Below are 86528 nucleotides of genomic sequence, written 5' to 3'. Positions count from 1 at the left end.
GCCGGGCGGGCACGCTGGCGCAGTTCCAGCAGGCCGTCACCGTGGAGCCGGTGCGCAACTCGCGGCTGGTGGAGGTGAGCGTGCGCAACGCCGACCCGGATCTGGCCGCCGCCATCGCCAACACGATGGCCAAGGCGTTCATCGCCATGCACATTGAGCGCCGGCTGGACTCCTCGACCTACGCGCGCCAGTTCCTGGAGGAGCAGATCCGCCAGAGCAAGGCCAAGCTGGAGGAGAGCGAGCGCGTGATCAACGAGTACGCCAAGAAGAACCAGATCCTGAACCTGGGCGACAAGGGCAGCGCCACCACCCAGACCTTCGTGGACTTCTCCACCGCGCTGACCCAGGCCCAGCAGGAGCGCATCAAAGCCGAGACGCTGTACAACCAGGTCCGGCTCAACCCGGAAAGCGCCCCGCAGGCGGTGGTCAACGAGGCGATCCGCGCCTACAAGGAACAGCGCGCACGCCTTGAAGCCGAGTATGCGAAGAACCGCAGCGTGTTCAAGCCGGACTACCCGGCCATGGTGCAGGCGCGCGCCCAGATCGCCGAGCTCGACTCGCGCATCAAGACCGAGGTGAACAACATCCTCTCCAGCATCCGCGGCCAGTACATGGCCGCCGTGAAGGCCGAGGAACAGCTCAAGAGCAAGGTGGCCGCCAGCCGCAGCGAGGTGCTCACGGTGCAGGACCGCAGCGTGGACATGAACCTGCTCAGCCGCGAGCTCGACACCAACCGGCAGGTCTACGACAGCCTGCTGCAGCGCCTGCGCGAGGTGAGCGTGACCGCGGGCATCACCACCAACAACGTGAGCATCGTCGACCAGGCCGCGGTGCCGCGCTTCCCGGCCTCGCCCAACCTGAAGATCAACATCGGGCTGGGCCTGGTGCTGGGGCTGTTCCTTGGCATGCTGACCGCCCTGCTGCGCGAGCAGATGGACGACTCGGTGAAGAACGCCAACGACATCGAGGGCACCTACCGCCTGCCCTTGCTGGGCCTGATCCCGTTCACCCGGGGCCCGCGCGTGCGCCGCGAACCGGTGGCGCTGCTGGCCCACCGCGAGCCGCGCAGCACCTTCGCCGAGTCCTACCGATCCGTGCGCACCGTGCTGCAGTTCGGCTCGCCCGAAGGGCCGCCCCAGCGTTTCATGGTGACCAGCTGCGGCCACAGCGAGGGCAAGAGCACGACCGCGCTCGCGCTGGCCATCAACTTCGCCCAGCTGGGCCAGAAGGTGCTGCTGATCGATGCGGACATGCGCAAGGGCAGCCTGCACAAGATGCTCAAGCTCTCCAACGAGCGCGGGCTCTCCAGCCTGCTGGACGCCGACCGCGCCATCGCGGGCGTGATCCAGGACGCGGCGGTGGCCAACCTGGGTGTGATCACCGCCGGCCCCCTGCCGCCCGACCCGGTCGAGCTGCTCATGGGCCCCCGGCTGGGCGCCGTGCTGGAGCAGGCGCAGGCCCTGGGCTACACGCAGATCGTGATCGACGGGCCGCCGCTTCTGGGCCTGGCCGACGCGATCGTGCTGGGCAACCAGATTCCCGACATCGTGCTGGCGGTGAAGGCCGGTGGCACGCGCAAGGACAGCATGAAGGACGCGCTGCGCCGCCTGCGCACCGCCGGCCTGGCCCCGATGGGCGTGGTGCTCACGCACGCGCGCAACGAGCACAGCAACGACCACGCCTACGCGGCCTACTACGGCCACGGCGCACCGCCTGCGCCGCGCGAGGCGAAGCCGGCACCGGTGCACCGCCCGGCCCCGGTCGCATTGCCGCCCGGGACCCGCATCGAGCCCACCCTGGACCCGTCCGCCGCCTGACATGCGTGGCACGGGGCCATTCCCGAGGCGCGTCGCCTGGCCGCGCGCCTCACGCGGGGCCAGGCGGTGACCCCGCCCGACGGCAGACGCCTGCTGCCGGCGCTGCTCGCCTTCGAGCGGGCACCCGGCCGCTACCCGGTGGCCCGGCGCGAACCGCGCCCGCTGTTTGCGCACATCGACAGCGTGATGCGGCTGGCCGCCGGGCGCGTGGTGGAGGGCCTGCCGGCAGACGCCTCGAGCAACCTTGACCTGCGCCGCGCGGCGCGCTTCTTCGTGCGCACCGTGATGCTGCGCCCGGGAGCGGACCCCTACACCGTGCTGGGCCTGACGCCGGCATTCGAGCCGGCGCAGTTGCGCGAACACCACCGCCTGATGATCCGCCTGACGCACCCGGACTTCGAAGCCGCCGGCGAGCGCTGGCCCGCCGGGGCGGCCGCGCGGGTCAACCTTGCCAAAGACCTGCTGTCATGGCGTCAGCGAGGCCAGAGCGCCCACAGCTGCAGCGGCTGCTTGAGCGCGGCGGCCGTGAGGTAGGCCTCGTCGCTCCAGCCGCCCCAGCCTGTGAACAGGTCGGCGCGCACCGCGCCCACGATGGCGCCGCCCGTGTCCTGCGCCATCACCAGGCGCTGCGCGTTCATCGTCGGGCCCTGCGTGGCCAGCCACACCGGCGTGCCGTAGGGAATGCTCTGCGGATCGACCGCGATCGAGCGCCCGGGCGTGAGTGGCACGTTCTGCGCGCCGCGCGGGCCGAAGCGCGCGTCCAGCTCCGAGAGCGCTTCCTCGCGGAAGAACACCGTGCGCGGGTTGCTCCACAACATTTCGTTGAGGCGCTGCGGGTTCTGCACCGCCCACGCCTTGATGGCCGACCAGGACGCCTCGTTGATGGCGCGCTGGTCAAGCAGCCAGCGGCCCACGCTCTGATAAGGGTGGCCGTTGTGCGCCGCGAAGGCCACGCGCACCTGGCGCGTGCGGCCATCGGCCTCGGCGATGTTCAGGCGGCCCGAGCCCTGGATCTGCAAGATCAGCGCGTCGATGGGGTCGGCCAGCCAGGCCACGGCGCGGCCCTGCAGCGCCGCCTGCGCGGCGGGCAACGTGTCGATCTCCTGGCGGCTGTACCAGGCCTGGCCCGGCCGCAAGCCCGGTGGCGGGCCAAAGAGCGGCACGCGGTAGGTGGCGGTGGGCACACGGCTGGCGGCCATGATGGGCTCGTAGTAACCGGTGAGCAGGCCGCTGGGCAGGCTGCCGTCGACCTCGGTGACGCGGTAGGGCAGGAAGCGGCGCATCACCCAGGCCTGCTGCTCGGCGGCGGTGGCGATGGAGAGCTGGCGCAGCTCGGCGCACAGGCCCGCGTGGCCCGCCACCGGCCGCTCGCAGCCGCGCACCCAGGCGTTCCACACCTCGTGCAGGCTGTCCTGTCCCCAGCCCGGCAGCTCGCTCCAGCGCACCGGCACCCAGCGGCTCTTGCCGCGCTGCATCGGCGCGGGCAGCACGGTGTCATCGGGGGCCGCCACCACCGGCGGCACACCGGTGACCGGTGGCGGCATGGGGGGATAGGTGCGGGGGTCGATCGCGCAGGCGGCCAGGCTTCCTACAATCAGGGCGCTGACGACCCAGCGCAGCGCCCTCGGGCCGCTGCCCGTTCCACCATCCACTGCACAGACGCCGCCCGTTCCCATGACCCTGTTGTTGCTCGAAGCGCTTGGCGCGTTGGTGTTGCTGGTGTTCATCGTGTGGTGGACCATGTTCTCCGGTCGCAAGAAAGGCGAGTTGCCCGACGAGGCGGCGCCACGCGACAAGGACGAAGCCCCGCCATCGCGGCGCGACTGAGGCGAACGCCGCCGCTCATGGCGGGCGCAGCACGTTGGCCAGCTCGACCGCGGACTTCACGCCCATCTTGTCGAACACGCGCGAGCGGTGCACCTCCACCGTGCGCACGCTGATGTTGAGCTGGTCGGCCACGAGTTTGTTGGGCAGGCCGGCGATCACGAGGTCCATCACGTCGCGCTCGCGATCGGTCAGGCTGTCCAGGCGCTGCTGCAGTTCGCGCTGGATGCGCTGCTGGGCCAGCACCTGGGCCGAGCGGTCCAGCGCCTGCTCGACGCGGTCGACCAGCGCGTTGTCCGAAAACGGTTTCTCGCAGAAGTCGAAGGCGCCGCGCTTGACGGCATCGACCGCCGTGGGCACGTCGGCATGGCCGGAGAGAAAGATGACCGGCACCGCCGCCTTCCAGGGCAGCTGCTGCATGCGCTCGAAGAGCGTGAGCCCGCTCATGCCGGGCATGCGCACGTCGAGCACCACGCAACACGGCGCCTCGGGGGCCTGGGTCCACACGGCGGCCTCGGTCTGGAAGGCCTCGGCATGGTCGTAGCCCTCGCTGAGCAGGCGGCGCGTGCGCAGCAGCCAGGCCAGAGCCTGGCGCACCTCGGCGTCGTCGTCAACGAGGTAGATCTTCGCGTCGGGATGCTGCGTCATGGGCCGGATGATAAAGGGCACCCCCCGCCGCGCTGACGCGCGTCCCCCCTCACGGCGGGCGCGCGCCGAGACCGGCCCGGCCGGATCCTCGAGCGCCCTGGGCCCAGCCACCTCGCTGCGGAGGTCATGCGGCACCGGGCAGGGTGAAGCGGAACACGGTGCCGCGCGGCTGGTTGGGCTCGTGGGTGAGCGCGCCGCCGTGCTGCTCGATCACGGTGCGGCACAGGCTCAGCCCCAGGCCCATGCCCTCGGCGCGGGTGGTGAAGAAAGGCGTGAACAGCTTGGCCTGCACCTCCTCGCACAGGCCCATGCCATGGTCGGTGACGGAGAACGCCACCCAGGTCTTCTGCGGCAAGCCACCCGGGGCCAGGCCCGAGTGCAGCCGCGCCTGCCCCACCTCCAGGCGCAGCAAGCGCAGGCTCATGCGCGAGGCGGGATCGGTCAGCGGCATGGCCTGCATGCCATTGCGCGCGAGGTTGAGCAGCACCTGCTCGACCATGGTGCGGTCGCACAGCACCGAGGGGCAATCGGGCGCGATCTGGATCTGCAACCGGATGCCCTGCTTCTTGGCCTGCAGGCTCAGCAGCGGAAGGATGGCGTCGATCAGGCTCTTGGGCGTGACCGCCTCGCGCACCTGCTGCCGCCGCCGCACGAAGTCGGCCACGCTCTTGATGACGCGCGCCGCGCGCTCGGCCTGTTCGCCGATGCGCCGCACGGCCTGCATGAGGTCGGCCTGCACCGGGTCCACCACCGAGCCCCCCGGGCCCTCGTGCTGCTCCAGCAGGTTGAGCGTGCCGCTGGCGTAGCTCGAGATCGCGGCCAGGGGCTGGTTGAGCTCGTGGCTCAGCAGCGACGCCATCTCGCCCATGGTGGCCAGGCGCGCCGTGGCCTGCAGGCGCTCCTGCGAGGCGCGGTTGAGATCTTCCACCCGGCGCTGCTCGGTCAGGTCCAGGATGGCGCTCATGAAACCGGTCTGCTTGCCGTGCGCGTCGATCAGCGGCGCCTCGATGATGAGCACCGGGAAGCGCGTGCCGTCAGATCGCTGGAACACCGACTCGTAGCCCTCGCGCGGCAGCACCTGCCCGGCCAGCCGCACCATCTGGCGCTGCTGGTACTCGTCGACCAGCTCGGGCGGCCACCAAGGCGCCGGCAGGCCGGTGCCCACGAGCTGTTCGGCCGTGAGGCCCACCATGTCGCAGAACGCCGGATTCACGTAGGTGATGCGCCCCTGCATGTCGCGCGCACGAAGACCGGTCACCAGCGAGTCCTCCATCGCCTTGCGGAATGCCAGGGCCTGGGCCACCTCCATCTCGGCGCGCTGGCGGCGGCGGATGTCGCGCCCGAGCAGGAGCAGCACCGACAGCAGCGCCAGCGACAGCGCGCTGACCATGGCGGTGAGCACGTTGGGGAACAGGCCCCGCAACAGGCGCGGGCTTTGCAATTGCAGGATCAGCGTGTGGCCCGGCAGGTCGAGCACCTGGCGCGCGGTGAGGGTGCGGCGCGTGCCGGTGACCATGCTGTGCAGGGCCAGGCGCGTGCCGTCGGCCTCGTTGAAGGCCAGCCCGCGGCCGCGCAGCAGGTCGCGGTTGGTGAGTTCCGACAGCAGGCCGGGCAGCGAATAGGTGGCCACCAGAAAGCCATTGGGCAAGCCGGCGCGCGCCACCGGCAGGCACATCTCGATCAGCTCCAGGCCCTTGCCGTGGCGCAGCGGCCAGAAGTAGCTGCTGGAGTAGGCCGGCCCGGACAGGCGCCGCGCGTGGTCGCAGGCCAGGCGCACCTCGGGCAGGGCCTGGCCGCGGTCGAGGTAGCCGAACAGGTCGGGGATGAAGGGCGTGTCGCGCTCGGCGACCACCTGTTGTGCGTTGTCGCGCCATTCGAGCCGCACGATCTCCCGGTGCTGCGCCATCAGCTCGGCGGCCGGGAAAGCCCAGGAATCGGCGGTGGGCGCGACGCTGTGCAGCGACTGCAGGGTCTGCACATTGCGGACCAGGCTGCTGCGGATGTCGCTGGCCAGCGAGGCGGCGTCCTGCTCCAGCGCGGTCTGGTCGCGCGCCTCTTCGTATTCGGCGGCCAGGAAGATGAGCACCCCCAGCAGCGCCACCACCAGCAGCAGCAAGGCCGCCCACAGGCGCCAGCGGAGCGAACGAAGGCTTTCGCGCCACGCGCGCAGCAGGTGCGAACGCTCCATGACCAGCCGATCAGAGGCGGCGATGCTGCAGCGAGGGCAGTTGTTGGCGCACGCTGCGCAGCCGCTCGATGTCCAGGTCGGCCAGCACCACGCCCGGGCCTTCGGCCTGCAGGGCCATGACGTCGCCCCAGGGGTCGATCACCATGCTGTGGCCCCAGGTGCGCCGGCCGTTCTCGTGCACGCCACCCTGGGCGCTGGCGATCACGAAGGCCTGGTTCTCGATCGCGCGGGCGCGCAGCAGCACCTCCCAGTGCGAGCGGCCGGTGGTGTAGGTGAAGGCCGCCGGCACGAGCAGGATGTCCGCGGCCAGCATGCGGTAGAGCTCGCCAAAGCGCAGGTCGTAGCACACGCTCTGGCCCACACGCCAGTCCTGGCCGGCGTGGTCCCGGCACTCGAACACGGTGGGCGTGTCTCCGGCCACCAGCACCGTGGCTTCGTCGTAGTGCTCGGTGCCGTTGTCGTAGCGGAACAGGTGGATCTTGTCGTAGCGGCTGGCGCTCTCGCCGCGGGGGTTGTAGACCACCGAGGCGTTGGCCGCATGGCTGGGGTCGTCGGTGGCCATGGGCAACGTCCCGCCGACGATCCACATGTCCAGATCGCGCGCGGCGTCGGAGAGGAAATCCTGCACCTTGCCCAGGCCCGGCGTTTCGGCCAGCACCAGCTTGTCCTCGTCGCGCGCGCCCATGAAGCAGAAGTACTCGGGCAGCACCGCGAGCTCGGCCCCGCCAGCGGCGGCCTGGCGCAACAGGCGCAGGGCTTCGCTGAGGTTGACGTCCAGGCTGATGCCCGAAACCATCTGGATGGCGGCGACTTTCATGCGATGTCCTTTCGGTGAAGCTGCACAGCTTACTGCAGCACGGGCGTGGGGTCGCGCGGTGCCACGGCGGCCGGGGACGCCCGCTCGACCTTGTCCACCTGCGGGTCGGCCCAGCTGCCGGTGATGCGGAACTCCTGCGTCGTGGCCGACTGCAGCGGCTGGCGCAGCAGGAACTGGGCCAGGAACGTGCCCAGGCCGATGGCCGGGTTGATGGCCGTGGCGATCAGCGAGGCGGTGCCCGCGTTGATCTCGGGCACCACCACCACCTTGAGGTCCTGCTGCTCGCGCGCGATGTCGGCGCTGCCTTCCATCAGCACGGCGGCGTTCACCCCTTTCATCTGGAGGTTGTTGGTGTGCAGCACCCCCTGCTCGATGCGCGCATCGCCTCGCACGAAGTCGAATGCGAAGCCTTCGGAGAACACGTCCCGGAAATCGAGCACCAGCCGGCGCGGCAGGGCCTGCAGGCTGAGCACGCCCAGCAGGCGCCCGGCCCCCGGATCGACCTTGAGGAATTGGCCGCGTTCGATGTCGGCATGGATCTGGCCCGACAGGCTGGGGTAGTCGATGGCCAGCGGCGAGCCGATCCAGCCGATGTTGCCTTCCAGGCGGCCCCGGCCACCGCGCACCAGGCCTTCGCGGCCAAAGCGGTTGAGCAACTGGCCGGAGTCGTCGATGTCGAGCCGGAAATTGAGGGCGGTGCGGCGCTGGCCGGCCGCGCCGGCACCAGAGGCGACCCAGTTGCCGGTGGCGCTCAGGCGCGCCTCGGGCGAGGCCACGCGCAAGCGGGTCAGGCGCCACTCGCTGCCGCGCAAGGGCCCGCCACGGTTGATGGCCTCGACCTCGACGCGGCCCAGGTTGCGGCCGGCCATGGTGAGCTCGTCCACCGCGATGTCCAGCGAAGGCACGCTGGTGGTGGGCTGATCCAGCAGCTGTTCGACGTCGTTGGCCGCCGAAGGCTCCAGTTGAAGGCGCTTGAGGCGCGCGTAGATGTTGCCCGCCGTGCCGGCGCCGGCCTGGCGCACCGAGACGTAGCCATTGAGTTCGTTGGCATCGATGTTGGCCTGCCACTGCGCGCCCTCGCGCGAGCCCCCCAGCACCACGCGGTGGAAGTGGCGCCCGCGCACCGTGAGGCGGTCCGCGCGCACCGCCAGGGTGGTGGGCAGGTAGCTCAGGCTGGCATTCGGGTCGGCCACCGGGCCCACGCGTGGCAGCACCGTGGCGCCGGCGGTGGCGGCCGTGCGCACGTCCACCCCGGTGGTGGTGCTGAACGCGCGCTCCCAGGCATCGGTGTCGAGCTGGGCGAACTGCACATGGGCCACCACCCCCTCGGTGGGGAGGGAGGCGGCGGTGTTGTCGCTGTCCACACCGATCGAGATGGCCCCCCGCAGGACGCGCGGTTCGCCAGCCCCGAGTTCGCGCTCGTATTGCAGCGAGGCCACCGGCGCCAGCGAGGAGCCGAGCTGGATCGCCAGCCGGTCGGTGCGCGCGCGCTCACCCACCACGCTGAGCACATGGTTGTCGTAGCGCAGCGGCAGGCTGGCCTCGGCCGCCTTGTTCAAGGGCGCCGGCAGGTTCAGCGCCATGCCCTGCAGGTTGCTCGTCACCTGCCATTCGGGCACGCCCGCGCGGATGCCGAGCTGGGCCGTGTAGGCCGTGCTGCCGCTGGCGTGCTGGAAGAGGCGCGAAACAAACCCCAGCCCGGCCTCGCGCAGGCCTTCCGCGCTGGCCAGGCCTTGGCCCCGGAACTGGACCTGAGTCACGCCCTTGGCATCGGCCTGCATGCCACCCTCGAAGCGCAGATCGCCGCCGTACACGCGGGCCTGGGCGGCCTTGACCGAAAAGCCGGATTCGCTGAACGCCAGCTGGCCGCTGGCGCGCCCCAGCAGGGGGGCATCGGGGCTGACCTGCAGGTCGCTGCCCTCGAGCCGGACGGTGCCGCTGACCTTGGTGGCGTGGGGGTCGGCCAGCGGCACGCGCAGCGCAAACCCCACCTGCGCGGCCCCGGCGCCGCTGCGGGCGCGGGCGAGCGCCTGGCCGGTCATGGCATTCAATGGCGAGCCCTGCACGAAGCCCAGGGCCTCGTTCGCCGGCCCCTGGGCCTGGGCGCTCACCACCAGCACGCCGTCGTGGCCCAGGTGCTCGATGCCCACCTGGCCCTTGCTCAGGCGCACACCGGGCGCGTTCGCCACGCCGCCTTCGAGCGCAGTGAGCTTGAGCGAGGCGCGGTCGAGCAGCAGATCGCCCGAGACACCGCGCAGCGCGGGCCAGCCCATCTCACCGGCTTTCTGCAGGTAGGCCGGGATGTAGTCGAAGTCCACGTTGCGCAGCGCAGCGCTGATGCGGAACTCGCCGCGATCGCCGGGCCGGTCGAAGGGCGCGTGATCGAGCGGCCCCTGCACGCGGAACTCGACTCGGTTGGAGCTGCCGCCTCGCACCGCCTCGCGCACGTAGTGGCGCGCATCGGCATTCACGGACAGCGGCAGGTAGCGGTGCACGCGCGTGGCGTCGGCGCGGGTGAGCGTGGCGGTGAGGTCGAGCACGCCGGGAAAGCGCGAAGCGGTCGTCCCGGCGGGGACCTCGCTGGTCTGCCACCGCAGCTGGGCCGTGCCCTCGGCATCGGCGTTGCTCAGGCGCACGTTGTCGAGCTGGGCTTCGATGCGCTCGCCCTGCACGCGCCAGGACAGATCGGCGGCCAGCTGGTCGACCGCGACGCTGGGTTCCTCGAACACATCGGGCAGTTCCAGCGCGCCGTCGGCCACGCTGACATGCGCCCGGCCGCCGGCCTGGCTGAGGTCGAAATCCACCGTGGCTCCCGAGATGCCGGGGCGCCCGGGCAGGGGGTAACGCCCGGAGAGGGCCATGCGCCCGCTGGGCTCGCCGGCGACCGCCAGAGCGCTGACCCGCCCTTTGGCCTGGTAAGCGGCCAGATCCCAGCCCGACGGCGCCGAGGCGGCCGCGCGCTGCCAGCGGGCCGACAGGCCATCCACGCGACCCTGGGGGCGCAACTGCTCCAGCCGCCGATGCGCTTCGGCCGGCAAGGGCAGGCGGCTGGCGAGGGCCGCGATCGCGCCGAGCTCCAGGCGATCGGCGCTGACTTCGGTGCTCGCGCCCTGCCCGGCGCGGGCGGCGGTGTGCCGCACCAGCAGCCGGCCGCTGGGCCAGTCCACCCCCTCGCGGGTGCGAAAGCGCAGGTCGTCGGAGGACACGCTGAAACCCGCGTCGGACCACTGTGCAGTCAGCCGGCCCTGCAGTTCCTCGATCGCCAACGCCGGCAACTCGGGGCCGAGCTGGGCTTCGACGTCGCGCAGCGCCAGGTCGGTCGTGGCGCCTGCCAAGGCACCATGGTTCACCTCGGCCCAGGCGCGCAGCGCGCCGTGCCCGGCGCGCACGTCCACCCCCCAGGTCGACAGGTCCGCGTAGGCGCGCAGCCGGGCCACGTCCACCCGGGTGAAGTCCGCGTACAGCTCGCCGTCCCAGTTGTGCCAGATCGCCTGCTCGGGGCCACGCCCGCCCAGTTCGATCAGGGGTTCGCGCAGGCGCCCCCGCACGCTCAGGCGCTCGCCCCACTCGGGCGGCGGTGTGGCATCGAGCCGGAACTGGTGCGTGCGCGCGGTGTTGCGCACCACGAAGGTCAAGGCCCCCAGGGCCAGCGGTGGCTGGGCGCGCAGCTCATCCGTCCAGCGCACGGTGCCGTTCTGGATCACGAACTCGCGCAGGGAGAAGAACCAGTCGGCAGCGCGGCCATCGCGCTGGCCAGGGCCGGCCATGTCGAGGCCGGCCACTTCGATGCGGCCTTGCGCGGTGCGCCGCACGTCCAGCACCGGCTGGTCGATGACGACCTGTTCGAAGTTGCCGTGCCACAGCGAGCGCACCGAGACCGCGGTGCGCACCAGCGGCAGCTGCAGGGCGACGCGGCCTTGGGGATCGAACAGCTGCACGTCGCGCAGCTCGAAAGACGGCATGAAGGCGGGCAGGAAGGCCAGGCCGCTGCGGGTCTTGTCGGCCCGGATCTCCCCCACCCGGACCGGGGCGCCGACCGCGCTGCTGGCCCATCGTTCCAGCTCAGGGCGCCAATCGGCGATTCGGGGCACAATCCACCAATTCAGCGCTGCCCAGGTCAGCACGAAGAGGCCCCAGGCCAGGAACACGAGCCACAAGCAAAGCCGGGCCACCACCGAAAGTGTCTTGAGGGTTCGCGTGGCAGGGGCGATGGGAGCCGGGCTTTGATTCATGTCCACCGCAAATTATGACGGCCAGCCATTTCACAGGTTCCACAGCGGAAGCGCCCGTTTTGTCATCAAATGTGAACCCCTGCCCGCCACTCACGGCTCCCGACCGCCAGGCCGATCATTCGCGCTTCGTGCAGCGGGTGCGCCGCCGTTACGCCGCCGAGCTCGCCTGCCTGCCCCCCGGTGAGCCGGTGCTCGCCAGCATGCGGGCCTGCCTGGGTGTGCTGCGCGAACGCGGCCTGCCCGTGCCCGCCGCCCTGCGCGTGCTTCGCCAGCTGGTGCTCGAGCGCCTGGTCGTGCTCGACTGCGAGCAGGGGGCACCGCTGGCCGTGGTCACGCGCGCCGTCACCGAGCTGGCCGAACTCGCGCTCGACGAAGCCTGTGCCCTGGCCTGCGCCGATCTGGACGAGCTGCACGGTGCGCCCCAGTTCACCACGCCCTCGGGCGAGCGGCAGCGCGCGCAGCTGTGGGTCATCGGCATGGGCAAGCTGGGCGCGCGCGAACTCAATGTGTCCAGCGACATCGACCTGATCTACGTCTACGACCAGGACGGCGAGACCGCCGGCAACGCCCAGGGCCGCCAGCGCATCAGCAACCACGAGTACTTCGGCAAGGCCGTCAAGCACATCTACAACACCGTGGGCGAGACCACCGAACACGGCAATGTGTTCCGCGTGGACCTGGCCCTGCGGCCCAATGGCAACTCCGGGCCCAGCGCGGTCTCCCTCGGGGCGCTCGAGGAGTATTTCCTGGTGCAAGGCCGCGAGTGGGAGCGCTTCGCCTGGCTCAAGAGCCGCGTCATCGCCCCCGCCGCCTGCGTGCAGAACCGCAGCGCCAGCGCACTGCGCGGCACCGTGCTGCCTTTCGTGTTCCGCCGCTACCTGGACTACGGCGTGTTCGACGCGCTTCGCACGCTGCACCGGCAGATCCGCGACCACGCGTCCAAGCGCGCGGCGGGCAACCCCGGGCGCTCCAACGACGTGAAGCTCTCGCGCGGCGGCATCCGGGAGATCGAGTTCACGGTGCAATTGCTGCAGGTGGTGCGTGGCGGCCAGTTCCCCGAGCTGCGCACGCGGCCCACGCTGGACGCGCTGCAGCGCCTGTGCAAGGCCGGCCTGATGCCCCAGGCCACGGCCACCGCGCTGGCCCAGGCCTACGAATTTCTGCGCCGGGTCGAGCACCGCATCCAGTACCTGGACGACCAGCAGACCCACGTGATGCCCACGCGCGACGACGACCTGAACTGGCTTGCGGCCACGCTGGGCTACCCCGACATGTGCGCCTTCCTGCACGCGCTGGATGCCCACCGCGAACTGGTGGCCCAGGAGTTCGACACCCTGCTCGGCGGCCCGACCCATGGCGGCTGCAACGGCAAGGGCTGTGGCACCAAGAAGAACGGCGCCAACGGCCGCAGCGCGGCCGACGACCTGCAAGGCGTGCTGGAGCAGTTGCCACCGGCCTTCGCGAGCCGCGTGGGCCAGTGGCGCGAACACCCGCGCGTGCTCGCGTTGCGCGAGGACACGCGCGCGCGGCTGGTGCGGCTGGTGCAGCGCACCGGGGCCTGGATCGACGAGGGCCGCGTGAGCGAGGAGGCCGCGCAGCGCATGGCCGACTGGATCGAGCCGCTGCTGCGCCGCGAGAGCTACCTGGCCCTCCTGCAGGAGCGGCCCTCGGTTCACGAGCGCCTGCTGCGCCTGCTGGGCGCGGCCAAGTGGCCCGCTCGTTACCTGATCCAGCACCCTGGCGTGATCGACGAACTCGCCAGCCAGCAGTTGCTGACCGAACGCTTCGATGCGGCGCAGTTCGAGGGCGAGCTGGAGGCACGGCGCGCCGCGCTGCGCTCCACCGGCGAGGACGGCGAAGAGGCCCTGCTCAACCTGCTGCGCCGCGCGCACCACGCCGAGGTGTTCCGCACCCTGGCGCGCGACGTGGAGAAGGTGCTCACGGTCGAGCAGGTGGCCGACGACCTCTCGGCCCTGGCCGACTCGGTGCTTCGCACCACCGCGCGCTGGTGCTGGGCGCGCCTCAAGAGCCGCCACCGCGAGCGGCCCAGCTTCGCCATCATTGGCTACGGCAAGCTCGGCGGCAAGGAGCTGGGCTACGGCAGCGACCTGGACATCGTCTTCGTCTACGAGGACGACCACGAGAACGCCGCGGAGATCTACGCGGCCTTCGTGCGCAAGATGATCAACTGGCTCACGGTGAAGACCGGCGAGGGCGACCTGTTCGAGATCGACACCGCGCTGCGGCCCAACGGCAACTCGGGCCTGCTGGTCACCAGCTTCACGGCCTACGCCAACTACCAGCAGCAGCGCGGCAGCAACACCGCCTGGACCTGGGAGCACCAGGCCATGACGCGCGCGCGCTTCGTGCTGGGCGGCGAAACCGACGCCCCCCCTGCTGCGCCGCTGCCGCCCGAGGGCGCGGGGGCTGCGGTGGGGCCGTGCGGCGGTGCGCGCTCGCTCGCCGACCGGTTCGACGCGGTGCGCGAGGCCGTGATCACGGCCGAGCGCGACGCCGCTTCGCTGGCCGCCGAGATTGTCGCCATGCGCAGCAAGGTGCGCGCAGCGCACCCGGTGCGAGGCGAACGCTTTGACGTCAAGCACAGCCCGGGTGGCATGGTGGACGTGGAGTTCGTGGTGCAGTACCTCGTGCTGCTGCACTCGCGCACGCACCCCGAGCTGCGCGCGAACACCGGCAACATCAACCTGCTGCGGCGCGCCGAAGCCGCGGGCCTGCTCGAACCCGGCATGGGCGAGGCCGCGGCCCGCGCCTACCGCGAGTTGCGCCAGATCCAGCACACCGCTCGGCTGGACGAGGCGCCCACGCAGGTCGACGCGGCGCGGGTCGAGGAAGCCGCCCGCGCGGTGCTGGCGATGTGGCAGCACGTGCTCGGCCGCGTCGCCCCACCGGTGTGACCCGGGGCCGCCACTGGCTGTGGCTGTGGCTGTGCGGCCTGCACGCCGCCCTCAGCCTGCTGGTGGCGTGGTCCGGGCCGGACGTGGCCCAGGCCCTGACCTGGCGCTCGACCGGCTGGTGGTCTCACCCCTGGACGATCTGGACCAGCGCCTGGGTGCACCTCAACCCCGCCCACCTCATCAGCAATCTGCTGGCCATGGGCGGCGTGGCCGCGGTCGGCTGGGTGCTGCGCCCCGACGCGCGCTGCACCATGGCCTGGCTGCTCGCCTGGCCGCTGACCCAGATCTCGCTGCTGTGCTGGCCACAGGTGGGCCACGCGGTCGGCCTCTCCGGGCTGATGCACGCCGGCACGCTGCTGCTGGCGGTGCAGATCGCCCTGGCCCGGATCCCGATCCGCGGTGCGCGCTTCTGGGGACTTCTGCTGATCTGGGGCGTGCTGACCAAGGTGGTGCTCGAGCGCGGCTGGTCACACCCGCTGGTGTGGGACGCCGGCCAACAACTCTGGGTGGTCCAGGCCGCGCACGTGACCGGTGCGTTCTGGGGTGTTGTGCTGGGCCTGATGGTCGCCGCCCTGCCTGGGGCGCGGCGCGCGACCGCTCGTTGAAGCGCCCAGCAAAAAGCCCGCAGGAGCGGGCTTTTGCGATGCAGCGCCTGAGGCCTCAGGCGGCCGACGGTGCAGCGGAGACCGAGACCGACTTGCGGAAGCGGTTGAGTTCCTGCACGGACTTGAAGCTCTGCTCCATCAGCAGGCTCATGTTGTGCAGGATGCGGTCGACCACGCGCGTTTCCCAGACCGCATCGAAGTTGATCTGCTTGTCCAGCCAGTGCTCCAGCCACTCGGGATTGGGCAGGCGGCTCTGGATGGTGTCGTTGGGGAACAGGTTCTTGTTCACGTGGAGGTTGGTCGGGTGCAGCGCCTGGGCGGTGCGCCGTGCGCTGGCCATGAGCACGCCCACCTTGGCAAAGGCCGAGCGGGCCTCGTTGCCGAACTTGCCAATGGCGCGCTTCATGTAGCGCAGGTAGGCGCCTCCGTGGCGGGCCTCGTCCTGGCTGAGGGTGCTGTAGATCTGCTTGATCACGGGTTCGGTGTGCCATTCGCTGGCGCGGCGATACCAGTGGTTCAGGCGGATCTCGCCGCAGAAGTGCAGCATCAGCGTCTCCAGCGGCGGCGCCGGATCGAATTCGAAACGGATGTCGTGCAGCTCCTGCTCCGTGGGCACGAGGTCGGGACGGAAGCGGCGAAGGTACTCCATCAACACCAGCGAGTGCTTCTGCTCTTCAAAGAACCAGATCGACATGAAGGCCGAGAAGTCGGAGTCGTCGCGGTTGTCGCGCAGGAACATCTCGGTGGCCGGCAGCGCCGCCCACTCGGTGATGGCGTTCATCTTGATGGTCTGCGCCTGTTCGTCGGTCAGCGCGCTGGCGTCGAACTTGTCCCAGGGAATGTCCTTGTCCATGTCCCAACGCACGGATTCGAGTTGTTTGAAGAGTTCAGGATAGAGCATGGTGGTCTTTCTTAACGCGGACATTCTATGCGGCGGACTTTCAGGGCAACGACAAACCACCCGATCGTTCGGGACTTGCGCCCCCGGAAAGTTCCGGAGCCCGGTTTGAATCCACCTCGCCATCGCTTGCGTAGTGAAGCTCAGACGCGCTTGAGTTTGCGACAGGCCCATGTTGGAATGAATTTTTTGAACCCCTGGAGTTGCCGCATGAAGAACCTCGACTTTCTGAGCCTGGCCCTGATCGGCGCGCTGGCGCTCCCTATCGCCCGGCCCGCCTCGGCCCAGCCCACGCCTTCCCCCGCGCCCGCCTCCACGGCGGTGGGCTGCCCCGTGCTGCTGCAGCACCGCTTCGACCGCCTGCAGGACGAAAAGCCCCAGTCGCTGTGCCAGTACAGCGGCAAGGTCGTGCTGGTGGTGAACACCGCGAGCTTCTGCGGCTTCACCCAACAGTACGAAGGGCTGGAGGCGCTGTACGCGCGCTACCAGTCCCAGGGGCTGGTGGTGCTGGGCTTTCCCGCCAACGACTTCGGCAGCCAGGAGCCGGGCAGCAACCAGGCCATCGCCGACTTCTGCGAGAACACCTTCGGCGTGAAATTCCCGATGTTCAGCAAGACCAGCGTGGTCGGGCGCCACACGAATCCGCTGTACCGCCAGCTGGCCGAGAAGACGGGCGACCACCCGCGCTGGAACTTCCACAAGTACCTGATCGCGCGCGACGGCCAGACGGTGCGCAGCTACGCCAGCGGCGTCGAGCCCAAAAACCCTGCGTTCATCAAGGACATAGAAAAGTTTCTATCGACTAAATTGTGACTCATCAGTCACAATCAGAACCAACAAGTATTTCATTGCGAGTCGACCCACCATGCCCCTGCCCAGCCGTCTCTGCTTCGCGCGCCCTTGGACCGAGGGATGGAACTTTTCTCGCGGACCGCGCGTCGTAAGCAGCAGGCCGGACAGCGTGCCGACCGCCGATTTCCGTTTTGCACTGCGAAGCCTTCCGGGTCTGCGTGATCCGGTTGCAATCCCGAGGCGCTTCTCCTCCTCCTCCCTCCCTCCCTTGTTCGTCTGGGGGCGCTTCGCAGTCTTTTGTATTGGCCTGCGTGGCCGCAGCACCCTGAGGTGCGCGGCCCAAGGGCGCTGAGGTCCGTCCATGCAGTCGGTCCTCCCCCCCACCTCCCTCTCGTCTGCGCGCGCCGCGTCCTCCCGGCCGTCGCGCGTGGCCATCGTCGGCTCGGGCATTGCCGGCCTGGCGGCCGCCCACACTTTGCAGGGTCTGGCGGACATCACCCTGTACGAGGCCGGCGACTATTTCGGCGGCCACACGCACACGGTGGACGTGACCCTGCCCGATGCCTACGGCGTGCCCACCACCTTCGGCGTGGACACCGGCTTTCTGGTGCTCAACGAACGCACCTACCCCAACCTGCTGGCCCTGCTCGGCGCTTTGGGGGTGCCCACCGCGCGCTCGGACATGTCGTTCTCGGTCCAGGTACCGGGGGCCGGGCCCGGCGGTGACGCGCTCGAATGGAGCGGGAGCGACCTGTCCTCCGTGTTCGCGCAGCGCCGCAACCTCGCCAACCCGCGCTTTTTGCGCATGCTGGCGGACATCGCGCGCTTCAACCGCGTCACCACCCGCCTGGCCGAACGGGGCGATGACCTGCGGCCGGACAGCCCGCTGCTGCAGCCGCTCGGCGATTTCCTGCGCGAGCAGCGCTTCTCCGCCGAGTTCCGCGACTGGTACTTTCTGCCCATGATGGGTTGCATCTGGAGCTGCCCGACCGACCAGATGCTGGCGTTCCCGGTCGCCACCATGGTGCGCTTCTGTCACAACCACGGTCTGATCCAGGTGAGGAACCGGCCTCAGTGGCACACGGTGGCTGGTGGCGCTCGCCAGTACGTGAGCAAGATCCTGCGGGGCGTTGCCGACAAGCGCCTTTTCACACCCGTGCAGCAGGTGTTGCGGGACGACGAGGGCGTGCGCGTGGTCTCGCCGGGCCAGGTGGAGCGCTTCGATGCGATCGTGATGGCCTGTCACAGCGACCAGGCGTTGCGCCTGCTCGGCAACCAGGCCTCGGCGGCTGAGCGCGAGCTGCTCGGCGCCATCCGCTACCAGCCCAACCGCGCCGTGCTGCACACCGATGCCTCGGTGCTGCCGGAGAATCCGCGAGCCTGGGCGGCCTGGAACTACGAGCGCGCGCCCACCGCCGATCAAGAGTCGGCCAGCGTCTGCCTGCACTACCTGATCAACCGCCTGCAGCCGCTGCCCGTGCGGCAACCGGTGGTGGTTTCGCTCAACCCGCAGCGCGAGATCAACCCCACGCAGTTGCTGGGCGAGTACGCCTACGAGCATCCGGTGTTCGACCTCGCGGCCATTCGCGCCCAGGCCGGGATTCCCGCCCTGCAGGGACAACGCCACACCTGGTTCGCCGGGGCGTGGACCGGCTATGGTTTTCACGAGGACGGTCTGAAATCGGGCCTGCAGGCCGCGCGCGGCCTGATCGACGCACATGGCCTGGTGCCGATGACCAGCGAGAGCGAGCTGCGCCGCGCCGCGCTCCCCGGGGTGTTCGCATGAAGGCGGCCGTGGCGCAGCTCGGCTTTGGCCAGGTGCGCCATACGCGCCACCGGCCGCGCCACCACGCGTTCGCCTACGCCACCTGCTTTCTGATGCTGCCGATGCGCAGCCTGCGCGAGCACGGGCCTGGCGCACTGGCGCGCAACCGCCGCGCGGCGCTGAGCTTTCACGATGCCGACCATGGTGACGGCCGCGCAGACAGCCTGGGCTGGCTGGACGAGGTGCTGCGCCAGCACGGCATTCTGGATGCGCAGGGCGAGGTCTGGCTGCACACCTACCCGCGCATGCTGGGCTACAGCTTCAAGCCGGTGAGCTTCTGGTACTGCCACCGCCTCGACGGTTCGCTCCGCGCGGTGCTCGCGGAAGTGAACAACACGTTTGGCGAACGCCACTGCTACCTGCTCGACTCGCCCCGCTACGGCCAGCCCTGCGAGGCCGCCAAGGTGTTCCACGTCTCGCCGTTCTGCCCTGTGCGCGGGCGTTACCGTTTCGTCTTCATGCGCACGCAAGGCCCGGGCGCCCGCACCGTGGCGCGCATCGACTACTTCGACGGCGCGGATGACGCGGCCCTGCTCAACACGAGCGTGAGCGGTGAGTTGCTGCCACTGAACGCCGCCACGCTGCGCCGCGCCCTGTGGTCCCACCCTGCCATGACCCTGGGCGTGATCGCCCGCATCCACTGGCAGGCCTTGCGCCTGTGGTGGCACAAGGCCCCGTTTTTCCGCCAACCGCCCGCTCCGGGCGACTTTGTCACCGCCGCCGCTTCCCCGGCACCCACTGCGAACGCTGAGCCCCGTCAACCATGAACAGCACCACTTCCCGCCACCCCGTGGGCTTCGAGCTGCCCCGCAACACGCCGGCCGCGGCCCGCACCACGCTGCAACTGTTGCAGCGCCTGGTGCACGGCAGCCTCACGCTGCAACTGCCCGATGGATCGGTGCAGCGCTTCGGGCAAGCCGATGGCCCCCACGCGAGCATGAAGCTGCACAACTGGAACGTCTGCAGCGCCACGCTGAAATCGGGCGACATCGGTTTCGCCGAAACCTACATCGCCGGCGACTGGAGCACCCCGCACCTGACCTCGCTGCTCTCGTTGCTGGTGGCCAACCGCCGCGAGGTGGAGGACATGGTTTACGGCTCGTGGCTGGGCCGCCTGGCCTACCGCGTGCGGCACCTGCTCAACCGCAACTCCAAGGCCAACAGCCGCAAGAACATCCACGCCCACTACGACCTGGGCAACGCGTTCTACCGCCTGTGGCTGGACGAGACCATGAACTACTCGTCGGCCTGGTTCGAGACACCGGACCAGACCATGGTGATGGCGCAACACGCCAAAGTGCGCCGCGCGCTGCGCCAGGCCGGTGTGCGCCCGGGCGACCGGGTGCTGGAGATCGGCTGCGGCTGGGGCGCGCTGGCGGAGAAAGCCACCACGGAGTTCGACGCCTCGGTGGTCGGGGTGACGCTGTCGACCGAACAGCTGGCGTTCGCGAGACAGCGCCTCAAGGACATCGGCCGCGAAGACCGCGCCGATCTGCGGCTGCAGGATTACCGCGACATCGACGACGCGCCGTTCGACGCCATCTGCTCCATTGAAATGGTCGAAGCGGTGGGGCGTTCGTACTGGCCCACTTACTTCCAGACCGTGGAGCGCCTGCTCAAGCCCGGCGGCCGGGCGTGCATCCAGAGCATCGTGATTGCCGACGAGCACTTCGACCGCTATATCAAGGGCACAGACTTCATCCAGCAGTACATCTTCCCGGGCGGCTGCCTGCCATGCCCGAGCGAGCTGCGCGCCCAGGCCGGCCACGCAGGGCTGGAGGTGGTGGATGAATTGGCCTTTGGCCAGGACTACGCGCGCACGCTGGCGAACTGGCGCGAGGATTTCCTGCGCGAACAGGAGCGCGTGCTGCAGCTGGGCTTTGACCAGCGCTTCCTGCGCATCTGGGAGTTCTACCTCGCCTACTGCGAAGCGGCGTTCGTGCAGCAGAACATCGACGTGGTGCAGTACACGCTGCGCAAACCCGCCTGAGGCCCTCGCCATGCCCGCCGTCACCCCGTCCCTGCTCGTGGCCATCGCGCTGTTGATCGGCGGGCCTGCGCTCGCGCAGCCTGCCCCGGCACCGGGACCCGCGCTGAGCGTGGCGCTGCAGGACCAGTCACGCGTGGGCAGCGCCCGCCTGCGCTACTGGGGATTCGACGTCTACGACGCGCATTTGTACGCTCCACGGGGTTTTGACATCCAGCGCTTTGAAGACCAGCGCTTCGGCCTGGAACTGAGCTATCTGCGCGGCTTCAAGGGCGCCGACATCGCCCAGCGCTCGATCGACGAAATGAAAGGGCTGGCCGCGCTGGACCCCGCGCAAGCCCTGCGCTGGCAGAGCGCCATGAGCGCCCTGTTCCCGGACGTGCAGCGCGGCGACCGCCTCACCGGTGTGCATGTGCCGGGCCGCGGTGCGCGCTTCTACCTCAACGGGCAGTGGCTCGGCGAGCTGGCCGACGACGCCTTCTCCCGGTTGTTCTTCGGCATCTGGCTCTCGCCCAAAACCTCGCAGCCACGGCTGCGCGAAACACTGATCCAGTCTTTGGGCGGCCCGCCGCGCGCGCCATGAGCGACCCCGCCGCCAGCTTCATCGGGCCAGGTGCGTGGCGCCGGGGCTTGCGCTACGGCCTGCTGGGCATGCCGCTGGCGTTTGTCGCGCTGCCGCTGTACGTGATCCTGCCCAACCACTACGCGCGCGAATTCGGCGCGCCCCTGGCCGCCCTGGGCGCGGTGCTGTTGGCCGCGCGGCTGATCGACGCCGTGCTCGACCCGTGGATAGGGCGCTGGTGCGACCGGCTCTTTGCGCGCTCGATCGCGGCCGTACTGGGTACGGCGGCCGTGGCGGCGCTGGTGCTGGCGGCCGGGCTGTGGGGCCTGCTGTTTCCCCCGGCCACGGTGCGCCAGGCCAACGCCGCCAGCCTGCTGGGCTGGGCCGGCGGGTTGATGGCCGTCACCTACGTCGCCTACAGCGTGGTTTCCGTGGCGCACCAGGCCTGGGGAGCCCGCCTGGGCGGGGACGAGGCCCAGCGCAGCCGCGTGGTGGCCTGGCGCGAAGGCCTGGCCCTGCTCGGCGTGCTGATCGCTGCCGTGCTGCCGGCGACGCTGGGACTGGGCGCGACGGTCTGGGCGTTCGCGGTGCTGCTGGCGCTGGGCTGGTGGGCCTGGAGCCGCTCGGCGCGCCCTCAGACACGAGCCACATCCACCCCCCTCCTCGCAACGGGTGCGTCGCCGTTGCGCCAACCCGCGTTCAGACGGCTGCTCGCGGTGTTCGTGATCAACGGCACCGCCAGCGCTGTGCCGGCCACGCTGGTCTTGTTCTTTGTGCAGGACCGGCTGCAAGCATCCCCCTCGATGGAGCCGGCTTTCCTCGCCACCTACTTCCTGTGCGCCGCGTTGTCGATGCCGCTGTGGGTCCGGCTGGTCGCCCACCTCGGCCTGGCGCGCACCTGGCTGGTGGGCATGGGCGTGTCGGTGGCGGTGTTCGTCTCGGCGGCGCTGCTGGGTGCGGGCGATGCGATCGCGTTCCTGGTGGTGTGTGCACTGTCGGGCGTGGCGCTGGGCACCGACCTGGCCCTGCCCGGTGCGCTGCTCGCCGGCTTGATTGGCCGACTGGGCGAGCGCGGTCAACGCGAGGGCGCGTACTTCGGCTGGTGGAATTTCGCCACCAAGCTCAACCTCGCGCTGGCCGCGGGCCTGGCGCTGCCGCTGCTGGCCTGGTTCGGCTACACACCGGGCACGCGCGACCCTGCCGCGCTGCAGACACTCACCATCGCCTACTGCCTGCTGCCCTGCCTGCTCAAACTGCTGGCCGCGGGCTCGTTGTACGCGTTCGTCATCCGGCCCGAGCAAAAGCTCGCGCCCCCGCTTCACCCTCTGTCCACGAACTGAAAGACCGCCATGCAACGTCGTCACTTGCTCGCCGCCGGCATCGCGGGCGCCGCCGCACTCTCTGGTTGCGCAGGCCCGCAGATCGCGCAATACACCGGTGAAAAACCGGTGCTTGACCTGCGCACGTATTTCAACGGCACGCTCGACGCCTACGGCGTCTTCACCGACCGCTCGGGCAAGGTGGTCAAGCGCTTCGTCGTGGTCATGCGCTGCCAATGGAATGGCGACGATGGCGTGCTCGACGAGGCGTTCACCTACTCGGACGGCACGACACAGAAGCGGGTGTGGCGCATGAAGCACCTGGGCAACGGCCGCTTCAGCGGCACCGCCGACGATGTGGTGGGCACCGCCATCGGCGAGCAGCAGGGCAATGCCTTCCGATGGGGCTACACGCTGCTGCAACCGGTGGACGGCAAGACCTACGAAGTGCAGTTCGACGACTGGATGTACCTCATGGACGAGCGCGTCATGCTCAACAAGGCCACGATGAGCAAATTCGGCATCCGCCTGGGTGAGGTCACGCTGTCGTTCGTGAAGCGCCTGCCATGACCACCCCCAGAACGTTCATCGATGCGCCCGCGCCGCCACCGGTGGCGAGGCAGGGTTCGCGCGGCTTCTCGCTGTTTGGGCCCATGAACCCCCGCATCACCGACTGGCACGGCCTGCGCGTTTGGCTGGTCGGTGCGTCCAGCGGCATTGGCGAAGCCACCGCATCGGCACTGCACGCGCGCGGCGCCCAGGTGCTGCTGTCGGCGCGCAATGCGCCCGCGCTGCAGGCTTTCGTGGCCGCGCACCCACCGTCCCACGGCATGCCTGCACAGGCCTGGCCGATGGACGTGACCGACCCTCTGGCCGTTGCCGAGACCACCCGCCGGATACTGGCCCAAGGCCCGCTCGACCTGGTGGTGTACTGCGCCGGCCACTACCGCGAGATGCGCGCCGCCGACATGGACCTGGCCGACCTGCGGCGCCACTTCGAGATCAACTACCTTGGCGCGCTGCACGTGCTCGACGCCGCCGTGCCCGCGATGGCGGCGCGCGGCCGCGGGCACATCAGCCTCATCAGCAGCGTGGCCGGCTTCCGGGGCCTGCCCAAGAGCCTGGCCTACGGCCCGACCAAAGCGGCGCTCACCCACCTCGCGGAAACGATGTACCTGGACCTGCAGCCCCTGGGTCTGGGCGTGAGCGTGGTGCACCCGGGCTTCGTGAGCACGCCCCTGACGGCGCGCAATGGCTTCACCATGCCCGCGCTGATCACGCCCGCGCAGGCCGCGCAGGCGATGGTCGAGGGCTGGGGCCAGGGCGCATTCGACATCCACTATCCCAAGCGCTTCACGCGCTGGATGAAGCTGATGCGCCTGCTGCCCTACCGGGCGTACTTTCCTGCGGTGCGCCGCGTGACCGGGCTATAACCCCTCATGCCCACCGACACCCGCGCCGCCATCGACCACCTCTGCGACTGGTTCGAGTCCTTGTCACCCGCCTCGCTGGCCCGGCTGGGCGAGTTCTACACGGCTGACGCGCGCTTCAAGGACCCGTTCAACGAGGTGCAGGGCCTGCCCGCGATCACGCGCATCTTCGAGCACATGTTCGAAAACCTGAACGAGCCCCGCTTCGTGGTCACCGACCGTCTGGTGGACGGCGAGCAGGGGTTCCTCGTGTGGGAGTTCCACTTCCGCTTCCGGCGCTTCGACACCATCACGCCACAGGTTGTGCGCGGCGGCTCGCACCTGCGACTGGCATCCGACGGCCGTGTCAGCGAGCACCGCGACTATTGGGATGCGGCGGAAGAGCTGTACGAAAAACTGCCCTTGCTGGGCGGGCTGATGCGTTGGCTGAAGAAAAGGGCGCAGAAATAAGAGGTGCATCGCCCCCTGGGGGCGACGCGCCGCTTGTCTAAACCGGCTTGGTGTCGACGAAGCTCTGGCGCAGGTTGAGCTTCTCGGCCAGTCGGGCCAGATTGGGGTACTGCGAGCGCCAGTCGATGCTGGCGAACCGGAAGTCCAGGTAACCCAGCGCACAACCCACGGCCACGTCGGACAGGCTGAAGTGGATGCCCGAGCAAAACGCCTTTTCACCCAGACCCTGGCTCATGGACTTGAGGCTGGCGTCGATCTTGGCGCGCTGGCGCTCGATCCAGGCCTCGCTGCGCTCGCCATCGCCACGGCCGGGCCAGGTGGCTTCGAGCCGGGCCAGCACAGCAGCATCCAGCAGGCCATCGGCCAAGGCCTCCCAGGTCTTGACCTCGGCGCGCTCGCGGCCCTGCGTGGGAATCAGCTTGCCCACGGGCGAGAGGGTGTCGAGGTACTCCACGATCACACGGGAGTCGAACACCGCCTCGCCGCCTTCCATCACCAGGCAGGGCACTTTGCCCAGCGGGTTGGAGGTCATGATGGTGGTGTCGGCGGACCACACGTCTTCCAGGATGAACTGGTAGTCCAGCTTTTTCTCGGCCATGACAACGCGCACTTTTCGCACGTAGGGGCTGGTGATGGCGCCGATGAGTTTCATGGGGAATGGAATGGTCGTTGGACTGAGGAACACGATTCTAGCCAGCACCAGGGGCACGGCCTCGGACAGCGGGCAGGGCGCTCGACGGTGGGCGGGTCGCTGGACGGGCCTTCTACAATCCCGGGATGCGCCCGACCACCTCTGCTTCTGCCACGCCCACCCACACCAACGCTGGCGCCCCCAGCGCCATTTCCGCCCTGTCGCCGCTCGACGGCCGTTATGCGGGCCGCCTGGCCAGCCTGCGGCCGTTCATGAGTGAGCAGGGGTACATGCACCGCCGCGTGCAGGTGGAGATCGCCTGGTTCATCGCCTTGTCCGACGCCGGCCTGGCGGAATTCAAGCCGCTCTCGCCCGGTGCGCGCACCTACCTGCTGGGCCTGGTGAAGAACTTCAGCGAGGCCGATGGCCAGGCCATCAAGGACATCGAGAAGGTCACCAACCACGACGTGAAGGCAGTTGAGTACTGGATCAAGTCGCGCTTCGAGGCGCGCCCCGAACTGGAAAAAGCCGCCGAGTTCGTTCACTTTGCCTGCACCAGCGAAGACATCAACAACACCAGCCACGCCCTGCAACTCAAGGGCGGGCGCGATGCCGTGCTGCTGCCTGCGCTGGACGCGGTGATCGACAAGCTGCGCGAGATGGCCCACGCCTATGCCGCCGTGCCCATGCTCAGCCGCACGCATGGCCAGACTGCCAGCCCCACCACCGTCGGTAAGGAAATCGCCAACGTGGTGGTGCGCCTGAGTGCCGCGCGCGACCGGGTCGCCAGCGTGAAGCTGCTGGGCAAGATGAACGGTGCCGTGGGCAACTACAACGCCCACCTGAGCGCCTGGCCCGAGTTCGACTGGGAAGCGTTCAGCCGCAACGTGATCGAACAGCCCGAGCCGCTGGGCCTGGGCCTGACCTTCCAGCCCTACAGCATCCAGATCGAGCCGCACGACTACATGGCCGAGCTGTTCGACGCGGTCGCGCGCACCAACACCATCCTGATCGACCTCTCGCGCGATATCTGGGGCTATGTGAGCCTGGGCTATTTCAAGCAGCGCCTGAAGGCCGGCGAGATCGGCTCGTCGACCATGCCTCACAAGGTCAACCCGATCGACTTCGAGAACGCCGAAGGCAACCTGGGCCTGGCCAATGCCCTGCTGCGCCACCTCTCCGAAAAGCTGCCCATCAGCCGCTGGCAGCGCGACCTGACCGACTCCACGGTGCTGCGCAACATGGGCGTGGCCCTGGGCTACGCGGTGCTGGCGTACCACTCGATGGGCGTGGGCCTGGGCAAGCTCGAACTCAACGAAGAAGCCCTCGCGGCCGACCTCGATGCGTCCTGGGAAGTCCTCGCGGAACCGATCCAGACCGTGATGCGCCGCTACGGTGTCTCGGGCGCATACGAAAAGCTCAAGGAAGTCACGCGCGGCAAGACCGTGACCGCCGAGGCCCTGCACGAGCTCATCCGCAGCCTGGAGATTCCGCAAGCCGAGAAAGACCGCCTGCTCGCCATGACCCCGGGCAGCTACGTGGGCAAAGCCACCGAGCTGGCCCGGCGCGTCTGATCACCGGCCGGAGCCGGGCTCTTCCAGGGCGCGTTCGGCGTAGCGATTGAAGCGCCAGGCATCGCCCTCGATGGTGATGCGCCGCCAGCTGGCGCGCTTCTCACCGGGCGTCATCTCGGTCCAGCGCTGCACCTCGTCGAAACGGCGGCCACAGCCCTTGCAGACCTCGTCGCCCTGGCTGGTCGAGCAGATCGCAATGCAGGGGGTGTCAGGCGTGGTCTCGTACCAGGCCAGCCAGGCCTCGCGGGCCTTGACGGGCAGCGTGGCTTCGTCGGCCTCGGTCTCGTGAAACCAGATCATCAGCGCGTACACCTCGGCCAGCGCGCGAAGCTCTTTGCACAGGGAGACGCCATCGGGCGAGGGTGAGCGCTCACGCCAGTAGTTGATCGCGGCTTCGATGTCGGTGATGTGGATGCCGGCCATGGGGTGTGGATCATAGCCAGTCCGGCCCCACGATGAGCGCCTTGCCGGCCAGAAGCAACTCCGCCCTAGTGGTAACTGCGTATGCATGCAAGGCGCCGGAGGCGCTGGCAGGCCGCTACAATCGCGGGTCTCGAAGGGGAGTAGCTCTCCGCTCCAGCGCATGCCGCTGGACATTCGGGCTTGTCGTCAGTACGAAGCTCCCGCTTCCGGCAACCCGGGCCCGGCAATCACCTTGCCGGGCTGAGCAAGACCTTTGATAGGCCCCCATGGGCCGATCAAGTCATGTCCATCCCCTTCGCCAGCGCAGTTGCGCCATTGCGGGCGGATGACACAGCGCCTTCCGATCGATCATGGTGGTCGATACATGAAAAGAGAAGGCCGGGCGGATGGCAACGAGATCGGCTCGAGCCCCACCCATTTGCACCAACGACAACGAGGAATTTATGGATTTCCTGACATCGCCCGCGTTCTGGGTCGCCCTGGGACAGATCATCATCATCGACATCCTGCTGGGGGGCGACAACGCGGTCGTGATCGCACTGGCATGCCGCAAGCTGCCGCCCGCACAGCGGACCAAGGGCATCATCTGGGGCACCTTCGGCGCCATCGTGCTGCGGGTCATCCTGATCGCCTTTGCGATGACGCTGCTGACCGTACCTTTCATCAAGCTCGTCGGCGCGTTGCTGCTGGTGTGGATCGGTGTGAAGCTGCTGGCCCCCGATGACGAGGCGCACGGCGACATCCAGGGCAGCGACAAGCTGTTTGCCGCCATCAAGACCATCATCGTGGCCGACCTGGTGATGAGCGTGGACAACGTCATCGCCATCGCCGGTGCCGCGCAGAACGCGGGCGAGCACTCGTTCCTGCTGGTGGTGCTGGGCCTGCTGATCTCCATTCCCATCATCGTCTGGGGCAGCACGCTGGTCATCAAGCTGATGGCCCGGTTCCCGATCATCATCACGCTGGGCGGCATGCTGCTGGGCTGGATCGCGGGCGGCATGCTGGTCACGGACCCGGCTTTCGTCACCCCTGACAAATGGACCTTCATGCCCAAGCTGGGCACGGTGGACGAGAAGGGCATGGCAGTCATCTCCGACACGCTGTACTGGGCGTCCCACGTCGTTGGCGCGCTGGTGGTGCTCGCGCTGGGCAAGTGGATCGCATCCCGCCGCCCGCCGGTGGCGCACGAAGGCTGAGCCAGCCTTCCGAGATCCTGACACACCGCAGGGCGGCGTCCTCAAAGGCGCCGCCCTTTTTCATGCTGGCGGGTGAGCGGTGCTATGCTGGCTCACATGAAACTCATCCTGACCTGGCTGCTCGCGGCCTGCGCCTTGCTGGTGGTGGCTTACATCTACCCCGGCGTGCAGGTGCAGAGCTTCACCTCCGCCCTGATCGCCGCAGCGGTCATCGGCCTGTTCAACGCCGTGCTGCGGCCCATTCTGGTGATCCTGACCTTGCCCGTCACCATCGTCACGCTGGGCCTCTTCCTGTTCGTGATCAACGCGCTGATGTTCTGGGCGGCCTCGGGTGTGCTCGACGGCTTCCGCGTGAACGGCTTCCTGGCCGCGCTGCTGGGCTCGTTGATCTACTCGGTGTTGATGCTGGTGGTGAGCACCGCCGTGCGCTCGATCGGCTCGCGCTGAGCCGGCCGGCCGGCACGCCTACTTCTCTTCGCGCACGGACTCGCGAAGCTGCGCTTCGACTTCACGTCGGCGGCTGTCCACGATGGCCAGTTCCATCCCGTCCGTGCGCTGCTCTGCGGGCAATGCCTGGGCCGCCCTGAATCGGTCCACGGCCCCACCATAGTCCAGGTGGGCGGCACGCGCCTCCGCCTCGGCGCGGATGGCGCGCAAGGCCTGTCCTTGTGCGGCATAGCCCCGTGACAGCATTTGCCAGGCCGCTGCATCGCGCGGCTGCTGCGCCACCCAGGCCTGCAAGCGGCTGACCGCGCGCTGCGGCTGTCCAGTGGCCAGCGCAGCCTGGGCCCCCAGCAGGGCACTGGCGCGCGAGGTCCCAGCCAACGCCTGGTCGCGCAGCTCCGCCAGCAGGGCGGCCTGTGCGGCTGGCGCCGAAGGCGCGCCACCGGCCGCGGGCGACAGCAGGATGTCGAGCAGGAGCGCGTCCACCGTGGGCCGCGCGTCGGGAGCCACTGCCCCGCGCAACTGCTGGGCCAGTTCCAGGGCCAGATCGCGCTGCCCCAGGCGCAGGGCCGAGAGCGCGGCGGCGTACCGGTCGCCCGCCGAGGCATTGGCCACTCTCCCGTTGGCCAGCCAGGCGCGTTGCCGATCCGTGCTGTTCTCCGCCAGCACCCTGGCGCGCGCCGACGCCAGCACGTGCACATTGCGCGAGGGCATGGGCAAGCCAGCGGCCGGGCGGGAGGCGCCCCGCGTTCCCGGCAGATCCAGCCGAAGGCCTGAAGACGCGGGCCCGGCGCCGCTGGCGTCCGGTGTGGCGGCTTTGACCGGGCCCACCTGGACACCCGCTGCGGCAACCGGCCCGGAGGGCACCCGGGACCGCATGTCGGCAATGCGCTCCCCCGTCAGCGGGTGGCTGCGCAGGTAGGGGAAGGAACCGTCGTCGTAGCGCGAAGACTGCTGCATCTTGTCGAACATGCTGACAAAGCCCAGGCCGTCAAAACCGGCGCCCGTGAGGACGCCAAAACCCACGCGGTCCGCCTCGCGCTCCATGTCGCGCGAGAAGTTCAGCTGCGTCTGTGCCGCGACGGCCGTGCTGCCCGCGATCGCGGCGCTGGCCACCTGCGGATTGGACCCGGCTGCCAGCGCGCCGAGGATCATGGCGCCCATCATCCAGGGCGCCATGCGTTCCTCGCGCGTCATCATGCGGGCGATGTGGCGCTGAGACACGTGGCTGAGCTCGTGCGCCATCACCGAAGCCAGTTCCTCGGGCTTGTCGGTGATCGCCATCAGCCCCAGGTTCACCCCGAGGTAGCCCCCCGGCAGGGCAAAGGCGTTGACGCGCTTGTCCCGCGAAACCACCAGCTCCCAGGCCAGGCGCTCGGCCAGCTCGGGCGGCACGTCGCCGCGATCGCGGGCCGCGCCCAGCAGCGGCTGCCACAGGGATTGAAGGTAGTCGCCGAGCACGGGGTCGTCCAGATAGTCCGGGTCGCGGTAGATATCGCGCGCGATGCGGTCTCCCAGGCGCCGTTCGGCGGCGATCGACATGCCATCCCCGTCACCCAGGCTGGGCAGCGACGAGGTGGACGTACCGTCACGGAGCGGTTGGGCGACCGAGGCGGGCGTGGGCAACAGCATCGACGCCACGGCCAGCACACCCAGGCCTAGAGCGGCGGGTCGGACAGGGGAAAACAGCGACTTCAGGGAAAAACGCATCCCCGTATGATGCCGCCAACGCCTGACGGTTCTGTAAAGCCCGCGAAACAAGCCCCCATGACCGATACAAAAGCTTCAACTGCCCTGACCCACTTCGACGCCCAGGGGCAGGCCCACATGGTCGACGTCGCGGCCAAGGCCAGCACCCACCGGGTTGCCGTCGCCGAAGGCCGCATCACCATGCTGCCGGCCACGCTGGCGCTGATCCAGGCGGGCAACGCCAAAAAGGGAGACGTGATCGGCATCGCGCGCATCGCGGGCATCCAGGCCGCCAAGAAGACCAGCGACCTCATCCCCTTGTGCCACCCGATCGCACTGACCCGGGTGGCAGTGGAGTTCGAGATCGAAGCCGACGCCCATAGCGTCCTCTGCCGCGCGACCACCGAATGCACCGGCCAGACCGGTGTGGAAATGGAGGCGCTGTCCGCGGTGTCGGTCGCATTGCTCACCATCTACGACATGTGCAAGGCGGTAGACCGGGGGATGGTGATGGGGGGCGTGCGGCTGGTGGAGAAGCGGGGGGGAAAGAGTGGGCACTACCTGGCCGATCACTTCTCCGGGGCAACGGGCTCGTCAAGTTCGATCGGGACGTAATTTCGAAGTTGCGTGTCCACCGCGAGGACCCAGTGCCCGGTGACGCCATCCATCGGCAGATAGTGAGACAGGCCCAACTCGCGAATCACAGCATCTGAGTGTGGTTGGTGCCGTGCCCTTTTCAGCGACGAGACATGCTTCGCACTCTGCACAATCAGCGCCCGATGCAGCTGAACGGGCTCCCAACGAGCGGGACGCTGAGGGAGGTCGAACCCGGCGATGGCGAGTTGAATGGCGTCGAGGCGGTCGGCATCTTTGGAGGGAGAGGTGGCCCATAGGGGCAACGGCCCTGACCACCTCAAACCTGGGCCAATGCTGCCCAGCGTGGCAAGTTCCGAGGCTCGTATTTCATTGGCGCGGACCAAAGTCACCCGATCAACCGCGTAGACCAGGGCCACCGGACGCCCACTTGCCAAGACGGACAGACTGAGCAGCGCCGCAGCGATGAGGATCCACGTGAGCACGGCGACATCAAACTGCACCCGGGATCCCTCCCTGCCACGGCTGCGCCATGGAAGGATCAGCAGCGCAGTGAGCCCCAGGTGCACCCCCACGGCGTACGCGCCTATCCTGCCAATACCAGAGACAGACCAGAACGATCGAGGGTACCAAACGGTGAGCACCACCCACACACCGCCCAGCAGCACAAGAAGGGACAGGGCGAGGGAAAGCGCAAGAGACGTGGCGCTTTTGGACGCGGATGAGGTCACGGCACGATGGCGCCGGGGTTCGGAAGCAGTCCACAGGCCGTCAACACAGCTTGGCCATTGACCTGCATGAACTCGGCATGCGACTTGGGAAACGCCTTGCCATACAGCGCAGCGACTTCTCTTGCCTGCAAGGTCTCCCCCAGGCGGCAGAGTGCCCCCACGCGAACCCAGAAAACAAGGGGATTGGGTCCCTCGTTCAACAGCCTGGTGGTCACCTTGAGCATCTCTGCTGCATTCGCGTCGGTGAGAGGCACACGCTCCAGCAGCGCCCGATCAGCGTAGTGGCGGTAGAAAAACGTGCTCTGGATCGAGGCCACCTTGGCAAGATCTGCCGATGCACGGTTGTCCTCGTCAAAAGCACTGGCCACACGCAAGTAGTCGTAAAGTGCCAACGCTGCCCCCACCAGGAGCAGGCACGAGGCAAACACGGTCAGCGCCTTGGGCAGGCCCCTGACCGAAGGGGTGGGCGTCGGCTCAAACGACAACAGCAGCCCGAAGGCGAATGCCGTGGGGATCAGAAAATTCATGTACCACAGCGGATACTCCAACAGGCTGTGCGCGCCCACGACGGCGATCACCATCCACGCCCATCGGGCATTGCTGCCTGACAAGCGCCACGGCGGCCGCCTCCATAGAGCCCACGCCACAGGCGCGAGCACGAAAAATGTGATCGCAAAACCCGTTTCCGCCAACAGATGCATGACAAGGTTGTGTGCGTTGGCGGTGCTTTCCACACGGGCGTTGAAAGGCAATTCAGACACCCGCGCAAAGGCCAGATTGCCCCAGCCCACCCCGTTGATCGGGTGTTGCAAAGCCAAAGACCACGCTTCCTGCCAGTAGACCAAACGGGTTGAAGCGGAGTCGCGTCCGCGAATGCCTTCCAATTCATGGCCCAGCAGAACAGCGCCGAACTGCAGACACTCAACGAGCAGCATCATCCAAACCGGCGCCAACACAAAGACAGCCAATTCCAGGGGCCTTGCCGATTTGCGCCAAAGCAACATGAACCCGGAGAGAACCACCAACTCGAGCAGCCCGGTTCGTGACGCCGAGAATGCCACGCCCAAGATCGCCAGCAGCGCCAACGTGCAGACCATGCGCACCGACAAGCGAGCCTCGCGATACAGCCACCAGACCGCCAACAGGCCGATGGTCGAGAACGTGGCGAGATGATTCGCCTGGCGCAGATTGCCATAAGGCCGACCGGAGGCGTTTTGACTGACCCAGGGGTACAGCGCGCGCTCCACATCGACGTACTGCAAGCCTGCGACCAGCGTGTTGATCACCATGCCCGCTACCAAGGCCCACATCACGCCGGTCAGCAAATCGCGTCGGGCGTCGAACTCTTGTCCTAGAGCGATTGCGATCCAGGCCCCGATGGCCGCCGCGGCCAAGGCGATCAGAGCCAGTGGTTCCGGCTGCTGACTCAAGCCAATGGCCAGCAAGGACATGGCCAGCCAGGCGCCGGTGGCTCTTGACAACACCGGCCGGAAGGCAAGGCCGGACAGCGCCAGGGTACCAGCCCCCATCAGGAACGGCGTCACCATGAGTGAGGGCAGCACGCTGCGTGGCCAGACAAAGTTGAGCACCAGGAGCACCAGCAATGCCGCCGACGGCGCCTGAATCGCGTGCACTCGCATGGTCAAGGCCTAACTTGGAACGAGTAAAAAAATAGGGCGCTTGCGCGCCCTATTCGAAATCTCGAAGATCTTAACCGCGGCAATCCGCAGGCACGAATCGGGGTGCCAGCGTGCCCGCCGTGCCACGCGATGCGTTGGCGCCTTGTGCATTGCAGAACCAGGTAATCGAGCCCGTCGTGGGCACCACATTCTCTTGAAGCGCGTTGGCGCCATCGCGCGGTGCCAACACCAGCGTTGGGTTGCCCGCACCCACACGGCCGGTGTACGTGATCGTGATTTCACCGTTGTTGGAGGCCATCGTCACGGATTGAACGTTGGTGGTGGGGGTCGGCTGGACCCAACCATTGCCAAAGGGTGCGCCGTTGGCCGCGTTTTCTGAAACGGCCGTCTTGGCGGAGCCCGCCAGGGTCAGGCCTTCAGTCACGCGCGCGCGCACCGTGTAATCTTGATAAGCGGGCAGCGCAACGGCAGCCAAAATGCCAATGATGGCCACCACGATCATCAGTTCGATCAGGGTGAAACCTTTTTGGACGGCACGATTGAATTTCATGGAGAACTCCTTGGAAGGCGAGGTTGGGAGGGTGTACACGTCCCTATGAGCAGACCCCGTGCCAGCCGGAAATGCCCCCGTTTTTGAGGTCTTTTTCACGCTTTACTCGGACCTGGTGACATTTGGTGACCCATGCCACGGAAAGTGGCTGACATTTTTTGTCACCTCACCGTCGGGCGACGGGTTTTGTCACAGTTCGAAAGTCTGCCCGGCGCTGAGCCACCGGATGTCGTGGCGCGCATCGGTCGAGCGGTGGGGCGCTTCGTCGAAACGGCGGATCTCTTCCATGATCAGGCCGGTTTCCGCAGGCTTGGTGTGGGTGATGTAGATCGGATAGCGCTGGCTTGCATCGATCTGCTCCAGTTCCTGAGCCAGCAGGCCGGGGGCCAGGTGAAGGCTGCGCTGCGCCAGCGCGTGCTCGCGGTCGCTGAAGGCGGTTTCGATCACCAGAAGGGCCACTGGCAACTGATTGACCCGCTGCCAGAATGCCGGGTTGCGCCCGGTGTCGCCGCTGAAGACCCAGTGGCCCGAGGCGCTCGCAGCGGCGAAACCGACCGCCGGCACGGTGTGCACGGCAGGCAAGACCTCGACCGCCTTGCCGCCGACATGGAGCACCTCCCCAACGGCGATGGAGACGAAGCGCATGAGCGGCGTGTCCACGCTGGGTATGGCAGAGAAATCAGGCCAGATCAGGTTGTTGAAGATATGCACCTTGAGCGCGGCGATGGTGCCGGGCAGGGCATGAACTTGCAGCGGAGCGGCGCCGCTGGCCATGCGGCGGGCAGCCACGGCATCCAGCATGAGGGGCAGCGCGGCCACGTGATCCAGGTGCGAATGGGTGAGCAGGACGTGGTCCACCCGGGCCATCTCATCCAGCGTCAGATCGCCCACGCCGGTGCCGGCGTCGATCAGGACGTTGTCGTCGAGCAGAAAGGAGGTGGTTCGGCAACCATGGGCAATGGCTCCAGAGCACCCCAGTACACGGACCCTCATGTGGCAGCTTTGGCGTGGCATGGCCGGCACTGCCGGCACATTGGATAGGGGGAACTGGCTGCCTCAGCCTCAAGGATCCGAGGCGACAACCGACTGCCGAAGGCTACCCGTTTGACTGGACGCCGGAAAGGACTTTTTTGGCATTTCTGCCGATGGATGCCATGCCCACGGCCCGCGGGCCGGTTTGACTCAGTGCTGGACGAACTGCATCTGCGTGCCGGCCAGTTCCAGCAGGTCGCCGTGGTGCAGGTTCACGGCATCGGTCCCGATGGGATTCCCGTTGATGGTGGGCTTTTGCGTGCCCTCGACCAGAGCCACCACATAGCCATGGGGCCGGCGCGTGATGGCCGCGACCGCCACGCCGGGTTTGCCGATGGTCGTCACCACTTTGACCAGGGGGACTTCACGGCCGGCCGCGGTGCCGGACATGACCTTGATCGCGGCGTTGCCCAGCGGGGCACCTTGGGAGTCGCCCGGCTCCACCACGGAGCCAGCGTTGATGACGGTGGTCTTTTCGTAGGTCTCGCTGGCACCCTCGTGCACGAACTTGATCTTGTACTTGCCGATTTCAACGGCATCGCCGTTCTGCAGCTGCTGCTTCTTGATCGCCTTGCCGTTGACGTACGTGCCGTTGGTGCTGTTGAGGTCTTCGAGAAACACGTCCATGCCGGACATCTGCATCACGGCGTGCTCGCCGCTGACCGCGAGGTTGTCGATCACGATGTCGTTATAGGGACGCCGGCCCAGCGTGGTGCGGTCTTTCGTGAGTTGCACTTCCTTGATGACGACACCGTCGATGGAAACGATCATTTTCGGCATGGCCGACTCCTCTGGAACCTATTGATTGAATTCTGAAATGGCGCTGGTGACTACTTGCCGAGCATCCGCGAGAGCAGGCCTTTGCGGATCGGCTTCGATCTAGCATACGCCAGTATCACCGAAATATTGTCGCGCCCTCCGCAGTCGTTGGCCCCATCCACCAGGGCCTGCGCCTTTTCCTCCAGCGTGCCCGCCGTCACCAGAATGGCGGCGATGCGCTCGTCGCTCATCATGTCGCTGAGCCCATCGGAGCAGAACAGATAGAGGTCTTCGTCCTCGACTCGGTACTCGTTGACTTCCAGCAACACCGTGTCTTCCACCCCCAGGGCGCGGGTGACGAGGTTCTTGTGGGTGGCGTACTGGGCTTGCTCCAGCGAGATGAGCCCGGCGTCGATCTGCTCCTGCAGCAGGGAGTGGTCGCGCGTGATCTGCACAAAGCTGCCCGTGCGCAAACGGTAGCAGCGCGAATCGCCCACATGGCCGATCATGGCGCGCGCACCGTGGAACACGCCCATGACCAGGGTCGTGCCCATGCCAGCGTACTGCGCGTTGGAGTTCGCGGCGTTGAAGATGGACCGGTTGGCGTTGTCGATGCAGATTTCCATGGCGCGCTTGAGCTCACGCGCGCTGGCCTCGTGGCCGCCTTCGGACATCCAGCGCCCGAGCTCGGTCCGGATGAAGGTGGTCGCCATGGCGCTCGCGACTTCGCCTGCGTTGTACCCGCCCATGCCATCGGCCAGCACCACGATCTGGTTCTCGGGATCGAGGGTGACAGAGTCCTCGTTGTTGTCCCTGACCAGACCCGGATCTGTCAGACAAAAATACTCAAATATCATATTGTTGGATTTATAAGCGGATATCGAAGCTGACTGTCTCGGGCTCGCGCGACGAAACCGGCACCCGCGTGACAACTGTGGCAAGCACCTCGTTTTCATGGCTGCCCTCTTCTGAGGCGCGCACGCCATGTGGAGCCAGGTGGAAGTCGGGGGACAACGACAGGGCGGCGATGGTCTTGCGGAGGTCGGCGGCGATTTCGAGCCCCGTCTGATACCTTTGCGCAGGTGATTTCGACAGGGTCTTGCTCAGTATATCGGCCAGTTCCTGCGGCAATTCAGGGCGCCTTTCACGCACGTCGGGCGCGGGCTGGTTGGCGATCTGGTACATCAGCGCGGCCATCGAGTCGCCGCGCAGTGGCAGGGTGCCGGTGAGCAGCTGGAACAGCATGACGCCCAGCGAGTAAAGGTCCGAGCGACCATCCACGGGCTGGCCGGCCAGTTGCTCGGGCGACATGAAGCTCGGGGTGCCCAGCACCATGCCCGTTCGGGTCTTGCTCGACCCCGTGATGCGGGCGATGCCGAAGTCGGTGACCTTCACCGAGTCGGTGGCGGGGTCGTACATCACGTTGGCGGGTTTGATGTCGCGATGCACCACCTGCTGACGATGCGCATGGTCCAGCGCCAGCGCCACGCGCTCGCCGATGGACAGCACGCTCGCCACCGGCAGCAACTGCCCGTCGCGCGTGTGCGCCGCAAGGTCGTGGCCCTGCAGAAACTCCATCGCAATATAGGCCAGGTCATGCTCTTCGCCTGCATCGAAGATGGTGACGATGTTGGGGTGCTGCAGGCGACCCGCGGTTTCGGCCTCCCGGAAGAAGCGTTCGCGCACGTCGGCCAACTCCGTGCCTTCGAACTCGGCGCTGAGCGCCAGCGTCTTGATGGCCACGGTGCGGCCGATCTTCGGATCGCGGCCCTGGTACACCACGCCCATCGCGCCCTTGCCCAGCTCTTTCTCCACCTGGTACCGCCCCAACATCGGCTTCTCCACCCCGCCATCACCGATCAGCAGGGTGCCCCCAGGATGCGCGGCACCAGCACCCAGCATCACGGTATCGGACAGGTTCTTGGCCCGCTGGAGGCGCGCCAGCACATCCGCATCGGTGCGGTCGAACTTCGCCATGTGCTCGTACACCGCTTCGGCCTTGTTGAACTGGCGTTTGCGTTCGAAATCCAGCGCGAGGTGCCTGAGGTTGTCCATCAGCGAGGGACTGGGGGGCACGCGGCGCAGGCGGTCGAACGCCATGTCGAGTTGTCCCTGCCCTTGCAACGCCAGGCCCATCATGCGGTTGGTCTCAGCCGACTCTTCGTCCGCCTTGATCTTGCCCGCCTCGGTGGCGAGGAAGCGCCGGGTGGTCAGCGCGAGGTGCCCGATCAGAAGCAGCGCGACCGGGAAGACCAGCTGGAGCCAGAGGGAAGCCGACGCCAGCAACTGGTACTGGGCACCCAGCAGGAGCACGAACAGCCCCCCCGTCACCGCGGCCCCGGCGGCAGCGGACAGGCGAGGCAGCAGCACCACGAGATGCGCCACGACCACCAGCAACACGCCCAGCACCGCAAGACCGCCCCAGGCCGGTTGCGCGATGAAGTGACCGTTGACGATGCTGGAGGTGACGTGCGCCAGGATGGCCGCCGGAGACATCGCCGGCGACACCGGGGTGGTGAAGAGCGTGCCAACGCCGGCGGCGGTCGCACCAATGATGACCACCTTGTCGGCGTACTTGCTGGCGGGGATGCGACCCGAGACCACGTCGTAAAAGGAATCCACCGCAAAGGCGGGCTTGCCGTCGCGATCGGCGTAGAACTGCGGCAACAGACGCGCCGACTCGTCGGTCTGCAGACGGGTCGGGCCCAGCTGCACACCCTCGCCTGGCCACAGGCGGATATCGGCCATGCCCAGGTTCAGGCTGTGCGCCGCCACGCTCAGCGCCATGGACGGGACCGCGAAACCGTCGAAATCCACCAGCAGCGCTTCCCGACGCACCGCGCCGTCGGCATCGGGAATCTGGTTGAGATGGCCCACCCCGCTGGCGGCCTCGCCCAGGGCGGGCAAAGGCTGCTGGGTGCGTTGCGCTGGCAGGCCAAAGCCGCTGTCGTCGGCCAGCGCGCTGCGCTGAGCGAAGGCTGGCAAAGGCGCGTCAGGCCGCCCCAGCGGCTCCCCCAGCGTGAACACAGAGGGCACGATCACATTGCCCGCGCGCGCCATGCTGGCAACAAGGCGGGCATCGGCATCCAGGCGCTGCTCGGCCTCGCCGATGAAGCCCAGCAGGCGCTGGCGCGACACCGCGCCCAGATCCGGCAGCAGCGCTGCGCCGGGTGCCGTGCCGTCGAGCTGGTCGCGCAAGGCCCGCAGCTGGGTCAGGCCCCGATCGGTCTGTGGCTCGAAGAAGAAAGCCGTGTGAGCAATGGTCTTGGCCTTGGCCGCGCTGAGCTGGTCGATCAGCTCCGCATGCACTTCGCGCGGCCAGGGCCACCGCCCGATGTTGGCAATGCTCTGGTCGTCGATCGCAATGATGGCAATGCGCTCGCTCGGCAGCCGGCTGCTGGCCGAGCTGGCGAAGTCGTAGAAGCGGCGCTCCAGGCCGTCGAACAGATCGGTCGCTGCGTGCAACGCGAAGACGGCGAGCACCACCCCGAGGCCGAAAAAGGCGTCGGATCGCCAGATCCGGCCTCGGCCTTTCAGAGGGTTTGTCTTGGGGGTGGACACGTCGCGCATTCTCCGGGTGGGTTCGCTTGCTGGTCGCCGCGAACTGCCCAATGGTCAGAGACAAGCGCACCGTCGGTGCCGGCCAACTGCGCCAGCATCCAAGACGTTGCATTTTGTTGCAACCGGGCTTCGGCCGGCAAGCGGCTTTGTGGATTCGGCGCCTCAATTTCCCGGCGAACATAAAAAAAGGCAACGCAAGCGTTGCCCTTTTCACACCCGCAGGGAGTGGTCTCAGAGTTGCGCCTTGAGCAGCTTGCCCAGTTCCGAGGGATTGCGCGTGATGATGAAGCCCGACTCCTCCATGACGGCGAGCTTGGCATCGGCCGTGTCGGCGCCGCCGGAGATCAGCGCGCCCGCGTGGCCCATGCGCTTGCCGGGAGGCGCGGTCACGCCCGCGATGAAGCCCACCACGGGCTTCTTCATGTTGGCCTTGCACCAGCGGGCCGCGTCGGCCTCGTCGGGGCCGCCAATCTCGCCGATCATGATCACGGCATCGGTATCGGGGTCGTCGTTGAACGCCTTCATCACGTCGATGTGCTTGAGGCCGTTGATGGGGTCGCCACCAATGCCCACAGCGGTCGACTGGCCCAGACCCACTTCCGTGAGCATGGCCACGGCCTCGTAAGTCAGCGTGCCGGAGCGGCTGACCACACCGATGCGGCCCTTGCGATGGATGTGGCCGGGCATGATGCCGATCTTGATCTCGTCGGGCGTGATCAGGCCGGGGCAGTTGGGACCCAGCAGCAGGGTCTTCTTGCCACCAGCGGCTTCCTTGGCCTTCATCTTGTTGCGCACTTCAAGCATGTCGCGCACGGGAATGCCTTCGGTGATGCAGATGGCCATGTCCAGGTCGGCTTCCACGGCTTCCCAGATGGCAGCAGCGGCACCCGCCGGCGGCACGTAAATCACCGACACGGTGGCGCCCGTCTGCGTGGCGGCTTCCTTGACGGAGGCGTAGATCGGGATGTTGAAGATCGACTCGCCGGCCTTCTTCGGGTTCACGCCCGCCACAAAGGCGTTCTTGCCGTTCGCGTATTCCTGGCACTTTTCAGTGTGGAACTGGCCCGTCTTGCCCGTGATGCCCTGGGTGATGACCTTGGTGTCTTTGTTGATGTAGATCGACATGATGCTAGTCCTAGTCAGTTGGGGGCAGCGCTAAAGAACTGTCCCCAAGGTCATTACTTAACGGCAGCGACGATCTTGGTCGCGGCTTCGGCCATGGTGTCTGCGGCGATGATGGGCAGGCCGGATTCGGCCAGCAGCTTCTTGCCCAGCTCTTCGTTGGTCCCCTTCATCCGAACAACCAGCGGCACAGACAGGTTCACGGCCTTGCAGGCGGTGATCACGCCGGTGGCGATGGTGTCGCACTTCATGATGCCGCCGAAGATGTTGACCAGGATGCCCTTGACGTTGGGATTCTTGAGCATGATCTTGAAGGCTTCCGTCACCTTCTCGGCCGTGGCGCCACCGCCCACGTCCAGGAAGTTGGCCGGCTCGCCGCCGAACAGCTTGATCGTGTCCATGGTGGCCATGGCCAGACCGGCACCGTTGACCAGGCAGCCGATGTTGCCGTCCAGGCTGATGTAGGCCAGGTCGAACTTGGACGCTTCCACTTCGGCCGGATCTTCTTCGTCCAGGTCGCGGTAAGCCACGATTTCAGGGTGGCGGAACAGCGCGTTGGCGTCGAAGTTGAACTTGGCGTCCAGCGCCATCAGGTTGCCCTTGGAGTCGCAGTTCAGCGGGTTGATTTCCACCAGCGACGCATCCGTGTCCATGTAGCACTTGTAGATCTTGGAGAAGATGTCCACGGCCTGGTCGACGGAGGCACCGGTCAGGCCAATGGCCGCGGCAACCTTCTTGCTCTGCTCGGCGGTGATGCCGGTCAGGGGATCGATCATCTCGGTGATGATCTTCTCGGGCGTGGCATGGGCCACTTCCTCGATGTCCATGCCGCCTTCGCTCGATGCGATCAGGGCCACCTTCTGGGTCGCGCGGTCGGTCACCAGCGACACGTACAGTTCGTTCTTGATGTCGGCGCCGTCTTCAATGTAGAGGCGGCGAACCTTCTGGCCTTCGGGGCCGGTCTGGTGGGTCTTGAGCTGCATGCCCAGGATCTCGCCCGCCAGGCGCTTGACGTCGTCGACCGACTTCGCCACCTTCACGCCACCCCCCTTGCCACGGCCACCGGCGTGGATCTGGGCCTTGACCACCCAGATCGGGCCGCCGAGCTTTTGAGCGGCTTCCACCGCCTCTTGCACCGTAAATGCCGCAATGCCGCGGGGCACGGGCACACCAAACTGGCGCAAGATTTCCTTGCCTTGGTATTCATGGATCTTCATGAGGTCTCTCTCAGGAACAGGTAAAAGAGTGACGGCCTAACCGGGGCGGCCGCTTGGTGGGCACTGAAAACAGCAACCCGGGACTGTATCATGGTGCAACGCACCAAAAGCGCGCATTCGACGCGCGGGTTTGGTAATCCCCGGAATCCCAACTGACAAGGCAGAGCGGCCATGGCCAAGGTTTTCATCGACGGCGAAGCAGGCACCACCGGTTTGCAGATTCGCGAGCGCCTCCTCGGCATGCCGCAGATCGAGCTCATCAGCATCGCGCCGGAACACCGCAAGGACCCGGTTGCCAAGCGCGAACGCATGGCGCAGGCCGACCTGGTCATCCTTTGTCTGCACGACGACGCGGCGCGCGAATCGGTCGCCATGATCGACGCGCTGCCAGGCCATCAGCCCAAGGTGATCGACGCCTCCACCGCCCATCGCACCGCGCCCGGGTGGGTGTTCGGCTTTCCCGAACTCGCTCCTGGCCAGCGCGACGCGGTGGCCAACGCCCGCCGCGTGGCCAACCCGGGCTGCTATGCCACCGGCGCCATCGCCCTGTTGCGTCCCCTGGTCGACGCCGGCCTGCTGCCTGCCGATCACCCGGTCTGCCTGCCCGCTGTCAGCGGGTATTCGGGCGGCGGCCGCACCATGATCGAGGCCTACGAAAAGGGCGAAGCCCCTGCCTACGAGTTGTACGCGCTGGGCCTCAAGCACAAGCACATCCCGGAGATCCTGGCCTACACCGGCCTCACGCGGCGGCCCGTCTTCGTGCCCTCCGTCGGCAATTTCGCGCAAGGCATGCTGGTGCAGCTTCCCCTGCACCTCGACACCCTGCCCGGACAGCCCACGCTGGACGACCTGCACGCGGCCTACGCGAAGCACTTCGCGGGCGGGGAATGGGTGAGCGTGCTGCCGCCCACCGAAGACGGCAAGCTCGACGCGCTGGCGCTGAACGACACCAACCAGCTCGAAATCCGCGTGTTTGGCAACGCCGAGGCGCGGCAGGCGGTGGTGGTGGCCCGCCTGGACAACCTGGGCAAGGGCGCCAGCGGCGCCGCGGTGCAGAACCTCAAGCTAATGCTCGGCCTTTGAGGCCGAGCGGCGGGTTGTCGAAACCCGCCGCTGTGGTTCGTCGTGCCGGTGGATGGCGCCGGGCCCCGGCGCCGTCCACCGCCGAACCTTGAGGACTCCCCATGCCTGCCACATCGCCAGCCATCGAAACGGCCCCACCCCGGGCCACACAGCGCGAATGGGTCGCGCTGGGCGTGATCGCCCTGCCTTGCCTGGTCTATGCCATGGACCTCACGGTGCTGAACCTCGCGCTGCCCGCGATCAGCGCCGATCTGCGCCCTTCGGCGGCGCAACTGCTCTGGATCATCGACATCTACGGTTTCATGGTCGCCGGCCTGCTGATCACGATGGGCACGCTGGGCGACAAGATCGGGCGCCGCCGTCTGCTGATGATCGGGGCGGCGGCATTCGCGGCGGCCTCGGTGGCGGCGGCCCTGTCCACCACCGCCCAGGCCCTCATCGCCACGCGCGCGCTGCTGGGCATCGCGGGCGCCACGCTGGCGCCATCCACGCTCTCGCTCATCTCCAACATGTTCCGCGACGAACGCGAGCGGCGCATCGCCATCGGCATCTGGATCTCGAGCTACTCGGTGGGTGGCGCGATCGGCCCCCTGGTGGGCGGCGTGATCCTGCAGTACTTCGCCTGGCCTGCCATCTTCTGGGCCGCCGTGCCTGTGATGTTGCTGCTGCTGGCGGTCGGCCCCTTCCTGCTGCCCGAGTACCGCGATCCCGACGCGGGCCGGCTTGACCTGGGCAGCGTGGCGCTCTCGCTCACCGCCGTGCTCGGCGGGGTGTTCGCGCTCAAGCAGGCGGCCGAAGGCCACGTGAACGCGCCGACCTGGGTGGCCGCGGCGTTCGGCCTCGCGGCAGGCGTGGCCTTCGTGCGGCGCCAGCGCCGCATCGCCTACCCGCTGCTGGACCTGCGCCTGTTTGGCCAGCCCCGCTTCGCCGCCGCCATCTGCACGTATGCCCTCACCTCGTTCGCGATGTTCGGCGTCTACATCTTCATCTCGCAGCACCTGCAACTGGTGCTGGGTCTCTCGCCCCTGGTCGCGGGCCTGTGCACCGTGCCGTGGGCGCTGTCCTTCGTGGTCGGCTCGATGCTGACACCCGCCATCGCGCAGCGTTGTTCGGCACCCCGGACCATGGTGACGGGGCTGGCGGTGGCGGCCATCGGCTTCTCGGGGGTGGCGCTGGTCGATGGCACGCATGGCCTGGCGGCGCTGGTGGTGGGCATGACGCTGATGGGCATTGGCATGGCGCCGGTGTTCACGCTGGGCAATGACATCGTCATCAGCTCGGCGCCGCCCGAGCGGGCGGGCGCGGCGTCCGCCCTGTCGGAAACCAGCGCAGAGTTGTCCGGTGCCCTGGGTATCGCGGTCTTCGGCAGCCTGGCCACGGGCCTGTACCGCGCCGGCATGGCGGGTCAGTTGCCAGCCGGCCTGCCGCAGGAGGCGGTGGCGGAGGCGTCGACCCTGGGGGGTGCCTTGCGGGTCGCCGAAAGCCTGCCGGCGCCACTGGCCGAGGCCCTGGGCCTGGCCGCGCGCACCGCCTTCGTCGACGGACTGCAGGCCGCCGCGGTGCTGGGCACCGGCATCATGGTGGCCAGCGGCCTGCTGGCCTGGCGCATGCTGCGCACCCCCCGGGCGATCTGACCCGCGCTCAACCCTCGCTGTCGTCGAGGGGGACACCGCGCACCACGCGCCGCACCACCTCGGCGCCAAAGCCGCGCGTGAGCAGGAAGCGCATCTGTTTGGCGCGTTCGGCGGCATCGGCCGGGGGGGCCGCGAAGCGTTTGCGCCAGACCTCGCGTGCGCGAGCCTCTTCCGATCCCTGCAGGCCGGCCACCGCCTCGGCCACCGCCTGGGGGTCCAGCCCCTTGGCCTGCAACTCCTGGCGCACGCGAGACGCACCCAGGCGGGCCGAGCGCCGGTGCAGCACCGACTCCAGCACGCGCTGCTCGTTGATGAAGCCCTTGGCCTCCAGCTCGTCCAGCGCCTGGGCCAACTCGCCGGGCTCGGTCTCGTGCGCGCTCAGCTTGCGCTGCAACTCGGCACGCGAATGCTCTCGCCCGGCGAGCAGGCGCAGCGCACGGCCCTTGAGGGAAATCTGATCGAAGGCCATGCGCGCAGGCAAAGGCGGGGATCAGGCCGCCGGCGTGGCGTCAACGTCCTTGGCCTTGGCCGCCTTCTCGGTTTTTTCGGCCTTTTCGGCCTTGCCACCCTTGGCAGGCGCGGGCGCTTCGTCCACCGGCAGCAGCGGCACGCCCAGCTCGGTGCGCACCTTGTTTTCGATCTCCACGCGAAGCTCCAGGTTCTCGCGCAGGAATTCGCGCGCGTTGTCGCGGCCCTGGCCGATCTTCTCGCCGTTGTAGGCGTACCAGGCGCCCGATTTCTCGATCACGCGGTGCACCACCCCCAGGTCGAGGATCTCGCCCTCGCGGCTGATGCCTTCGCCAAACAGGATGTCGAACTCGGCCGTCTTGAAGGGTGGCGAGACCTTGTTCTTGACCACCTTGACCTTGGTCTCGTTGCCGATCGAGTCCTCACCCTTCTTGATCGTGCCGGTGCGGCGGATATCCAGGCGCACCGAGGCGTAGAACTTCAGCGCGTTGCCACCGGTGGTGGTTTCGGGGCTGCCGAACATCACACCGATCTTCATGCGGATCTGGTTGATGAAGATGACCATGCAGTTGGTCTTCTTGATGTGCGCGGTGAGCTTGCGCAGCGCCTGGCTCATCAGGCGGGCCTGCAAACCGGGCAGCGAATCACCCATCTCGCCTTCGAGTTCGGCCTTGGGCGTGAGCGCGGCCACCGAGTCGACCACGATCAGGTCGACCGCGCCGGAGCGCACCAGGCTGTCGACGATCTCGAGCGCCTGCTCCCCGGTGTCGGGCTGCGAGATCAGCAAGTCCTGCAGGTTCACGCCGAGCTTCTGCGCGTACTGGATGTCCAGCGCGTGCTCGGCATCGACGAAGGCGCACTGGCCACCGAGCTTCTGCATTTCGGAAATCACCTGCAGGGTCAGCGTGGTCTTGCCCGAGGACTCCGGGCCGTAGATTTCCACCACCCGGCCGCGCGGCAGGCCGCCGACGCCCAGGGCGATGTCCAGGCCCAGCGAGCCAGTGGAAACGACCTGGATGTCCTCGATCACCTCGCCCTCACCCAGCCGCATGATGGTGCCCTTGCCGAACTGCTTTTCGATCTGGGCCAGCGCGGCCTGCAAGGCCTTGGCTTTTTCGCTGTTGAGGGGGTTGTTCTTGACGGCTGCGTCCATGAGGGGCTCCTGAGCGGGTGGTAGAGGTTCGCAAAGCCTGTTAATGCGTACAGGCTGGATGCTTGAGCAGGAGTTTACAGGCTGGTCGAATTCAAACAAGGCGATATTTGATCAGTTTGCCTTACCATTGGCGGATGACCGACACCACGCCCGTTTTGCCTGACGACCGCTGGCGCGGCGGCCACCTGGGCCGCCTCATGGGCCTGGCCCTGAGGCGTTTTGACGAGCGCGTGCTCAGCCTGATGGCGCACGACGCCAACGTACCGCTGGCGCTGTCGCACCTGGCCGCGCGGGCGCAGGTGGGGGCTGCGCACATCCACATCACGCGCCACCTCGGCCTGCACGGCTCGCGCCTGACCGAGCTGGCTCATCAGGCCGGCATGAGCAAACAGGCCATGGGCGACCTGGTGACGCAGTGCGAGGCCTGGGGTCTGGTGCGCCGCGAAGCAGACCCGCGCGACGCGCGGGCCCGGCGCATCGTGTTCACGGACACCGGCCTGCTCTGGCTGGAGGCGTTCCGCCAGGCCGTGGCGCAGGCCGAGGCGGAGTTCCGCGCCCAGGTGGGCGACGCGGTGGCCACCGTGGTGGCGCTCGGCCTGGAAGCCTACGGCTCGGAATCTCCGGGCGCGCGCGCGGCCGTGCCGCCGCGCTGAACCCCGTGCCGCGGGGGCCCGCGCGGCCTAAAATGGCTGGCCCGAGCCGGGCATTCCCCGACGACGCGCTGCCCCCGGCAGCCACCCAGGAGACCTCCCATGCGCATCCTGATTGCCGAAGACGACCACGTGCTCGCGGACGGCCTGCTGCGCAGCCTGCGCGCCGCCGGCGCGGCGGTGGACCACGTCACCAGCGGCACCGAGGCCGACGCCGCTTTGCTGACCAACAACGAGTTCGACCTGCTGATCCTCGATCTGGGCCTGCCCCGCCTGCACGGCCTCGAAGTGCTCAAGCGCCTGCGCTCGCGCGGCTCCACGCTGCCAGTGCTCATCCTTACCGCGGCCGACAGCGTGGAGGAACGCGTCAAGGGCCTGGACTATGGCGCCGACGACTACATGGCCAAGCCGTTCTCGCTGCAGGAGCTCGAAGCCCGCGTGCGCGCACTCACGCGGCGCGGCATGGGCGGCTCCACCAACACCATCCGACACGGCCCCCTGGAGTACGACCAGGCTGGCCGCGTGGCCACCATCGACGGCAAGATGGTCGAACTCTCGGCGCGCGAACTCGGCCTGCTGGAGGTGCTGCTGCAGCGCGCCGGGCGCCTGGTGAGCAAGGACCAGCTGGTCGAACGCCTGTGCGAGTGGGGCGAAGAGGTGAGCAACAACGCCATCGAGGTCTACATCCACCGCCTGCGCAAGAAGATCGAGAAGGGCCCGATCCGCATCGCCACCGTGCGCGGCCTGGGCTACTGCCTTGAAAAAATCGCCGGCTGAAACCCAGGCGTTGATCGAGGCCTCGCCACCGCCGGTGGCGGGCCGCCCCATCCCGAAGTCGTTCGGCCTGTTCCAGCGCGAACAGCGCAGCCTGTTCGGCGAGATCCTGGACTGGATGCTCACGCCGCTGTTGTTGCTGTGGCCGCTCTCGCTGGCCCTGACCTGGTTCGTGGCCCAGGGCATCGCGAGCAAGCCGTTCGACCGAGCGCTGGAGTTCAACCTGCAGGCGCTCACGCAGTTCGTGGCCAACCAGAACGGGCAGATCAGCTTCAACCTCAATGCGCAGGCGCGCGACCTGCTGCGCGCCGACGACAGCGACCTCGTCTACTACCAGGTGATCGACCCGCGCGGCAAGCTCGTCAGCGGCGAGCTGGACTTTCCGCGCCCGCGCGAGGACGAAACCCCCGAGGCGGGCCGCGTGCTGCTGCGCGACGATGTGGTGCGCGGCGACGAGGTGCGGGTGGCTTACACCTGGCTCGAGCGCAACGACGCCCAGAACCTGGTGCTGATGCAGGTGGCGGAGACACGCGGCAAGCGCTCCACGCTGGCGGCGGAAATCATCAAGGGCGTGATGGTGCCGCAGTTCGTCATCCTGCCGTTGGCCGTGCTGCTGGTGTGGCTGGCGCTGGTGCGCGGCATCCGCCCGCTCAACGAACTGGAGCAGCGCATCCGCGCGCGCAAACCCGATGACCTCAGCCCGATCGAGGAGTCGGCCATCCCGCAGGAGGTCGCGCCACTGGTTTCGTCCATCAACGATCTGCTCACGCGCCTGAAAGCCTCGCTCACCACGCAGCGGCGCTTCCTGGCCGACGCCGCGCACCAGCTCAAGACGCCATTGGCCGGCCTGCGCATGCAGGCCGAGCTGGCCCAGCGCGAGAGCAATCCGGAAGAAATCCGCAGCTCGCTCAAGCAGATTGCGCGCTCCAGTTCGCGCGCCACGCACACGGTCAACCAATTGCTGGCGCTGGCACGGGCCGAGACCACCGGCCGCACCTTGCCCAGCGCGCGCGTGGACCTGGCCCGCCTGGTGCGCGACGTGGTGCAGGATTCGGTGCCGCGCGCGCTGGAGCACGGCATCGACCTGGGCTGCGAAGGCCCGGAGGAGGTGCCGCAAGACTGCCTGATGGACGGCAACCCCATCCTGTTGCAGGAGATGGTGCGCAACCTGGTGGACAACGCGATCAACTACAGCGGACGCGGCGGCGTGGTGACGGCGCGCGTCCTGATCGACCCCTTCAGCGGCGTGCAGATTCTGCAGGTGGAAGACAACGGCCCGGGCATCCCCGAGAGCGAGCGCGAGTTCGTGCTGCAGCCGTTCTACCGCGCGCTGGGCACCAACGTGGATGGCTCGGGCCTGGGCCTGACCATCGTGCAGGAGATCGCGCAACAGCACGGCGCGACGGTGCTGATCGAGAGCGCGCACCCCGAGCGCAACCCGCCGGGCCTGCTGGCCTCGGTGCGCTTCACGCCCAAGACGCCTCGACTGGCGCCCTGAACGGATCAGGCCTTGGGCTTGTAGATGTTGAGCACCAGCTTTTCACGCTCGACCGCGCGCGCCACCGCCGGCAACGCGGCGAAGCGCTGGGCCAGATCCCAGGTCGCCGGCCGGGTGGTGGGGTCGATGCCCGCAAACCCGCCCCAACGCAGCAGCGTCAAGGCATAGGCATCCAGCGCACCGGGGCGCTCGCCCATCATCCAGGGCGAGGCTTGCCGGGCCATCGATTCGATTTCGTCCAGCAGGCCCTGGTAGGTCTTGGTAGCGTGGGCGCGGATCGCCTGCTTGGCGGCCTCGTCGTCGGTGAACTTGTCCGGCATGAACACGTGCGTGAAAGTGGGGTGCACGGTGTTGTTCATCCAGACCAGGGTCTGCAGCGCGCGCGTGCGCGCCAGGCCCGATGCCGGCAGGATGCCTGCCTCGGGCAACTTGGCGTCGAGGTGCAGCAGGATCGCCACGATCTGTGTGATCACCTGCCCATCGTCCACCAGCACCGGCACCTGGCCACGCGGGTTGATCGCCAGGTACTCGGGGCTGCGCTGCTCGTTCTTGTGCAGCTTGACGCTGTGCGGCTCGAACGCCACACCGGAGAGCTCCAGCATGCTGTGGGGCACAAAGGAACATGCGCCGGGGGCGAAATAGAGAGTCAGGCTCATGCGGGAATTCCTCCTTGAAACAATCAGCTCAGGTGCTGGCCGACGATGCCGGCGATCTCGAACATGGTGACCTGCGGCTTGCCAAACACGGCGGCGAGCTTGGCGTCGGCGTTGACGCGGCGCTTGTCGCCCGCGTCCTGAAGGCCATTGGCCTTGATGTAGTCCCACAGCTTCTTCACCACCTCGGGGCGCGACACCGGGCCTTCGCCGATCACCGCCGCCAGCGCGGCACTGGGCTGCTTGCCGCTGGCGGCGGTGGTCTTGCGCGGCGCCTTGGGGGTCTTGGCCGCCGCGGCTTTCTTGGCCGCGGGTGCCTTCTTGGCAGGAGCCGCCTTCTTCGCAGGGGCGGCCTTGGCGGGAGCACCCGTGGCCGTCTTGCGCGGCGGGAACTTGCTCGCGCGCGGCTCGAACTCGAAGTTCACCTTGCCGGCCTCCTTGTCCCAGGCCAGGAAGGCCTTGAACGCGCGGCGCGTGCGCATGGAGACGAACTTGTCGAGCAGATCGGTCTTGCCGGTCTCCAGCAACTTGCTCATCTGCTCGCGCGCCACCGGCTGCTGCAGGATGATCTTGCCGCTCTTGAAATCGCACGTGGGCGTGGGCTGCGCCAGGGTCGGCACCGATTTCTCGCAGACATAGTTGCTGCCGTGCTCATGCACCGGGCTGCCGCACTTGGGGCAGGCGCCGAGCGACTCGCTGCCAGTGAAGTCCACCAGCTCGCCGCTTTCCTCGCCCTTCTTGTCGTCGCCGAAGTCGAACTCCAGCTTCCAGTTCTTGTCTTCTTCGTTGAACTTGATCACGATCTCGGCCACGAAGGGCCAGCCCGCCTTGGAGCGAAAGCCTTCGAGCGGGCCGATCTTCTTGTCGCGCAGGAGCTGCTCGGCCTCTTCGGGTTCAAAGGTGCGACCGGCCGGCGACTTGCCGAACGAGAAACCGCAGCCCTCGCTGTTGCCGTCGGCGCCTGTGCAGGTGTAGCGGCGGTAGTTCTCTTTGACCACGCCACCGCAGTTCGGGCACGGCGTGGACAGCGTGGCGTAGTTGCCTGGGATGGTGTCGCGGTCGTATTCCTTGGCCTTCTTCACCATGCGCTCGGTCATGGCGGCAATCTCGCCCATGAATGCGGCACGGCTGAGCTGGCCGTGCTCCATCTGCGCGAGCTTGTACTCCCACTCGCCGGTGAGCTCAGGCTTGGAGAGCTCCTCCACACCCAGGCCGCGCAGCAGCGTCATGAGCTGGAAGGCCTTGGCGGTGGGAATGATTTCGCGGCCTTCGCGAAACATGTACTTCTCGGTGAGCAGGCCTTCGATGATGGCCGCGCGCGTGGCTGGCGTGCCAAGGCCTTTTTCCTGCATGGCCTCGCGAAGTTCATCGTCGTCCACCAGCTTGCCCGCACCCTCCATGGCGCCCAGCAGCGTGGCTTCCGAGTAACGCGCCGGCGGCTTGGTCTTGAGCCCCTTGGGCTCGACGCTCTCGGTGCGCACGGTCTCGCCCTCGCGCACAGGCACCAGGTTCTGGCCCTTGTCGCCCTCCTTGGCATCGGCCACGTCCTCGGCGGCTTCCTTGCCATAGACAGCCATCCAGCCCGGCTTCACGAGCACCTTGCCTTCGGTCTTGAAATGGTGGTTGAGCACCGAGCTGATGCGGGTGGTCACCATGAACTCCGCACTGGGGAAAAACACCGCCAGAAAGCGGCGCACCACCAGGTCGTAGAGCTTCTGTTCGGCTTCGCTCAGGCCGCTGGGCGCCTGCAGCGTGGGGATGATGGCAAAGTGATCGCTGACCTTGCTGTTGTCGAAGATGCGCTTGCTCGGGCGGATGTAGCTGTTGTCCAGCGCCGTCTTCGCGTGCGGCGCGAGGTGCTTCATGCCGCTGCCAGCCAGCATCTCGAAGGTCTGCCTGACGGTCGGAAGGTAGTCCTCGGGCAGGGCGCGCGAGTCGGTCCGGGGGTAGGTCAGGGCCTTGTGGCGCTCGTACAGGCTCTGCGCCAGCTGCAGCGTCGTCTTGGCCGAGAAGCCGAAGCGGCCGTTGGCCTCGCGCTGCAGGCTGGTCAGGTCGTACAGCAGGCCGCAGGCCTGGGTGGTGGGCTTGCTCTCTTCCTTGACGCTGGCGGCCTTGCCGCGCACCGCCTCGGCGATGGCCAGCGCCTCGCGCTGGCTCCAGACGCGGTCGGCTCGCAACTCGGCGTCGGCATCGTCGCCGGTGGGTTTCTTGAAGTTGGGGTCAAACCACTTGCCCGGGTACTCGCCGGCCTCGGCCAGGAAGCTGGCGTGGATTTCCCAGTAGTCACGGCTTCTGTGGGCGCGGATCTTTTCCTCGCGCTCGACCACGATGGACAGCGTGGGCGTCTGCACCCGGCCGACGGTGGTGAGAAAGAAGCCCCCGTCGCGCGAGTTGAAGGCGGTCATGGCGCGCGTGCCGTTGATACCGACCATCCAGTCGGCCTCGGAACGGCTGCGCGCGGCATCGGCCAGGCCCAGCATCTGCTCGTTGCTGCGCAATTGCTCGAAACCGTCGCGGATGGCCGCAGGCGTCATCGACTGCAGCCACAGGCGCTGCACCGGCTTGCCCAGCGGCTGGTAGCTGCCGTTCTTGAGGCCGCCGGCGTACTGCTCGATCAGGCGGAAGATCAGTTCACCCTCGCGGCCCGCGTCACAGGCGTTGATCAGGCGCGTCACGTCCTTGCGCTTGACCAGCTTGACCACCGCCGACAGACGCGACTTGGTCTTGTCGATCGGCTTGAGCTCGAAATACGGCGGCAGCACCGGCAGGTGCGCGAAGCTCCACTTGCCGCGCTTCACGTCGAACTCCTCCGGCGCGGCGATCTCCACCAGGTGGCCCACGGCGGAGGTCACCACGTACTTGTCATTTTCAAAGTGATCATCGTGCTTGTCGAACTTGCCCGCCACCGGGGTAAGCGCTCGCACGATGTCTTGGGCCACGGATGGCTTCTCGGCAATGACCAGGGTTTTCATCTCTACAATCGGCTTTCCACGCGCGTGTACACGCGCACATGGGCACGCGCACACCCGCGCGCACCTGCATGAAACAACCTTACCAAATATTTCGGCCGTGACGAAAAGCCCCCGCCAGACGCAGCCGCGCCCCTCTTCCACGAAGACCAAGGCCGCCGCACCCGCCCCCAGCCGCCGCATCCAGACCCGGCGCTCCGGCGTGCATGGAAAGGGCGTGTATGCCGTGGTCGATCTGGCCGAGGGCGAGACGCTCATCGAATACGTGGGCGAGATCATCACCTGGGACGAGGCACTGCGCCGCCACCCGCACGATCCCAGCGACCCGAACCACACCTTCTATTTCCACATCGATGAAGACCACGTGATCGACGCCAAGGTGGGCGGCAATTCGGCGCGCTGGATCAATCACAGCTGCCAGCCCAACTGCGAAGCCGACGTGGAAGACGGCAGGGTGTTCATCCGCTCGCTGCGGCCCATCCAGGCCGGCGAAGAGCTGTTCTATGACTATGGCCTCGTGATCGACGAGCCCTACACGCCCAAGCTCAAGGCGGAGTACCCCTGCTGGTGCGGCGCCAAGAAGTGCCGAGGCACCCTGCTGGCCCCCAAGCGCGCGGGACGCGCCTCCAAGCTCGGCTGAACATGACACCCCCCCGAAGCGCCTTCGGCGCCTCCTCGCGGGGGGCAATACCTGCGCGCGGTCCCAACCGGCTGCGCAGTGCACCGGTCACGTGCCCCAGCGCCCCATGACCCATGTCTGACCTGTTGTCGCACGCGGAAGCGGTCTGGGAAGCGGTGGTGCCCCATCTGCCGGGCTTCACGGTGGAGGTGCTGCCCAGCATCGATTCCACCAGCAGCGAACTCATGCGGCGCGCGCGCAACGGGCTCATGGAGCCGGTCCTGCTGACCGCCGAGCAACAGACCGCCGGGCGCGGCCGGCTGGGCAAGGGCTGGCACAGCAGGCCGGGCCAGTCGCTTACGTTTTCCATCGCCTTGCCGCTGGCGCCCTCGAACTGGTCGGGCCTGTCGCTCGCCGTGGGTGTGAGCCTGGCCCAGAGCCTGCACCCTGATGTGCGTCTGAAATGGCCGAATGACCTCTGGCTGCACCAGCGAAAGCTGGGCGGCATCCTGGTGGAGACCGCAAGCACCGGTGACGCGGCCCCGGGCCAGCGCATGGTGGTGATCGGCGTGGGCATCAACATCGCCCGCCCCGACAGCGCGGCCGTGGCCGCGCTCGTGCCCGAAGGCTCGACCGTGGCCGCCATGGCACCCGCCGGGCTGGCCGAGGTCCTCATGGGCATCACGGCAGGGGAGGTGCTCGAACGCGTGGCGCCACCACTGGTGCAGGACGTGCTCGCGTTTGCCTCGCAAGGCTTCAGTGCCTTTGCACAGCGTTTTGCGGGCCTGGACGCCTTGCAGGGCCTGGCGGTTCAACTCTCGGATGGCACCCGCGGCACCGCCTGCGGGGTGAGTCCCGACGGCGCCCTGCAGGTGCTGACCGACCAGGGCATGCTGACCGTCACCAGTTCGGAAGTGAGTGTGCGCCCGTGTTGAGGTGGGCGGTCATCGTGCTGGTGCTGGCCAACGCGGGCTACTTCGCCTGGACCCAGGGCTACCTGGGCGGCGTGGGCATGGCCCCGGTCGAGCAGCGCGAACCCCAGCGCCTGGCGCAGCAGCTCAGGCCCGAGGCCTTGCGCCTGCTCAACGGCCCCAAGGGCACACCGGTCGACACCGCCGCCGTGCCGCCGCCCGAGGCGGCCCCCGAAGCCCCGTCAGCGGCCACACCAGCCCCCGCGGTCGAAGCTGCCCCGCCGCCACCGGCCGCTCCCACCCCGCCACCGCCCTTGGCCGCCGCCCCGGCGGGTGAGGGTCCACGCGCCTGCTGGCAAGCCAGCGGCTTGACCGAAGCCCAGGCCGAACTGCTGCGCGCCGAGCTCGCGCTGCTGGGTCTGGGCGCGAACAGCTGGCAACTCACGGAGACCCGCAGCAGCGGCCGCTGGATCGTCTACATGGGGCGCTACGACAACACCGAGCAGGTGGAGCGCAAGAAAGCCGAATTGCGCGGCCTGGGCGTGCCGTTCCGCGAGCTCACCGCGACCGGCTTGGCCCCGGGGCTGGCGCTGGGCACCTACTCCACCGAAGCCGCCGCGCGGCAGGCGCTGCAGCAGACCGAGCGCGATGGCGTGCGAACCGCCAAGGTGGCGCAGGAACGGGCCGAGAGCGTGTCGTTCGCGCTGCGCCTGCCGGCCATCACCGACGCCCAGCGCGTGGCGGTGGACGGCCTGCGCGAGGCCATGGCGGGCAAGGCGCTGCGCCGCTGCGGCTGACGCGACGGCCGCGGGCCCGGCTCAGGCGCGAGGGCGGCGGCGCTGCCAGAGGGCCACGGCCATCACCCAGGCCCACAGGCTCATGCCCCAAAGTTGCCCGGTGGAGCCACCGCCCCCACCGCCGCTGGCAGCGGGCGCCGGCATGGCGGCCACCGTTCGCACGGTGTCTTCACCCGTGCGGGCGAAATTGTCGACCACGGTGAGCGAGAACACATAGCTGTCTTCCGCCACCAACGTGGCCTGGGCCACCGCGGTGTTGGCCGACGAGAGGGTGACCGGCTGCCCGCTGACCTGCACCCACTGATAGGAAACGATGCTGCGGCCCGGAATGGGCACGCTCTGGCCGCCATCGAGGGTGATCACCGTGCCGGGCTCGACCTCGCCCACGGGCTTGATCACGACCGCCGGGCCGGTGGCCAGTTGCACCGAGGTATTGGCGTCCAGCAGGCCTGCACCGCAGGTGGTGGTGGTGCAGTTGCAGGAAGGGCCGCCGGAGGCCCCACACGACACGGCCAACCCGGTTTCCGCCGCCGTGGCGTGCGGCCGGACACCCGCCTTCATGCGCTCGATGAGCTGGCGCGGGCTCAGGAAGGGGTTGACCGCCAGCATCAGGCTGGCGACGCCGGCGGCCTGTGGCGCCGCGAAGCTGGTGCCCTGCTTGTAGCCATACATGTCGACCCCTGGCGCGGTCGTGCCGCTGTTGTCGGTCGAGTACAGCAAGGTGGATGGGCCGGCATCGTTCGAGCCCCCGGGCGCGGCCAGCGCCACGCGGGTGCCGAAGCTGGAGTAGTCGGCCTTCGCCCCATCCCTGCGCACCGAGGCCACCGCCATGACCCGGCGGCAGTCGGCGGGGCGGGTCAGCGTGGTGTTCGAATTGCCCGCCGCCACGACGACGAGGGCCCCCGCGTTGGTCACCGCGTCGATGGTGGTCTGGTAGGCCGGCGTGCAGGCCGAGTCGCCCCCGAAGCTGAGGTTGATCACGCGCGCCGGGTTCGGGTTGACCGGCAGACCCGAGACCGGCAGGCCGGCCGCCCAGCGAAGGCCGTCGAGCAGGTCCGACAGCCGTGCGCCACACTTGCCCGAGACCCGCACCGGCAGCACCTTGGCCCCCCAGTTCAGGCCCGCAACGCCCTGGGCGTTGTCGGTGGCGGCAGCGATCTGCCCCGCGATAAAGGTGCCATGCCATGTGCTGTTGGACACGTCGCAGCCCGCGAACAGCGGGTCCGCCAGGTCGCCGGGATGCACCCAGTCGCCCGGGTCGCTCGGATCCGGGTCGCGCCCATCGCCGTCGTTGGCAACCGCCAGCTCGCTCACCAGGTCGTATCCAGGCAGCAGCCGGCCAGCCAGGTCCGGATGCCCGGGGCGGATGCCGCTGTCCACCACGGCCACGACCGCCGTGGGTCCGGAGGTGCTGCCGGTGGTGTCGCCCCAGGCAGAGGTCAGGTTCAGGGCCGACCGGTTCACCGAGTCGGGCGTCTGCAGATGCCATTGCTGAGGAAACAGCGGGTCGTTGGGGCTGACCGGCACGGCCAGTCGGGGCACCAGCACATCGGGCTCGACCCAGGCCACGTCGGGGTGCAGGCGCGCGCGGCGCACGGCGTTGTCCAGCGCCTGGCCGCGCAAGGGGCGGTCGAAGCGCAACAGTCGGGCGTTGCCGGCCTCGCCGGCCTGGCCTGGCGGCAGGCCCAGCTCGCGCGCCAGCCGGGCCACCCGTTCGCGCCCCTGGCGGGCGTTGCGGTCCCACTGCGACCGGACGCGCTCGCGCCCGGCAGCCCAGGGGCCTTGGTTCGTCTCGGCGCCCGACTCCAGTTCGTCGCCCTTGAACCCCATGATCAGGCCGACCGCTTCACGGCGGCTGGCCCGCTCCTGGGCCAGGGTCGGCGTGGCGATCAGGCTGGCCAGGGTGGCCGAGCACAGGAGCAGTGCTGGAAACAGTCGCCGCATGGATGGGGGGAGGGCCGCAAAGGCCTGCGAGGCAAGGTGGAAAAGGTGTCAAAACATTTTGACACGGCAGCCTCCCGCAAGGCCTTTATCCCCTGGCGATTCGGCATTTCCGCACAGCTTTACAACACCAGCGCTCAACGGCCCGCCCAAGAGAGGTTCGCCGCAGGGCGCAGCGCTTCGAACCAGTCAAGCGCCTCGTTCCACAGCGGCAAGGCTTTGGGCCGGAAGTAACCCATGTGGCCGATCGGACCCAGGCCTGCCTGGCGAGGGTCGATGGTCACCGCGCGCACCGAGGTGTTGCGGTAGCCCGCCATGAAGGCGTCGCGCGAGGCCGGCGGCGCCCAGGCGTCGTCCAGTGCGTTGGCCGCCACGATGGGAAAACGCACCTGGCCAAAGCGCTCGGTGATGGCTTGCATCTGCGGGTCGTCGAAGAAGTAACGCGGGAAACGGCACCAGGCGCGCCACTGCCGGTACACGTCCAGCGGCAGGTCCTCCCCCATGCCCAGACGGCTCCAGGGAAGATAGCCCGCGAACCTCGTCCACACCGGCCCGAGCACGCGCCACATGAACAGCACGCGCAGGCGCTCCAGCGGTGGCATCCAGCCGTGCCAGCCGGCACCCGTGGCGAAGGTGTAGGCGCCGTCCACCCAGTCGTGGCGCGGCAGCAGGCCCAGGGCATGGCCGCCGTAAGAGTGCCCCACCAGGTACAGCGACATGCCCTCCTCGCGCATGGCTTGCACGCCGGCGGCCAGGTCGAGCCGTCCCCAGTCGAGGTAGTCCATGCGGAAACCCTTGAGCGTGGGCGGGGCCGACTCGCCAATGCCCCGGTAGTCGAGCGTGAGCACATCGAAGCCGCGGCGCGCGGCGTGTTCGGCGAAGCGTTTGTAGAAACCCTGCGGCACGGCGGTGGCGCCGCCGACAACCAGGTGAGCGCGGGTCGGCGTGGGGCTGCGGTAGCGCCGGGCCGCGAGCGAGTAGCCGTCGGCGGCGGTCAGCGTGAGGGCTTCGATGCGGATGTCCGGGGTGGTGGTCATGGGAGTCTCCTCAAACGGCCGGGCGGCGCGCGGCCAGCAGGCCCAGCAGGGTCTGGGTGGCCTGCTGGATGGGTTCGGTGCTGTGGGCCACGCGCGCCTGCAGCAACCCGCCTTCGTAGGCGGCGACGATCAGCGCCGCCACGCCCTGGGCGGACTCGCGCGGCTCGCCAGCCCCCTCCAGCGCCTGCGCGATGCGCTCGCGCAGCGTGGCGAACGCGCGCGCCAGGGCTTCGCGCAGCGCGTGGTCGTCGGGCGTGCTCTCCAACGCCACCGAGGCCAGCGGGCAACCGGCGTGAAAACCCGTGCTGCTCAAAGACTGGGTCGCCCCTTGCATCCATTGCCGCGCGGCCTCGATCGGGTCACGCTCTTTGGCCAGCAGGCCGTCCAGCCAGCCCAGCATGCGATCGACCACGTCGTCGATCGCGGCCACCGCGAGCTCGGTCTTGCCGCCGGGAAAGTGGTGGTACAGCACGCCCTTGGGCGCGCCGGCCTGCGCCAGCAGTTCGGTCAGGCCGATGCCGTGCAGGCCGCGCCGGCGCAAGGCGTCGGTCATCGCGGCGATCAGGCGTTCGCGGGTGCCGGAAGCGGGGGTGTCGGTCATGGAGCGCAATCTATAGACCGGTCGGTCTAGTGTCAATGCGCGCCTGTCGCCCAAGCGCAGCGGGCAAGAAAAAAGCGCCCGAAGGCGCTTTTTTTTTCAACAGCGTGAGCTGGCGCTTACTTGGCGACCACGCGAACCATCTCGAGGCACTTGTTGGAGTAGCCCCATTCGTTGTCGTACCAGCTCACGACCTTGATGAAGGTCTTGTCCAGCGCGATGCCGGCGTCGGCGTCGAAGATCGAGGTGCGCGTGTCGCCCCGGAAATCGGTCGCCACCACCTTGTCCGTCGTGTAGCCCAGCACGCCCTTGAGCGCGCCTTCGCTCTGCGCCTTCATCTCCGCGCAGATCTCTTCATACGTCGCGTCCTGGTTCAGCTCCACCGTCAGGTCCACCACCGAGACGTCGCTGGTCGGCACCCGCAAGCTCATGCCGGTGAGCTTCTTGTTGAGCTCGGGGATCACCACGCCCACGGCCTTGGCCGCGCCCGTGCTGCTGGGGATGATGTTCTCCAGGATGCCCCGGCCACCGCGCCAGTCCTTGTTGCTCGGGCCGTCCACCGTCTTCTGCGTGGCCGTGGCCGCGTGCACCGTGGTCATGAGTCCGCGCTTGATGCCCCACTTGTCGTTGAGCACCTTGGCGATGGGCGCCAGGCAGTTGGTGGTGCACGAGGCGTTGGAGATGATGGCCTCGCCCTTGTACGTCTTGTCGTTCACGCCGAAGACGAACATCGGGGTGTCGTCCTTGGACGGTGCCGAGAGGATCACCTTCTTCGCACCCGCGTCCAGGTGCTTCTGCGCCGTGACCTTGTCCAGGAACAGGCCGGTGGATTCGATCACCACGTCGGCGCCGACTTCGTTCCACTTGAGGTTGGCGGGATCGCGCTCCTGCGTCAGGCGGATCTTCTTGCCGTTGACGATCAGGGTGTTGCCTTCGACCGAGACCGTGCCCTTGAAGCGGCCGTGCACGCTGTCGTACTGCAGCATGTAGGCCAGGTAGTCGGGCTCGAGCAGGTCGTTGATCGCCACCACTTCGATGTCTTGGAAGTTCTGGATGGCGCTGCGCAGCACGTTGCGGCCGATGCGGCCGAAGCCGTTGATGCCGATCTTGATCGTCATGTCTCGTCTCTCCTGGAAGGTTTCAAAAAAGGGTGAATCGAAAAATCACTTCGCGAGCACGGCGCGCACCGTGTCCGCCACGTTCTGCTCGGTGAAGCCGAAGTGCTTGAACAGCACCGGCGCCGGGGCCGATTCGCCGTAGGTGTCGATGCCAACCACAGCGGCCACGCCGTACTTCCACCAGCCGTCGGTGGTGCCCATCTCGACCGCGATGCGCGGCACGCCGGCCGGCAGCACGGAGGCCTTGTAGGCGGCGGTCTGGCGGTCGAAGGTGGTGGTGCTGGGCATGGAGACCACGCGCACGGCGATCTTGTGCTCGCGCGCCAGCAGCTCCTGCGCCTTGAGGGCGAGCTGCACCTCGGAGCCGGTGGCGATGATCACCGCCTGCGCCTTTTTCTTCAGGCCCACTTCCGCCGGCTCGGCCAGCACGTAGGCGCCCTGGCTGATGTGGCCCAGGTCGTTCTTGGGGGCGTAGGGCAGGTTCTGGCGGCTGAGCAGCAGCGCGGTCGGGCGGCTGGCGTTCCCCAGGGCCACGGCCCAGGCCACGGCGGTCTCGGCCGTGTCGGCAGGGCGCCACACGTCCAGGTTCGGGATGAGCCGCAGGCTGGCTGCGTGTTCGATGGACTGGTGCGTCGGGCCGTCTTCGCCCAGGCCGATGGAGTCGTGCGTGAACACATGGATCACACGCTGCTTCATCAGCGCGGCCATGCGGATGGCGTTGCGGCTGTAGTCGCTGAAGGTGAGGAAGGTGCCGCCGTAGGGGATGAAGCCACCGTGCAGCGCCACACCGTTCATGATGGCGGCCATGCCGAACTCGCGCACGCCGTAGTTGATGTGGCGCCCACCCTGGCCCTGCTCGTTTTTCACCACGTCACCGGCCATGTTGAAGCGCAGGCTGGGCGTGGACTTGGTGTTGGTGAGGTTGGAGCCGGTCAGGTCGGCGCTGCCGCCCAGCAGCTCGGGCAGCGCGGCGGTGAAGGTCTCCAGCGCGAGCTGGCTGGCCTTGCGGCTGGCCACGGTTTCGGCCTTGGTGTGCGCGCCCACGGCGGCGTCCACCGCGACCTGAGCGAAGTTCTTCGGCAGCTCGCCCTTCATGCGGCGGGTGAACTCCCTGGCGAGCTCGGGGAAGGCCGCCTTGTAGGCAGCGAACCGGCCGTTCCAGTCGGCTTCCACGGCCTGGCCGGCGGCCTTGGCGTCCCAGGCGGCGTAGACGTCCTGCGGCACCTCGAAGGGCTTGTGCATCCAGCCCAGGGCCTCGCGGGTGAGCTGGATCTCTTCGCCGCCCAGCGGCTCGCCGTGTGCCTTGGCGGTGTTGGCGCGGTTCGGGCTGCCCTTGCCAATGTGCGTCTTGCAGATGATGAGCGTGGGGGCATCGGCCTTGTTCTTCGCGTCGGCAATGGCGCGGTCCACCACGTCGGCGTCGTGGCCGTCGATCGGGCCGATCACGTTCCAGCCGCAAGCGGTGAAACGCAGCGCGGTGTTGTCGATGAACCAGGGCGTGACCTGGCCGTCGATCGAAATGCCGTTGTCGTCGTACAGCGCGATCAGCTTGTTGAGCTTCCAGGCGCCTGCCAGGGCCACCGCCTCGTGGCTGATGCCCTCCATCAGGCAGCCGTCGCCCAGGAACACGTAGGTGTGGTGATCGACGATGGCGTGGCCGTCGCGGTTGAACTCGGACGCCAGCAGCTTCTCGGCCAGCGCCATGCCCACGGCATTGGTGATGCCCTGGCCCAGCGGGCCGGTGGTGGTTTCCACGCCGGGGGTGATGCCCACCTCGGGGTGGCCGGCGGTCTTGCTGTGCAGCTGGCGGAAGTTCCGCAGCTCGCCCATCGGCAGCTTGTAGCCCGTGAGGTGCAACAGCGCGTAGATCAGCATCGAGCCATGGCCGTTGGAGAGGACGAAGCGGTCGCGGTTGGCCCACTGCGGGTTGGCCGGGTTGTGGCGCAGGTGGCGGCCCCAGAGGGCGACCGCCATGTCCGCCATGCCCATGGGCGCGCCGGGGTGGCCCGAGTTCGCCTGCTGCACCGCGTCCATGGCCAGGGCGCGGATGGCGTTGGCCTGGGTCTGGGCGGTCACGGCCGAAGCGGGGGGGGCGGAGCGGGTGGGGGTGCTGGCGGCGTCGGACATGGGGTGCAGGGGGAGGGTAGGAGGAAGGAACAATTGCGCGGCGGCGCAAAACCTGAGATTTTATCGGGCCGCCCGGACCGGCGCCCCCGAAGGCCGGCCAAGCCGCGCGCAGGCGCTCATAATTCCGGGATGCGTCGGGCCCTGTGAACCCGCTGCGACCTTCGTCCACCGCCCATGACCCGACTTGCCACCGCCCCCATCCCGGCCATGTTGCTCGCCGCCGGGCGCGGCATGCGCATGCGCCCCCTGACCGACGAAACGCCCAAGCCGCTGCTGCCGGTGCAGGGCAGGCCCCTGATGCAATGGCCGATGGAAGCCCTGCTGGCCGGCGGCTTTCGCCGGCTGGTGGTCAACACCGCCTGGCTGGGCGAGCAGATCGACGCCTTTTGCGCCGACTGGCAGTCGCAACACCCGGGCAGCGAGGTCACGGTCTCGCGCGAGGGCCAGGACTTCGGCTACGCCCTGGAGACCGCCGGCGGCATCGCGCGCGCGCTGCCGCTGCTGGGCGATGTGTTCTGGGTGCTGGCGGGCGACGTGTACGCGCCCGGTTTCGCCTTCACGCCGACCAGCGTGGCCCGCTTCAAGGCCAGCAGCCAGCTCGCCCACCTGTGGCTGGTGCCCAACCCCGCGCACCACCCGCGCGGCGACTTCGGCCTGAGCCCCGAGGGCCTGGCGCTCAACGAAGCCGACGCGCGCTACACCTACAGCACCATCGGCCTGTACCGCCGCGAGCTGTTCGAGGCGCCCTGGTGCGAGATCGTGCCCGGCAACCCGCAGGGCACCGCCGAGCCGCTGGCGCCGCTGCTGCGCCGCGCCATCGACGCCGGGCTGGTGAGCGCCGAGCTCTACACCGGCCCCTGGGTGGACGTGGGCACGCCCGAGCGGCTGAAAGAACTGGGCTGACCGCAGGCGAAGCCGGTTCTGCGGTTCTGCGGGTGTGCGGGAACAGGCCACGCAGAGCTTCGGCAAAAGTCCGACAATGGCCCGCATGGACTCCACCACCCACACCACCCTCTACGCGGAGCGCCGCGCCCGCGTGGCCGCCCAGCTCGGTGCCGGCGGCATCGCCATCGTGCCCACCGCCCTGGAACGGCCGCGCAACCGCGACACCGACTTCATCTACCGGCACGACAGCTACTTCTATTACCTCACCGGTTTTACCGAGCCCAACGCCTGGCTGGTGATCACCGCCGAGGGCCAGACCACGCTGTTTTGCCAACCCAAGGACCTGGAGCGCGAGATCTGGGACGGTATCCGCCTTGGCCCCGAGGCCGCGCCGGCTCACCTGGGCGTGACCGACGCGTTTTCCGTCGCCGAACTGGACCAGCGCCTGCCCCGGCTGCTGGAAAACCGCCAGACCGTGTGGTACCCCTTCGCCACGCACGCGGGGCTGGAGAGCCGCATCACCGGCTGGCTGCAGCCCGTGCGTGCGCGCGTGCGCTACGGCGCGCTGTGCCCCGAATCGCAGCGCGACCTCTGCGGCATCCTCGACGAGCTGCGGCTCGTGAAAGACGCCTTCGAGCAGGCCACCATGCGCCGCGCCGCGCAGATCAGCGCCAAGGCCCACATCCGCGCCATGCAGCGCAGCGCGGCCATGCTGCGCGCCGGGCAGGACGTGCGCGAGTACCACCTTGACGCCGAGCTGCTGCACAGCTTCCGCGAACACGGCTCGCAGTACCCGGCCTACGGCAGCATCGTGGCCGCCGGCGCCAACGCCTGCGTGCTGCACTACCGCGCCGACGCCGCCCCGATCCGCAGCGGCGAGCTGGTGCTGATCGACGCCGGCTGCGAGCTCGACGGCTACGCCAGCGACATCACCCGCACCTTTCCCGCCAACGGCCGCTTCACCGGCCCGCAGCGCACGCTGTACGACCTGGTGCTCGCCAGCCAGGACGCGGCCGTGGCCGCCACCAAGGCCGGCGCGCGCTTCGTCGACCCGCACGAAGCCACCGTGGCCGTGCTCGCCCAGGGCCTGCTCGACGTCGGCCTGCTCGACACGAACAAGGTCGGCAACGCGCAGGACGTGATCGCCAACCGCGCCTATTTCCCCTTCTACATGCACCGCACCGGCCACTGGCTGGGCATGGACGTGCACGACTGCGGCAGCTACGTGGAACCGGCCGAGCTGGGCAACGTGAGCGAGCGCAAGGACCCGCTCAGCGGCGAGACCATCAAGGACCGGCCCAGCCGCGTGCTGCGCCCCGGCATGGTGCTCACCATCGAGCCCGGCCTTTACGTGCGCCCGGGCGAAGGCGTGCCCGAGCACTTCTGGAACATCGGCATCCGCATCGAGGACGACGCCATCGTCACGGCGACCGGCTGCGAACTCATCTCGCGCGACGTGCCGGTGAAGGCCGACGAGATCGAAGCCCTGATGCGCGCTTGACGCAGATCAAGTGCGCGGCCGATGGGCCCATCGGCGGCCGGGTCTTGGATAGATAGCAGGAATCATTCTCATTTACACTGTGAGGCCCGCTGGCGCTGCCGGCCCGATTCCTTCACTCCCAGCCCTTCCGCCATGAAACCCACCTTGCTCGTTCTGGCCCTGTCGGCCACCCTGTCCCTGCTGCACGCCCCGGCCCATGCCCAGGCCGCCACGCCTGCGGCCGCCAGCGCGCCTGCGGCTGCCACCTATGCCACTGTGGCCACGCACTACGCCGCGCTGGTGCATGCTAACTACAGCGACACCCTGGCCGCCGCGCAGGAGCTGCAGGCCGCCATCAAGGCCTTCGTGGCCGCGCCTTCGGCCGATGGCCTGGCCGCCGCGCGCAAAGCCTGGCTGGGCGCCCGCGAGTTCTACGGCCAGACCGAGGCTTTCCGCTTCTACGGTGGCCCGATTGACGACGACAAGGGCCCCGAAGGCCAGATCAACGCCTGGCCGCTGGACGAGGCCTATGTGGACTACGTCCAGGGCAAGCCCAAGGCGGGCCTGATCAACAACCCCAAGTTCAAGATCACCAAGACCAACCTGGCCAAGTTCAACGAGCGCGGCGGCGAGGAGAACATCAGCTCCGGCTGGCACGCGATCGAGTTCCTGCTGTGGGGCCAGGACTTGAGCGAGACCGGTCCGGGCAACCGCTCGTTCGAGGACTACGTGGACGGCAAGGCGCCCCATGCCGACCGGCGTCGCCAGTTCCTGACCGTGGCGACCGAGCTGCTGGTGGACGACCTGGCTTTCCTGGTCAAGTCCTGGGCGCCGGGCCAGAAGAACTACCGCGCGCGCTTCGAGAAGGGCGGCAAGGAATCGGTGCGCAAGATCATCGTCGGCCTGGGCTCGCTTTCGCGCGGCGAACTCTCGGGTGAGCGCATGGAAGTGGCGCTGAACTCGCAGGACCAGGAAGACGAGCACTCCTGCTTCTCTGACAACACGCACCGCGACATCGTGGCGAACGCCACCGGCATCCAGAACGTGTGGCTCGGCCAGTACAAGCAGCGCGACGGCAGCCTGCTGCAAGGTCCGGGCGTGCGCGATCTGGTGGCCGCCAAGAAGACCGATCTGGCCGAGAAGACCACCACGCAGATTGCTGCGTCGGTGGCGGGCGCCGAGGCCATCCCTGCCCCGTTCGACCGCGCCATCGCCAAGGGCTCGACCGGCCGCCCGGCCATCGAGAAGACGGTCGCCAGCCTGGTGGAGCAGTCCAAGCTGCTGGTGGAGTCCGCCAGCGCGGTGGGCATCGCCAAGCTGACGCTGGTGGAGCCTTGATCCGGAACACCCCCCTGCGCCGCTGCGCGGCTTCCCCCCTCTCTGGCGCGCCTTCGGCGCTGGGAGGGGGGACAGGGTCTCGGGCCGGCGGAGCCGGACCCTTGACCCCTCTGGATTGACGCCTCTTCTCCCTTCCGTTGCCTAGGCTTTTCATCATGTCGCTCTTTCCCACAGCCACGCGCATCGCGCTCGCCATGGGGGTCCTGGTCTGTGGTTCGACCGCCCTCGTCCTGCGCGCCGACGAGGCACCCGATCCCCTGGGTGAAAAGACGGGGGGTTTGACGACCGTCTACGCGACCGGCAAGAACGCGTTTTCGTTTCCGCTGGCCAACCTGGACGATCCGGGGCGCACGCGCTTCGTGATCGGCAATTCCTTCTTCAAGCGCAACTGGGTCGAGGCACCGGCTTCGACCACCGCGCGCGACGGCCTGGGCCCTCATTTCATCGCACGGGCCTGCGCGGGCTGTCATGTGCTGGACGGTCGCGGCGAACCGCCCCAGTGGAAGAACACGCTGGGCCCTGAGCCCGAGGGCACGGTGGCGCTGCTCATGCGCCTGTCGGTGGCCGGCACGCCCGACCCCAAGGCCGGGGTGCGGCCCGACCCGGTGTATGGCGACCAGTTCAACAACGCAGCGATCCAGGGCGTCAAGCCCGAGGGCCGGATCGAGATCCGCCAGCAGCCGCTCCACGGCCGCTTTGCCGACGGCACGCGCTACACGCTGCAAAAGCCGATCTACAAGCTGACCGACCTCGCCTACGGCCCTTTCGCGCCGGGCCTGATGGTCAGCCCGCGCATCGCGCCGCAGCTCGCCGGCATCGGCCTGATCGAAGCCATCCCCGAGGTGGAAATCCTGCGCAATGCGCGCGAACAGGCCGCCGCGCCCGGTCCCATCAAAGGCCAGCCCAACCGCGTGTGGGACGTGTTCGCCCAGGAAGAGCGCGTGGGCCGCCTGGGCTGGAAGGCCAACGTCGCCACCCTGGCGCACCAGACCGCCGGCGCCTTCCATGGCGACATCGGCATCACCTCCAATGCCTTCCCGCAAGAGACCTGCACGCCCACGCAGAAAGACTGCCTGGCCGCGCCGCACGGGGGCGGCAAGACCACCGGGCGCGACGGCATCGTGCCGGCGTCGCACGCGACCGCCCTCCAACCCGAGATCGACGACGAGACTCTGGGCCACGTGATCTTCTACCAGGCCACCCTGGCCCCGGCGGCGCGGCGCGATGTGAACGACCCGCAGGTGCTGCGCGGCCAGGCGCTGTTCGCGCAGGCGCAATGCGCCGCCTGCCACCGCCCGAGTTACGTCACCGCCGAAGGCCCGTTCCCGTCGCTCACCAGCCCCGCCCTCAAGGGCCAGCGCATCTGGCCCTACACGGACCTGCTGCTGCACGACATGGGCCCGGACCTCGCCGATGGCCGCCCCGACTTCCTCGCCAGCGGCAGCCAGTGGAAGACGCCGCCGCTCTGGGGCATCGGGCTCATCAAGGACGTCAACGGCCACACCCGCCTGATGCACGATGGCCGCGCCAACGGCGTGCTCGAAGCCATCCTCTGGCACGGTGGCGAGGCCCAGGCGGCCAAGGAGCAGGTGCTCAAGATGAAGCGGGCTGACCGCAGCGCGCTCGTGAAATTCGTGGAGTCGCTATGACACCGTCTGCCCTGGCCTTCCTTCGCCGAGCCACCGCGCTGACCCTGGGCCTGAGCCTGGCCGGCCTGGCGGCGGCGCAGAACGCCCCGATCGTGGCCGCCCCCTACTACTCGGCCGAGCAGGCCTTGCAGGGCCTGTACACGCACCATTTGCCACCGCTGGCGCGCGACTTTCAGGCCCAGGCCGATCGCCTGGCCGAGACCACGGCGCAGCACTGCAAGGGCCAGGCGACGCTGCCCGCCTTGCGCGCGCAGTGGCAGGACACCCTGGTGAGCTGGGAGACCCTGTCCACGCCGGCCGTGGGCCCCCTGGTCACGCGGCGCTCGCAGCGGCAGATCGACTTCTGGCCCACCCGCCCCGATCTGCTGCGCCGCTCGATGGAGAAATCGCCCGAGACCTTGTCCGACATGGAGCGCGTGGGCACGCCGGCCAAAGGCTTCCCGGCCTTTGAGCTGCTGATGAGCCAGTGGAACGGCAGCCGCCAGCCCACGCCCGCGCCGGCCTGCCGCTATGCCGAGCTGGTGGCGCAGGGCATTGCCGCCGAAGCGCGCGCCCTGAACGACGAGCTCGGCCAATGGGCCACGAAGGAATGGGAGGACGAACCCGAGGTCACCACGGCCGCGCTGGCCGAATGGGTCAACCAGTGGCTCGCCGGCCTGGAGCGGCTGCGCTGGGCCCACATCGAGAAACCCCTCACCACCCACCAGACCACGGGCAACGCGGCCAAGGGCGCCCCGGTGCCCTACGCCCGGCTCGACCGCGAGAGCAACCTGCGCGACTGGCGCGCGCAATGGCAGAGCCTGCGCCAGCAAGGCCGCCTGCCCCCTGGCGCGCAGCCGCCCGCCGCCGGCCAGGCCCTGGTGCCGATGGAAGCCCTGCTGATGGGCCGGGGCCAGCTCGCGCTGGCGCAAAAATGGGGCCAGGCACTGGATCAGGTCACGGCGGGCATGGACAAGCTCACGCCGCGCTCCAGCGAGCGCGAGCTGCTCGCGCTCACCAAATCGATGAAGGCCGTGACCGTGCTGTTCCAGAACGAGATTGCGGCTGCGCTGGACGTGCCGCTGGGCTTCTCCGATGCCGATGGGGACTAGCGTGGGCACCCCTGTGCGCCGCTGCGCGGCTTGGGCGCAGGGCGATGGATCGGCATCTTGGCCCGGCGCAGCCGGACCCTTGTCCCCCCTTGATGGAGGCACGTCGCACGCAACGCGTCTTTGGCTGTCGCGCCGCCAATGGCTGGTGGCTGCCGCGGCCATGGGCCTCGCACCGGCCTGGGCCGCGCGCAACAGCACACGCCTGATCTCGGCCTGGCAGACCCCGAGCGAACACCGCATCGGCGTGATCGCGGTGGATGGCGCGCGCTGGTCGGTGCAGCGCTCGCTCGCCGTGCCCACGCGCGCGCACGGCCTGTTGCTTGAAGCCGGCGGCAGCGTGCTCGCCACCGCGCGCCGCCCTGGCGACTGGCTGCTGCGCTGGCACCCGGCGAGCGGGCAGACGCAATGGCACTGGATCGAGGACGACCGGCGCTTCAACGGCCACGCCGTCGCCAGCCCCGACGGCCGCACGCTCTGGACCACCGAGACCGACCTCGACAACGCGCAGGGCCGCCTGGCCAAGCGCGACGCGAAGACCCTGGAGAAATCCGCCGAATGGGCCACGCAGGGCATGGACCCGCACGAGCTCATCGTGCTGCCGCAGCGCGTGGGCGAGATCCCCGCCGGCAGCCTGCTGGTGGCCAACGGCGGCATTCCCACGTTGCCCGAGACCGGGCGCAGCAAGCGCCAGCTCGACCGGATGGACGCCTCGCTGGTGGCGCTGGACCCGCGCGACGGCGCGGTGCTGGGCCAGTGGCGCCTGGACGACCCCTACCTGAGCATCCGCCACCTGGCGTGGGACCCGGTGTCGCGCACGGTCGGCATCGCGCTGCAGGCCGAGCACCCGGACGCCGAGGCCAAGCGGCGCGCGCCGGTCTTCGCCGCGTGGAACGGCCAGCGCCTGCAGGCCGCCCGGGGCCAGCCCGCGGTGCAAGGTTATGGCGGCGACATCTGCGCCCTGCCCGAGGGCGGTTTCGTGGTGAGCTGCCCGCGCGCGGACGCGCTGGCCCTGTTCGGCGCCGACGCGCGCTGGTCGCAGAACCTCGCGCACCGCGAGGCCTACGCGCTGGCGGCGGACCAGGGCCATTGGTGGGCCAGCGGCGCCGAAGGCGTGTGGTGCGCGCCCGAAGGCCACGAGGCCCGGTCCGCCGAGCGCCTGCAGATCGACAACCACTGGACCGCCTGGCCCCAGGCCTGAGGCGGGTACCCGCCATGGCGGCTCCTGCGCTGCCGTGGGGTGGCAGTGTCAAGCGCAGGGCACGTCAGGCTCGGGCGCTACCTGGCGGCCTCCTGGAGGCCGCTGGCGTAGAGATCGCAGGTCTGGCCGGTGCGGCGGCACTGGCCGTCGCCCTCCAGCCAGGGGTGGGCATGGCCCACGCACCCGGTCTGGCAGATCACGCTGCTGGCTTCGGCCATCGCGCGGGCCCCGGCCTGCCCTGCCGGCGGGGGGACGCGGCGCGCCAGCGGCTTCATGACGCCGGCCACGCCCAGGCCCCAGAGCTGGCAGGTGCGCGAGACCATGAGTTGCGCGCGCAGGTACAGCACCTCGTCTTCCAGCGCCGATACCTGCAAGGCCCAGGCGCGCAACTGCTCGCCCACGCGGCGCTGCAGGCCGGCCACCTGGCGGGTGAGCGCACCGTGTTCGATCGCGATCTCGCGCGCGGCCAGGCTGTCGTGGCGCGCGGGCAGGGGCGATGGTGGGTTCTGTGTCATGGGCGGTCCTTCCCTGGCAACGGCGGCGCACCGGCGGCGATGAGCAACTGGGCCACGCCGTCGGCCGCGCGCACGGTGCTGGCCTGCACCTGCCACACCCGCTGCACCAGCGCGGGCCGCAGCACGCGCGCTGGCGGGCCGCAGGCCTGCAACACACCGCCGTCGAGCACCCACGCGCGGTCGGCGTAGCGCAGGGCGAGGTTGGGGTCGTGCAGCACGGCGAGCACGCCCACGCCCTGCTCGCGCGCCCAGCGCTGCACGGTGCCCAGGGTGTCGTGCTGGTGGCGCAGATCGAGGGCGGCCGTGGGCTCGTCGAGCAGCAACCAGCGCGGCGCGCCGTCGGCCAGCGGCTCCCAGATCTGCGCCATCACCCGCGCCAGCTGCACGCGGGCGCGTTCGCCGCCGCTGAGGCTGACCACGCTGCGCTCGGCCAGGTCGGCCACGCCGGTGGCCTGCATCGCGGCGCGCACGATCGTGGCTTCATGGGCCGAGGGCTGCAGGTGGTGCGGGTAGCGGCCCAGTTCCACCACGTCGCGCACGCGGAAGTCGAAGGCCACGGCCGTCTCCTGCGGCAGCACCGCGCGGTGGCGCGCGAGGCGGTGCACGGTCGCGGGCGCCACCGCCAGGCCGTTGAGCGTCACACGGCCGGCGTCGGGCGCGCGCAGGCCCGAGAGCACCGACAGCAGGGTGGACTTGCCCGCGCCGTTGGGGCCGAGGATGGCCCCGACCTCGCCCGGGGCGAGCCGCAGCTGCACGCCCTGCAGCAAGTGGCGGGGGCCGGCGCGCACGCCCACGTCCCGCGCCCATAGGCCTTGCCCGTCGCCCAGGGCAGCGGCATCGGCCCCGCTGTCATCGTCGTCGTCCAGCCACAGCGGGCGTTCGCCCGCTGGCAGCTCGGCGCAGGCGCAGCGCCAGTCGGCGTCGAGCAGGCGCGCGTTCACAGGCGCCTCCCGTGCGCGCTGCGCAGCAGGAGCAGGAAGAAGGGCACACCCACCACGGCGGTGAGCACGCCCAGCGGCAGTTCGGCGGGCTGCAGGACGGTGCGCGCAACCGCGTCGGCCAGCAGCACCAGCACCGCGCCCAGCAGGGCCGAGCCGGGCAGCACCCAGCGGTGGTCGGGCCCGGCCATCAGGCGCACCATGTGCGGGGCGACCAGGCCGACAAAACCGATGATGCCGGTGGTGGCCGTGACCGCGCCCACGGCCAGCGCCGCGACCACGATGGCGATCTGCTTCACGCGCTCGACCGACACGCCCAGCAGCACCGCCTGCGCCTCGCCCAGCGCCAGCGCGTTGAGCGGGCGCGCCAGGCGCAGCCCGACGGCGCCGGCCGCCAGCGTGATGCCAGCGACCAGCGCCACCGCACCCCAGCGCGCGCCGCCCAGGCTGCCGAGCAGCCAGAACTGCAGGTTGCGCAGCTGTTCGTCGGTGGCCAGGAAGCTGAGCAGGCCCAGGCCGGCGCCGGCCAGCGCGTTGACCGCGATGCCGGCCAGCAGCATCAGGCCCACGCGCGTGCCCCCTTCGCCGCGCGAGAGCAGGTAGATCAGCACCGTGACCGCCAGGCCGCCGCCGAAGGCCATGAGCACCAGCGTCCAGCTCCCCAGCGAGCGCGGCAGGTCGGGGAACCAGAGGTTGCCCATGACGATGGTGGCACCCGCGGCCAGGGCCGCGCCGCTGCTCACGCCGATCAGACCCGGGTCGGCCAGCGGGTTGCGGAACAGGCCCTGCATGAGCGCACCGGCCAGGCCCAGCCCGGCCCCGGCGGCCACCCCGAGCACCAGGCGCGGCAGGCGGATGTTGAAGAACACCAGTTCGGCGCCACTGCTGCCGGGCGCGGCGGTGGTCACCGCGCCCAGCAGCACGGCCGGCAACTCGCTCAACGGCAGGCTGTAGGCGCCCTGGCCTGCCGCCCACAGCAGCGCGAGCACCAGCAGCGCGCCCAACCCGAGCAGCAGGCCCGGGCCCGAGAGGCGGCGCGGCGTCCAGCGCAGGGGCGCCATCGCCGGCGCGGCCGTGTTCACGACCGGTCCTCCATGCGCTGCTCGCCGGGCTGCCGCTGCGCCGACACGTCGGGCCACCAGGCCACGCGGTCGATCAAATGCAACACGTTGCCATCGATGTCGCTGAGCGTGAGCTCCCAGGCACCCCAAGGCTGCCAGCGCGGCGACTCGCCCTCGAAGCGGTGGGCGTGCAGCGGCTTGCGCCCGCCCAGGCCGGTGCGGCAGGGCCGCAGCACGGCCGCGCGCAGGCTGGCGTGCAGCACATGGATGCGCGGCACTTCCACACGGTGGTGGCCGGGCGCAAAGCCCCGGTCGCCAGGCGTGGGGCGCTCCCAGCGCCCGGGCGTGGCAGCGCAGGCCCAGAGCTGCACCTGCAACGGGCCATGAGCCACCAGGGCGCACACCCCGGGAATGTGCTGACGGCACTCGAAGCCCAGCACGCCCGTGTAGTCGGCCACGGCGCGCCTCAGGTCGGGCGTGCGCACATTGGCGAGGTCGTGGCGCACGGCGTTCATGGTGCGACCTCCGCGCTGCGCACGGCGGTGCGAGCGGGCTTGGGGCGGCCCGGCGCGGCGCTCATGTGTTCACCACCTGGTTGTGCAGGCGCTCCACCACCTCAGGCAGGCGCGGGCCGAAGCCCAGCAGTTCCAGCGCGTCCAGATGCACCAGCGTTCGGTCGGACGCTCGGCGCTGAAAGGCCGGCGTGAGCGCGAGTTCGGGGCGCTGCCAGAACTTCGCTTCACCGCCGATGGCGTCGATGCCTTGTGTGGTCGTCAGGATGACGTCGGGCGCGGCCTGCGCCATGGCCTCGGCCGTCATGGGCCGGTAGCCCTGGAAGCCGCCCAGCGCGTTGCGCGCACCGATGAAGCGGATCAGCGCGTCGGCCGCTGTCTTCTCGCCCGAGACCTGCGGGCTGCCGCTGTGCGAGAGCACAAACAGGATCCGGGGACCCGGGCCTCTGGCGGACTGCACGCGCGCGCTCACGGCCTGCCAGCGCGCATCGAGCCGGGCCTGCAGTTCGCGCGCGGCGGCCTCGCGGTTCGAGGCGCGGCCCACGGCGGCGATCTTGCGGCGCACCTCGTCCCAGGTGTGGTCGGACGCCACCAGCTCCACACGCACACCGGCGCTGCGCAGCTGGTCGATCACGACTGGCGGGCCGGCATCGGTGCCGGCGATCAGCGCGTCGGGACGCAGCGCGAGCAGGCCTTCCGCGGAGAGCTGGCGCATGTAACCGACCTTGGGCGTGGCCCGCGCTGCCGCCGGGTACAGGCTGGTGGTGTCGGTGCCGACCAGCTGGTCCTGCGCGCCCAGCGCATAGACCACTTCGGTGATGCCACCACCGACGGTGACCAGGCGCGGCGCGCGGGTGGCGGCCATCAGGCCCAGGGGCGATCCCGCAGCGGCCAAAGCCGGCAAAGCCTGCAGCGCGCGCCGGCGCGAAAGGGAAGGGCCATTGAACATCGTGGGCTCCTGGATGCGTGAGAAAAGGCGGTCGCGGCCGCGCTTATGCCGGCACCGGGCGGTGGGGCTGGCCCGCTGCGGCCTGCAGGTGCGCAACGATGTGGCGCCAGGCCTGCAACTCGCTCTGCCCGGGCTTGCGCGCGCCGAAAAACATGGCCATGAGCTCGCCGCGCGCGTCGAAGGCTTCCACCGAGGTCACGACGCCGTCGCTGGTGGGTTTCTCCACCACCCACACGTCCTGGATCAGGTCCTCGCGCAGGTGCAGGTTGAAGCCGGGGTCGAGCACGTTGAGCCAGGCCTTGCCCTGGATCTCCATCGGCTCCACGCGCCTGACCGGGCCGGTGTGGATCTGGATGCAGCCCGGGCTGCCCACGAAGACCATGATGGGCGTGCCGTCGAAGGCCGCTTCCATCAGCAATTCGCGCACCGCCGCCTTGTCCACGCGGTGGGTGTAGCGGCCCTCGACCAGGCGAAAGCCCTGCTGGCGCTCCAGGCCGAATTGCTTGAGCAGCGGAAAGAACTGGTGGGTGTCGGTCATCGCGCCCCACGCGGCACCGAAGGCCTGCGCGTCCACCCGGGGTGGCGGCGTGGGGGTGCTGGCCCCATCGCGCGACACGAAGTCGACGCCGCGCTGATCGTCGCTGTGCTGGGCGATCACGCGCTGCCAGGCGGCCAGGTCGGTCTGTTCGCGCACATAGATCTTGTGCACGGCCACGCCGTGGCGATCGAAGAACTGCAGGCTGGGCGTGCCCATGCCAGGCGACGACTTCAGCGCCTCGGCCACCGCGAAGCCGGCGTGCCACTGGTTGAAGAACAGGCGCAGGTCGATCTGCTCGCCCAGCGCCAGACCCACCGGGCCGCTGGCCGAGACCTTCTGGTACACGCCCGTCTTCTCGTGCACCACGCTCTCGTTGCGCGTGAGCGCCATCAGCGGGCCGCAGGCCTGGAGCGATTGCAACAGGCCCAGCCAGTCGGGCATGAGCGAGATGGCCTGCAGCGGTGCCTCGTGCGCGCCACGGTGCGCGGCGATGGCCGCACCCTCGCTCAGGCCCGCCGATTCGGCGGCCTCCTTGGCCCGCAGGCCGCGCTCGCGCATGGCCTGGAAAGCGGTTCGGATGTCGTGGTCATGCATGGTGTTCTCCTGAAGGTGAGGTGGCGGCTGGCCCGTGTCACTGCACGCGGGCTGGAACGGGGTGCCAAAGGGGCGTGGGCGCGGCGTCGACGGCCATCGCCTCGGCGGTGTGCTCCAGCGCCAGTTGCCAGCGCGTGCGCAGGTTGGCCAGCATGGTTTGCATGGGCGGCGAGAGTTGCGGATGCGCCGAGAGATGCAGCAGGTTGGACACCAGCTTGCGCGCCATGCACGGGCGGTGCGGGCAGTCGGGCGCGCTCTGGGCGTAGCCCGTCATCAGCGCCAGGGTGCCCGCGAACAGGGCCTCCACGCTGGGCAGGGTGTACTCCTCGTCGACGGTTTGCGGGTGTTGATCGGCTGCGGACATGGCAATTCCTAGAAATCAGTGACCAGCGCCACCGAGAAGCTGCGCCCCGGTGCGGTGTAGGCATCCAGCACCGGCGAGTTCGCGGCCACGCCGATGACGTTGGTCCACTCCCAGTACTTGCGGTCCGTCACGTTGTGGATCGCGGCACTGAGCCGCGTGGCCTTGCTGACCTGCCAGCTCGCGCGCAGGTCCAGCGTGGTGTACGAGGGCGGTGCAAACTGGTTCGCGAGGTTGGCGTCGTTGATGTCGCTGGCCGACTTCTTCATCGTGTGGGCGATCACGGCCCCCAGCTTCCAGTCCCCCACGCGCTGATCCACGCCGAGCAGCAGCCGGGCGGGGTTGACCGTGTTCAGCGGCACGCCCAGGCGCGTGTCCTTGCCTTGGGTCTGGCCGTAGGCCAGGCGCAGGTCGGTGGCTGGTCCGAGCGCGAACTTGCCCTTGAACTCGAAGCCGCTGAGGCGCACCTGGCCGCGGTTGACCGCCTGGTAGGTCAGCGGGTTGAGCGGATTGCCCGCCTGGCCACCCACCACCACCAGTTCTTCGATGAAGTCCTTGTAGCGACCGGTGAACACCGCGGCCTCCCACTGCACCGGGCCCACCTTGTCGCGTGCGCCGACTTCCAGCGTGCGGCTGCGCTCGGGCTTCAGATCGGGGTTGGGGATGGTGCGGTAGCTCGCCAGCGTGTTCTGGAAGTTGTTGTTGAGCTGCAGCGCGCTTGGCGCCTTGAAGCCGGCCGCGAGGTTGGCAAACAGGGCCAGCTCCGTGCCCGGACGGAAGATGGCACCCAGCTTGGGCGAGAGCGCCGAGTCCGACAGGCTGGCCGGCTGCAGCGGATACAGCGAACTGCTTCGGGCCTTGAGGTCAAAGCGGTCGTAGCGCAGCGCCGGGATGATGCTCCAGCGCTCGGTGGCGAATTCGCTCTGCACGAACAGCGCGGTGTTGGTCTCGCTGGTGGGCGGGAAGCGCTTGAGCGGGTAGCGCTCGTAAGACGGTGCGCCCACGCCGGTGACGAGGTTGTCCATTTTCGCGACGGACACGTCTGCGCCGTAGACCAGCTTCTGCCCCCAGTCAGCGCCCAGCGATCGGGCCTTCTCGGCCTGCAGCACGCCTTGCCAGAGCTTCTCGCTGTAGGTCACGTCCCGCACGCGGTAGGTGGGCGCGGCGCTGCGCCACTCGGTCGAGATCTCCTGCGATTCGGCCTGCTGGTAGCCCACGGTGGCGCGCAGTTCGTCGGCCCAGGCCGCGTTGAGCTGGCAGCGGCCGTCCCAGCTCAGGCGCGTGCGCGCCATGTCGGTGGTGCCGTCCACGTCCTGTGTGGTGACGCCCATGCTGGTGGCGCGGGCCGTGTAAGCCTCGACCTCGCCCGACTTGTCCACATGCTCCAGTGTCAGCGTGTGGCGCTGGCCGGCACCCGGGGTGAGCACCACCTTGCCCAGGAGTGACACGCTCTTGTCTTTCTGCGGGTTGGGCGCCGTGCGCGTGCTGTTGAGGGACTGCAGGGTGCCCTGGTTGTCCAGTTCGCCGCTGCGGCCCACCTGCACGCTGCCCAGCCACTGCAGCGTGTCGTTCGGCGCGCCCACCAGCGTGACGCCGAGACCGCGGCTGTCGTCCTCGCTGTCGGCCTTGAGCCCCACGCGCCCACCGAAGGTCTTGCCCGGCTGGAGCAGGTCTTTCGGCTCGGTGGTGAACATCGCGACCATGCCGGCCAGGCCGTCCGAACCATAGAGCGCGGAGTTCGCGCCCCGCACGATCTCCACGCGCGAGATCAGCCCGAGGTCGTAGTAGTCGCGGCCAAACGAGGCCGAGCCGAACACCACGCTGGAGAGCTCGCGCGGCACACGGATGCCATCGACGGTGAGCAGCACGCGGTTGCCCTCGAGCCCGCGCAGGTTGAAGCCGGCGTTGCCATCGCGCCCGGTCGAGCCGGTGACGCCACCGAAGCGCTGTGGCGCGCGGCGCACGCTCATGTTGGGCACTTCGCGCACCAGATCGCGGATGTCCTGCACGCGCGCGGGGTCGAGGTCTTCACCCGTGAGCACGTCGATGCTCGCAGGCACGTCCTCGATCGCGCGCTCGCTGCGCGAACCGCTCACCACCACTTCGCGCAGGGTCGACGGCGGAGCCACTGGGGCGGCCTGCGGCGCGGTCTGTGCCAGGGCCGGTCCCGCCAGAAACACAAGGCAAGCCAGGCCGCCCGCGCGGGGCCGGGGGCAAGAAAAAGTCAGGGGAAGGGGATAGCGCGAGGAGGTCAAGACGGCACCTGGATCCAGAGGGTGGAAGACAAGGCTGGCGTCACGACCTCAGGCGGCTGCCGGGTGCGGGCTGGCGGGAGACTTTATTATATGCGAACGATTCTCATTTGCAAGCCGTACCGATTCTCAGCACTGAATCGATCGCGCGGTACGCGCACAATGCGCGCCTGTCAACAAAAAAACGAAAGGAGTGCTCCCGTGAAAGGCGACGCCCAAGTCATCACCCATCTGCAGGCTCAACTCAAGAACGAGCTCACCGCGATCAACCAGTATTTCGTCCACTACCGCATGCTCAAGCACTGGGGCCTGGACAAGCTGGCCGCCAAGGAATACGAAGAGTCGATCGGCGAAATGAAGCACGCCGACAAGCTCATGGATCGCATCTTCACGCTCGACGGCCTGCCCAACCTGCAGGACCTGGGCAAGCTGAACATCGGCGAGGACGTGCCCGAGATTCTCAAGAGCGACCTGGCCCTGGAAACCGGCGCGCAGAAGACCATCAAGGACGGCATCGCCCACTGCGAATCGGTGCGCGACTACGTGTCCCGCGATCTGCTGCAGACGATCCTGGACGACACGGAAGAGCACATCGACTTCTTGGAAACCCAGATCGACCTGCTCGGCAAGGTGGGCATCCAGAACTACCTCCAGAGCCAGATGGGCTCGGTCAGCTGAGCGCTCCCGCCCGGCACGCCCCCTTCCAGCCCAAGAGCCCCGCCGATGCGCGGGGCTTTTTTTTGGTCTTTTGAATACGATCAATTATCATTTGCGCACACGTTCACGCTGAACCACCCTTTTCGCCCCTCTGCCCCATGATCGTTTGCGTTTGCCACCGAGTCAGTGACCAGACCATCGCACGCTGTGCACGGTCGGGCATGGCATTCGACGACATCCAGCTCGAATTGGGCGTGGCCACCCAGTGCGGCCAGTGCGAGTCCTGCGCCCGCACCCTCTGGTCGGAGTGCACGCCCCACCAGTCGGTGGTGCATTTGCAGCTGCACCCTGCCACCTTGCCCGCCCAGGCCGCTGCGGCCTGAGCACCGCAGGGCTTTCCCCCTCCAGACTTTCCCTGCCCGCCCCGTGTGGGCCCAAGACGCTGCCGCATACTGCGGCTGGTGGTGTTGGCCTTGGCCATTCCGTCCGGAAAAGTCAAAGGCACCCGGACGCTTTACGCGGTTCCACGCACTAGGGTTTTCCCGCCCGGCGCTTTAGAATGCGCAATTCCTTTCCGCATCGCAAGATGACGACCCGCTGGAGACAAGAGCATGAGCATGGAAAACAGCCCTGAGAACAAGCGCGCCGAGCTGCGCCGAGCCGCACTCGAATACCACGAGTTCCCAGTCCCCGGCAAGGTGTCGATCGCGGCCACCAAGCAGCTCACCAACCAGCGCGATCTCGCCCTGGCCTACTCGCCCGGCGTGGCCGCCCCCTGCGAAGAAATCGTGGCCAACCCGGTCAACGCCTACAAGTACACCGCCCGCGGCAACCTGGTGGCGGTCATCACCAACGGCACGGCCGTGCTCGGCTTGGGCGACATTGGCCCTCTGGCGGCCAAGCCGGTGATGGAAGGCAAGGGCGTGCTTTTCAAGAAGTTCGCCGGCGTCGATGTGTTCGACATCGAGATCAACGAGAAGGACCCGGTCAAGCTGGTCGAAGTGATCGCGGCCCTGGAGCCGACCTTCGGTGCGATCAACCTGGAAGACATCAAGGCGCCGGACTGCTTCTATGTCGAGCGCGAGCTGCGCAAGCGCATGAACATCCCCGTGTTCCACGACGATCAGCACGGCACCGCCATCACGGTGGCGGCGGCCATGCTCAACGGGCTGAAGGTCGCGGGCAAGGACATCGGCCAGGTCAAGCTGGTCACCTCGGGCGCGGGCGCGGCGGCACTGGCCTGCCTGAACCTGCTGCTCAAGGTCGGGCTCAAGCGCGAGAACGTGTTCGTCACCGACCTGGCCGGCGTGGTCTACGAGGGCCGCGAGGAGCTGATGGACGACGACAAGCGCCAATACATGCAGAAGACCGACAAGCGCAAGCTCGCCGAGGTGATCGTCGGTGCCGACGTGTTCCTCGGCCTGTCGGCCGGCGGCGTGCTCAAGCCCGAGATGGTGGCCTCGATGGCGGCCAAGCCGGTGATCTTCGCACTGGCCAACCCGAACCCCGAGATCGCGCCCGAGGACGCGCACGCCGTGCGCAACGACATCATCATGGCCACGGGGCGCACCGATTACCCCAACCAGGTCAACAACGTCCTGTGCTTCCCCTACATCTTCCGCGGCGCGCTCGATGCGGGCGCCTCCACCATCACCGATGAGATGGAGATCGCCGCGGTGCACGCCATCGCCGAACTGGCGCAGGCCGAGCAGAGCGAGGTGGTGGCTGCGGCCTATGCGGGCGAGAAGCTGGCGTTCGGGCCCGAGTACCTCATCCCCAAGCCGTTCGACCCCCGCCTGATGATGAAGATCGCGCCCGCCGTGGCGCAAGCCGCGGTCGACAGCGGCGTGGCCCAGCGGCCCGTGCCCGACATGGCGGCCTACCGCGAAAAGCTCCAGAGCTTCGTGTTCGCCTCGGGCACCATCATGAAGCCCATCTTCTCGGCCGCGAAGGCCGCAGCGCGCAAGCGCGTGGCCTACGCCGAAGGCGAAGAAGAGCGCGTGCTGCGCGCCTGCCAGATCGTGGTGGACGAAGGCCTGGCCCGTCCCACGCTGATCGGCCGTCCGGCCATCATCGCGCAGCGCATCGAGAAGTTCGGCCTGCGCCTGCGCGAAGAGCTCGACTACGACGTCGTCAATGTGGAGCAGGACGACCGCTACCGCGACTTCTGGCAGACCTACCACCGCATGACCGAGCGCAAGGGCGTGACGCAGCAGCTTGCCAAGATCGAGATGCGCCGCCGCCTCACGCTCATCGGCGCGATGCTGCTGCACAAGGGCGAGGTGGATGGCCTCATCTGCGGCACCTGGGGCTCCACCCAGCACCACCTGAAGTACATCGACCAGGTGATCGGCAAGCGCGCCGGCGGCAGCCCCAGCACCGCCCAGGACGTGCGCATCTACGCCTGCATGAACGGCCTCATGCTGCCCGGCCGCCAGGTGTTCCTGGTCGACACGCACGTCAACTACGACCCCACACCCGAAGAGCTGTGCGAGATCACCGTGATGGCGGCCGAGGAAATGCTGCGCTTCGGCCTGCAACCCAAGGCAGCCCTGCTCTCGCACTCCAACTTCGGCTCCAGCGACGAGCCCAGCGCCATCAAAATGCGCCGCACCCTGGCGCTGCTGCGCGAGCAGGCACCCTGGCTGGAGGTCGACGGTGAAATGCACGGAGATGTGGCACTGGACTCGAACGCGCGCGACGCCCTGATGCCCAACTCCACGCTCAAGGGGCCGGCCAACCTGCTGGTGCTGCCCAACATCGATGCCGCCAACATCGCCTGCAACCTGCTCAAAACGGCGGCGGGCGGCAACATTGCCGTCGGGCCGGTGCTGCTGGGCGCCGACAAACCGGTGCACATCCTGACCCCCAGCGCCACGGTGCGTCGCATCGTCAACATGACCGCCCTCACCGTGGCGGATGCCAACGTCTCGCGTTGACGCCTCCCAAACAAGCAAGCGCTAACTTTTACTCACATTCCCAGCGCGGAGATTTGCTGAATATTTCAGCAGGCGCTTGCTTTTTCCCCCCGGGTCAGGCACACTAGCGCGCTTGGATTTCAGGGTTAACCCGCCCTCCGGCACGGCACGAAATAATGCTTTGGCATTGCTTTCAAAAGGTGCAGGAGGCGGGTTGATGTCTTCAGGAGCTGGGAATTTCATGGGTCTGAAACAGATCCGGGCTCGTGTCGGGAAGGCCAGGGGAGTGGCCCTCGCCGCCGTTCTGGCGGCGGTATTGGGCACCATTGCGGTGCAGGCCCGCGCCCCGAATGCTTCATGGTCCGATTCGAGTGCCGCAACGGTGGTGGTCTCGGGACTGCCGCCGCAAGGCCAGGACGTGATGAACCAGATCCGGCAAGGCGGGCCCTTCCGATACGACAAGGACGGCTCGGTGTTTGGCAACCGCGAACGCCTTCTGCCCAACGAGAAGCGTGGGTACTACCGGGAATACACGGTGCCCACGCCGGGTCTGAACCACCGGGGAGCCCGGCGGATCGTGTGTGGCGGGTTGAAGCCCCGAGCCCCTGAAGCGTGTTATTACACCGAAGACCACTACAGCAGCTTCCGGCTGATCGTGCAGTGAACCTCCGGTGGTGTGAACGGATTTTTAACTTTGACCTTAGAAAGAGACGCGGAGATGGACACGCCACTTCGTAACGTACGCCCCAACATCGTTCAGTCGATTCGCGCCCACGGCGTGAAAGACCTGCAGGCTGCGGCCGAGCACCTGGGGCATCACTTCCTGTACGCCAACCTGGCCAAGGCCCAGAGCAAGCAGGATGTGTTGGAGTTGATCGCGGCCCAGTACACCTTGCCGTCGCACTTCGGCAAGAACTTCGACGCGCTCTACGATTGCATGACGGACATGGTGCACAAGTCGGGCCCGCAGACCGGCTTCATCGTCGTGCTGGAGCACATTCCAGCGCACGCCAAGTTCGACAAGGAAGCGCGCGAGCAGCTGCTCGACATCTTCCGTGATGCCGCCGACTACTGGTCGGACCGCAAGGTCCCGTTCCGCTGCTTCTATTCGTTCTCGGTGGCGCGCGCGCCCAAGGGCGAAGAGCCCATCGAAGTGCAGACCGACGAGCCCATGCCCACCGACAAGATCCTGGACGTGAGCCCGATGGCGCTGCGCATGAGCAGCCCGTTCAACGCGGGTTACTGGCTGGCCGCCGCCTGATTGCGGTCCACCCCGCCTTCAGAAAGCCGCTGCAGCCCAGCGGCTTTTTTCATGCCTTGGCGGGGGTGGCCTGCGCCAGGGCGACGTATTCGCTCACCGGCACCTCTTCGGCCCGGCGTTGCAGGTCGAAGTCGCCGTCAAACCCCTGCTCGTCGAGCCAGCGGCCCAAGGTGTTGCGCAGGATCTTGCGGCGCTGGCTGAACGCCACCTGCACCATCGCCCCATACCGCGCCACGTCGAGCGCGGGCGGCGCGGACAGGGGCACCATGCGCACGATGGCGCTGTCCACCCGCGGAGGCGGGTCGAAACTCTCCGGGGGCACGAACAGCACATTGTCCATCGCGTAGCGCCATTGGAGCATCACCGACAGGCGGCCATAGTCGGCCGTGGCGGGCCGCGCGACCATGCGGTCGATCACCTCTTTCTGCAGCATGAAGTGCTGGTCCTGCACGACCGCGACGTGGTCGAGCAGGTGGAACAGGATCGGCGTGGAGATGTTGTAGGGCAGGTTGCCCACCACGCGCAGGCGCCCCTGCGCGCCCAGCCGCAGGGCCAGCGCGCTGAAGTCCACCTTGAGCACATCGGACTCGATCACGTCGAGCTGGCCATGCTCGCGCAGTCGAACGGCGAGGTCTCGATCGAGTTCGATCACCGTCAGCCGGCCCAGGCGCTCCACCAGGGGCTGCGTGAGCGCGGCCAGGCCAGGTCCGATCTCGACCATGGCGTCGCCCGGCGTCGGCGCGATGGCCGTGACGATGGCGTCGATGATCGCGCTGTCGGTCAGGAAGTGCTGGCCGAACCGTTTGCGGGCGATGTGCTTCATGCGATGGCGGGTCTCGCGCCGCGCGCCAGCGGCCTCACGGCTGCGGCGGGTCGCGGTACTCGACGTAGGCCCGGCTGCGCGTGTCCTGCGTCCACACCCGCAGGGCGTCTTCGAGTTTCTTCTCGCGCGCCAGGCCGCGCACCATGTCGCGCTGCTCGCGCTGCGTGAGCGTGGCCTGCCGGCGCTCGTCCACGCGGATGAGGTGCACCCCGAAGCGAGAGACCAGGGGTGCCGACACCTCGCCCGGTCGCAACGCATTCATGGCCTGCTCGAACTCGGGCACGAACATGCCCGGACCGGCCCAGCCAAGGTCCCCGCCCTGGCTGGCCGAACCGTCCTGGCTGTGTTCGCGCGCGAGCGCTTCGAAGCTGGCCTGGCCGCTGGCGATCTGCTGGCGGAAAGCGGCGAGGCGCGCAACCGCGTCCGCCTGGCTCAGCTGCGGCCCCGTGCGCAACAGGATGTGGCGCGCCCGGGTCTGCGTCACGATGGCATCGGGCATGCCCGCCTGCTTCTTCTCGATCACCTTGAGCACGTGGAAACCGGCCGGGCTGCGCAGCGGCCCTGCCACGCCACCCGCAGCGAGCGCGCGCGTGGCATCGACGAACAGGCTGGGCAGGCGGGTGGCCGGTCGCATGCCGAACAGGCCTCCGTTGGTCCGCTCCGGCGCATCGGAGAAATCGCGCGCGAGCTGGGCGAAGTCCGCGCCCGCGCGGGCCCGCTCGGCCACGCCTTGCGCGCGAGCCTGCAGTTCCTGGATGCGCTCGGGCGTGGCACCTTCGGGAACCGCCACGAGCACGTGGGCGAGGTTGAGCTCCAGGCTGGCGACGTCGCTGTTGCCGCGCTGCTCGCGGATGAAGTCATCGATGTCGGCATCGGTCACCCGCACACGGGAGTCGACCTGGCGCTCCTGCACGCGCTGCAGCAGGATCTGGTTGCGCAGGTTGTTGCGGAAGCGGTTGATGTCGATGCCCTCGGCCGCCAGGCGGCGTCGAAGTTCGTCGGGGCTGAGCTGGTTCTGCGCCGCGATCGCCTGCTCGGCCTGCGTGACCGCGGCTTCGTCCACCGTGATGCCGAGCTCGCTGGCCTGCTGCATCTGCGCCCGCTCGTTGATGATCTGCTCAAGCACCTCGCGCACGAGCACGTCGCGCGCCGGCATGGCCGTGCCCTCCTGGGCGATCTGCTGCTCCACACGCAAGAGGCGCTGGCGCACTTCGTTGTTGGTGACGGGTTCGGAATTGACCAGCGCGACGATGAAGTCCGCCGTGCCTTGCTGGGTCGGGGCGGCGGGCGCGGTGCTGCGCGGCAGATTGAGCTGGCCCGAGGACCGCAGGCCTTGCGCCTGGACGGTACAAGCCCACACCAGGGGCACGCACAACAACCAGGTGGACAGGCGTGAAGGGGCGGTTTGGCGATCAGTCATATTGTTGGAACCGGCTGGGCGGGTTGATGTCTTCGCGCAGGTACTGGTAGCGCGGCACGTTGTCCTTCAGCGTCTTCAAAGGGTTGGAGCCCAGGCGCGTGAAACCGGAGAACTCCAGCTGGAACAGGATACGCTGATTGGCAGAGGAGGCGCTGCGCTGCAGCCGCTCGAGCACGACGCGCCCGATCCAGCAACCGGCATCGTACTCAAAGCCTGCCACCAGATCGACCACCTTGCGGTCGGGCACGCTGTAGTTGATGCGGCCCACGCTGTACCACTGGCCAGCGCCCAGGCCGCGGCCCGGCACGCCGGTCTTCGCGGGCGTCTCCCACAGGTCGTTGAGGGGCCACTGCCAGCCAAAGTCGTACTGCTCGCTGCTGCCGCGCTGCAGGCGGTAAGCCGCGCTGAACACCCGGTAGCGGCTGGGCATGTAGCGCACACCCAGGGTGGTGCGCACCGATTCGCCAGCCCCCGGGCTGTACTGGAAATTGGTGTCGACGGTCCAGCGCGGCGTCCATTGCACACGCGTGGCCAGCAAGATGTCGCTGAGCCGATCGGTCACCGGCGCGCCGCCCGACTGGCCTGTGGCATTGGGCAGGAAGACGTTCTGGTCGCGGATCAGGTAGCGCTGGGCAAGCCCGACGCGCACAACCTCGGCGCCGGACTCCGGGTCGAGCAGGCGCGAACTCGCGCCCACGGTGATGGCCCGCGTGTCCGAAATGCGGTCGTTGCCGCCGAACACGTTCTCCGAGAAGATGGTCGCGAAATTGAAGTCGTTCGCGGCCGAGTCGTAGTTGGGCAACAGGCTCTGGTCGCGGTAGGGCGTCCAGGTGAAGAAGGCGCGCGGCTCCAGCGTCTGAACGAAGGCGCGGCCAAAGTAGCTCGCGTCGCGCTCGAAGATGAGGCCGCCATCCAGGCTGACCGTGGGCAGCACACGCGATGCGGTGCGCGAGCCATTGGCCAGGGGGTTGTCGAACTGGTACTGCGTGGCGTGCAGCTGCGCGCGCGGCTTGAAGAACCATCCCGGCGCCTCCCAGCGCCGGCTGAGCTCGGCGATGGCCATGGAGCGCGAGCCGTTGGTCTGGCGGGTGAGCAGGGGGTCGGACTCGAAGCGCGTGTACTCGCTGAGCACCGAGTAGTACCAGTCGTTCACGCCGCCGATGCGGCCATCGCCGCGGCTGTAGCGCACGGCCACGGAGGGCAGGCGGTCATATGGCGGCGTGATGGGGGCTTCGATGTCCTGCAGGGTCTGCCAGCTGTAGACGCCCGCGCTGACGGCCCAGGGGCCACGGCTCCAGCTGTAGACCGCATTGCCCGCGAGCAGGCGGTTGCTCAGCGTGCCGAAAGCGCGCGGGAAATCGCGCCAGTAGTTGTCGTCGCTCACGCGGTTCAAGTCCAGCGAGAGGCCGGCCGACCCTCCCAGGCCCAGGCTGGAGCCGCTCAGGTTCTGGCTGTGCTGCAGAGAATAGCCCCAGCGGTCGTCGTCGCGCAAGGGATCGGAGGGCAGGAACGACCCTCGCACCTGACCGGCATAGCTCGGTTGCAGGTACCGCACCTCGGCGCCGAGCTCCAGGCCGCGCTTGCTCATGAGCGTCGGGTAGATCGTGGCATCGAGGTTGGGCGCGATATTGAGGTAGTAGGGCAGCGTGAGCTCGAGCCCGTTGATGCTGTCCAGGTTGATGGTGGGCGGCAGCAGACCGGACTTGCGCTTGTCGGTCAGGGGGAAGCTGAAGCGGGGCCAGCCGAGGATGGGCACGCCCTTGAACTCGATCACGCCGCCGGTGGCCGTGCCCATTTCTTCCACGTTGTCGAAATCGATGCGCGTGGCGCGGATCAGCCAGGCGGGCATCCAATCGGCCCCCGGCGTGCGCGGGCAGGTGGAGTAGCGGGCCTGGTGCGCGGTCGCGTTGTCCTCACCCAGAAAGTCCAGCCGGCTGGCGTCGCCCTTGCCTTCGTTCTGCAGCAGGGTGAAATTGGGCTTCTGGAACTGGCCTTTGAAGGTGTCCACATTGATTTGCAGCTCCGGGCCCTCGAAGCGGTCGCCATTGCGGTTGATCAGCACATTGCCCGTGGCTTTGGCCTCGCTGTCGCGCTGGTCGAACTCGAGCCGATCGGCGCGGATCACCGTGTCGTGCCGGCGAAGCTCGGCATTTCCTTCGACGGTGGTGACGCTGTCGGTCTGGCCTTCGATGCGGTCCCCGCGCACGAAGGTCGGGGCCTGCTGGCGCGCGTCTTCCGGCAGGTTTTCCTGCAGCGCGCGGCTGGGTTTCAAATGAACGGTGGCTTCGTCGCCGTCGCCCGACTGGGCGCGGGCGGCGCCAGGCGACCACAGGGCACCCCAGGCGATCACGGCCAGCAACACATGCACCGCGCGCGCCACGGGCACCGCCACGAAATGCGGGTTGGCGAGGACTCCGTGCGGGCGCTTGGAGGGCGACGGATCGGTGCGGCGGTTCAAGGGTGGAATTCGGTGGTCCGGCTGCCAGAACGGGCCCGGAGGCCGGTCGCCGCGATGCAGGGGGTTTGTAGAATCAAGGGCGATTATCCACTGCCCGACACCCGGACAGGTCGCGCGGCCACCCACGT

The 86528-nt window shown here is 68.4% G+C and carries 74 protein-coding genes and 2 pseudogenes; 37 read left to right on the top strand and 39 right to left on the bottom strand.

Translation table 11 applies throughout. The annotated features are described in order from the left end of the window. Both KIT86_RS05005 and KIT86_RS05000 read left to right on the top strand, forming a co-directional pair. Positions 1-1817 (top strand): polysaccharide biosynthesis tyrosine autokinase (locus KIT86_RS05005; protein WP_297395568.1); only part of this gene is annotated, 1817 nt, incomplete at its 5' end. A 66-nt stretch (positions 1818-1883) separates the two neighbouring features. Beyond that, positions 1884-2351, top strand: coding sequence for a J domain-containing protein (locus tag KIT86_RS05000; protein ID WP_297395566.1), 468 nt, complete (start codon positions 1884-1886; stop codon positions 2349-2351). Here KIT86_RS05000 and KIT86_RS04995 read toward each other — a convergent pair. Beyond that, positions 2291-3559, bottom strand: a complete 1269-nt coding sequence (locus tag KIT86_RS04995; RefSeq protein WP_297395565.1) for an MltA domain-containing protein — start codon at positions 3557-3559, stop codon at positions 2291-2293. The two genes, KIT86_RS05000 and KIT86_RS04995, sit on opposite strands and share 61 nt — an antisense overlap. Between KIT86_RS04995 and KIT86_RS04990 the strand changes: the two genes are divergently transcribed. Further along, a complete protein-coding gene (locus KIT86_RS04990) occupies positions 3492-3644 on the top strand; it encodes a hypothetical protein (RefSeq protein WP_297395564.1) in 153 nt (50 codons plus the stop codon). The two genes, KIT86_RS04995 and KIT86_RS04990, sit on opposite strands and share 68 nt — an antisense overlap. Before the next feature lie 15 nt (positions 3645-3659). Here KIT86_RS04990 and KIT86_RS04985 read toward each other — a convergent pair whose 3' ends face one another. The 4 genes from KIT86_RS04985 to KIT86_RS04970 form a co-directional block, all read right to left on the bottom strand. Continuing rightward, positions 3660-4289: a response regulator gene (locus tag KIT86_RS04985; RefSeq protein WP_297395563.1), complete on the bottom strand. Its 630-nt coding sequence runs from the start codon at positions 4287-4289 to the stop codon at positions 3660-3662. A gap of 124 nt (positions 4290-4413) precedes the next feature. After that, positions 4414-6477 (bottom strand): nitrogen regulation protein NR(II), encoded by a 2064-nt coding sequence (locus KIT86_RS04980; RefSeq protein WP_297395562.1) that lies wholly within the window; start codon positions 6475-6477, stop codon positions 4414-4416. Between the two features lie 10 nt (positions 6478-6487). Further along, on the bottom strand, positions 6488-7294 hold the full coding sequence (locus tag KIT86_RS04975; RefSeq protein WP_297395561.1) for a carbon-nitrogen hydrolase family protein: 807 nt from the start codon (positions 7292-7294) through the stop codon (positions 6488-6490). A gap of 29 nt (positions 7295-7323) precedes the next feature. After that, positions 7324-11526 (bottom strand): YhdP family protein, encoded by a 4203-nt coding sequence (locus KIT86_RS04970; protein WP_297395560.1) that lies wholly within the window; start codon positions 11524-11526, stop codon positions 7324-7326. Positions 11527-11540: 14 nt separating this feature from the next. Between KIT86_RS04970 and glnE the strand changes: the two genes are divergently transcribed. Continuing rightward, positions 11541-14441 (top strand): bifunctional [glutamate--ammonia ligase]-adenylyl-L-tyrosine phosphorylase/[glutamate--ammonia-ligase] adenylyltransferase, encoded by a 2901-nt coding sequence (glnE, locus tag KIT86_RS04965; protein WP_297395558.1) that lies wholly within the window; start codon positions 11541-11543, stop codon positions 14439-14441. Further along, positions 14438-15046 carry a hypothetical protein gene (locus KIT86_RS04960; RefSeq protein WP_297395556.1) on the top strand — a complete coding sequence of 203 codons (609 nt, stop codon included), beginning with the start codon at positions 14438-14440 and terminating at the stop codon, positions 15044-15046. Before glnE ends, KIT86_RS04960 begins: the two co-directional genes overlap by 4 nt. A gap of 55 nt (positions 15047-15101) precedes the next feature. On the opposite strand, the gene KIT86_RS04955 is transcribed toward KIT86_RS04960, so the two are convergent. Next, entirely contained in the window at positions 15102-15947 is an 846-nt protein-coding gene (locus KIT86_RS04955) for a ferritin-like domain-containing protein (protein WP_297395554.1), read from the bottom strand. Between the two features lie 207 nt (positions 15948-16154). Between KIT86_RS04955 and KIT86_RS04950 the strand changes: the two genes are divergently transcribed. From KIT86_RS04950 to KIT86_RS04910, 9 genes are all read left to right on the top strand, one after another. Further along, positions 16155-16757 carry a glutathione peroxidase gene (locus tag KIT86_RS04950; protein ID WP_297395552.1) on the top strand — a complete coding sequence of 201 codons (603 nt, stop codon included), beginning with the start codon at positions 16155-16157 and terminating at the stop codon, positions 16755-16757. 340 nt (positions 16758-17097) lie between these two features. Further along, positions 17098-18522, top strand: a complete 1425-nt coding sequence (locus tag KIT86_RS04945) for an FAD-dependent oxidoreductase (RefSeq protein WP_297395550.1) — start codon at positions 17098-17100, stop codon at positions 18520-18522. Continuing rightward, positions 18519-19328, top strand: a complete 810-nt coding sequence (locus tag KIT86_RS04940) for a DUF1365 domain-containing protein (RefSeq protein WP_297395548.1) — start codon at positions 18519-18521, stop codon at positions 19326-19328. Before KIT86_RS04945 ends, KIT86_RS04940 begins: the two co-directional genes overlap by 4 nt. Next, positions 19325-20551 carry a cyclopropane-fatty-acyl-phospholipid synthase family protein gene (locus tag KIT86_RS04935; protein ID WP_297395546.1) on the top strand — a complete coding sequence of 409 codons (1227 nt, stop codon included), beginning with the start codon at positions 19325-19327 and terminating at the stop codon, positions 20549-20551. The genes KIT86_RS04940 and KIT86_RS04935 overlap by 4 nt, the downstream gene beginning before the upstream one ends. Before the next feature lie 10 nt (positions 20552-20561). Further along, on the top strand, positions 20562-21131 hold the full coding sequence (locus tag KIT86_RS04930; protein ID WP_297395545.1) for a chalcone isomerase family protein: 570 nt from the start codon (positions 20562-20564) through the stop codon (positions 21129-21131). Next, complete coding sequence (locus KIT86_RS04925) at positions 21128-22450, top strand: MFS transporter (protein ID WP_297395544.1); 1323 nt, start codon at positions 21128-21130, stop codon at positions 22448-22450. Before KIT86_RS04930 ends, KIT86_RS04925 begins: the two co-directional genes overlap by 4 nt. A 9-nt stretch (positions 22451-22459) precedes the next feature. Beyond that, positions 22460-22999 carry a DUF3833 domain-containing protein gene (locus KIT86_RS04920; RefSeq protein WP_297395543.1) on the top strand — a complete coding sequence of 180 codons (540 nt, stop codon included), beginning with the start codon at positions 22460-22462 and terminating at the stop codon, positions 22997-22999. Positions 23000-23082: 83 nt separating this feature from the next. Continuing rightward, the gene (locus KIT86_RS04915; RefSeq protein ID WP_297395578.1) at positions 23083-23862 is read left to right on the top strand and encodes an SDR family oxidoreductase; all 780 of its coding nucleotides are present in this window, start codon (positions 23083-23085) and stop codon (positions 23860-23862) included. 6 nt (positions 23863-23868) lie between these two features. Then, the gene (locus KIT86_RS04910; RefSeq protein WP_297395541.1) at positions 23869-24309 is read left to right on the top strand and encodes a nuclear transport factor 2 family protein; all 441 of its coding nucleotides are present in this window, start codon (positions 23869-23871) and stop codon (positions 24307-24309) included. 37 nt (positions 24310-24346) lie between these two features. Here KIT86_RS04910 and KIT86_RS04905 read toward each other — a convergent pair whose 3' ends face one another. Then, positions 24347-24961, bottom strand: coding sequence for a glutathione S-transferase N-terminal domain-containing protein (locus KIT86_RS04905; RefSeq protein WP_297395539.1), 615 nt, complete (start codon positions 24959-24961; stop codon positions 24347-24349). A gap of 125 nt (positions 24962-25086) precedes the next feature. Here KIT86_RS04905 and purB point away from each other — a divergent pair, with 125 nt between their 5' ends. After that, positions 25087-26514 (top strand): adenylosuccinate lyase, encoded by a 1428-nt coding sequence (gene purB / locus KIT86_RS04900; protein ID WP_297395537.1) that lies wholly within the window; start codon positions 25087-25089, stop codon positions 26512-26514. On the opposite strand, the gene KIT86_RS04895 is transcribed toward purB, so the two are convergent. Beyond that, positions 26515-26937: a DUF3717 domain-containing protein gene (locus tag KIT86_RS04895; RefSeq protein WP_297395535.1), complete on the bottom strand. Its 423-nt coding sequence runs from the start codon at positions 26935-26937 to the stop codon at positions 26515-26517. Between the two features lie 443 nt (positions 26938-27380). Here KIT86_RS04895 and KIT86_RS04890 point away from each other — a divergent pair, with 443 nt between their 5' ends. Both KIT86_RS04890 and KIT86_RS04885 read left to right on the top strand, forming a co-directional pair. Then, entirely contained in the window at positions 27381-28133 is a 753-nt protein-coding gene (locus KIT86_RS04890) for a TerC family protein (RefSeq protein ID WP_297395532.1), read from the top strand. 96 nt (positions 28134-28229) lie between these two features. Next, a complete protein-coding gene (locus tag KIT86_RS04885; protein ID WP_297395531.1) occupies positions 28230-28580 on the top strand; it encodes a phage holin family protein in 351 nt (116 codons plus the stop codon). A gap of 18 nt (positions 28581-28598) precedes the next feature. On the opposite strand, the gene KIT86_RS04880 is transcribed toward KIT86_RS04885, so the two are convergent. Continuing rightward, the gene (locus KIT86_RS04880) at positions 28599-30287 is read right to left on the bottom strand and encodes a M48 family metalloprotease (RefSeq protein WP_297395530.1); all 1689 of its coding nucleotides are present in this window, start codon (positions 30285-30287) and stop codon (positions 28599-28601) included. Between the two features lie 57 nt (positions 30288-30344). Between KIT86_RS04880 and moaC the strand changes: the two genes are divergently transcribed. Further along, on the top strand, positions 30345-30881 hold the full coding sequence (gene moaC / locus KIT86_RS04875) for a cyclic pyranopterin monophosphate synthase MoaC (RefSeq protein WP_297395528.1): 537 nt from the start codon (positions 30345-30347) through the stop codon (positions 30879-30881). Here moaC and KIT86_RS04870 read toward each other — a convergent pair. From KIT86_RS04870 to sucC, 9 genes are all read right to left on the bottom strand, one after another. After that, positions 30836-31591, bottom strand: coding sequence for a hypothetical protein (locus KIT86_RS04870; RefSeq protein WP_297395526.1), 756 nt, complete (start codon positions 31589-31591; stop codon positions 30836-30838). The genes moaC and KIT86_RS04870 overlap by 46 nt on opposite strands. Continuing rightward, complete coding sequence (locus KIT86_RS04865) at positions 31588-33231, bottom strand: O-antigen ligase family protein (RefSeq protein ID WP_297395525.1); 1644 nt, start codon at positions 33229-33231, stop codon at positions 31588-31590. Before KIT86_RS04865 ends, KIT86_RS04870 begins: the two co-directional genes overlap by 4 nt. A gap of 70 nt (positions 33232-33301) precedes the next feature. Beyond that, the gene (locus KIT86_RS04860; protein ID WP_297395522.1) at positions 33302-33781 is read right to left on the bottom strand and encodes a pilin; all 480 of its coding nucleotides are present in this window, start codon (positions 33779-33781) and stop codon (positions 33302-33304) included. A gap of 189 nt (positions 33782-33970) precedes the next feature. Then, complete coding sequence (locus tag KIT86_RS04855; protein WP_297395520.1) at positions 33971-34774, bottom strand: 3',5'-cyclic-nucleotide phosphodiesterase; 804 nt, start codon at positions 34772-34774, stop codon at positions 33971-33973. A 189-nt stretch (positions 34775-34963) separates the two neighbouring features. Then, the gene (locus KIT86_RS04850; protein WP_297395518.1) at positions 34964-35593 is read right to left on the bottom strand and encodes an FHA domain-containing protein; all 630 of its coding nucleotides are present in this window, start codon (positions 35591-35593) and stop codon (positions 34964-34966) included. A gap of 50 nt (positions 35594-35643) precedes the next feature. Beyond that, positions 35644-36429, bottom strand: coding sequence for a Stp1/IreP family PP2C-type Ser/Thr phosphatase (locus KIT86_RS04845; RefSeq protein WP_297395517.1), 786 nt, complete (start codon positions 36427-36429; stop codon positions 35644-35646). A 10-nt stretch (positions 36430-36439) separates the two neighbouring features. Continuing rightward, complete coding sequence (locus tag KIT86_RS04840) at positions 36440-39133, bottom strand: CHASE2 domain-containing serine/threonine-protein kinase (RefSeq protein ID WP_297395515.1); 2694 nt, start codon at positions 39131-39133, stop codon at positions 36440-36442. A 231-nt stretch (positions 39134-39364) separates the two neighbouring features. After that, the gene (gene sucD / locus KIT86_RS04835; protein ID WP_291111541.1) at positions 39365-40258 is read right to left on the bottom strand and encodes a succinate--CoA ligase subunit alpha; all 894 of its coding nucleotides are present in this window, start codon (positions 40256-40258) and stop codon (positions 39365-39367) included. A 53-nt stretch (positions 40259-40311) separates the two neighbouring features. Then, a complete protein-coding gene (gene sucC / locus KIT86_RS04830) occupies positions 40312-41472 on the bottom strand; it encodes an ADP-forming succinate--CoA ligase subunit beta (RefSeq protein WP_291111539.1) in 1161 nt (386 codons plus the stop codon). A gap of 171 nt (positions 41473-41643) precedes the next feature. Here sucC and argC point away from each other — a divergent pair, with 171 nt between their 5' ends. Both argC and KIT86_RS04820 read left to right on the top strand, forming a co-directional pair. After that, a complete protein-coding gene (gene argC, locus KIT86_RS04825; protein ID WP_297395513.1) occupies positions 41644-42555 on the top strand; it encodes an N-acetyl-gamma-glutamyl-phosphate reductase in 912 nt (303 codons plus the stop codon). Positions 42556-42656: 101 nt separating this feature from the next. Then, complete coding sequence (locus KIT86_RS04820; protein ID WP_297395511.1) at positions 42657-44189, top strand: MFS transporter; 1533 nt, start codon at positions 42657-42659, stop codon at positions 44187-44189. Positions 44190-44196: 7 nt separating this feature from the next. Here KIT86_RS04820 and recX read toward each other — a convergent pair whose 3' ends face one another. Next, positions 44197-44658 (bottom strand): recombination regulator RecX, encoded by a 462-nt coding sequence (gene recX, locus KIT86_RS04815; RefSeq protein ID WP_297395509.1) that lies wholly within the window; start codon positions 44656-44658, stop codon positions 44197-44199. A gap of 21 nt (positions 44659-44679) precedes the next feature. After that, positions 44680-45810, bottom strand: coding sequence for a recombinase RecA (gene recA, locus KIT86_RS04810; protein WP_297395507.1), 1131 nt, complete (start codon positions 45808-45810; stop codon positions 44680-44682). A gap of 134 nt (positions 45811-45944) precedes the next feature. On the opposite strand from recA, the gene KIT86_RS04805 reads away from it, so the two are divergent. The 3 genes from KIT86_RS04805 (at position 45945) to KIT86_RS04795 (ending at position 48732) form a co-directional block, all read left to right on the top strand. Further along, complete coding sequence (locus tag KIT86_RS04805) at positions 45945-46463, top strand: MarR family transcriptional regulator (RefSeq protein WP_297395506.1); 519 nt, start codon at positions 45945-45947, stop codon at positions 46461-46463. 99 nt (positions 46464-46562) lie between these two features. Next, positions 46563-47237 (top strand): response regulator transcription factor, encoded by a 675-nt coding sequence (locus KIT86_RS04800; protein WP_291111520.1) that lies wholly within the window; start codon positions 46563-46565, stop codon positions 47235-47237. A 115-nt stretch (positions 47238-47352) separates the two neighbouring features. Beyond that, the gene (locus KIT86_RS04795) at positions 47353-48732 is read left to right on the top strand and encodes a sensor histidine kinase (RefSeq protein WP_297395576.1); all 1380 of its coding nucleotides are present in this window, start codon (positions 47353-47355) and stop codon (positions 48730-48732) included. A 5-nt stretch (positions 48733-48737) separates the two neighbouring features. On the opposite strand, the gene KIT86_RS04790 is transcribed toward KIT86_RS04795, so the two are convergent. After that, on the bottom strand, positions 48738-49388 hold the full coding sequence (locus tag KIT86_RS04790; protein ID WP_297395502.1) for a glutathione S-transferase N-terminal domain-containing protein: 651 nt from the start codon (positions 49386-49388) through the stop codon (positions 48738-48740). Between the two features lie 23 nt (positions 49389-49411). Further along, positions 49412-52357, bottom strand: coding sequence for a DNA topoisomerase III (locus tag KIT86_RS04785; protein ID WP_297395500.1), 2946 nt, complete (start codon positions 52355-52357; stop codon positions 49412-49414). 178 nt (positions 52358-52535) lie between these two features. Here KIT86_RS04785 and KIT86_RS04780 point away from each other — a divergent pair, with 178 nt between their 5' ends. From KIT86_RS04780 to KIT86_RS04770, 3 genes are all read left to right on the top strand, one after another. Then, positions 52536-52994, top strand: a complete 459-nt coding sequence (locus tag KIT86_RS04780) for an SET domain-containing protein-lysine N-methyltransferase (RefSeq protein ID WP_297395574.1) — start codon at positions 52536-52538, stop codon at positions 52992-52994. 113 nt (positions 52995-53107) lie between these two features. Beyond that, the gene (locus KIT86_RS04775) at positions 53108-53908 is read left to right on the top strand and encodes a biotin--[acetyl-CoA-carboxylase] ligase (protein WP_297395498.1); all 801 of its coding nucleotides are present in this window, start codon (positions 53108-53110) and stop codon (positions 53906-53908) included. After that, positions 53902-54681 (top strand): SPOR domain-containing protein, encoded by a 780-nt coding sequence (locus KIT86_RS04770; protein WP_297395496.1) that lies wholly within the window; start codon positions 53902-53904, stop codon positions 54679-54681. The genes KIT86_RS04775 and KIT86_RS04770 overlap by 7 nt, the downstream gene beginning before the upstream one ends. A gap of 21 nt (positions 54682-54702) precedes the next feature. Here KIT86_RS04770 and KIT86_RS04765 read toward each other — a convergent pair whose 3' ends face one another. The 5 genes from KIT86_RS04765 to tkt form a co-directional block, all read right to left on the bottom strand. Beyond that, positions 54703-56625, bottom strand: a complete 1923-nt coding sequence (locus KIT86_RS04765; protein WP_297395495.1) for a S8 family serine peptidase — start codon at positions 56623-56625, stop codon at positions 54703-54705. Positions 56626-56759: 134 nt separating this feature from the next. Continuing rightward, positions 56760-57659: an alpha/beta fold hydrolase gene (locus KIT86_RS04760; protein WP_297395493.1), complete on the bottom strand. Its 900-nt coding sequence runs from the start codon at positions 57657-57659 to the stop codon at positions 56760-56762. Positions 57660-57669: 10 nt separating this feature from the next. Continuing rightward, on the bottom strand, positions 57670-58260 hold the full coding sequence (locus tag KIT86_RS04755) for a TetR/AcrR family transcriptional regulator (protein WP_297395492.1): 591 nt from the start codon (positions 58258-58260) through the stop codon (positions 57670-57672). A gap of 116 nt (positions 58261-58376) precedes the next feature. Further along, the gene (gap, locus tag KIT86_RS04750; protein ID WP_297395490.1) at positions 58377-59375 is read right to left on the bottom strand and encodes a type I glyceraldehyde-3-phosphate dehydrogenase; all 999 of its coding nucleotides are present in this window, start codon (positions 59373-59375) and stop codon (positions 58377-58379) included. Between the two features lie 45 nt (positions 59376-59420). Beyond that, a complete protein-coding gene (gene tkt, locus KIT86_RS04745; protein ID WP_297395488.1) occupies positions 59421-61502 on the bottom strand; it encodes a transketolase in 2082 nt (693 codons plus the stop codon). Between the two features lie 174 nt (positions 61503-61676). Between tkt and KIT86_RS04740 the strand changes: the two genes are divergently transcribed. The 6 genes from KIT86_RS04740 (at position 61677) to KIT86_RS04715 (ending at position 69143) form a co-directional block, all read left to right on the top strand. Next, positions 61677-62405 (top strand): nucleotidyltransferase family protein, encoded by a 729-nt coding sequence (locus KIT86_RS04740; RefSeq protein ID WP_297395486.1) that lies wholly within the window; start codon positions 61677-61679, stop codon positions 62403-62405. Positions 62406-62490: 85 nt separating this feature from the next. Beyond that, positions 62491-63888 carry an aminopeptidase P N-terminal domain-containing protein gene (locus KIT86_RS04735; protein ID WP_297395484.1) on the top strand — a complete coding sequence of 466 codons (1398 nt, stop codon included), beginning with the start codon at positions 62491-62493 and terminating at the stop codon, positions 63886-63888. A 132-nt stretch (positions 63889-64020) separates the two neighbouring features. Further along, on the top strand, positions 64021-65205 hold the full coding sequence (locus KIT86_RS04730) for an imelysin family protein (RefSeq protein WP_297395482.1): 1185 nt from the start codon (positions 64021-64023) through the stop codon (positions 65203-65205). Positions 65206-65399: 194 nt separating this feature from the next. Then, the gene (locus KIT86_RS04725; protein ID WP_297395573.1) at positions 65400-66854 is read left to right on the top strand and encodes a di-heme oxidoredictase family protein; all 1455 of its coding nucleotides are present in this window, start codon (positions 65400-65402) and stop codon (positions 66852-66854) included. Further along, positions 66851-67945, top strand: a complete 1095-nt coding sequence (locus KIT86_RS04720; RefSeq protein ID WP_297395479.1) for an imelysin family protein — start codon at positions 66851-66853, stop codon at positions 67943-67945. Before KIT86_RS04725 ends, KIT86_RS04720 begins: the two co-directional genes overlap by 4 nt. A gap of 79 nt (positions 67946-68024) precedes the next feature. Continuing rightward, positions 68025-69143 (top strand): DUF1513 domain-containing protein, encoded by a 1119-nt coding sequence (locus tag KIT86_RS04715; RefSeq protein WP_297395478.1) that lies wholly within the window; start codon positions 68025-68027, stop codon positions 69141-69143. Between the two features lie 77 nt (positions 69144-69220). Here the strand turns inward: KIT86_RS04715 and KIT86_RS04710 are convergent, their stop codons facing one another. From KIT86_RS04710 to KIT86_RS04675, 8 genes are all read right to left on the bottom strand, one after another. Further along, complete coding sequence (locus tag KIT86_RS04710; RefSeq protein WP_297395477.1) at positions 69221-69658, bottom strand: hypothetical protein; 438 nt, start codon at positions 69656-69658, stop codon at positions 69221-69223. Then, entirely contained in the window at positions 69655-70485 is an 831-nt protein-coding gene (locus KIT86_RS04705) for a heme ABC transporter ATP-binding protein (RefSeq protein ID WP_297395572.1), read from the bottom strand. Before KIT86_RS04705 ends, KIT86_RS04710 begins: the two co-directional genes overlap by 4 nt. 110 nt (positions 70486-70595) lie before the next feature. Beyond that, positions 70596-71657, bottom strand: a complete 1062-nt coding sequence (locus KIT86_RS04700) for an iron ABC transporter permease (protein WP_297395570.1) — start codon at positions 71655-71657, stop codon at positions 70596-70598. 17 nt (positions 71658-71674) lie between these two features. Next, positions 71675-72172 (bottom strand): hypothetical protein, encoded by a 498-nt coding sequence (locus tag KIT86_RS04695; protein WP_297395475.1) that lies wholly within the window; start codon positions 72170-72172, stop codon positions 71675-71677. A 61-nt stretch (positions 72173-72233) separates the two neighbouring features. Beyond that, positions 72234-73118 carry a hemin ABC transporter substrate-binding protein gene (locus KIT86_RS04690; RefSeq protein ID WP_297395473.1) on the bottom strand — a complete coding sequence of 295 codons (885 nt, stop codon included), beginning with the start codon at positions 73116-73118 and terminating at the stop codon, positions 72234-72236. 43 nt (positions 73119-73161) lie between these two features. Further along, on the bottom strand, positions 73162-74250 hold the full coding sequence (locus tag KIT86_RS04685; protein ID WP_297395471.1) for a ChuX/HutX family heme-like substrate-binding protein: 1089 nt from the start codon (positions 74248-74250) through the stop codon (positions 73162-73164). A 37-nt stretch (positions 74251-74287) separates the two neighbouring features. Beyond that, the gene (locus KIT86_RS04680) at positions 74288-74614 is read right to left on the bottom strand and encodes a hypothetical protein (RefSeq protein ID WP_297395469.1); all 327 of its coding nucleotides are present in this window, start codon (positions 74612-74614) and stop codon (positions 74288-74290) included. An 8-nt stretch (positions 74615-74622) separates the two neighbouring features. Continuing rightward, on the bottom strand, positions 74623-76740 hold the full coding sequence (locus tag KIT86_RS04675) for a TonB-dependent hemoglobin/transferrin/lactoferrin family receptor (protein WP_297395467.1): 2118 nt from the start codon (positions 76738-76740) through the stop codon (positions 74623-74625). Positions 76741-77064: 324 nt separating this feature from the next. On the opposite strand from KIT86_RS04675, the gene bfr reads away from it, so the two are divergent. The 3 genes and pseudogenes from bfr to KIT86_RS04660 all read left to right on the top strand — a co-directional run bounded on the left by bfr (position 77065) and on the right by KIT86_RS04660 (position 80459). Continuing rightward, positions 77065-77541 (top strand): bacterioferritin, encoded by a 477-nt coding sequence (gene bfr / locus KIT86_RS04670; protein ID WP_297395465.1) that lies wholly within the window; start codon positions 77065-77067, stop codon positions 77539-77541. 137 nt (positions 77542-77678) lie between these two features. Then, positions 77679-77831, top strand: a pseudogene (locus tag KIT86_RS04665) (bacterioferritin-associated ferredoxin); the annotation flags it as partial. Positions 77832-78131: 300 nt separating this feature from the next. Further along, the gene (locus KIT86_RS04660) at positions 78132-80459 is read left to right on the top strand and encodes an NADP-dependent malic enzyme (RefSeq protein ID WP_297395463.1); all 2328 of its coding nucleotides are present in this window, start codon (positions 78132-78134) and stop codon (positions 80457-80459) included. A gap of 21 nt (positions 80460-80480) precedes the next feature. Here the strand turns inward: KIT86_RS04660 and KIT86_RS04655 are convergent, their stop codons facing one another. Further along, complete coding sequence (locus KIT86_RS04655; protein WP_297395462.1) at positions 80481-80681, bottom strand: hypothetical protein; 201 nt, start codon at positions 80679-80681, stop codon at positions 80481-80483. Here KIT86_RS04655 and KIT86_RS04650 point away from each other — a divergent pair. Beyond that, positions 80680-81102 carry a ribonuclease gene (locus KIT86_RS04650; RefSeq protein WP_297395461.1) on the top strand — a complete coding sequence of 141 codons (423 nt, stop codon included), beginning with the start codon at positions 80680-80682 and terminating at the stop codon, positions 81100-81102. The genes KIT86_RS04655 and KIT86_RS04650 overlap by 2 nt on opposite strands. Positions 81103-81156: 54 nt before the next feature. Next, a pseudogene (locus KIT86_RS04645) lies at positions 81157-81552 on the top strand (barstar family protein); the annotation flags it as partial. A gap of 196 nt (positions 81553-81748) precedes the next feature. Here KIT86_RS04645 and rsmA read toward each other — a convergent pair. The 3 genes from rsmA to KIT86_RS04630 are packed head-to-tail and all read right to left on the bottom strand — an operon-like array spanning position 81749 to position 86400. Beyond that, complete coding sequence (rsmA, locus tag KIT86_RS04640; RefSeq protein ID WP_297395457.1) at positions 81749-82522, bottom strand: 16S rRNA (adenine(1518)-N(6)/adenine(1519)-N(6))-dimethyltransferase RsmA; 774 nt, start codon at positions 82520-82522, stop codon at positions 81749-81751. A 34-nt stretch (positions 82523-82556) separates the two neighbouring features. Next, positions 82557-83942: a peptidylprolyl isomerase gene (locus tag KIT86_RS04635; protein WP_297395455.1), complete on the bottom strand. Its 1386-nt coding sequence runs from the start codon at positions 83940-83942 to the stop codon at positions 82557-82559. Beyond that, the gene (locus KIT86_RS04630; protein ID WP_297395453.1) at positions 83935-86400 is read right to left on the bottom strand and encodes an LPS assembly protein LptD; all 2466 of its coding nucleotides are present in this window, start codon (positions 86398-86400) and stop codon (positions 83935-83937) included. Before KIT86_RS04630 ends, KIT86_RS04635 begins: the two co-directional genes overlap by 8 nt. Positions 86401-86528 lie beyond the last annotated feature (128 nt).

It is taken from the genome of Hydrogenophaga sp. (assembly GCF_026125825.1).
In the GTDB taxonomy this organism is placed as follows: Bacteria; Pseudomonadota; Gammaproteobacteria; order Burkholderiales; family Burkholderiaceae_C; genus Hydrogenophaga.
The sequence above is the reverse complement of the archived record's forward strand: the minus strand, read 5'-3'. Positions and strand labels throughout refer to the sequence as shown.

Bases quoted from the DNA above. Each gene is read 5' to 3' on its own strand.
- moaC (WP_297395528.1), top strand. From the start codon at position 30,345: ATGACCGATACAAAAGCTTCAACTGCCCTGACCCACTTCGACGCCCAG.
- KIT86_RS04710 (WP_297395477.1), bottom strand. From the start codon at position 69,658: ATGACACAGAACCCACCATCGCCCCTGCCCGCGCGCCACGACAGCCTG.
- purB (WP_297395537.1), top strand. From the start codon at position 25,087: ATGCGCCCGACCACCTCTGCTTCTGCCACGCCCACCCACACCAACGCT.
- sucD (WP_291111541.1), bottom strand. From the start codon at position 40,258: ATGTCGATCTACATCAACAAAGACACCAAGGTCATCACCCAGGGCATC.
- KIT86_RS04635 (WP_297395455.1), bottom strand. From the start codon at position 83,942: ATGACTGATCGCCAAACCGCCCCTTCACGCCTGTCCACCTGGTTGTTG.
- KIT86_RS04740 (WP_297395486.1), top strand. From the start codon at position 61,677: ATGACCCGACTTGCCACCGCCCCCATCCCGGCCATGTTGCTCGCCGCC.
- KIT86_RS04880 (WP_297395530.1), bottom strand. From the start codon at position 30,287: ATGCGTTTTTCCCTGAAGTCGCTGTTTTCCCCTGTCCGACCCGCCGCT.
- KIT86_RS04795 (WP_297395576.1), top strand. From the start codon at position 47,353: ATGCTCACGCCGCTGTTGTTGCTGTGGCCGCTCTCGCTGGCCCTGACC.
- rsmA (WP_297395457.1), bottom strand. From the start codon at position 82,522: ATGAAGCACATCGCCCGCAAACGGTTCGGCCAGCACTTCCTGACCGAC.
- KIT86_RS04695 (WP_297395475.1), bottom strand. From the start codon at position 72,172: ATGAACGCCGTGCGCCACGACCTCGCCAATGTGCGCACGCCCGACCTG.
- KIT86_RS04760 (WP_297395493.1), bottom strand. From the start codon at position 57,659: ATGACCACCACCCCGGACATCCGCATCGAAGCCCTCACGCTGACCGCC.
- KIT86_RS04800 (WP_291111520.1), top strand. From the start codon at position 46,563: ATGCGCATCCTGATTGCCGAAGACGACCACGTGCTCGCGGACGGCCTG.
- KIT86_RS04845 (WP_297395517.1), bottom strand. From the start codon at position 36,429: ATGATATTTGAGTATTTTTGTCTGACAGATCCGGGTCTGGTCAGGGAC.
- KIT86_RS04865 (WP_297395525.1), bottom strand. From the start codon at position 33,231: ATGCGAGTGCACGCGATTCAGGCGCCGTCGGCGGCATTGCTGGTGCTC.
- recX (WP_297395509.1), bottom strand. From the start codon at position 44,658: ATGGCCTTCGATCAGATTTCCCTCAAGGGCCGTGCGCTGCGCCTGCTC.
- KIT86_RS04735 (WP_297395484.1), top strand. From the start codon at position 62,491: ATGGACTCCACCACCCACACCACCCTCTACGCGGAGCGCCGCGCCCGC.
- KIT86_RS04970 (WP_297395560.1), bottom strand. From the start codon at position 11,526: ATGAATCAAAGCCCGGCTCCCATCGCCCCTGCCACGCGAACCCTCAAG.
- argC (WP_297395513.1), top strand. From the start codon at position 41,644: ATGGCCAAGGTTTTCATCGACGGCGAAGCAGGCACCACCGGTTTGCAG.
- KIT86_RS04700 (WP_297395570.1), bottom strand. From the start codon at position 71,657: ATGGCGCCCCTGCGCTGGACGCCGCGCCGCCTCTCGGGCCCGGGCCTG.
- KIT86_RS04890 (WP_297395532.1), top strand. From the start codon at position 27,381: ATGGATTTCCTGACATCGCCCGCGTTCTGGGTCGCCCTGGGACAGATC.
- KIT86_RS04925 (WP_297395544.1), top strand. From the start codon at position 21,128: ATGAGCGACCCCGCCGCCAGCTTCATCGGGCCAGGTGCGTGGCGCCGG.
- KIT86_RS04720 (WP_297395479.1), top strand. From the start codon at position 66,851: ATGACACCGTCTGCCCTGGCCTTCCTTCGCCGAGCCACCGCGCTGACC.
- KIT86_RS04725 (WP_297395573.1), top strand. From the start codon at position 65,400: ATGGGGGTCCTGGTCTGTGGTTCGACCGCCCTCGTCCTGCGCGCCGAC.
- sucC (WP_291111539.1), bottom strand. From the start codon at position 41,472: ATGAAGATCCATGAATACCAAGGCAAGGAAATCTTGCGCCAGTTTGGT.
- KIT86_RS04755 (WP_297395492.1), bottom strand. From the start codon at position 58,260: ATGACCGACACCCCCGCTTCCGGCACCCGCGAACGCCTGATCGCCGCG.
- KIT86_RS04895 (WP_297395535.1), bottom strand. From the start codon at position 26,937: ATGGCCGGCATCCACATCACCGACATCGAAGCCGCGATCAACTACTGG.
- KIT86_RS04975 (WP_297395561.1), bottom strand. From the start codon at position 7,294: ATGAAAGTCGCCGCCATCCAGATGGTTTCGGGCATCAGCCTGGACGTC.
- recA (WP_297395507.1), bottom strand. From the start codon at position 45,810: ATGGACGCAGCCGTCAAGAACAACCCCCTCAACAGCGAAAAAGCCAAG.
- KIT86_RS04680 (WP_297395469.1), bottom strand. From the start codon at position 74,614: ATGTCCGCAGCCGATCAACACCCGCAAACCGTCGACGAGGAGTACACC.
- gap (WP_297395490.1), bottom strand. From the start codon at position 59,375: ATGACGATCAAGATCGGCATCAACGGCTTCGGCCGCATCGGCCGCAAC.
- KIT86_RS04765 (WP_297395495.1), bottom strand. From the start codon at position 56,625: ATGCGGCGACTGTTTCCAGCACTGCTCCTGTGCTCGGCCACCCTGGCC.
- KIT86_RS04820 (WP_297395511.1), top strand. From the start codon at position 42,657: ATGCCTGCCACATCGCCAGCCATCGAAACGGCCCCACCCCGGGCCACA.
- KIT86_RS04730 (WP_297395482.1), top strand. From the start codon at position 64,021: ATGAAACCCACCTTGCTCGTTCTGGCCCTGTCGGCCACCCTGTCCCTG.
- KIT86_RS04930 (WP_297395545.1), top strand. From the start codon at position 20,562: ATGCCCGCCGTCACCCCGTCCCTGCTCGTGGCCATCGCGCTGTTGATC.
- KIT86_RS04685 (WP_297395471.1), bottom strand. From the start codon at position 74,250: ATGCATGACCACGACATCCGAACCGCTTTCCAGGCCATGCGCGAGCGC.
- glnE (WP_297395558.1), top strand. From the start codon at position 11,541: ATGACGGCCAGCCATTTCACAGGTTCCACAGCGGAAGCGCCCGTTTTG.
- KIT86_RS04855 (WP_297395520.1), bottom strand. From the start codon at position 34,774: ATGAGGGTCCGTGTACTGGGGTGCTCTGGAGCCATTGCCCATGGTTGC.
- KIT86_RS04915 (WP_297395578.1), top strand. From the start codon at position 23,083: ATGAACCCCCGCATCACCGACTGGCACGGCCTGCGCGTTTGGCTGGTC.
- KIT86_RS04995 (WP_297395565.1), bottom strand. From the start codon at position 3,559: ATGGTCCACCACACGATGAACACCAGCAACACCAACGCGCCAAGCGCT.
- KIT86_RS04935 (WP_297395546.1), top strand. From the start codon at position 19,325: ATGAACAGCACCACTTCCCGCCACCCCGTGGGCTTCGAGCTGCCCCGC.
- KIT86_RS04655 (WP_297395462.1), bottom strand. From the start codon at position 80,681: ATGAAATTCCCAGCTCCTGAAGACATCAACCCGCCTCCTGCACCTTTT.
- KIT86_RS04910 (WP_297395541.1), top strand. From the start codon at position 23,869: ATGCCCACCGACACCCGCGCCGCCATCGACCACCTCTGCGACTGGTTC.
- KIT86_RS04850 (WP_297395518.1), bottom strand. From the start codon at position 35,593: ATGCCGAAAATGATCGTTTCCATCGACGGTGTCGTCATCAAGGAAGTG.
- tkt (WP_297395488.1), bottom strand. From the start codon at position 61,502: ATGTCCGACGCCGCCAGCACCCCCACCCGCTCCGCCCCCCCCGCTTCG.
- KIT86_RS04775 (WP_297395498.1), top strand. From the start codon at position 53,108: ATGTCTGACCTGTTGTCGCACGCGGAAGCGGTCTGGGAAGCGGTGGTG.
- KIT86_RS04990 (WP_297395564.1), top strand. From the start codon at position 3,492: ATGACCCTGTTGTTGCTCGAAGCGCTTGGCGCGTTGGTGTTGCTGGTG.
- KIT86_RS04980 (WP_297395562.1), bottom strand. From the start codon at position 6,477: ATGGAGCGTTCGCACCTGCTGCGCGCGTGGCGCGAAAGCCTTCGTTCG.
- KIT86_RS04805 (WP_297395506.1), top strand. From the start codon at position 45,945: ATGACCGACACCACGCCCGTTTTGCCTGACGACCGCTGGCGCGGCGGC.
- KIT86_RS04785 (WP_297395500.1), bottom strand. From the start codon at position 52,357: ATGAAAACCCTGGTCATTGCCGAGAAGCCATCCGTGGCCCAAGACATC.
- KIT86_RS04860 (WP_297395522.1), bottom strand. From the start codon at position 33,781: ATGAAATTCAATCGTGCCGTCCAAAAAGGTTTCACCCTGATCGAACTG.
- KIT86_RS04660 (WP_297395463.1), top strand. From the start codon at position 78,132: ATGAGCATGGAAAACAGCCCTGAGAACAAGCGCGCCGAGCTGCGCCGA.
- KIT86_RS04945 (WP_297395550.1), top strand. From the start codon at position 17,098: ATGCAGTCGGTCCTCCCCCCCACCTCCCTCTCGTCTGCGCGCGCCGCG.
- KIT86_RS04790 (WP_297395502.1), bottom strand. From the start codon at position 49,388: ATGAGCCTGACTCTCTATTTCGCCCCCGGCGCATGTTCCTTTGTGCCC.
- KIT86_RS04955 (WP_297395554.1), bottom strand. From the start codon at position 15,947: ATGCTCTATCCTGAACTCTTCAAACAACTCGAATCCGTGCGTTGGGAC.
- KIT86_RS04650 (WP_297395461.1), top strand. From the start codon at position 80,680: ATGGGTCTGAAACAGATCCGGGCTCGTGTCGGGAAGGCCAGGGGAGTG.
- KIT86_RS04950 (WP_297395552.1), top strand. From the start codon at position 16,155: ATGAAGAACCTCGACTTTCTGAGCCTGGCCCTGATCGGCGCGCTGGCG.
- KIT86_RS04885 (WP_297395531.1), top strand. From the start codon at position 28,230: ATGAAACTCATCCTGACCTGGCTGCTCGCGGCCTGCGCCTTGCTGGTG.
- KIT86_RS04905 (WP_297395539.1), bottom strand. From the start codon at position 24,961: ATGAAACTCATCGGCGCCATCACCAGCCCCTACGTGCGAAAAGTGCGC.
- KIT86_RS04690 (WP_297395473.1), bottom strand. From the start codon at position 73,118: ATGTTCAATGGCCCTTCCCTTTCGCGCCGGCGCGCGCTGCAGGCTTTG.
- KIT86_RS04985 (WP_297395563.1), bottom strand. From the start codon at position 4,289: ATGACGCAGCATCCCGACGCGAAGATCTACCTCGTTGACGACGACGCC.
- KIT86_RS04940 (WP_297395548.1), top strand. From the start codon at position 18,519: ATGAAGGCGGCCGTGGCGCAGCTCGGCTTTGGCCAGGTGCGCCATACG.
- KIT86_RS04920 (WP_297395543.1), top strand. From the start codon at position 22,460: ATGCAACGTCGTCACTTGCTCGCCGCCGGCATCGCGGGCGCCGCCGCA.